The following is a 115,343-nucleotide window of genomic DNA, read 5'->3' as shown; positions in this document are numbered from 1 at the left end:
TCAAGCAGGCCGGGTTCGCGCTCGCTGTGGGCATCCTCATCGACGCCTTCGTCATCCGCATGACACTCATTCCGGCCACCATGGCGCTGGCCCGCGAAAAAGCCTGGTGGCTCCCCACCTGGCTGGACCGCCTCCTGCCAGACCTCGACGTGGAGGGCGACAAGCTCGCACAGAAGGTCCCGCTGCCCCACCCCGTCGCCGCCCAGTCGCAGGCCGCCCCAGCACAGGAGGCCGACCTCACTTCGTGAGACCTGCCGGGGGGAGCGCCGCGAGCGTCGCCCCCCGGTACGTCGCCGGCTAGGAGCCGCACTCCGCCCGGGCGAAGGACCCGACCAAGCTGCTCGGGTCCTTCGCCCGCAGACATCACGCAGGTCGGCGTCCGGAAGAGGCGAGCTCTGCTCCGCACCGGCGTCATCGAGTCGACCAGTGGGCCGTCATTGGTCTGCTCTGGACCACCGAGCGACTCAGACAGCCGCCGGCTTTCGGATGCGCGGGGGGGTTCTCCAGGGCCCACCCCACGGTCTTCGGCGGGCGGTCGAGCAGGGTTTCCAGCTAATCGGTGCGGCCGCCGTACCTTCCCCGGCCGTCAGCTCCGAGCCGGTCAGCGCGTAGGACAGTTGACGAACATGTCGATGTCGCCCTGGGCGCGGGCCGCCGCGGCCATCAGACTGACAGCGGTGCAGTACGGCGACGGGCTCACGCTGAAGTCGATGCGCCGCACGCCCTTCAGCGCGGCGGTCACGTCGGCGATAAAGAGCAAGTCACCCACGAAGAGCTCGGCCCCGGCCCGGCGGAGCGAGTGGGCGCGTTCGTCGTCCTTCCGTACGAACGCGCGCACGGGGTGCCTGTTCGAGCAGCATGTCGACCGTCGTCCGGCTCACACCACCGATCTCGCCTGCGGCACCGGTGATCAGGATGGGACTGCCCTCTGGCATCAAATGTCCTGTGTCTGGCAGGGGTGGGGCAGTCGTTCAAGGTGGGTCGGCGGGCGGCGACCCTCGTGCCGGGTGGCCGTCTCCGCGTGTTGTGCCGACCACGTCGAAGCCCGCTGCGAGCAGCGCGCGAGCGGTCTCCCCCCTCGATACCGGACGACGCACCCGAGACGCTCCGGCGCGGGGCGACGCGTCAGTTCACGGCTGCCGCGTCGAGCAGGGTGATCACCGTGGGCGCGACGAGGCCCGACAGCCTGTCCGCCCCGATTCCCGCACGGGCGCTGGCGCCGTCGAAGACCAGGCTGAGCTGCCGGGCCACCAGGCCGGGATCGCTCGCCCCGCCGTGCTCGGCCTCGGCACGGAAGAAGGCGGTCAGGTTCTCCTTGACCCCATGAGCAACCTGGCTCGCGGGGTGACCCTGGTCCTTGAGCTCGATCTGCGCGGCCAGATAGGGGCACCCGTAGAACTCGGGCGCATCCGACTGCGATTCCAACTGCTCGAAGACGTGCAGGATTCGCTTCCGGGGCGAGCGGCCGTCGTCCGCCGCGGGCAGGAGCGCCGCCACGTAGGCGGAGGTGCGCCGCTCCAGGCTCGCCGCGAGCAGTTCGTCCTTGCTCTCGAACAGTTGGTACATGGAGCGCTTGGACACTCCCGCCGCCTTGCAGAGCGCCTCGACGCCGATTCCGACGCCGTCTCTATAGGTGAGTGTGGCCGCCGCCTCCAGCAGCCGCTCCCTGGGAGTTTGCTTCACTTCGGTGGTCATAGCACGAGATTAACCCAAGGTGAAGCAAAAGAAAACCGATCGGTTTCCTAGGTGCTAGGCGCCTGTGGTGGCCACGCACTCCGGGAGGCGGACAGCGGCTTCCCCCAGGCCGGGACCGCCGGCCTCTCGGACGTCGGCCTCTCGCGCGTCGCCTCCGAAGGGATGCGGCACAGACCCTCAAGCCGGCCGGGCCAGCGCCACCGGCGACGCGTGCCGCGCCGCCGCTCGAGATCACCCTGCCCGGCGGCGACCGGCTCGCCCACGAGGGACACGGTCGAGCTCGACACGCTTCTCGTGTTCGACGCCGACGACGCGCTGCGTGAGTACGCGCCGACCCACGGCCTCGGACACGAGCCGCTTGTTCGCACGGCCGGCCAGCATCAGGAAGGTGTTCACCGACCTGACCGCGGACAGCGGACAGCGGAGGAGCGGTTGCCTGTTCGACACGGGTGACGGCGACCATGCAGCGGGCTCGGCTACTCCACGCGGAGCGGCACCCCCGACGTCAACGTCATCCGACTGCCCCCTCCGCTGACTTGCACGTTGGAAACTGATCGGTTTACGATGTTGGAAACCGGTCGATTTCTGATGTGCGTGGAGGTAGTCATGACCGCCCTGAAGCGCGCGCACGTCTTCGTCACCGGCGGCAGCCGGGTCATCGACAAGGCGCTGGTGGAGGAGCTGTACGCGCGGGGTGCCGGCAAGGTCTACGCCACGGCGCGCGACCCGCGCTCCGTGACGAACCCCGACGCCGTCCCGGTGGCGCTGGAAGTCACCGACCCGGCCTCCGTGACGGCGGCCGCCGCGCAGGCGACGGCCTGAACGCCGTCACGCCGCCGGTCGTCGAGCTGGTTCACGCCCCCCGCCCCTTCAAGAGCGAGCGATCCGACCCCTCGGATACATCAGTTGCTTGACGCAACGTGCTAGATTCGCAGCATGTTGGGCCGAATGTACGACAGTCAGCTGTGCTCCATCGCCCGGACCCTGGAAGTCGTGGGCGAGCGTTGGACCTTGCTGATCATTCGCGACGCGCAGCTCGGCCTGCGCCGTTTCGAGGAGTTCCAGGAGAGCCTCGGCATCGCCCGCAACGTACTCACCAGCCGCCTTTCCAAGCTGGTCGACGACGGCCTGCTGGACCGGGTCTGCTACCAGGAGCGACCCGCCCGCTATGAGTACCGGCCGACGGACAAGGCCCAGGCCTTGCTCACCGCGGTGCTCAGCCTGATGCACTGGGGCGATGAGCACGCCGCGGATCCGGCCGGTCCTCCGCGGATCGCGAACCACGCGGGATGCGGAGGCAGCGTTCGGGAGCAGCTCGTGTGCACCCACTGCGGTCAAGTCGTGGGCCCGGACGCCGTGCACCTGCTTCCCGGCCCAGCACTGCTCACCGAACGACAGGCGTGAAGTAGCAGAGCACGCTCCATTACCGGTGCCGTAGCCGTTCCGCCCTAGCTGTTCCGCCCTAGCTGTTCCGCCCCGTTCTTCGGCCGCGAGCTGCGCCGCCCGGGTGGGCCCGCAGTGCCGCCCGCTCCCCCGGCTCGGCGCTTGTAGGTTGCTCAACTCCCTCCTGAAGCAGGTGAGTTGGAGTCAGATCTTGCAGAAGACACATCGAATGACCGCACTTCCTCCGTAAGTTGCTTCACGAAACCCGCAAGGCTAGTGTGCGAGTTGCTTCATAAAACTTGCAGGCCCAGCCCCCTGAGGTGACGCTCGATGGCCAAGAACAAGCTCGAAGACCATCCCACCGTCGTTCAAGCCCGCCGGCGCGACCGCACCGCCGCCCGGCCCGCCGAGCCGCTGGACGCGTCGCAGCTGCGCCAGTTGTGTCTGGACGCCGGCGCGGACGACGTCGGCTTCGTCGAGATCGACCGGGCCGACATCGCCGACCAGCGAGAGGACCTGAGTGCCGCGCTGCCGGGCGTTCGAACGCTGATCAGCATCGTGACCCGAATGAACCGGGAGAACATCCGCACTCCCGCGCGCTCGGTGGCCAACCTGGAGTTTCATCACACGGGCGACCACACCAACGAGATCGGTCGGCACGTGGTGGGCGAGTTGGAGGCGATGGGCGTGCGCGCCATCAATCCCGCGATGGGCTTTCCCATGGAGATGGACAAGTTCCCCCGGAAGGCGTGGGTCGTCTCGCACAAGCCGGTCGCCGTGGCGGCGGGGCTCGGCAAGATGGGTATTCACCGCAACGTCATCCACCCCAAATTCGGCAACTTCATCCTGCTGGGCACCATCCTCATCGACGCCGAGGTCAGCGAATACACCAGGCCCATCGAGTACAACCCCTGCCTGGAATGCAAACTGTGTGTGACAGCCTGCCCGACCGGGGCGATCGCCTCCGACGGTCACTTCAACTTCTCCGCCTGCTACACCCACAACTACCGCGAGTTCATGGGCGGCTTCGGTGACTGGGCCGAACAGGTCGCCGAAAGCCGTGACGCCCACGACTACCGTTCGCGGGTCAGCGACAGCGAGAGCGCCTCGATGTGGCAGAGCCTGTCCTTCGGCGCCAACTACAAAGCCGCCTACTGCATGTCGGTCTGCCCGGCCGGCGAGGACGTCATCGGCCCCTGGCTGGACAGTCGCAAGGCCCATCTGACCCAGGTCGTGCGCCCTCTGATGGACAAGGAGGAAACCGTCTACGTCGTCCCAGGCTCCGACGCCGAGCAGCACGTGGCCGACCGGTTCCCCAACAAACGCACGAAGCATGTGGCGATGAGTCTGCGAGCGGACAGCATCGACGGTCTGGTGGAAGGCCTGCCGCTGATCTTTCAGCGCGAACAGGCCAAGGACATGTCCGCCACCTACCATTTCACCTTCACCGGCGAGGAATCCCGGCAGCTCACCGTGACCATCCGCGACCGCGAACTCGGTGTCACCGAAGGGCATCACGGTGAGCCGGATCTGAGGATCACCGCCGACACGCGCACCTGGCTGCGTTTCCTCGCCAAGCCGTCGATGTTGGCGTGGGCGCTGGTGCGCCGGCAGATCAAGCTGAACGGATCCCCCCGACTGCTGCGCGACTTCGGCCGTTGCTTCCCGTCCTGATCGGTCGGGAAACGCCTCACCGCACCATCTCTGGAGAAATGAAAGGCGATCATGAGCAATCTCGCCACCGAAGTCGAGCTCGATCTCGTGGTGGAACGCAAGGAAACGTTGGCCGAAGGTGTCGTGCTGTTGACGCTGCGCCACCCGGAAGGCCGTCCACTGCCGGAATGGCAGCCGGGAGCCCATATCGATCTGATCCTGCGAGCCGATCTGGTCCGGCAGTACTCACTGTGCGGGGACCCGGCGGATCGGTCCCGCTTTCAGGTCGCGGTGCTGCGTGAACCGGAAAGCCGCGGCGGGTCGAGCCACGTGCACGACGTGCTCACGGAAGGCGAGTCGGTGCGTGTCCGCGGGCCGCGCAACCACTTTCCGCTCGTGAAGGCCAAGAACTACCTGTTCATCGCGGGCGGGATCGGCATCACGCCGATTCTGCCGATGCTGGCGGCCGTCAACGCGACCCGCGCCGACTGGCGCCTCGTCTACGGCGGCCGCACCCGAGCCTCGATGGCGTTCGGTGAGACGCTGCGGCGGGCGTACGGGGAGCGGGTGAGTCTGCGGCCGCAGGACGAGTACGGGCTGCTGGACCTGCCCTCACTCCTGGGCAAGCCGCAACGGAAGACGGCAATCTACAGCTGCGGCCCGGAACCGCTGCTGGCGGCAGTCGAGGCCGGCTGCGAGAAGTGGCCGAGCGGATCTCTGCACCTGGAGCGCTTCGCACCGAAGCAGGACCTCACGGCCGTGCCGCGGAGCAGCTTCGAGGTCGAGCTGGCCCAGTCCGGCAAGAAGGTGCTGGTCTCCGCGGACATGACCGTTCTCGAGGCCGTCGAAGCCGCCGGTGTGCCCGTGATGACCTCCTGCGAGGAGGGGATCTGCGGGACCTGCGAGACGAAGGTGTTGTCCGGGGAGATCGACCACCGCGACTCGGTCCTGACCGACCAGGAGCGCGCCGCGGGCGACACCATGATGATCTGCGTCTCCCGAGCCAAGAGCGACCGCCTGGTCCTCGACGTCTGATCCGCCGTCGGCACCCGACGGTACCGACTCGCCCGAGCCGTCTCCCCGTCACCGCTCCTGGCGGAAGTATTACGGCGGTTCACGCCGCATCACGACCACCCCGGAAGGGGGTGGTCGTGATGATCTCCGGGGTGCGGACGACGAGCCTGCGGGGTCTCCACGTGCGCGTGGAGGCTGGGCTGGGCTGGGCGTGCCGGATCCTCGCCACCTGGCGGCCGCCAGGTGGCCGACCACAGAGCGGCCTGCTCGATCACGCACGACTGCGACCGTCCTGTACTGGTGGAGGGGTCCGCTCCGTCGTGGCCGTGCCCGTCGTGGCCGTGCCCGTCGTGGTGTCCTGCGCGGTGCGCGCGGTGCTCTAGGGCGCCAGCCGCGGCCCGGCGACGTTCGGCGACCGGGTGGCCGAAGCGTTCGCCCACGCCTCACGGCGACTGTCCGCGGAACTGCCCATCCGTGACGAGGTCGACCACCGCCTGCGCCTGCTGAAGGCCGCGCAGAGCGGCGCCGTCGGCAGGAAACCGGCGTGCCCCTAGAGGACTCCGCGAGGCCCACGCCGAGGTGCGGCGCATTGCCCAACAGCTGCCCGACGCCGCGCTGCCTGCGCGGGCAGCTGCTCGATGCGGCCGACGGCTGGCCCCGCCGCATGCCGCCGCCCCGTGTCTCCCACATGCGGGCTTGCTGATTGAAAACCGATCGGTGTACCGTATGGAAACCGATCGGTTTTCAGCGTCACCGACGCTCCCGCCCGTTCGCGCGGTGACCTCGTCCCCCCCAATCTCTGGAGTCAACAACCATGTCTTCTCATGCCACCTCCACCATTTTCGTCATCGGGGGTACAGGGGCTCAGGGAATGCCCATCGTCCGGGCTCTCGTCGCCGACAAGAAGTACTCCGTGCGGGTCCTCACCCGGGATGCCACCTCGCCCCGGGCCCAGGCTCTCCTCGCGCTGGGCAATGTCTCCATCCTCGAAGGGTCGTTCGCCGACGAGGAGATACTGCGCGAGGGATTCCGTGGCTGTGACGGGGCGTTCGTGAACATCGACGGATTCAACACCGGGGAGAAGACCGAGACCTACTGGGCCATCCGCACCTACGAGATAGCGATCGAGGAAGGGATCAAGTTCTTCGTCTACGGGAACCTCGACTACGCCCTCAAGAAGTCGGGCTACGACTCCAGGTTCCGCACCGGCCACTACGACGGAAAAGGCCGCATGGCGGAATGGGTGCTGTTCCAGAACGAGAAGAACAGCGACCGTATGGGAGCCGCGGTCTTCACATCGGGCCCCTACATCGAGATGGTGATCTCACCGCTGACGCCCATGACGCCCAGCATCGAGGACGGCGTCGTCACGTGGCGAGTCCCGCTCGGCGAGGGGGCCGTTCCGCACGTGGCTCTCGACGACTGCGGGTTCTATGTCCGCTGGCTCTTCGACCACCCGGAGCGCGCCAACGGCATGGATCTGGAAGTCGCCATCGAGCACATGACCTATGCCGATATGGCCGCGGCATTCGAGAAGGTCACCGGGCATCCGGCGCAGTACATAGACACCGACCTGGACACGTACTGGAACAGTCCGGACCTGCAGGGAATCGCCGATCACCCCGCCGGGTACAACGCCGACCCCGACGACAAGAGCACCATGAGTTTCCGTGACAATTTCACCGGCTTCTGGAACGTGTGGAAGCACGGGATCATCACCCGGGACTACGCCTTGCTCGACGAGATCCACCCCAACAGGATCAGGAGCGCCGAGGAATGGTTCCGCCGAGAGGACCAGGCGGGACGGGAACTCGGCAAGGGAAGCCTCTGGGACAGGGTCCAGCCGGAGAACTGGAGCATGGAATCCGCCGTCCTCAAGAGCAGCGCCGACCTCAGGAGCGGAAAGCTGTGAACGGCCCGGTCCCACCGTGTGCTCCCTACCCCTCACGCTCCCTCCATCGGCGCACCGCGAACACCGCGAGCGAGCCGCCGCGTTCGGCCACGAGTACCGCGCCGCGGCACGCCGCGCGTGACGTGGAGCCCTACGACACCGGCGACGACATCGGGGCGAAGTCCGCCTGAAGGGCCGGCCCTTCCCGGACCGAGACCCGTTCTTCGGCGCCCGTCCCCTGACACCCGTCCCCCGCTCCCGGCCGGCAGGCACCGCCTCCACGCGGTGCCTGCCGGCTTCGTTCACCGGGACGGGGCGACCGCTCGGTGTGCCGGAAACGGCCGGGTGCGGTTCACTTCAACGGCCGGACCGTGCCGGCCATGTCGTCTCGCGGTGGACAAGGGCGAGGATGTCGCCCGTGCCGGACCGGCTCGACGCCGCCGGGGCCGGAGCCCCGACCGCCGAGAGGACACCGGCGGTGAGGTTGTCGGCCACCGCGGTGAGGTCCATCCCAGCCTACGCCCTGGCCGCGATCGTCCTCGCCCTCTGGCTGCGCCCCGACCCCCTCCTGACAGCACGTGCTCTGGCCGAGGCGGAGGGTGCCGCCGCGACGGCTACCGCCTCTGACGCCGACCACGGGACGGACGGTCGTGGTGGTGTGGTTCTCGGCGCGCTCGTCATGGTCCTCACCCAGCTGGTCATGGTCGCGATCATGACGAGGACACCGGTCCACATGCACGACCACGGTCACGGCACCGCCGCCTCCGGCCTCGTCATCGCCATCCACATCGGCGCCATGTCCTTGCCCTCACCGCTCACCGGATGGCTCGTCGACCGATTCGGCCGTATGAGGATCGCCGCCGCCTCGGGCATCACGCTCCTGTCCGCCGGCATGCTCGCCGCGCTCGCGCCCGGCGACTCCGTCGCGCTCCTCGCGCTCGCCCTCGCCCTGCTGGGACTGGGCTGGAACTTCGGCCTCGTCTCGGGGACCGCGATCATCACCGACACCGTCCCTCTCGCCACCCGTGCGAAGACCCAGGGCCTGGTCGACGTCTCCATCGCCATCGCCGGCACCACCGGCGGCATGGCCTCCGGCATCATGGTCGCCGCCACCAGCTACCCCGCCCTCGCCCTCACCGGCGGCGCCCTCTCCCTCTCCCTCGCCCTCCTGCCCGCCGTCGCCGCCACCGCCTACCGCCGATGAACCCCGACGTCGACCTCCCCTGAGTCGCGTGAGCGGGCGTGCGCCGAGTCGGTGTCAACTGTCGTCCTGTGCGCTCGCCCGGACGGTCGGCGTCCGCGTACGGGCGGTGGGGCAGGACCTCTGCGCAGGTCGCGCCCGGAGTCGGCGCGGCGCTTCTGTGGCGCGAGAGGTTCGACCCGAAAGGTGAGCCATGACCGAGCCGACGTCCCCCCACCCCTCCGCACAGGCGCTCCACCACGCGATGTCCGGTCTCGCCGGCCCACTCAGCGCGGGCGCGGGCACCGCTCCGGACTACACCGCCGTACCGCGCCCGGCAGCCGGTGAGGAGCCCTCGGTACTGATCCTCGGCGCCGGGGTCGGCGGACTGACCGCGGCCTACGAACTGGGCAGGCTCGGCCACCGGTGCACGGTGCTGGAACCCCAGCCCCGTACCGGCGGCCGCAACCGCACCGCCCGCAGGGGCGACAAGCTGTACGAACTCGACGGCGAGGGCAACAGCCCGGTCCTGACCCACACCTGCGCCTTCGACCACGGCCTGTACCTCAATCTCGGCCCGGGCCGCATCCCGCACCACCACCGCCGTGTGCTCAAGTACTGCACCGAACTCGGGGTGGCGCTGGAGCCGTACATCATGGAGACGACGGCCAACGTCCTGCACCGCGCGGGCCACACCCCGCCCGGCCGGCCCTGGCGCAACCGGCGTGTCGCCAACGACACCCGCGGCCACCTCGCCGCGCTCCTTTCCGCCACGCTGACCGGCCGCGACGCGTTCACCGGTCAGTTGCGGGACCTGCTGCGCAAGTTCGGCGATCTCGACGAGGAGGGCGAGTACCACGGCTCCACCCGTTCCGGTTACGCCGAGCCGCTGGACGTCCACGAGTTCCCGTCGCCCGCGCCTCCGCTGGGCCTGGCCGACCTGGTCGTCTCGGAGTTCTGGAAGCACAGGTTCTACCAGCCGGTGGACCATCTGTGGCAGGCCACGATGTTCCAGCCGGTGGGCGGCATGGACAGGATCGTCCACGCGCTCACCGAGCGGATCACCACCGAGTACGGGGTGACGGTCGAACTCGGGGCCGAGGTCACCTCGGTCGACCTGACGGGGGCCGGGGTCCGCGTCGGCTACCGCTCGGGCGGGCAGGAACGGACGACGACGGCCGACTACTGCGTGAGCAACATCCCGCTGCCCGTGCTGAAGCAGCTCGAACTGACCGGTTTCTCACCGGAGTTCGGCAACGCCGTGACGGCGGTGGGCTTCGCGCCGACCTGCAAGGTCGGCTGGCAGGCCAACCGGCGGTTCTGGGAGGACGACCGCAACCAGATCTTCGGCGGCATCAGCTTCACCGACCATCCCATCACCCAGTTCTGGTACCCCTCCCACGACTACTTCTCCAAGACCGGCACCCTCACCGGCGCGTACAACTTCGGTGACAACGCCCGGGACATGGGCAAGCGCACCCCGGTCGAGCGGCTGGGTCTGGCCCGGGACGGGGCGGTTCAGCTGCACCGCGAGTTCCTGGAGAAGACCACCGTGCCCCAGGATTTGGGCGTCAGCATCGCCTGGCACAAGGTGCCCCACCAACTCGGTGGCTGGGCCGACTGGGACCCGGCCGACCCCGCCCACCAGGTCGCCTACAAGCAACTGCTGCAGCCCGAGGGCGACGGCCGTTTCTACGTCGTCGGCGACCAGGCGTCCCCGCTGCCCGGGTGGCAGGAAGGGGCCATGATGTCGGCCCAGTACGTCGTCGCCCAGATCCTCGGTCTCCTCCCCCGCACCGCCCCCGACACCGTCCAGGTCCCCGACGCCGTCTTCCTCACCCAGGGCCTCTGACCTCTCGCCGACGCCCGGACCGCGGGACACCGGTCGACGCCCGGACCGCGGGACACCGGTCGACGCCCGTTGTCAGTGGTGGGTGACAGCATCGGAGACATGACCGAGACCGACACCGCGGCATTCGACTGGCAGTCCTTCCTGCGCGCGTGGAGCGAGGAGTGGGCGGACTCCCTGCCGGACGACGAGGCACGGAACGAGGAGGACGAGACCGCCCGTCGGGCGCGGTGGCTGGGGTTCCCGCCCGCCTCCGAGGAGCGGATCACGGCCATGGAGGAGCGCCTCGGCCGACGAATGCCCCCGTCGTACCGGGAGTTCCTCGCGGTGAGCGACGGTTGGCGGCACGCGGGTGGCTTCGTGTGGCTGCTGGCGGGCACCGGGGACGCGCGCTGGCACGACAACGAGTCGGGACTCGCGGACCTCTTCGAAGAGTACCTGGACGAGGACGCCGGGCCCGAGGAACGGCAGGAGGCCGACCTCTGGCGGCGGGGGCTGCAGCTCGACGTCGAGTCCGACGTCACGCACGTCCTGCTGGATCCCGAGGACGTCGACGAGAACGGTGAGTGGGCCGTGTACACGTGGTCGAGCTGGCTGGCCGCGCCACCCGAGCGGCACACCGACTTCGCCGCGTTCATGCGGGAGATGTACCGGGAGTTCCACAGCCTCAGGGCCGGCAGGAGGGAGGGGGCGCCCGAGTTCGTCAACGACACGACACGCCGCTTGGACGCCCAGGTGGACCGGGCCCGGCTGGAGGCGCTGTGCGGCGACTGGGAGCGGGCCGCGCAGGCGCTGGACGAGGCCAAGGAGTACGGCAGACCACGGGCCACCGGTCTGGGGGATCAGCTGCGGCGCCTGCTCGGGCAGAGCTCGGGGGTGGACTTCGAGGGCCTGGTGACGGATCCGCGGTACGCGCCCGAGCTGCTGCCGCCGCTGGTCGCCGAGCACGCCTCGCACTCGCACTGGGACGACTCCACGTTGACCTACCGTCTGCGCGGCGCCGACGACGACCTGGTGGCGCTGGCCTACGCGACACTGGAGCAGGTGCGCGACGGCACCTACCGGTACACGGCGACCGGACCCTTCGGAGAAGCGGTCGAGCGGGCGCGGGAGTTGGCGCGGTGGGGGGACGCCGACGGGGCGTGGCAGGTGCTGAGGGACGCCGTGCCCCTGTGGGAGCCCTTGGGACCGGATCATCTGGCGCCCCTGGGGTGGGTGGCCGACCCCCTGCTCGGGCCGCTCGCGACTCCGGAGCGGGGCCGCGAGCTGCTCTCCACGCCGAGGGGCGGACAGGTGGGTGAGGCACCGACGCCGACGACTCCGCTCGACCCCGGCGGCCTGGCGTGGCTCGCGGAGCCGGACCCGGGCAACAACCGCAGAACCTTCCGGTTCGTCCTGGTGGAAGGGGTGGATCCGCAGGACCTGCCCCGGCGTCTCGCGGACGGCGACAGCGACAGCGACAGCGACGGCGACGGCGACGGCGGCGAGAAGGACGGAGCCGGAGGCGGCGCCGAGCTGAGCGAACCCCTCACCTCCTGGGAGGCACGCCGCAGGTGGCTGGACGGGAGGAGGGAGTTCTCGTCCTACGACGACAGGGCTCTCATGTCTGTGGGGCGGGCCGGCGCCGGCTGGAGCTTCGCCTTCGACGGCGAACCCGCCCCGTTCGGCGGGCAGCGGTTCGTCTCCCCGGCCACGCGTGCCAGTGCGGGCACCCGCGCGGTGGTGGTGTGGAGCGGCCTCAGGAGGGGGCACGGGGAGTCGTACTTCCATCTCTCGGTGGCGCGGGACGGTACCGAGCAGTACGCGTTCACCTACGTCGACGGAGAGGTCAGGCAGAGCGGGGAGATACCGCCGGCGCTGGATCCGAGCCGCTTCTTCTTCGGTGGGCCGAGGGGCGGCGGCGAGACGGAACGCGCGCTGCTGGAAGCGGTGGCCGGAGAGTTCGGCGTCCACCTGCCTCGGCACGCCATCACGCACGGGCGGCTGCACACGTTCACCACCGGCTCCTGGACACGGCCGCCCGGGGAAGGAGAGACGTACATGGTCATCCGGATGGGCTGACCCGACGGACCGCTCCCCCGCCCCGGGGCCGCACCCGGCAGTGGTCGCCCCGCTCGGAGCGCGGGGCGACCACTGCCCGCTCAGCCGGTCACCGGCTGCAGTTTGGCGCGGAAGTGCCGCAGGATCGGGGACTGTTCAACGATGCGGTAGCCATGGACGGACTCCGCCTCCTTGGCGATGCGTTCCAGGGTCCTGCCGACATGGTCGTAGTGGCTGCGGGTGTAGACCCGGCGCGGGAGCGCGAGCCGGACCAGTTCGTACGGCGCGCTCTTGATGGGGTTGCCGTCCTCGTCCTCCTCACCGAGGTAGAGGGAACCGAGCTCGGCCGAGCGGATGCCGCCTTCGAGGTAGAGGCGGCAGGCGAGGGCGTGACCCGGGTAGTGGTGGGGCGGTATGTGCGGGAGCAGGCGGCCCGCATTGAGGTAGAGGGCGTGCAGGCCCGGGGGTTCGAGCAGGTCGACGCCCGCCGCGCGGACGCGGTCGGCGAGATGGGAGGCGACGTCGGCGCGCTCGGCGAGGTAGGCGGGCTCGGTCACCTCCAGCAGGCCGGTGGCCATCATGTCGAGGTCGCGGCCGGCGAGACCGCCGTAGGTGGCGAAGCCCTCGGTGGCGATGAGGAGGCGTTCGCACTTCTCGGCGAGTTCGGGGTCGTTGAGCCCGATGAAACCGCCGATGTGGACGATGCCGTCCTTCTTGGCACTCATCACACAGCCGTCGGCGAGACGGAACGCTTCTTCGGCGACCTGGCGCGGGGTGCGATCCCGGTAGGCCGCCTCGTGACGGGTCACCAGCCAGGCGTTCTCGGCGAACCTGGCGGCGTCCAGGATCATCGGGACGCCGTGTCGTCGGCAGATCTCGGCGGTCTGTTTCAGGTTCTCCATGGAGACCGGCTGGCCCCCGCCGCCGTTGTTGGTGATCGTCATGATCACCACCCGGACCCGGGAGCCGTCCGGCCCTTCCAGGGTCTGCCGGAGTCTGTCCAGGTCGATGTTGCCCTTGAAGGGCACTTCGCTGTCCAGGTCGCGGGCCTCCGCGCACGGGATGTCATGCGCCTGACATCCCGAAAGCTCGACGTTGGCCCGGGTCGTGTCGAAGTGGGTGTTGGCGAGGACGATGCCACCGGGTTCGAGAAGGTTCGTGAAGAGAATGCGCTCCGCGGCCCGCCCCTGGTGGGCGGGCAGGATGTGCCGGTAGCCGGTCAGTTCCGTCACGGTCTCGTGGAAGCGGTAGAAGGAGCGCGAGCCCGCGTACGACTCGTCGCCCTCCATGCCCGCGGCCAGTTGCGCGGCCGAGATGGCGCCGGTGCCCGAGTCGCTGAGCAGGTCTATGGTCACCTCCTCGGCGCGCAGGTCGAAGAGGTTGTAGTGCACCCGTTCCAGCGCCGCCTCGCGCTGTTCCCGAGTGGTGAGCGCGATGGGCTCGACGACCTTGATGCGGTAGGGCTCCATAGGGGTTCTTGCTCCTGACATGGTGCTGAATGGTTCGTGATCGATGTGCGGGCCGGCGTTCGGCGGCCGGACCGCGTAGGCCTCCGACGAGACGTACGCGGTCACCCGGGCCGGTCTGCCCTGTTCGTGGGCGAGCGCCACGTACGCGACGAGCCCCACCCCGTCCGTCAGCCGGCGTCCGGTGACGGCGGCCAGCGGCCGGTCGAGTGCGTGGGGGTCCAGCCCGTGCCGGCCGAGGACGGTCCGGGCCCGGCGCAGTGCCTCCGCGTCGTCGCGGGCGTAGTCCCTGACCGGGACGTGGAGGGTGAAGCCGGTGGGCCCGCCGGTCGTCCGGGTGAAGGAGTGGCAGGACAGGACGGGCCGCCGGTCGAACCGGGCCTGCGGCAGCGGCCGGTGGCTGTCCGTTCCCTCGTCGAAGCCGCCCGCCGTCCGGAGGAACTCCTCCAACGTCGTGCTGTCGGGCCCGGATTCCATCCGGCACAGCCCGCCGACGTCCGCCACCGCCAGGTCGCGGTGAGTGGTGTAGATCTTCACCCGGGGCGCCGCCCAGTCGCCCAGATCGAGCGCGAAGAACGGATAGCCGTCGGCCGGCGGCAGCGCGTCGAAGGCGTGCCGGTGGCCCAGCCGGTCCAGGGCCGTCCGTATGGTCCCGGCGGCCCGGGTCCCGCCGGACGCCGACGGGTTCAGATACACCTTGATCTTGGGAACGCCACCGGGACGCAGTTCCAGCGCGATCCACAGCGCCAGCGGGCCCTGCGGATCGGCGGGGAGGAACAGGTCCTCCAATGCGTCGAGTTGGTCGGTGGCGAAGCCCCAGCGCCGCGCCATCTCACGGACGGCGCGCAGACCTTGGAGGCCGTTGTCCCGCAGACCGCCGGCCCCGCATCCCGGTTCCAGCAGCACCCGTATCGCCGGGGGCGCGTCCGGTGTGAGGGAGAGCGAGTACTCCACCGGGGTGGAGTCGTCGGACAGGAAACTGAGGGACGGGGGCGGCAGGTTCAGGGGCCGTTCGGCCACCGCCCCCAGCGAGTCGGTCAGTAGACGCGCGTAGTTCTGCGCGTCGGTCCGGCCGAGCCCCGACGCCTCGCACAGGCGCAGCAGTTGGCCGGTCACGAGAGCGCCGAGCGTCCGGTCCCCGGGAGTGCTCCCGGGGCCGGACCCGAGGGGGCTCACCACGTCTCCCGCCGCTGCTGGGAGTACGGGGGCGGAGCTGCTGTCCCCTGACGGTGGAGGGTGTGCGGGGACACAGAAAGATACCCGCCGACCTGGGCGGGTATCTCGTCTCGCGGCGACTGGTGGCGGGTCACGCCCCTGGTCTCCGCGCGGTGTAAGTCGATGTCTCGTCGGGAGCGGCGGAAGAGATCCGGATGTCGAGCAGAAGCGGCGCCGATGGATATGTGGTCCACGACACCTCCCTTTGTTCAATGGTCACCACGAATGCCGCCGCGTTACTACCCCTTTGGTTGAATACTCATGCAGTAACCGCTGTCACAGACTGTTGTCTGCGTCACCCCTTCAACCACTGCAGGAAGGAGCCCCACACGCCTCGCTCGGCCTTGCGGCCCGCCGGGGCGTTCTCCTCGCGTGCGGAGGGCTCCGGCGCGCGGGGCGGCATCGGCCGCTGGACGACCTGCGGGGTGAAGCGGCAGGGCAGCGCGGCCAGCGCGCGGTGGAAGGGGCCCGGACGCCAGGTCAGGCTGTCCTCGGGGACCGCGAGTTCGATGTCGTGCAGCCGGTTGAGCAGGTTCTCGATGGCCACCATGGTGACGAGCCGGGCGAGTTCCTTGGAGGGGCAGGCGTGCGGGCCGGCGCTCCACGACAGGTGGGCCCGTCGGCCGCCGGTCTGACCGGCCGCCACGAGCGCGGGGTCGGTGTTGGCGGCGGTCATGCTGACCAGGACCAGATCGCCCGCCCGGAGCTTGGCCCCGCCGAACTCCATGTCGGCCGCGGGGTAGTGCGGCGCGTAGTTCGCCATGGGGGGGTTCTCCCACAGCGTGTCGTCGATGGCCTCCTCGATCAGACCGCCGTCGGCGTAGCGGTCGTGCAGGAGCAGCCGGTGCAGGGTGTTGCCGATGAGGTTGCGCAGCGGTTCGGCGCCCGCGCCGAGGAGCAGGATCAGCTGGTGGACCAACTCCTCGTCGGTCAGGCGTGCCTCGTGCCGCATCAGGTACGAGGTGACGTCATCGGCCGGCCTGGCCCGCTTCAGGGCCACCAGTTCGAACACGGCCTGCCCGAGCACCTGGTTCGCCTTCTCGGCGTTGACGCCCTCGAAGACCCCGGAGATACCGAAGACGACCCGGTCGCCGATGTCCGCCGGGCAGCCGAAGAGCTCGTTGAACACGAGCAGCGGCAACTGCTTGACGTAGTCGTTCATCAGGTCGATGGAACCGCGGCCGGAGACCTGGGCGAGAAGGTAGTCGGAGGCCCGCTTGGTCATGTCGCTGATGCGGCGGGAGTCCACCTTGGCCAGGCTGTCGGTGATCGCCTGCCGCAGCCGCGCGTGCTCGGCGCCGTCGGTGAACATGGCGTTGGGACGGTAGCCCAGCATCGGGACGACCGGGCTGTCCGGGCCGACCTTGCCTTCGGCGACGTCGCGCCAACGACGGGCGTCCTTGCGGAAGTTGCCGGGGTCCTGCAGCAGTTTCAGCGCGGTCGCGTGGTCGGTGACGAGAGTCGCGTCGACACCGGGCGCGATCTCGACGGGCGCGCTGGGCCCGTAGTGCCGCATGTACGCGTAATACGCCTGCGGATCGGCCGCGTACTCCGGCCCGTACAGCGGAACCCGCAGTCCGCTGCCGTGCGCCGGGCAACCGGGCGGGGGTGAGGGGAGAGTGGAGTCGGGGGTCATGTCTGCTCTGCTCCTAACGGGCGCGGTCCATCAAGTAGCGGACGAGCGTGATCAGAGCCTCGGCCGACGACCGTTCGTCCCGCGCGTCGCAGGTGACGATCGGTGTGTCGTCGAGGAGATCCAGCGCTTCGCGCAGCGCCCTCGCATCACGTATCGACGTACCGTCGAAATGGTTGACCGCGATCGCGTAGTCGAGTCCGTACTGCTCGATCAGGTCGATCACGGCGAAGGAGTCGGCCAGCCGCTCGGGGTCGACCAGCACCAGCGCCCCGAGGGCGCCGCGTGCCATGTCCTCCCACATCTGCACGAAGCGCTGCTGGCCGGGTGTGCCGAAGAGGTACAGCACGACACGGTCGCTGACGGTGAGTCGGCCGAAGTCCATGGCGACCGTGGTGGTGGTCTTGCCCTGGACGCCCTTGAGGTCGTCGATCGCCTCGCCCGCCTGCGTCATCGTCTCCTCGGTGGAGAGCGGTGAGATCTCGGAGATCGACCCGATGAACGTGGTCTTGCCCACCGCGAAGTGCCCGACGACCAGGATCTTCACGGCGGTCTGCGTCTCTCCGCCCGGGACGTACGCCCGTTCATCCAAACTTGGACTGGAGACCATTGAGCACCTCCTCGAGAATCTTCAGGTTGGCGACGGGAGCACGGGTCTCCGGCGGACGGGTGACGAGATAGCCGGCCTCGGAGAGCGCGGCCAGCAGGATCTTCACCACTCCCACCGGCAGTTGGATGTGCCCCGCGATCTCGGCGACGGAGAGGTAACCGCCGACACACATGCGCAGCAGGTCCTGCTCCTCGGGCGAGAGGCGTGCGGGGCGCTGCTGCTGGTCGGCGACCGCCGTGACCAGCGTGATCAGTGAGAACTGACTCTCGCCGGGGAGGCTGCGGCCACCGGTGATGACATACGGCCGCACTAATTCGGCGGCCTCGTGCTCATGCCTGTCGGAATCGGTCATGGCCCTACCACGCTGCTCTCCCTGGGCGGAGCGGTCATGACCTTGCCCAGTTGGCCGACGAGCTGCTGCATACGGAAGGTGATGTCCGCCATGTCGACGTCGGAGGAGGCCGACACCGCGAGGTAGGCACCGTCGCCGGCCGAGATCAGGAAGATCCAGCCGCCGTCGAACTCGACCAGTGTCTGCTGCCACCGCAGATCCGAGCGGGAGCAGAAGAACGCCAGCGACCGGCTCAGCGACTGCATACCGCTCATCGCGGCGGCGGCCTTGTCCGCGTCGTCCTTGTCCACTCCCCTGGAGCGGGCCCTCAGCAACCCGTCGGAGGAGACCAGGACCGCGTGGAGAGCTCCGGGGATCTCCAGGGCGCTGTCAAGCATCCATGAAAGGTCGTTGTTCATTGGACCTCGTGCCCTTCGCTGCTTGCGTCATGGGGGCCGCTCTGCCGCTCCCCCGCCTCCGGGTGTGTGGCGCGACCCGCGTCCGTGCCCTGCTTGAAGGCGGCCATGATCGCTGCCGTGTCCTCGCTGCGGCGCCGGGGGGCCGGGGCGGCGGACGGACCGTTGGAGACCAGGGCCATCGGCCGCTTGCGACGCCGCTTGGGCAGACCGTCCTCGGTCGTGCCCACGGGCAGCGAAGAGTCGGGGGCGCTGTCGTACGCGGAGGGCCTCGCCTCCACGGGAGCGGGGACGTCCCGCGGCGCGACCGAGTCCACCGACACCGTCGGCTGCTTCGGCTCGGGCATCGTGGTGAGCAGCTCGTCGGGCAGCAGCACAACCGCCCGCACACCGCCGTAGGGGGAGGTGGAGTCGACCGACACCGTGAAGCCGAACCGCTCGCAGAGCACACCGATCACGGCGAAGCCGAACTGCGGAGGGTTGCCGAGCCCCGAGACACCCGTGACGCGCTCGCTCGTCAGGAGCTTCTCGGCCCTCGCCTTCTCCTCCTCGTTCATGCCGACACCGGCGTCGTCGACGATGATGCAGACGCCCTTGGGCACGGAGCGGACGTTGATCTCGACGACGGTGTCCGGGCTGGAGTAGCTGGTCGCGTTGTCGAGCAGTTCCGCGAGCGCCAGCGCCACCGGTTCGACGGCCCGGCTGGTGACGCCGAAGTCGACCTTGGACAGGATGTGCGCCCGCTGGAAGTGGCGGATCCTGCCCTGGGCGCTGCGGACCACGTCGTAGACCGAGGCCACGTCGCGGTGGCGGCCGAGCCAGCCCTCGCACAGCACGGCGATGGACTGGGCACGCCGGCCGAACTGCGCGTTCATGTGGTCGATCTCCAAGAGGTCCTGGAGCATGACGGAGTCGCCGTACTTGCGCTGCAGCCCGGAGATGATGCGCTGCTGCTCCGCGGCGAGACCCTGGAGGGTCCGCATCGCGGCCTTCAGGGCCGTCCTCGTCTCACCTTCGGCTTCCTGCTGGGCCGCGCGGACGGAATCCGAGTATTGGCTCTCCAATTCACCGTAGTGATTTCTGAGCCCTGCGATCTCCTGTCGTAAAGCTCGCGCCGCCCGTCGCTGACGAATGATCAGGGCGACGGCGGCAAAGATTACGACAATGAGTGCCCAGAGCGCCGGATTTTGTATGTATTGCGTCATGAGACCCTCTTCAGGCGGCCGATGGCCAGCTACTGAATTTCCGTCACTTCACACAGACCGAAGGCCAGCCACTCCGGGGTTGCCACCCAGGCCTCCACGAATGGCGAGAGATGCTCCTTTTGCACCTATCCGTCCGTTCGGTAAGTGCGGTGATCGTATCATCACTCAACCTGATGACGGATCGTCAACCTGCGTGGTCCTTGCGAAGGTTGAGCGGCGCGGCGCGCACACGATCAAGCCTGAACAAGGCCGTATAGGGGCTTTGGCCGCACCTTGAGGTAAATCCACTTCGGCGAGCGCTCACGCCACCTCCCCGGGCACCTCAGGCCCGCCGACCCCATCGCGCTCCGGGCCGCCGGGAAGTCATGATGAGCCGTAAGCGGATTGTCAGGGGGAGATCGCTCTTGGTGATGAGCACGGGGTGTCATCGAGCCGGTTCGGTCGAGTACCGGTCGAGTGCGACTCCCGCCCACGACAGGACGACAGACCCGACGCGGCGTGCCGACGAACCGCCGCGTCGACATCACGGAGGCTGTCATGACAGAAAGACAGAGCGGTCCCGTCGACAGACGGCAGTTCCTCGCCCGGTTCGGAGCCGGGACGCTGGCGCTCGTGGCCGGTTTCGATCTGCTCACCCGGCAGTGGGTGACCGAGGCGGCGGCAGCGGACAGCACGTCCTTCGCCTCGGCTCCGTCCCTCGACGGGACGCTCGTGTTCGACGCGGAGTCGCTCGCGGCGAACGCGCACGACCAGGGCAACATCGTGTTCCGGACGCCGTGCGCGGTGCTGCGGCCGGGGTCGGTGCAGGACATCAGGAAGATGGTCGGCTTCTGCGCCGACCACGGCATCGAGGTCGCCCCGGCCGGTGCCCACCACGCGATGTTCGGCCAACCGCTCGTGAGCGGCGGGCTGGTCGTCGAGATGCGGTCACTGGACACGATCCACTCGATCGGCACGGACGGCGCCGACGTCGACGCCGGTGTGCTGTGGAAGGACCTGATCGAGGCCGCGTACCAGGAAGGCCTCACCCCGGCGTCGATCACCAGCTACACCAGGACGACGGTCGGCGGGACCCTGTCCATGGGCGGGATCGGGATGATGTCGTCCTACCGGGTCGGCGCACAGGTCGACCACGCCCGGCGGCTCCAGGTGGTCACGGGCGACGGCCGGCTGAGGTGGTGCTCCGACGAGCAGAACAGCGACCTGTTCGAGGCGGCACTCGCTGGACTCGGGCAGTGCGGCGTCATCACCCGGGCCACCGTCGACCTGGTGCCGGCCAAGCAGCGGGCCCGCACCTACCGGATCGGCTACCCGGACATCCCGACGTTCTTCCAGGACATCCGCGTCCTGGCGAACCGGGGCGAGTTCGACTCGCTCGGCAGCATTCCTCAGCCCGGCACGGCACAGCCCCTGGTCCTGTGGGCCACCGTCTTCCACAACGCCGGGGAAACCCCCGACGGGTCCCGTCTGCTCCGCGGCCTCAGCCCCGCCGCGGCCTCCGCCGCCTTCGAGGACTACTCCTACCTCGACTACATATCCCTGGTCACCAACATGTACGACGCCTTCGCGGCGAACCTGGACTGGGACGCGAAGGTCAAGCCCTGGTCGGATCTGTTCCTGCCGGACGGCGCGGTCGAACAGTACGTCGAGTCGGTGTTCCCGTCGCTGACCTCCGAGGACCTCGGGCCGACCGGCTTCGGCCTCGTCTTCCCGATGCTGCGCGCGAGCCACGGCCGACCGCTGCTGCGGCTGCCCGACGGGACGAGCGGCCCCTGGGTCTGGCTGGTCAGCGTGCTCACCGACGCGGCCCGCTCCGGCCCCGACCCCGACTTCGCCTCACGCATGACGGACCGCAACTACCGCTTCTACCAGGACGCGGCGGCCGTCGGCGGAGTCCGCTACCCCCACGGCGCGTGCGCGTTCACGGAGGCGGACTGGCGGGCGCACTACGGCTCCATGTGGGAGACGTTCACGTCGTGGAAGAAACGCTTCGACCCCAGCGGCGTCCTGACCCCCGGCCCGGGCATCTTCTGACCGGTCGGATCCGGCCTGGTCCGCCGCCCCGGGGGCCGGGGAGGACGGGCCAGGCCCGTTCGCACGACGGCGTCACTCTTTCGTGGGGCGGCCGCGTGGGGGATCCGGAAGGTTGCGGCGTCTGTGCTGCGGAGTGGTGGGTCCTGTGGTCGGTTCGCGCCTATCGTGGAACGGCACACCGACGCTCGGCGCCAAGGCAGGCTGGACATGAGGGAACCGCATATCGACTATGCGGAGGTCTTCCGGGCCCTGCCCGGCATGGTGGCGCTGCTGACGCCCGATCTGGTGTACGTCGACGCCAACGACGACTTCCTGCGGCTGGCCGGACGCAGCCGCGAACAGTTGCTCGGGCGCTACATCTTCGACGTCTTCCCCGAGAACCCGAACGAACCGGCCGCGGCCGGGATGCGGGAGACGGAGGCGTCGATGCTGCGCACGGTGGCCACCGGTGAGCGCGACACGATGGCGCTGCTCCGCTACGACATCGAAGACCCGCAGCGGCCCGGCCTCTGGCAGGAGCACTACTGGAGCCCGGTCAACGCCCCCGTCCTGGGCCCCGACGGCAAGGTGGCCCTGATCGTGCACCGGGTCGAGGAGGTCACCGAACTCATCCGCGCCCGAAGCCGGGCCGGCGGGGACGCCCCGGGTGGTCCGGACGGTCCGGCTTCGGGAGGTCCGGGCGAGGACACCCGGGCCCGGGTGCTGGAGGCCGAGCTCTACACCCGTGCCCGGGAACTGCAGGAGGTCAACGAACGGCTGCGCACGGCGCACGCCCATGAGCGCGAGGTGGCCCTGGCGCTGCAGGCGGCGATGCTGCCCCCGCCCGGCCCCACCGGGTCGCACGACGTGGCCGTGCGCTACCGGCCGGCCATCGGCGCGCTGAACGTGTGCGGCGACTGGTACGACCTGGTCGGGCTGGACGGCGAGGGCCTGGCGGTGGCCGTCGGCGATGTCGTCGGCCACGGCCTGGCGGCCGCCTGCGCCATGGGGCAGTTGCGCAGCGCCCTGAGCGGGGCCACGCGCGTCGCCGACGGTCCGGCCCAGGCTCTGGAGGCCCTCGACCGCTACGCCCGCTCCGTCGACGGGGCCGAGTCGACCACGGTCGTGACGACCTTCATCGACTGGGACGACCGCACCATCACCTACAGCTGCGCGGGCCACCCGCCGCCCGCGCTGGTGCACCCCGACGGCACCGTCACCTTCCTCGACGGCGCCACCGACCCGCCGCTCGCCGCCCGGCCCCGTCAGGTGCCGCGGCCCCAGGCCCGCGCGCCCTTCGTCCAGGACTCCACCCTGGTGCTGTACACGGACGGGTTGATCGAGCGCCGTACCGAGAGCATCGACACCGGTCTGGAACGTCTCGCTGCTTCCCTGGCCCACCACCGCAAGCACGACCCCGAGAGCCTGGCCGACGCCCTGCTGGCCGATCTGCTGCCGCCGGCCGGCAACACCGACGACACCGCGCTGATCGTCCTGCGGCTCTGACCGGCCGAGGAGGGGGTGGCGGCGTCATTTGCCCCAGATCTTCCGGTACCCCTCCCGGTAGCCCGACGGGTTCCAGCTCGTGGCGCCGTCGCTGTTGTCGGCCGTGCTGATGTGGACGGGCGCCACATAGCCGCTGGCGGGGCTGCCGGAGAAGGCGCGGTTGAACTCGTCGACGATCTGCCAGCCCTGCAGGGTGAGCGGTTCGGGGACGGTGGCCGCCTGGTACTGCTCACTGTCGACGCGCTGGAAGGCGGAGGGGTCGCCGTCCCCCGCGCCGATGTTGAACGGCGGGCCCGAGCCGTCCTTGCCGGCCGCGCGGAAGGCTGGGGCGGCGTCGGCGAAGTACAGGTCGTTGATGGCGACCGAGTGGGTCCACCGGTCCTGGAAACGGGAGAGCAGCGAGGAGACCTCGCGGGGCGTGCGGGTGCTCGCGTCGGGGATCGGGATGTTCACGTACGACAGGAGGTCCACGCCCGCGCAGGTCGCGAGTTCCTCTCTGATCAGCTCGGACTTGTTCTTGGCGAAGGGGATCGACGCGTCGGTGAAGATCACGGCCCCGGCGTCGCCGTTCGAGGTGGCGATGACCCATCGGGCGCTGATCCTCGCCACGTCCTCGACCTGGGTGGTGACGTTGGTGAAGAGAGGGGGGCGGCGGCTGGGGCCGGGGGCGGCGACCGCGTGCCAGCCGACGACCGGGATGCCGGCCTGCTCGGCCCGTGCGATCTGTGTCGAGGTCGAGTTGGGGTCGAAGCCGCCGATGACGATGCCGGAGGGGCGGAGCGTCACGGCCTCGCTCATCGCGGCCTGGATGCCGGCGGGCGTACCGCCGCCGTCGATCACCCGCAGGTTCCAGCCGATGACCCGCGCGGCTTCCCGCACTCCCTCGGCGGCGCCCGCGACTCCGGGGTTGGTCATGGTCTGCGCGACATAGACGAGGGTCCTGCCGGAGACGGCTCTGGGGCCGGAGGTGGGGCCGTTCCAGGGGACGTCGTCGCGCTCCGCCCGGCTGACGGCGGCCTCGGCCCTGGCCTGGGCCGCGGGGCAGCCGCTCGTGCCCGTGGCGGAGGGGTCCGGGCCGCCCGACGATCCGCGTTCGCAGCCGGCGAGCACGACGGAGGCCGCCACGGTCAGCAGGGCGGCCGCCGCGTGGCGGACCCTGACCGTGCCGGAGCGGGCCTTGCGGTGGTGGTGCACGAGGGTGTGGCGCACGAGGACTCCTCGCGGAGGGACGAGCGGGAAACGCTTCCGGGGTCTGCGGCCGCGGTGGGCCGTGGCCGAGCGGGGCGGCCGGGTGGGCGGCCAGGACGAGCGGCAGGGTGGGGCGGCCTGGTCGGGGCGGCTCGTTCCTGGGCCTCGGTCGTTCATGGGCCTCGGTCGTTCGGGGCGCCGTCCCGAGGCGGTGCGGGCGGCGCATCCGGTGTCGCGGCGGGCGCGTCACGGGACGCGAAGACTCCGGTGCGCATCCGGCGGCGGGCGGCGTACCCGGCGAGGCCGACGGCGAGGAGGAGGGTGCCGCCGTGGAACAGGGGCACCGTCCAGAAGTCGGCGCCCATCTGGGCGATGCCGGTGAGGCCGACGGCGAGGACGGCCACCGCGACGAGGGTGCCCAATGCGTTGGGGCGGCCCGGTCTGATCGCGGTGGAGCCGAGGAGTGCTCCGACGAAGGCGGGCAGCAGATAGTCGAGGCCGACACTCGGATTGCCGATCTGCTGCTGGGCCGCGAGCAGCACGCCCGCGAGGCCGACGATCAGGCCGGACGTGGCGAAGGCGCAGACGGTGTAGGTGCGGACGGGGATGCCGACGAGGTCGGCGGCGCGCGGGTTCGACCCGACGACGTACAGGTACCGGCCGATCGGCAGCCGCTCCAGCACCAGCCAGAGGACGGCGGCGAGGGCCAGTACGTAGAAGGCGGGGACCGGGAGGCCGAGGAAGGTGGAGGTGTAGAGGTCGGTGAAGGCGGGCGGCAGGCCCTGCGGGCCCGGGACGATCCGGCCGCCGTCGGTGATCCAGCCGGTGACGGCGTACATCATGCTGCCGGTGCCGAGGGTGGCGATGAAGGAGTCGATCCGCCCGAACTCGACGATGACCCCGTTGAGGACGCCCACGACCGTCCCCCCGGCGATCACGGCGAGGCAGGCGAGCGGCCACGGCCAGCCGGCCTCGACGATGAGGTACAGCACCATCACGTGCGCCAGTCCGAGGCCGTACCCGATGGAGAGGTCGAACGCGCCGGTCACGATCGGGACCATGGCGGCGAGCGCGAGGACCGCCGGGATCGACTGGGTGGAGAGGATCGCGTCGAGGGTGTCCAGAGTCGGGAAGGTGCGCGGCAGGGCCAGGGAGAAGACCAGGACGAGCAGGACGGTGAGGCCGAGGAGACCGTAGGCGCCGATGAGGTGCCCGCCGGGGCCGCCGGGGCCGCCTCGGGCGCCGAGCCGGTGCGCCGGGCGCGGGCGGCGCGGGCGCGGTGCGGGCGGGGAGGGCGGGGCCGTCACGGGTGCGTCGCGGTGCCGGAGGGGGGCATGGCCGAGGCCGCCCGGGTCAGGCCCGCGACCGTGAGCGCCGGGCCGCGCAGCTCGGCCGTCACCGCTCCCCCGACGAAGACCAGGGCGCGCCCGCACACTCCCGTCACCTCCTCGAAGTCGGTGGAGATGAGGAGGACCGCGAGGCCTTCGGCCCGTGCCTCGTCCAGGAGGCGGTGGATCGCGGCCTTGGCGCCGACATCGACGCTCGCCGTCGGTTCCTCCAGGATCAGCAGCCGCAGTCCGGTCCGGAGCCAGCGGCCGATCAGCACCTTCTGCTGGTTGCCGCCGGACAGGGTGGCGATGGCCGCCTCGCTGTCCCGGGGCCGCACCGAGAACCGGTCGGCCAGGGCGGCGGCCACGGCGCGTTCCCGGCGGGGGGCGATCCAGCGCGGTGGGGGCCCGTCCCCCGCGCGGGGGTTGGCCAGGAGGTTCTCCCGTACGGTCAGTTCGGGGAGGCAGCCCTCCCGCTGCCGGTCGCCGGGGACGAGGGCGACACCACGGGCGACGGCGTCGGTGACGGTTCGGGGGCGGTAGGGGGCACCGTCGAGCAGGACGCGTCCGCCAAGGAGGGGGCGGGCCCCCGCGAGTGCTCGGCCGAGGTCCATGTGTCCGGCGCCCGAGAGCCCGACCAGACCGACGGCCTCCCCGGCGCGCAGTTCCAGGTCGACCGGTCCGGCGCCGGATGTCTGTACGCGGTCGAGGGCGAGCACTGCTGGGGTGGGGGGCGGTGCCGGGGTGGGTGGCGGTGCCCAGGTGGACGGTGGCCGGGTGGGGCGTGGGCCCGGTGGTTCCTCGCCGGTGATGTCGCGCACCAGGCGCAGTGGGCTGTGGCCCGCTGTCGAACCCTGGCTGACGAGGCGGCCGTCGCGCAGGACGGCGAAGGTGTCGGCGACCTCGTACACCTCGTCGAGACGGTGGCTGACGTAGAGGATGCCGTGGCCCCGGTCGCGCAGGGTGCGCAGGACGCGGAAGAGACGGGCGCAGTCCGCTGCGGGGAGGCGGGCGGTCGGCTCGTCGAGCACGATGAGTCCCGCCCGGGTGGCCAGAGCGCGGGCGATGGCGACCAGCGACCGTTCGGCGGGGGCGAGGCGGGCGACCGGCGCGTCCGGGTCGACGGTGCCGCCGACGAGCGCCAGGGCCTCGGTGCAGCGGTCCCGGGTGCGCCGCCAGGAGATCAGTCCGGCACGGCGCGCGTACCCGGTGCTCAGGGCGATGTTCTCGGCGACGGTCATCCACTCCACGAGTCCGAGGTCCTGGTGGATGAAGGACATGCGGGGGGAAGCGGCGTGACTCCCGAGCGGGTGTCCCTCCACGGTGATCGACCCGGAGTCGGCGTGGTGGACACCGGCCAGGATCTTGATCAGGGTCGACTTTCCGGCTCCGTTGGGGCCGAGGAGCGCGAGCACGCTGCCCGCGTGGACGTCGAGGTCGACCCCGGCCAGTGCGAGGGTTCCGCCGAAACGTTTCGTGAGGCCGCGGACACGCACCAGCGGCTCCGCCGCGCTGGGCGGGGCCGGTTGCGCAGAGGTGTCGTGAGCGTCGTGCACGGACAGCTCCGGGGGTCGGCCTGGCGGGTTCTTCCCGACTTCGACTTGCGCCAGCGATGCTAACCGCCGATTTCGCTTTATTCGCGGCTTTCGCCCTATTAGCGACATTTGGTCACGGGGGCCGACCCCAACGGGTCAGGGGGCAGGCGGGTCAGGAGGCGCCGGTCAGAGAGGCCGTGCTGGGCTGGAGGTGGGGCTCTGGGCTCGGTTCAGGTGCCGTCCAGGCCGCATTCGGCCCAGATGACCTTGCCCTCCGGGGTGTAGCGCGTGCCCCAGCTCTGGGAGAGCTGGGCGACGAGGAACAGGCCGCGTCCGCCCTCGTCGGTGGTGGCCGCCCGGCGCAGGTGCGGGGCGGTGCTGCTGGTGTCGGCGACCTCGCAGATCAGGGAGCGGTCACGGAGCAGCCGTACCCGGATGGGTCCGGCGCCGTGGCGGATCGCGTTGGTGATCAGCTCGCTGAGCACCAGTTCGGCGGCGAACGCGGCCTCGTCGAGCCCCCAGTCGGTCAGTTGCCGCAGGGCCGCGGCGCGGACGTCGCTGACGCGGGCCGGATCGGCGGGCAGCTCCCAGGTGGCGACGCGGCCCGGGTCGAAGGCGTGGGTGCGGGCGACGAGCAGGGCGATGTCGTCGCCGGGGTGGGGGGACGCGACGGTGTCCAGGACCACCCGGCAGGTCTCCTCCGGGGTGTGCTCGGGGTGGGCCAGGGCCGCGCGCAACTGGTCGAGAACCACGTCGACGTCGCGCTCGCGGTCCTCGATGAGGCCGTCGGTGTAGAGGACCAGGGTGCTGCCCTCCGGCAGCTGGACGTCCACGGCCTCGAAGGGCAGGCCGCCGAGGCCGAGCGGGGGCCCGGCGGGCAGCTCGGGGAACGACACGGTGCCGTCGGGCTGGACCAGGGCGGGCGGCGGGTGGCCGGCGCGGGCCAGGGTGCACTGCTGCGAGGTCGGGTCGTAGACGGCGTACAGACATGTCGCGCCGATGAGGCCGCCGCCGTCGGAGACGGGGTCCTCGCGGTCCAGTCGTCCCACGAGGTTGTCGAGGTGGGTGAGGACCTCGTCGGGCGGGAAGTCGAGTTCGGCGAAGCTGCGGGCGGCCGTGCGGACGCGGCCCATGGTGGCCGCGGACAGCATGCCGTGGCCGACGACGTCGCCGACGAAGAGGCCGATCCTGGTGCCGGAGAGCGGGATGACGTCGTACCAGTCACCGCCGACGTCGGATTCGGCGGGCAGGTACCGGTGGGCGACCTCCACGGAGTCCCGGTCGGGAAGGCCCTGCGGGAGCAGGCTGCGCTGGAGGGCAAGCACCATCGTGCGTTCGCGGGTGTAGCGCCGGGCGTTGTCGATGGACAGGGCGGCGCGGGTGGCGAGTTCCTGGGCCAGGGAGCGGTCGTCGTCCCCGAAGGGGGCGGGGTCCTGGGCACGGTAGAAGGCGGCGACGCCCAGGACGACACCTCGGGCGACCAGGGGCACCGCGATGAGGGAGTGGACGTGGCTCAGCAGTCGCTCGGTGTGCTCGGGGTCCTGCGCGAGCCAGCCGGCCGCCGTCTTCAGGTCCGGTTCCAGCACGGCCTCGCCGCTGGTCAGGCAGCGCAGCTGCGGGACGGTCGGACCGTAGTCGACCTGCTTGCCGACCGGGCTGAAGGGGAGGTCGTCGCGGATGCCGTGGACCACCGTGCGCCGCAGGTCACTCCGGGGGTTCGCGGCCTCCTCGCCGCGCAGCACGGGCTCGGCCAGATCGATGGTGACGAAGTCGGCGAGGCGCGGGACCGCCGTCTCGGCGAGCTCCTGGGCGGTGCGGCGCACGTCCAGGGTGGTGCCGATCCGGGCGCTGGCCTCGGACAGCAGTTCCAGCCGGTGACGCGCGGCCAGCGCGTAGCCGCCGACGTGCGGCTCCCCCACCATCAGGAGACCCCTCTCGGGCACCGACGCCGACGTCGAGGTCGAGGTCGAGGTCGAGGTCCAGGCCGACGAGCCGGAACGACCGCCGTCCGGAGGGCCGGCCGGGAGGCCGTCGGCGGTGGGCGGGGCGGTGGCGGTGGGCGGGGCGGAGGTGGTGGGCGGGGCGCCGGGGGCTGAGGTGGCGCCCTCAGGGGTGCGCGGTAGATCGTCCGCCATGGGCCGGGGGCCGTCGGCGTTGGGCCGCGGACCTTCAGTGGTGGCTTCTGCGGTGGGGCGGGCGTCGGGGGCGTGGGCCCCGGGCGGGGTGTCGGCGGGGCGGTGCTCGGCTGTGGCGCCGTCGATGCCCGTCCTGGTTCTGCCGAGTGGTGTGGCTTCACGCAGGTGGCCCGGGGCCGGTACGACGGAGAGCGGGCCTGGGGCCACGGCGAGCGGGGTGTTCCGGCCGCGCTGGACGATCGAGACGTCGGCGGACGCGAGCGGCGTGACGGGCGTGACCGGGCTCGCGGGCCCGGCGGTGAGGCTGAGCACCGGCTCGACCAGGCGGGGGGCGGTGACGGTTTCGTGCCGGGAGAAGTCGTGCAGGACGGCCTCGACGGCGACGCCCTCCACCCCGGAGGCACTGGTCACCGGACGGCTCACGAGCGTGACACGGCGGCCGTCCGTCAGGGACACCTCGACGGCCGCCCGCTGCGCGCGCGAGATCAGCTCGGCGGCCTTCTCCAGGAGCGTCGCCCGGTCCACGGGGCGCAGCCCGTGGACCAGTTCGTCGACGCCGAGAACGCGGTGCGGGCCCGCGCCCGCCTCGACCCCCGCGTCCAGGTACGCCCGCAACAGGGAGCGCTCACGCGCGGAGCTCTGCCCGAGGAGTCGCCGCTCGATGGCCGCGGCCGCCTTGCGGATCACGGTGGAGAGCGCCGGGTTCTCGAAGCCGCGCGGATATCCGAAGCACAGGACGCCCTCGATCCGGCCGCTGAGCGGGTCGCGCACGGGGAGCGCGCGGCAGGCGCTGCCCTGGGAGCGTTCGGCGAAGTGCTCGGCACCGTAGACCCGGATGAGCCGCCGTTCCGCGAGGGCCAGACCGATGCCGTTGGTGCCGGCGAACCGCTCGGCGAACACGAACCCCGGCACGGTCTGAATGTCCGGGAGCCCTCTGGCCAGGGACGCCTCGCCGAAGCGGCGCAGCAGTACCGTGCCGTTCGCGTCGGCGATGGAGATGTTCATGGCACTGCCGGCGAACCTGGACTCCAGCCGGTCCAGCACCGGCGCGGCGGCACGGGCGACCCGGTCGTCGCGGTCGAAGTCGTCCCGGAAAGGGGGGTCGGAGCGGTCCGGCGAGAGGCCCAGGGACCGGCAGCGCCGCCAGGAGTCGAGGATCGAGGCGCGCACGCCCGATTCGAGCGGCTCGCCCTGCAGAAACCGCTCGCGGAAAAGGGTGGGGCCCGTGCCGTCTGTCGCACGCCCCGTGGGTATCGGCTCGCCGTCGGACCGCACCACGCTGGCCTCACTCGCGCCCTGGACAATCCGCTTATCGGAAATATCTGGCATTGACGAGGATACGGGCATCAGCAACATGAGTCACGGTTCAGGGGTGCCCTCACGCCCGGTAACCGCTCGGGGCGGGGCGGGACAGTGCGGCGGGGCGGTGCGGCGGGGACGAGGCGTGCCGATGCGGGCCGATGCGGCAGGGCCGAGGACGGGGGAAACGACGGTCCCGACGGCCGTTCGGACCGGCGTCACAGAACGGCGACCGGGTTGACGGGCGAACCGGTGCCGCCCGGGACGTTCAGCGGGGCGACGACGAGCAGGAACTCGTACCGCCCCGCCTCGGCGGTCGCGTCGGCGAGCGCCTCCAGGTCCAGGTTGTCCAGCAGCGGCACCCCCATCGCGGTCACGGCCAGGGCGTGCACCGGTGAGTGCACGCCCGCCACGGGCGACGGCCGCACATCGCTGTCCCCGTCCCCACCGAGCAGCGCGATACCCCGTTCGGCCAGCAGGGGTACGGCGTCCACGTGGAACCCCGCGCTCGCCGCACCGGGATCCCAGGCACCGAGTTCCTCGCGGCGGCGGACGTGTCCGGAGCGCAGCAGCACCGCGTCGCCCTCGCCGATCGTCACGCCGAGCGCCTCCTCCGCGGCACGGACGTCCCCGGCGCGGACCGCGTGTCCCGGCTCCAGCCAGGGGACGCCGAGCACGGTGGGGAGGTCCAGGAGGACCCCCCTCGTGACGAGGGGCCCGAGCGCCGCCACCGAGCCGAAGCGGGCGCCCGCGGCGCCGACGTTCTCGCGGGCCGGCCTGCCGTCGTAGAGCAGTCCCGCGTAGGCGATGTGGCTGAGGGCGTCGAGGTGGGTGACAGCTTTGCCGTGGTAGTCGGCGGCGATGAAGTCCTTGTGGGTCGTCGGCTCGGGGCCCTCCACGTCCCCGAGGTCGGTCATGTGGTGCAGGGCGGGCTTCTGGTTGTCCGGGCCCGACCGGGTGTTCCAGGGCAGTGCCATCGGGACGACCACGCCGGACCGCACCCCTCCCACGGCGCGCCGCACATGGTCCTCGGTCACCCGGTTCCACGCGCCACGGTCGGCCTGGCCCCAGCGCCCCCAGGTACGGACCGCTTCGAAGAGTGCGTCGAACTCCTCACGGGAGACGGCGGGTTGCGCGCTCATACGCCCTCTACGTCCTCGCTGTTCGGGTCGAGTCGGGTCCAGTCGGGTCCAGTCGGGTGGGCATCGGGTCGACACCAAGTCAAGAACGATCGAGACCGGGCCGGGAGAGCGGGAGCACCGCGCCCCGTAAGCACCCTATGACCGTTTCGCACACTGGGACGATCGGGCTGCGCGACTGAGGGCAGGAGGGGGCCCTCGGTACTGGTGGGCTCTCGTATTCAACTGTCGCGTATCGGTCCACCGGCAGCCTCGAACAGTGACTTCGGGTGACGAGGCCGGGGAGCACTGTGTGGCCGCTCTGTAGGGTGCTCGTGGGATGCGACGAGGGGAGTTCGGGGTGAAGCATCCGTTGAGCATTGCGGTAGCGCAGCCGAGGTGCACGGCTTACGACGTGAGGGCCAACGCGGTGGCTCATGCGGAGGCCGTTCGGGCGGCCGACGCGCGAGTGGTGGTCTTCCCCGAGATGTCGCTGACGGGATACGAGCTGGACGCCGTTCCCGTCGTTCCGGACGATGAACGGCTGGCTCCGATCGTCGCCGCATGCGCGGACACGGGGGCGCTTGCCTTGGTCGGCGCGCCTGTGCCGGGTCCGCGCATCGGCATCCTGGCTGTGGGGGGAGACGGTGCGCGCGTGGCCTATGGGAAGGTGCACCTCCATGGCAGCGAGGCCGCCCGCTTTGTGCCGGGGGAGCCCGCCGTGATCGAGGTGGACGGGTGGCGGCTGGGGCTCGCCGTCTGCCGCGACACGGGTATCCCTGAGCATGCCGCGAAGACGGCCGCGCTGGGGATCGACGGGTATGTGGCCGGGGTTGTCCACGCGGATCACGAGGCTGAGGTCCACGGCGAGCGCGCCCGCCGGGTCGCAGCCGACCACGGTGTGTGGGTCGTCACGGCGGCCTTCGCGGGTCCGACCGGTGGCGGGTTTGCCCGCACGTCCGGCCGTTCGGGCATCTGGTCCGCCGACGGGGAACTGGTCGCGGAGGCCGGCGCCGCCCCCGATGAGATCGCGAGGGCTGTTTTCATCAAGTGAGTCCGGGGCAGAGCAGGGGAGCCTCGATGGACAGATGGCAGAGGGCTCTCATGTCCAACCATCGTGTGCTGTCGGTGCTGTTGATCGTGGAAGCGATTGAGAAGTGCGGACAGGTGGTCGGGGCGGAAGGGCTGGCCCGCCCGCGGCCGGGGAGAGCCAGGGTGATGCCTGGTTGGTTGCGGTGTTCATGTTGTCGCGGTCGGCGATGTAGTCCAGCAGCAGGGAAGCCGCCGGCTCGGGGACGGGTGAGGCCGGTTCCCCGAGACGGAGAAGTGCTGCTTCTCCGTCGTGCACGACCGAGAAGTACTGCTTCTCCGTCGTGCACGACGTCGTCGACGGTGAGCCGGACGATCCGGGTGAGCAGCTGGGCGTAGAGAAACACGATCATGCCGGCGACACGGAGGTTCTTTGGCGTGTCCGGTGGGTCAGCAGGCGGCCGAGGGCGTCCAGGCGCTCGTCTTCGCTCAGAGTGGCTAGTCGGGTGGCGATCTGCTCTGCGGCGAAGCGGCGGATGCTGGGTGTGATGTGGCCCCGGTCGGCTCGCGCCGGCAGCCGGGGAAGGACCCGCCGGCTCGCGAAGAGCCTGATCGTCTTCGCGTGTTCGGGATCGGTGATATCGGCCAGATGACCGGGCAGCCAGCGCTGGAAGGAGCAGACGTACTTGCCGACGGCGGGCAGGACCCCGCTGGCCATCAGGAGTTCTTCCAGGTGAGCGGCTGACCGCCAGGGCTGGAGCTCGTGGAACGCGTCGTGGGGCAGCGGGACCTGCCCGAGGCCGAGCCGCCGCAGTCGCTCTGAGGCGTTCCCCGGCTGATCGCGGCGCAGGGCGCCAGCCAGGCCAGCCGTCGTACGGGCGTGGGGAGGCGGCCTGGTCGCCTCCGCCGACAGCGTCCGGTTCACGGTCCCCGTGCAGACCCTGTAGCCGCAGGCCTGCGCGACCAAAAGCGGTCAGGTCCTGGAGTCACCATCTACGTCTCCGGCACTACCGCATCGCGGCTGAACACTTGATGACGGGCGTTCAGGGGGCGGGAGCCGACCGGGCCGAGCTGTGCGGTTGTCGGACTCGCTCCTGTTCAGGGGCCGAAAGCTCTGAGAGTCGCGTCGACAAGTGAGTCGGCGTGTGCGGCGGTCAGCGGACACCGACTGCCCGTCCGCATCCTCGCTCAGAGCCAGAAGGGCGGCGAAGGCGACCGCGCTCTTCGACGGCCACCGCCGATAGATCGTCTGCTTGCCGACGCCGGCACGGGCAGCGATGGCTTCGACCGTGACCGTCTCGTACGCCTTCTCTGCGACCAGGGCGCGGGTGGCCGCGAGGATTGCCTGCCGGGACCGTTCCTTGCGCCAGGAGTGGTCCGGCCCACGAGGCCGCCTTGGCGGGCGGCGACCGCGTCGTGGCTGCCGCCCGCAACGTCGACCCTCTGGAGGAACCGACCGAGGAGTACCCCGACTGCCTGGTCCCGCTTGCATTGGCCAGATGCCGAAGTCGCGCCAAGCGGTGCGGAGTACTGGACTGGAAGCCGAGGCGGGCGCCGGCGTCACGGGTCGTGGCGCCGTTGGCGACACCCACTCGGCGCCACGACGACGCCAAGTGACCAGCCGCCCCACGGCCGGGGCGGCGGTCAGCGGGTCAGATGGCTCGGTCCATCCCGGTGTCCCAGCCGAGCGGATACGGCTCCGCGTCGTCCGCCGCCGGGGCCGCCGGTTCCCCGCCCGCCGCGTTGAACGCGGTCAACGCGTCCACGAGCGCCGCCCGTTGCCTCGGGGCGAGACGCTCGACGACCGTGGCGAGTTCGGCGCGCCGCCGGGCCATGACCTCCTCGACCGCGCGCCGGCCCTCGTCGGTGAGCCGGAGCAGGGTCTCACGGCGGTTGTCGGGGTTGGTCTGCCGGTCGGCGAGCCCGACGGCGATCAGCCGGTCGACCATGCGCATCGCGGTGGACGGGGCGACCTGGAGCTGATCGGCGAGGACGACGAGCTTCGTGGCGCCCCGCACGGACAGCACCACCAGCATCCGGAACTGCGGCAGCGTCACCCGTTCCTCGACGGCGGCGAGCGACCGTGCGGAGATCGCGACCAACAGCCGTGACGCGGTGAGCACCGCACGCGTCACCTCGTCGACGTCGTCGACGCCACCTGCCGGGCCCTCGCGTTCAGTCATGGTCCCTTTTTATCCCGCCCCACTGTGCGGACCGTCGGCGGATCCGCACAGATTTTCCCTCCTCATGACCGAGCCGGCCCGCCTTCATGACACATGCACGAAGGGACCCCCGAAGGCGATCAGCGCGGCGGATCCCTCCGTCGGAAGGCCCGCCCTGAGGACGCGAGCGGACTCGTCCCAGTCGAGCGCCGTGGGCTCTCCCGCCTCGAACAGCACGCGGGGCCGACCCTCGACGTGCGGCAGCGCCAACGTCACCGTCTCGGGCGCCCCCTCGCGCCGCCACAGTGCCTAGCAGGGTCGTGCCGTCCTCGGCGGTCAGCGCGAGGGCGAGCCGTCCGTCGCGCCAGCCCGGCAGACCGAGGGGCCAGTGGGGGCGGGCGGTCGGCGGGAGGTGGCGGTACGTCTTGTAGGTAGAGAGTGAGGGAGGAAACGTATTCCAACGTCATCGCGGAATCGCCCGCGTTCTCGACATGGGCCTCGGCGTGCAGCACGGGTATGCCTTCGCGCAGCCGGTACACGGCGGTCGCGCGCAGCCCTGTGACCCCGTCCGCCATCCGTGAGGCGCAGCGTGCGCACCCCGTCGACGTGCGCCTCCTCGCGCCCGTGCAGCGAGCCGTTCCCACCGCTCGGCCTCCCGGTCGGGATCCGGCAGGCCGGGCGCCTCTCCCACGGCCGGCAGCCACGCGGGGCCGGCCGGGTCGAGGGACAGGGGGAGCGACAACTCGTCGCTGCCCCAGCGCAGGTGGGTGACGGTCATGGTGGGCTCCAGCGTCCGAGCGGTAGGCGGTAAACGTTCTTCAGGAGATCCAGTAAACGTTTACTGTACCTCGAAGCAGCACAAGGAGCATCCGCGCTATTGAATGCTTGATTCAGCACCTCTAACCTCTTTCGATGGCTTCAATCACCTCCTTCCTTCCACGCTCCCGGCGTCTCCCCTGGGCGCTGTTGCTGGCCCTGAGCCTGAGCCTCCCCTCATTCCCGTCCTCCGCCTCCGCCACCGCCACCGCCGCGCCCTCCGCCCCGAAGACCCCGTCGGTGCCCGAGGTGTGGCCGACGCCCCGGCAGATCGAGGGCGACGGGCGCCGGATCACCGTTCCCGACCAGGTGGTGGAGGTCGTGGGGCCCGACACCGACCCCTCCGCGCGCGAGGTCGTCGAGGCCGCGTTGCGGGCCGCCGGGGCCGACCGGATCGTCACCGTGCCGGCCGGGAAGCGTCCGCCGGCCGCCGGACTCACCGTCTACGTCGGCGGCCCCGACGAGAACCCGGCGACCGAGGGGGCGTTGCGGCGCCTCGGCGCCGGGTCCCCGGCCGGGCTGCCCGCCGAGGGGTACGTGCTGGCCTCCGGCCGCGGTTCCGGCCGTGCCCTGCTCGCGCTCTCCGGCGCCGACACCACCGGCACGTTCTACGCCGCCCAGACCCTCCGCCAACTCCTCATCGGCAGACAGCTGCCCGAGGTGACCGTCCGCGACTGGCCCACGGCCGCGCTGCGCGGTGTCGTCGAGGGCTTCTACGGCACCCCGTGGTCCCACGCCGAACGGCTGAGCCAACTCGACTTCTACGGACGCACCAAGCAGAACGTGTACGTGTACTCCCCCAAGGACGACCCGTATCTGCGGGAGCGGTGGCGCGACGAGTACCCGGCCGCCCGGCTCGCGCAGGTGCGTGAACTCGTCGAGCGGGCCGCCGCCAACCACGTCCGCTTCACCTACGCCCTCTCCCCCGGACTGTCGGTCTGCTACTCCTCGGACGGTGACATCAGCGCGCTGGTGCGCAAGTTCGCCTCGCTGTACGACATCGGGGTGCGCTCCTTCGCGATCCCGCTGGACGACATCAGCTACACCAAGTGGAACTGCGCGGCGGACGAGGACCGTTTCGGCAGCGGGGGCGGGGCCGCCGGCACCGCTCAGGCGCAACTGCTGAACCGGGTGTGGGAGGAGTTCTCCGCCGGTCGCCCCGGGCTCGATCCGCTGGAGATGGTCCCCACCGAGTACTCCGACCTCGCGGACACCCCGTACAAGAAGGCGCTGCGCGAGCGGTTGGACCCGGACGTGGTCGTGGAGTGGACCGGGGTCGGGGTGATCGCCCCGACGATCACCGCCGCGCAGCTGCGCCAGGCCCGTGAGGTGTACGGGCATCCGATACTGGTCTGGGACAACTACCCGGTCAACGACTACGTCACCAGCCGTCTCCTGCTCGGCCCCTACACGGGTCGGGAGGCCCGTGTGGCGCGTGAGTCCGTCGGTGTGACCGCCAATCCGATGGTCCAGGCCGAGGCGAGCAAGCTCGCGCTGTTCACGTCGGCGGCCTATCTGTGGAACGCGGACGCGTACGACCCCCGGGCGGCCTTCCTCGCCGCCGTCCGGGATCTGGCGGGGCCGGGTGCCGCGAAATGGCTGCGGATCTTCGCGGAGAACAGCTACTCGTCCCAGCTCGACACCACCGAGTCCCCGACCCTCGGCAAGCTCATCGCCGCGTTCCGCACGGCCTACGAGGAGGACAGCGGCCTCGACCGAGCGTCCGCCGCGCTCCGGTCGTACTTCACCGACATGGCCGCCACCCCCGCCGAGCTGCGGGCCCGCCTCGCCAACCCCGGGTTCCTGAAGGAGACTTCGCCCTGGCTGGACAAGACCGGCGCGTACGGCACCGCCGGGCTGACCGCCGTCGACCTGCTGCTGGCCGGCAGACGGGGTGACGCGGACGCGGTGTCGACGTACTGGAACCGGCTGCGGAGCGAGCGCAAGAGGCTGGACGCGATACCGCAGCAGGTGTCGCCGGGGGTGATGGACCAGTTCCTGTACCAGGCGATGCTGCGGCACGCGCCCGATCCCGGCGTCGACGCCTCCTTCGCCCCGGGTTCGCTCTCCTTGCGGCCCGGGGCGTCCGAGACGGTGAGGCTCCGCTTCTCCAGCGCGACGGACCGGACGGTCGGCTGGAAGCTCGACGTGCCGGACGGTGTCACCGCCTCGCCCGCCGAGGGGACCGTGTCCGTCACCGCCGGGGGCGATGCGTCCGCCGAGGTCACCCTGACCGGTGTCTCCGAGGGCGTGCATTCCGTGGTGGTGTCCGGGGCGGGCGTCCTCGACCGGGCGCTGCCGGTGCGGGTCACCGACGGGGACGGCACGCCCAGGGCGCTGACGGCCAACTTCAGTGGGGCGTCGGTGAGTTCGATCGATCTGTCCTCCGGCAGAAGCACGCAGATCGCCGTGGGCGCCAACCCGGGTGAGGTGGTGACGAGCGCCGACGGACGTACCGCCTACGCCGCGAACCAGGGCTCGAACTCGGTGAGCGTCATCGACGTGGCGAGCGGCGAGGTCACCGCCACGGTCGCGGTGGGCCGGGTCCCCGCCGGGCTCGCGCTGACGCCGGACGGCGGCACGCTGTGGGTCGCCAACTACACGGACGGCACGGTGCAGCCGGTGGACACGGGCACGCTCGAGGCAGGCGCGACGGTCGCTGTCGGGGCGGGGCCGGAGAACATGGCGATCACCCCGGACGGGCGGACGCTGTACGTGGCGAACATCCACGACAACACCGTCTCGCCGGTCGACCTGGGCACCCGGAGGGCCGGGGCGGCGATCCCGGTCGGGCCCCGTCCGTTCAACGTGGTCGCCGCGCCGGACGGGAAGACGGTGTACGTGTCCAACTCCGGTGGGTCGACGGTGACTCCGATCGACACCGCGAGCAATGACACCGGGCCGACGCTGCTCGTGTCGGGCCAGGCGTACGGGCTCGGACTGTCACCGGACGGGCGGACGCTGTGGGTGAGCCCCAGTACCGGCGACTACGTCACGCCCGTGGACACCGTGACCGGTGCGCCCGGCGAACAGATCACCGTCGGCAGGTCCGCGTTCGACGTCGGCCTGGACTGGGACGGCGGCACGGCGTACGTGACCACGGCCGACGGGAACAGGCTGGTGCCGGTCGACACCGCCACCGGCACCGCCGGGACGCCGTTGACCACCGGCGCCTATCCGCTGGCGGTCGCGCTGACGCCCGTGCCGGTGCGGTAGCGCTCCGCTGGGGGCGGGGGGCTTCAACCGCGGGCCCGGTGGGGGCTTTTGTCGCGCAGTTCCCCGCTCCCCTCACGGGGCGCGGGGGGGCAGCCTGGTGGTCAGCTGGCGGTGCGTCGGATGCGGCCGGCGTACCGCTTCTCCAGGTCCAGGTTGCCCTCGAAGCCGCCGGGCACGTTGGCGGAGACGTAGACCGGGGGGCGGTCGCCGGAGGCGAGGAGTTGGGCGGTGGCCTCGGCGACGGTCATCTGGACGAGCATGACGCCGGTGAGGGTGGACAGGGCACAGACGGCGCCGCCGCCCGGCAGCTCCAGCAGCGCGTCGCCGCGTGGGGCCGCGTTGTCGAGGACGACGTCGGCGAGGTCAGCGAGCTTCTTGCCGCTGGGGTGGGTGGCCGGGACGGAACGGGTGTGGGCGAGGGAGGTGAGGGCGAGCAGGCGGTGGCCGCGTTCCTTGGCGTGCAGGGCCATCTCGACGATGACGTTGTTGACACCGGAGTTGGAGACGACGACGAAGAGGTCCTGGGGGCGGGGGTCGGCCAGTTCGTAGAGGCGGACCGCTATGCCGGGCTCGCGTTCGAGCAGCGGGTCGTCGAGGCCGCTGGGGTGGTCGCCGCCGAAGAGGACGAGGTCGGCCATCTGGATCCGGTTGGTGGGCACGAAGCCGCCGGCGCGGCCCGCGAGTTCCAGGACCATGGCCTGGGAGTGGCCGGTGCCGAAGGCCTGGACGACGCCGTCCGCGCGGACGCAGTCGGCGATCAGCTCGGCGGCGGCGGTCACGTCGGCGCGCGCGGACTCGGTGAGACGGTGCAGGACGGCCAGGCCCTCGCGCGCGAAGCGGTCGGCGCTCACCGGCTCGGTCACGGACTCGTTGGCGGACTCGACGGACACCTGAGACTCCCCACTGGTGGATTGAACCACCCCGTACACACCTATCAGTGAATCACTGAATCACAGGCCCGGCATCGAGGGCAATGGCGCAGTTCACCCCCGAGTGGGGCCAGCCAGCTCGGTCCTGGTATTCACCCACTGCACCAACGGGTGGCTGATACCTTCTCCCCATGCCCTCGACCGATGTCACCACCCTGATCCGCACCGAGCTGCCCCGGCTGGCCGGCTCCCTGCGGAAGGTCGGCGAGCTGATCCTGGAGGATCCGGCCGCCGTCACCCACTGCTCGGCCGCGGAGCTGGGCCGGCGCACCGGCACCTCCCAGGCCACCGTGACCCGGTTCTGCCGGGCCATCGGCCTCGACTCCTATCAGCACCTGCTGATCGAGCTGGCCCAGGAGCGGGGCCGGGGCGAGTCCTCCGAGTGGGGCAACACCGAGATCGGGCCGGACATCTCCCCCGACGACAGTCTGGAGCGGGTCGTCCAGGTCGTCGGCACCGCCGATCTGCGGGCCATCCAGCAGACCATCGACCGGATCGACCTGGACTCCGTGGAGCGCGCGGCGCAGGCCGTGGCCCGCGCGCGGCGCACGGACGTGTACGGCGTCGGCGGCAGCGGCGCGGTCGCGCAGGAGACGGAGACCCGGCTGTTCCGCATCGGCTGCGCGGTGCGCGGCTGGACCGAGGTGCACGCGGCGACCACCTCGGCGGCCCTGCTCACCCCGGCGGACGTGGCGATCGGCATCTCCCACTCCGGCGCCACCCGGGAGGTGCTCGAGCCGTTCGAGCTGGCCAAGGAGCGCGGCGCCACCACCGTCGCCCTGACCGCAGACCCCCGATCGCCGCTGGCCCGTGCCGCCGACATCCGGCTGATCTCCTCCTCGTCGGAGACCAGCTTCCGCACTGGCAGCATCGGTGCACGGCACTCCGTGCTGATGCTCATCGACTGCCTCTACGTCCGCGTCGGCCAGCTCTCCTACCAGCGGGCGAGCGCCTCCCTGGCACTGACCGACCACATCGCGGGGGCGCACGCGGTGAAGTCCCGGCGCGGCCGCTGACCGGCCGGGGGCACAGTCGCCCCCCGGCGAAGGACCTGTATGGATGAATCAACCAATATTCCGACGCATGGTTGATTGAACCATCCCTCGCTGCCAGGATGGGGCTCCCCCAGAGCACTCGTAGGAGCCCCATGCGCGTCATCTCTGTCGAGTCGACCGAGCTCTTCGTCGGGACGGAGGACCAGCCGCACCAGGTGGTCGCCGTGGACATCGAGCACGACTCGGGCCGAACGGTCCGGCTGAGCGTGGAGGGCCCCGGCGTCCGTGCCGTCGGGCAGACCGTCGTCACCGTCGGCGAGGGCGGCACCGCGCGCGCCGAGATACCCGTGTCCACGGACGGACTCGTCCCCGGCGACCACCGGGAGATCACCGTCACGGCCGCCGACGGGGAGCTGGTGGCCAGGCGCACCGCCGCCCTCACGGTTGCCGAGCCCGGCTGGACCATGTTCATGGTCAGCCACTTCCACTACGACCCCGTCTGGTGGAACACCCAGGCCGCCTACACCGAGACCTGGGACGTCGCCGACGACCCGGCGCGCACGGGCCTGCCCGCGCGGACCTTCGACTCACGCGGCCAGTCCGGCATGAGTCTCGTCCGCGCCCACTGCGATCTGGCCCGGCGCGATCCGGCGTACACCTTCGTGCTCGCCGAGGTCGACTACCTCAAGCCCTACTGGGACGCCTTCCCCGAGGAGCGGGCCTTCCTGCGGCAGCTGATCCGCACCGGCCGCGTCGAGATCATGGGCGGCACCTACAACGAGCCCAACACCAACCTCACCGGCGCCGAGGCGACCGTACGGAACGCGCTGTACGGCGACGGTTTCCAGCGCGGGATCATGGGGGCAGCGCCGGAGACCGCCTGGCAGCTGGACGCCTTCGGGCACGACCCGCAGTTCCCCGGGCTGATGGCGGACGCGGGGGTCACGTCGAGCTCGTGGGCGCGCGGCCCCTTCCACCAGTGGGGGCCGACCCTGTCGGTGTTCGGGGAGGAGCCGCGCGATCCGCGACGGATGCAGTTCCCGGCGGAGTTCAGCTGGATCGCCCCCTCCGGACGCGGCCTGCTGACCGCGTACATGGTCAACCACTACGGCGCCGGCTGGGCCATCGACAACGCGCCCACGCTCCCCGAGGCGGAGGCCGCCGCGCTCAAGCTCTTCCGAGGGCTGAAGAAGGTCGCGCTCACCCGGAACGTCCTGCTGCCGGTCGGCGGCGACTACGCCCCGCCGTGCCGCTGGGTGATGGGCATCCACCGCGACTGGAACGAGCGGTACGTCTGGCCCCGGTTCGTCAGCGGCATCCCCCGCGACTTCTTCGCCGCCGTCCGCGCCGAGCTGGAGCGGGAAGGGCGCACGGCCTCCCCGCAGACCCGGGACATGAACCCGGTCTACACCGGCAAGGACGTCTCCTACATCGACACCAAGCAGGCCCAGCGGTACGGCGAGACGCTGCTCGCCGACGCCGAGGCCTGGGCGACGCTCGCCTCTCTCACCACCGGCCACCCCTATCCGGACGCCGCCCTGGACAAGGCCTGGCGGCAGCTGATCTACGGCGCGCACCACGACGCCATCACCGGCTCCGAGTCGGACCAGGTGTACATCGATCTGCTCACCGGCTGGCGGGAGTTGTACGACCTGGCGGAGGAGGTGCACGCCGACGCCACCCAGGCGCTCGCCGACCGGGTCGCGCCGCTGCCGGGCGACGGACCGGACCTGGTCGTCTTCAACTCCGCGACGTGGCGGCGCGGGGACGTGCTGACCGTCGCCGACCCCGGCCGCGTCCCGCTCGACCACACCGGGCTGCCGCTGCCCGCCGTGTCCGAGGACGGCGAACTGAGCGTCGTCGTGCCGGAGGTGCCCGGCATGGGCCTCACGGCGCTCCCGCTGGCGGACGGTTCGGTGCCCGGCTGGACGGCCGGCGAGGGGACGACCATCCGCAACGAGTTCTACGAGGTGACCGTCGACCCCGCGCGAGGCGGCGGAGTGAGCGGTCTGCGCGCACTCACCGGAGCCGGGGGCGGCCGGGAGCTGCTGCGGCCCGGGGACATCGGCAACGAGCTGGTGGTGCAGGAGGAGTACCCGAGGCACCCGCGCTTCGGCGAGGGCCCCTGGCACCTCACCCCGACCGGCACCACGGCCGCCCGCAGCCGGGACGTCACGGCTGACATCGATGTCGAGCACTCGCCGGCCGGCTCCCGCATCACCGTCCGCGCCGACCTGGGCCTCTTCCGGTACACCCAGCGGCTCACCCTGTGGGCGGGTGTGGACCGGCTGGACGTGACGACGACGGTCGACGGCTACGACGGCGCCGACCGGCTGATCCGGGTGCGCTGGCCCTCGGACGTGCGCGGCGGGCTGCCGGTGCACGAGGTCGCGGACGCGGTCGTGGGACGGGGGTTCGGCTTCGTGGAGGTGGACAGCGAGCAGTTCCCGTGGACGCTCGACAACCCGGCCAACACCTGGTTCGGGCTCGGCTCCACGGCCCGCGTCGCCGTCCACGACGACACCGGCGCCCTGCTCGGCCACCGCTCGATCGGCGTCGCCGAACTGGTCTTCGACGACTGGGACACCGCCGGCGAACTGGGCACCCCGCTGGCCGCCGCCCTGGTCCGCACCGGCGTCACGGCCACCTCGACGATCGCGGACGGTCCCCGCTACGGAGATCTGGAGGTCGACTCCAACCTGCCCGACATCCGGATCGCCGTCGGCGGCCCCGAACGCAACGCCATGGTCGCCGAGGCCCTCGGCTGGGACCCGGCGGCTGCCCGGGAACTGCGCCGCCAACTCGCCGAGGACGGTCTGGCGACGGTGTGGGTGGCACCCCGCGCCTCCCTGCGCGAGGAGTGGGTGCCCGGCGCCGATCTGCGCGACCTGGAGCGGCTGCCGCTGCTCGTGGTGGCGGGCGCCCGCCCCGAGGACGACGCGAAAGCCGTCGACGCGCTGATCGCCGACCTGGACGACGCGACCGTACGGGCCGTCGCGGCGGGGGGCGGCGAGGCGTTGCCGCCGGGCGACGCGTGGGACGGGCGGGGCTTCGCGATCCTGAACCGGGGCACTCCGGGCTGCGTCGTCACCTCCTCCGGCGACCTCCACATGTCGCTGATGCGCTCCTGCACCGGCTGGCCCTCCGGCATCTGGGTCGACCCGCCCCGCCGCACGGCGCCCGACGGCTCCGGTTTCCAGCTCCAGCGCTGGTCGCACACCTTCGCGTACGCGGTCGTCGCGGGCGAGGGCGACTGGCGCGACCTGGGCTGGCCGCGCGCGGGGCACGCCTTCAACCATCCGCTCACAGGCCGGTTGCGAACGCCCGAGCATCCCCTCACGGCCCGGCTGCGGGAGCCCGCCGGGACCGGGGCCGGCCTGCCGAGGACCGCGACCCTGCTGGCGCTGGAGCCCGAGGGCCGGGTGGTGCTGGACGCCCTCAAGCCGGCCGGATCGCCGCTGGCCCGGGGCGGCACCGTCCCCGTGGACCCGGCGCGCGAGGTCGTCGTACGGGCGCACGAGGTGGACGGGCGGCCGGTGCGGGCGCGGGTGACGGGGCCGTCGGCATGGGCCAGCGGCCGTCGGGCGGACGTCCTGGAGCGGGCCGGTGAGGCTCTGGCCCCCGGCGCGGACGGGGCGTTGGAGCTGGACCTCACGGGGTTCGAGGTGGCGACCGTGCTGGCCTCGCCGGTCGCCGCCGCGCCCGTACGGTCCGCCGGGCCCGCCGCCGACGCCTCGGCGGACGGGAGCGCCGCCGCGGAGCCCTCGCCGACGTGCGGGCTCCCCGAGGAGGGCGCCGGTGTCGCCGCGCACGAACCCGCTCAGCCGGTGCACACCCGGTACTGGCTGCACAACTCCGGTCCGGCGCCCCGGGGGAACATGCCCGTGGCCGTCTACCTCTCGCCGACGGCGCTCACCGCCGACGGGCCGGTCACGGCGACGGTCCGGATCTCCTCCGAGCTGACCGATGCGCCGGTCTCGGGCACGGTCGCCCTGGAGGTGCCGCCCGGCTGGAGCGCCGAGCCCGCCGAACTGCCGTACGCGCTGGGCGCGGGTGGCTTCTCGCTCACCGAGGTCACGGTGACGCCCCCGCCGGACCCGGTTCCCGGCCGTTACACGCTCGCCGCGCGGCTGACCCACGGCGGGCAGACGTTCGAGGACGTGGTCGCCCTGGACGTGCCCGGCGCGGCGGTGGAGGGCGAGCCGGACGGGCGGACCGGGCCGAGTCTGGTGATGGAGCTGGGCGTCGACCGGGTCGAGGTGCGCCGGGGCGAACGGGTGCGGGTGCCGGTGCGCCTCCGGAACACGACCCGGGGGCCGGTGGGCGGAGCGCTGTGGGCCGTGTCGTCGTGGGGGACCTGGGCGGGCGTCGCACCGGGCCTCCAGGGTTTCTCCCTGGCCGCCGGGGAGAGCGCCGAGAGCACGATCGAGGTCGACGGCTCGGCGGTGCCCCCGGGGTCGTACTGGCTGATGGCGAAGGCCGGGTGGCACGGCTGCGTGGCCTACACGGAGGCGGTCGTCCTGGAGGTGGGACCGTGAACGGACGGACGGCACACGGCGACCAGGCAGACGGCCACCCGGCACACTTCCACGCCGCGCACGCCGCGTTCGTCGGTGGTGAGCCCGTCGTGCGGGAGCGGGTGGACGCCGTGCTGGCGGTCGTGCCCGCGCGGGATCGGGAGGCCCGGCCGGAGGGGCGGGCGCGGGCGGAGCGGCAGCGGAGACGGTGGGCGACGCAGGTGGTCGTCGCCGACGAGCTGGCCCGGCGGGCGTGCGCCGCGCGCGGGCTGGCGCCGCCGCCCGACGAGGCGCCGGACCACCCGCTCGCGGTGTCCGGGACCGAGGTCGCCGACCTGGGCAGCATCATCGCGGTGGCGCTCGCCCACTCCCCCGCCGCGCGCACCCTGCTGGCCGCGCTGGAGGGCGAGCAGCGGGTGCCGGAGGAGGCCGTACGGGCCTACTACGACCGCAATCCGGACCGTTTCCTCACCCCGGAGGCCCTGCGGCGCGGCGTCGACCCGTACGGCGGGGCGGTGGAGGGCGACTTCGTGCCGTACGACGAGGTCCACGCCGACGTCGCGGCGGAGTTGCGGCGGGCCCTGGGCCGGCAGGCCTTCTTCGACTGGCTGGACCGGGCGCGGGCCGATGTGGAGTACGCGCCGGGTCACGAGCACCCCGGCGACCCCTCGCACCCCGACCACGAGCACCGGCACTGACGCGCGGCCCGCGCGTTGGGTCGCGCGGACCGGCAAACGACTCGGAACCGAAAAGCAACACGGCCAGGCATTGACCTCCGATGAATTCTGGTCCACCTTTTCATCAATCGAAGTCCAAGTTGGTGATTTGAACCAGCTGCTCGATCCGGCTGCTCGATCCGGCAGCTGACTGATCGCAGGAGGCGACATGCGCGCGAGAAGACTGACCGGATGTGTGGTGGGTGTCATCGCCCTCACCCTGACCGCCGCGGGCTGCGGCCTGTCGGGCGGCGGTTCCGACAGCGGGGACGCCACCGCCGGCGGCTGCAAGGTCGACAAGGGCAACGTCGGCTCCGGCAAGCTCACCGGCGACGTCAAGGGCACGATCACCTTCCAGACGACCAATCTGAAGAAAGACTTCGGCGGCTACTTCAACGGCGTCATCAAGGCCTTCGAGCAGGCCCACCCGGACACCACCGTGAAGTGGGTCGACGACCCGGGCGACGCCACGTTCACCCAGCGCCTGGTCGCGGACGCGCAGGGCTGCACACTGCCGGACGTGGTGAACATCAACGTCAACACGGCGATCGCGCTCACCAAGAACGGCTATCTGCTCGACCTGGACAAGAAGGCCCCGGACGCCGGCGAGCCGTTCGTGCCCAACCTGTGGAAGTCGAGCAGGTACGCCGACTCCACCGGCGCCGAGGTGCACAGCGTGCTCCCCTGGTACTCCGGCGGCATCGTGCAGACCTTCAACACCGAGCTGATGAAGGAGGCCGGCCTCGATCCCGCCAAACCTCCGACGACCGTGCTCGGTCTGTTCGAGGACGCGCAGAAGATAGCCGAGGTCTCCGACGGCAAGTACTACGCCTTCCTCGCCAACCCGCAGCTGCGCATCCCGGCCGACTGGCAGCAGATGGACATCAAGATCCTCTCCTCCGACGGCAAGAAGTTCACCTTCGCCGACGACCCGAAGACCGCGCAGTGGGTCGAGGCGATGACGAAGCTCTACAAGGCCGGCGGCATGCCGAGGGACTCGCTCTCCTCCACCCAGGACCCGGCCAACGTCTACGGCCAGGGCAAGCTGGTCTACGGCCCGACGAACCCCAACTTCCTGCGCTTCATCCAGCAGAACAACCCGAGCGTCTACAAGAAGACGGGTGTCGCCCGCTTCATGCTGGACGACCTCGGCCACACCGTCGGCGCCCCGCAGTACATCGGCGTCGCGTCCACCAGCAAGAACGCGGCGACCGCGCTGTCCTTCGCGCAGTTCCTGACCAACGCGAAGAACCAGCTGGAGTGGGCGAAGGACCCGAACGTCGTCATCTTCCCCTCCACCACGGCCTCCCTGGACGATCCGTTCTTCCAGTCGGTCAAGGGCGACGACCCGTTCGCCGAGGCCCGCAAGATCGTCGCGAGCGACCGCAAGACCTCCACGGCCGACGAGATCGCCCTGACCCCCGGTGAGCTGAACGCCATCACGGCCCAGATCCAGCTGGCCATGCAGGGCAAGAAGAGCGCCCAGGACGCCCTGGACGAGGCCCAGAAAAAGGCCAACGAGCTGATCGAGCAGGGCAGCTGAGTATGACCACCCTCTCTCCCCCCACCAAGGGACCGGGGGTCGCGGTCTCCTCCCGCGACCCCCGCCCCGGGGAACCGACCGGCCGGCGCCGCCTGTTGCGGGCCCTCAAGCCGGGCCCGTCCGCCGACGCGGGCGGCGCCGCGCTGTACCGCCGCTGGTGGCTGCCGTGGCTGTGGATGTCCCCGGCGATCATCGGCATCACCGTCTTCGGGCTGTACCCGTTCCTGAACACGCTGCTGCTGTCGTTCACCGACGCCAAACCGCTCGGCGGCGCCGCCTCGTTCGTGGGCCTGGACAACTACACCCGGATGCTGGGCGACTCCGACTTCTGGCTCGCCACCCGCAACAGCGTGCTGTACGCGGTGATCGTGGTCCCGCTGATGGTGCTGCTGCCGCTGATGCTGGCCGTGCTGGTGGAGAAGAACCTGCCGGGCATCGGCTTCTTCCGCTCCGCCTTCTACACGCCCGTCCTCGCCTCCAGCGTGGTCGTGGGGCTCAGCTGGCAGTGGCTGCTCAGCGACCAGGGCCTGGTCAACACCTGGCTGCAGAAGGCCCACATCATCCGGTCGGCGATCCCGTTCCTCTCCGACTCGTGGCTGATCCTGCTGTGCGCGATGGGGCTCACCCTGTGGAAGGGCCTCGGCTGGTACATGATCTTCTACCTGGCCGCGCTGGGGAACGTGCCCAAGGAACTGCACGAGGCCGCCGCCGTGGACGGCGCCGGCGCGGTCCGCCGCTTCTGGCACGTCACCGTGCCGGGCGTGCGCACCTCGATGATGCTGGTCGGCACCCTCACCGGTATCGGCTCGCTGCGCGTGTTCACGGAGATCTACATGCTCGGTGGCGCGACCGGCGGCCCCGGCGGCGCCGACCGCACCCTCCCCTTCTACATCCGGGACGTCGCCCTCGACCCGCTCACCGGGAACGCCGGCTACGGCTCGGCGGTCAGCGTCGCCCTCTTCGTACTCACCCTGGGCCTCACGCTGCTCGCACAGCGACTGACGAAGGAGGACGAGTCGTGACCACCGCCGTGAAGGAGCCGCGGACGGCCACGGCCACAGCCGCGGCCCCGGCCGGGAGGCGGCGCCTGATGCCGCGCTGGCGGGACTACGGCCGCCCCCGCGAACTCGTCGTCCGGTACCTGCTGTTGCTGTTCGTGCTCGGTATCACCGTCGGCCCGCTGCTGTGGCAGTTGCTGTCGTCGCTGAAGGGCGTCGGCGAGGACGTGTTCGGCGAGAACGCCTCCCTCTTCCCCCACGACCCGACGCTGCGCGCCTACCGCGAGGTGTTCGCGCAGGTCCCGGTCTGGACGTACATCCGCAACAGCCTCGTGGTCGTGGCGCTCTCCGTCACCAGCCAGTTGGTCTTCTCCACGCTCGCCGGCTACATGCTCTCCAAGCCGAGCTGGAAGGGCCGCAAGCTGGTCTGGGTGCTGCTGATGGCGTCCATGATGTTCCCCTTCGAGTCGATCATGGTGTCGCTGTTCCTGAGCGTCCGTGACCTCGGTCTGGTCGACAGCCTGGTGGGGGTCTGGCTGCCCGGCTTCGTCGCCGCCATCAACGTCCTGATCATGCGGGCCGCGTTCCTCGCCGTGCCGCGCGAGGTCGAGGACGCGGCGATGCTGGACGGGGCGGGCGAGTGGAAGCGGTTCCGGTACCTCTACCTGCCGTCCGCGTGGGGCGCGATCCTCGTCGTCACCATCAACACCTTCATCAGCGCCTGGGACGACTTCCTGTGGCCGCTGATCGTGCTGCGCACCGAGGACCACTTCACCCTCACGCTCGGCCTGTCCCGTCTCACGTCGTCCTCCTTCGGCTACGACCAGCGGATGGTGATGGCGGGCTCGGTGATCTCCGTGATCCCGGTACTGGTGCTGTTCGTGATCACCCAGCGGTGGTTCTACAAGGGCGTCTCCTCCGGGGCCGTCAAGCTCTGAGTCCACCACGACCTCTGAGGTCCACCACGACGGGTACGACGTCCAGCGCCTCCCGCGCGGACCGCGCGACCCGCAGCTCCATTGTGTCGGTCCCGGCGGGCACGTCGAACGCCAGGCGGACCGTACGGCGCTCGCCCGGCGCCAGGCCCACACCCTCGAACGCGCACAGTTCGAGGGTGCGCGGCCAACTGCGGGTGATGAGCCTGCGGAGGTACACCTGCACGACCGAACGCCCGTACCGTTCCCCGGTGTTGGTGACGTCCACCTCGACGGTGCGCCCCGAGACCCGGGGCGCACCGTGGTCGAAGGTCGTGTACGACAGCCCGTGCCCGAAGGAGTACGCCGGCTCGGCGCCCTCGTCGACGTACCCGCCGTACTCGGTGTCCTTGTGGTTGTAGTGGACGGGAAGCTGGGCGGCTGAGCGGGGGACGGAGACCGGGAGCCGGCCGAGGGGCTCGGCAAGTCCGAGGAGCACCTCGGCGACGGCCTCGCCGCCCCAAGGGCCCGGGTACCAAGCGGTGAGCAGTGCCGCGGCCGGGGTGTCGGGCACCACGTGCGGGCGGCCCTGCATCAGGACGACCGCGGTGGGCGTGCCCGTCGCCACGACGGCGTCCAGCAGGGCCTCCTGCGCCGTGCCGAGCCGTAGTCCCGCGAGGTCCACGCCCTCGCCGCAGGTCATCTCCGACACCACCGTCCGCGCGGCGCCGTTGGCGTCGAACTCCGTGTCGGGGGTACGGGCGCTGCTGCCGCCCAGCACGAGCACGGCCAGGTCGGCCACGGCGGCCTCGGCGATCGCGGCCGGGACGCCGGTGAGGTCGGCGCCGGTGAGGGCCGCGCCCTCGGCGTGACGGACGTCCGTACCGGGCGGGGCGAGGCGGCGCAGGGCGTCGAGAACGCTCGTGCCGGTGCCGGGGCGCTGCGGCGCGGTGTAGTCGCCGAGGTGGTGGCCGGTGGTGGCGGCGTGCGGGCCCAGCACGGCGATCCGGCGTACCGAGGCGCCGACGGGCAGCGTGTCGGCCGGGTTGCGCAGGAGGGTGACGCAGGCACGGGCGAGGTCGGTGCTGTGAGCGCGTCCGGTGTCCACCGGGATCGACGCGCGGCGGGTGTAGGGGTTCTCGAACAGACCGAGGCGGAACTTCAGGCGCAGTACGCGGGCGACGGCGGTGTCGAGCGCGGCCTCGGCGACCAGGCCGCGCTCGACGGCCTCCTCCAGGTGCGTGAAGCCCTCGTCCCAGAGGCTGAGGTCGACGCCTGCGTCCAGGGCCAGGGCACCGGCGGAGACCTTGTCGCCGGTGACGCGGGCGAGGCGGTCGACGGCGAGTCCGTCGGCCATGACCAGGCCGTCGAAGCCCCACTGTTCGCGGAGCAGCCCGGTGAGCAGGGCGCGGTTGCCGGAGCAGGGCATGCCGTCGACCTCGTTGTAGGCGGCCATCACGGCAGCGGCGCCCGCGCGGACTCCGGCACGGGCGGCCGGAAGGTGGATCTCGTGCAGTTCACGGAGGCCGAGCTCGGACTCGGCGGAGTTCCGGCCGCCGACGGTGGCACCCTGACCGGCGAAGTGCTTGAGGACGACGGGGGCGCGGTCGGGGGCGAAGTGGTCTCCGGGGCCGCCCTGCATGCCCCGGACGAGCGCCTCCGTCAGGCGGGCCGCGAGGTACGGGTCCTCGGTGAAGCACTCCTCGGTGCGGCCCCAGCGCGGGTCCCTGGCGATGTCGAGGGCGGAGACGAGGGCCACATGGCCGCCGCGGGCGCGGAGTTCGGCGGCGGCGTGCGCGGCGGCCCGCTCGTAGAGGTCGGGGTCCCAGGTGGCGCCGACGGCCAGGTTGACGGGCAGGACCGTGCCGTCGAGGGCCATGTGGCCGTGCGGGACCTCCTCGACGAAGAGGGCGGGGATCCCGAGCCGGCTGCGCTCCAGGACGTGGCGCTGGACCAGGTCGGCGAGATCGGCGCTGTCCTCGGCACCTGGCCCGTCGCCGTGGCCGACGCCGGACCAGGCGTCGGCCCGCATCAGACCATAGAGCGCGCCGAGCCCCGCAAAGCGTTCGGTCTCGGCGGCCAGGGCCTCGGTGAGTTCGAAGTCCCCGGCGGAGGTACGGCGGTAGGCGTCCCAGCCGTACATCCGCTGGTTGAGCTGCCCGACCTTCTCGCGCCGGGTCATACGGGAGAGGAGATCGGCGACCCTCACGTCGACGGGGACGGCGGGGTCGCGGTACGGCGGCTGCGCGGGGGCGACGGCCGGGGCGACCGGTCGGTCTTGAGGAGGCAAGGGGCGTCCTTGTCTGCGAGGGCGGAGCGGCGCGGGGGAGGTGAGCGGCGGAGGGAGGGGTGAGGCCTGGTGGGAGGGAGCGGCCGGAGAGGGCTGAGGGGCTGGAGTGAGGGGGCGCCGGGCGAGGTGAGCGGCCGCGGGAGGGGGCTGAGCGGGGGGAGTTGTGCGGTGGGGGGAGTTGTGCGGTCGGTGGGAGTGGGTCGCCGCCGTCCGGTCAGTCGCCGCCGTCCGGTCAGTCGCCGGGGCCGTGGGCCAGGCGGGCCAGGGCGACTGCGCCCGGGGAGCCGTCCGCGACCGGGGTGAGGGTGAGTCCGAGGGGGGCGAGGCGTTCGGTCAGCGGGGGCAGCAGGGGGCCTTCGGGGGCGAGCAGGCCGCCGGTGGCCACGAGGGGTTCGCCCGGCCGGGGTGCCAGGGCGGCGACGGTCCCGGCCAGCCGGCGCGCGGCCTCCTGGAGGATCTCCACCGCCACGGCGTCCTTCTCCTCGGACGTCCGGACCACCACGGGCGCGTGATCGGCGAGACGGACGGGCGGCCGGTCCATGACGGCGGGCAGCACCCCGGCCCGGTAGGCGGTACGCCGCTCGGCACTCCACACGACGGCACCGTCCGCCCCGTAGCCCTCCGGCGGCAACACCTCCTCCGGCAGCCCCAGGTCCCGGCCGACGGCGCGGACGAGCGCGGTGGGCACACCGCGACCGTCGGCCGCGCGCAGGGCGGCCCGTACGGCCGCGCGGCCGATCCAGAAGCCGCCGCCGTCGTCCCCGAGGAGCCAGCCGTCGCCGCCCGAGGTCGCGGTCGGCACCCGCCCGGCGATCCGGGCCGCGACCGCGCCGGTACCGGCCACCAGGACCAGCCCGTCGGCGGGATGGCCGGGGGCCGCGGCGAACGTCGTCTCGATGTCGCTGTGGACACCGACCGACGCGGCGGTGACGCCGAGCCGGGCGAGCGCGGCCGACAGGGCGGCCCGGGCCCGCAGCCGGCCGGGCTCGTCGGCACCCTGGGCCTGGTGGCCGGCCCCCGCGAACCCGCCGGCCACGGCCACCACCCGTCCGCGCAGTTCCTCCGGCACGGCCCGGGCGACGGCCTCGGCGAGGTGGTCGGCGAGCAACGGTCCGGGCACGGTCAGCGAATTGCCGGGCCCCGCCGTGCCCTCGCCCCGGACCGGCCCGCCGCCGAGCTCCGCCAGGACGGCACGCGTGCGGGTGCCGCCCGCGTCGATACCGAGCACGTAGGCGGGGGTGGCCGTGGCACCCGGAGAAGCTTGGTTCAAATCACTATTCATTGTCGTCCATGGTGGTTGATACATTCGCCGGAGACAAGGTCCATCTCTTGAGGAGGACGCCATCAGCACGCCACCCGCGCCCGCGCTCCGCTTCGGAGTGAACTACACCCCACGCAGGGGTTGGTTCCACGCCTGGCACGACTTCGACCCCGGGCTCGCGCGCGAGGACCTGGCCCAGATCGCCGGGCTGGGCCTGGACCACGTCCGGGTCTTCCACCTGTGGCCCCTGCTCCAGCCGAACCGCACCCTCGTCCGGTCCTCGGCCGTGGACCAGCTCGTGCGGCTGGTGGACCTGGCGGGCGAGTGCGGCCTCGACGTCCTCGTGGACGGCGTCCAGGGCCATCTGTCGAGCTTCGACTTCTACCCCGAGTGGACCCGTAGCTGGCACCACCGCAACGTCTTCACCGACCCCGAGGCGATCGAGGCCCAGGCCCTGCTGCTGCGCACGCTCGGCCGCGCCCTCTCCGGCCACCCCCGCCTCATCGGCCTCCAGCTCGGCAACGAGCTCAACAACCTGGTCGAGCACAACCCGGTCACCGTGGCCGAGGTCGACCACTACCTCGACACCCTGCTGGGCGCCGCGCGGGACGGGCTCGGCGAGGCCGGGGGCCTGGTCACCCACTCGGCGTACGACGCCGCCTGGTACGGCGACGACCACCCGTTCACCCCGGAGGCCTCGGCCCGCAAGGGCGACCTCACCACGGTCCACCCCTGGGTCTTCTCCGCGGACTGCGCCCGCCGCTACGGCCCGCGCTCACCCGAGGTGCAGCGCCTCGCGGAATACGGCACGGAGCTGGCCGTCGCCTACGCCACCGACCCGGGCCGCCCGGTCTGGGTCCAGGAGACCGGTGCTCCCGAGCCGCACATCCCGGCGGCCGACGCCCCCGACTTCGCCCGCGCGACCCTGCTGAACGCGGCGGGCTGCGCCCACCTGTGGGGCGTCACATGGTGGTGCTCCCACGACGTCGACCGCGCCTTCGCCGACTTCCCCGAACTGGAGTACACGCTCGGCCTGTTCGACTCCACGGGCCGCGCCAAGCCCATCGCGGACGCCCTCTCCACGACGGTCGCCGAGCTGCGCACCGCCACCGCCCGGCCCGCTCCCCGTACGACCGCCCTGGTCCTGGACTGCACCCGGTCCACCCGCTCGGTGTCCGGCCCGGGAGGCACCTTCTTCGACGCGTGGATGCGCCTGCGGCAGGAGGGCGCCCGCCCGGCGGTGGTCCTGGCGGAGCACGCGGAGGACACGACCTACCTCGCGGCGCGGGGGATCACGGAGGTGATCGAAGGGAAGTGAGGGGGCGCGGGCAGGGGTGCCGGACGGCCATGAGTCCCCGCGCCCCTGAAACGCACGGGCGCAGCCCCTGCGTTTCAGGGGCGCGGGGACTGCGCGAGAAGCCCCACGGACCGGAGGCCCGTCCACAGCGGAGTCCACCCCGCCGGGAACCGGCCTCGCTCAGGCCGTCCGCCCCGCCAGGACCTCGGCCAGGGCCCGCAGATTCACCCGCCCCCTCCCATGCGCGGCAAGCGCACCGCCCGCTTCCGGCAGCCCGGTCGAGACCACCAGCGTGTCCGGTCGCACCGCGAACAGGGCGTCCCGGAGGCGCCCCTGCCAGGCGTACAGCTCCGCGTCGCACAGGGCGAGGACCAGCGGGCGCCCCTCGGCGGCCCGCAGCGCCTCCCCCGCCACGGCCGCGAGGTCGTCCGGCTCCCCGGCGACCGCCGTCCCCGTGGCGGTCGGGTCCAGAGCGCGGATCTCGGTCAGCAGGTCCTCGCCGCCCCAGTTGAGGGCGGGGTGCGGGGGCGGGAAGCAGTCGACGACATGGGCGCCCGGCACCGGCCGCGGCAGCGGACCCCCGCTCCGTACGGCCCGCCGCGCCGCCGTCAGCCCGGCGCCCGCGTCCCACGCGGCCACGGCACCCGGCCGGTACGGCTCCGCGTACCGCAGCGCGAGCCGCCGTACCCGTTCCGCGGCCTCGGTCACCCTCTCCGCCGCGAGGTCGCCCGCGCCGAGAGCGTCGAGCACGGCGTCCCGGCAGGCGAGTGTGACCTCCAGATCCGGTACGGCGACGATGACCTGGTCGGCTCCGGCGGCGAGCGCGAGACGGGCGCCGGCCGCCTCCCCGTAGCGGTCGGCGATCGCCTTCATCTCCAGCGCGTCGCTGACGAGGACGCCCTCGAAGCCGAGTTCGCCGCGCAGCAGGTCGGAGAGGATCCGCGGGCTGAGGGTGGCGGGCAGCTCCGGGTCGAGGGCCGGGAAGACGACGTGGGCGCTCATCAGCATGGGGACGCCCGCGGCGACGGCGGCCCGGAAGGGCGCGAGGTCGAGACGCTCGTACGGCCGTGGGTCGACCGCCAACTCGTGGTGGCTGTCGGTGACGGTCCCGCCGTGGCCGGGGAAGTGCTTGGCGCAGGAGGCCACGCCGCGAAGTTCGGTGGCCTCGATCCAGGCGCGCAGATGCCGGGAGACCAGCTCGGGGTCGCCGCCGAAGGCGCGGGTGCGCACGATCGGGTTCTCGGGCCGGCTCTGGACGTCGGCGACGGGGGCGTAGGAGACGGTGATCCCGAGCGAGAGCAGATGCCCGGCGAGGGCGTCGGCGCACGCGGCGGTCAGTTCGGGATCGTCGGCGGCGCCGAGCGCCCAGGAGCCGGGCACCTCGGGGGCGCCCGCGGTGACGAGGTGGCCGATGCCGCCGCCCTCGTTGTCGATGGCGATCAGCAGGTCCGGCCGCAACGTCCGCAGGGTGTCGGTGAGTTCGCGGACCTGGTCGGTGTCGCGGATGTTGCGGGTGAACAGGATGACCCCGCCCAGGCCGCGGTCGATCAGCCGTTTCAAGGTGTCGGGGACGGTCGTCGTACCGTCGAAGCCCGCGACGAGGCAGCGGTGGGCTGCCTCGTCGAGGGCCGCGGGGAGAACCGGGCCGAGGGGCCCGGCGGCGGAGTGTGTCACCTCCGAAATCCTCTGGCTGACCAAGCCGAAAGTCAACACTTCGATGGATGATTGATTCACCAGGCTGGATGCGCCGTTGAGGCACCAGGTCGTGGGGGCCGCCTCAGGCGTTCTGGTGCGGCCGGGCGGACGCCGTCGCGCGGGCGCGGACCCAGCCGAGCAGGACCACCGAGCACAGGGCCGCGAAGGCGCACCAGGTGGAGATGAACTCCAGGCGCCACAGCGTCCAGCAGACCACGGCTCCGACGGCGGCCAGGATGCCGAGGACGACCAGCCGCCGGTCGCCGGAGAGGAGCAGCGAGCCGACGGTGGCGAGGAGGTAGCCGGCGACCAGGGGCGCCGGGTGGGAGAGGTCGACCGTGTAGCCGACGGTGCGGCCGCGGATCTCGGCCGTCACCGGGCCGGTGGCGAGGGCGTGAGCGAGCGGCACGGCGGTCGCGACCCCGACGGCGAGCAGGACGACCAGCCGGGTACGGGCTCGCGGCGGGGCCACGCACCACACGCCCGCCGGCACCCACACAGCGAGCAGCGGCAGGGCGACGACGGCCCAGGCGACGGTCGCCGGTCCGCTGCCGCCGCCCGAGGACCAGACGACCGACTCCACGATCTGGTGGGCGCCGAGCAGCAACGGCAGCGCCGCGAGGGGCAGGTCCCGCCGCTCGCGCGCCCACACCACACCGGTCACCCCTACCGCCGCGACTCCCGTACCCGCCACAAGATCGGCCGTCGCACTCCAGCACATCCCGCCACCCCGGGGTCGACCGCCACCTGAGCGGCCCACGCTACGACGCCCACGACGACGGCCCCGGACGACACGACGCCGCGCGGGCGGCACGGCCGCGGACGCGACGGCCAACACGGGTCGCCCCGCACGCATTCTTCGACCTGCACCCATCCGGAAGTGGTTCGCGCCCCCGCGTTCCGCCGTGGCTCGTGAGGTGTTTTTGATGGGTTTTCGCGCATTGAATGAGGGATTCGCGGTCCTCAGACTGGCAGGAACACAAGCGCTGCGAGAGGAGCCGCGATGTCCCCCATCGCTGCGGTGTCACAGACCTGGCTGACCGAGGCGGACTGCGACCTCGACACGTTCCGGGCGCTCGTCGAGCAGGACACCGCCCCCGCCGACCACCCCTCGGCCGAGCGGGTCGAGCACAACGTGCCCCTCTACGACAGCGACCGGCTCCGCGCCCTGACGGCCACACCCCAGGGCCGTCGGGAGATCCAGGCGGAGTTGGTCCGCACGCTCCTGGACGGCCCCGGAATCGTCGTGTTCAAGGGCGCGTTCTCCGACCCTGCCGTCGTCGACCGGGCGTCCGCCGTCTTCCGCGAACTGATCGAGGAGGAGCGCGCCTCGGGTACGGCGCGCGGCGACCACTTCGCCAGGCCCGGCGCCAACGACCGGGTCTGGCGCGCCCTCGACAAGATGGCCGTACGGGCGCCGGACGTCTTCGCCGACTACTACGCCAACGACATGCTGGCCCTGGTCGCCGAGGCCTGGCTCGGCCCCGCCTACCAGGTCACCTCGCAGGTCAACGTGGTCAACCCCGGCGGCGCCGCCCAGAGCCCGCACCGCGACTACCACCTCGGCTTCCTCTCCCAGCGGCAGGCCGCCGCCTACCCCGCGCACGTCCACCGACTCTCGCCCGCCCTCACCCTCCAGGGCGCGGTCGCCCACTGCGACATGCCCGTCGAGTCGGGCCCCACCCTCTACCTCCCGCACTCGCAGAAGTTCGAGCCCGGCTACCTCGCCTGGCGACTGGCCGAGTTCGTCGGGTACTTCGACGCCCACCACGTCCAACTCCCCCTCGACAAGGGCGACGCGGCCTTCTTCAACCCCGCCCTCTTCCATGCCGCCGGGCACAACCGCTCGTCGGACATCCGGCGTATGGCGAACCTGCTCCAGATCTCCTCCGCGTTCGGCCGGGCCATGGAGACCGTGGACCGCGAGGCGATGGTGAACGCCGTGTTCCCCGTTCTGCTGCGGCGCAGGTCCGAGGGCGCCTCGGACGACTGGCTGCGCCGCGTCGTCGCCGCCACCGCCGAGGGCTACCCCTTCCCCACCGACCTGGACCTCGACCCGCCCGTCGACGGACTCGCCCCGCCCTCCCAGGCCGATCTGCTCCGACAGGCCGTCAGCGAGGCCTGGGATCCCGAGCGGTTGGGTCGTGAACTGGAGGCGGTCGGCCGGCGCCGGGGGCACCGGACCGATCGGTGACACCACTGTCGCCGGCCTTCGCCGGCGCCCTCCCGACGGCGTTGTCAGTGGCTCCCCCTACTGTGGTCCTCGTCGCTGGATGTGGCGGGTCTTCGCCGGTCAGCGGCCTGATCCGCGTGGGGTGGGCCGGGAAGCCGGCACGGTCGGAAGGGGTGGGGGCGTGCGCCGCTGGGAGTGTGCCGAGGGGAACTCCTCGAAGTTCTGGGAGGCCATGACGGACGGCACCACGGTGACCGTCCGGTACGGGCGTCTCGGTACGGAGGGACGGACCCAGGTCAAGGAGTGCGCCTCGGCGGAGGAGGCCGCCGAGTACGTGCGGAAGACCGCCGCCGCCAAGGAGCGCAAGGGGTACCGGGAGGTCGGCACCACGGCCGCCGCCGAGGCCGGTACCGGCGTCGCCGAGGGCGGCACCGGCGTCGTCGCCGAGGTCGCTGCCGCAGGAGTTGCCGAGGCCGGTTCCCCGGTCGCCGCCGACGAGGGAGACGCCCCTGTGGCGGAGACCCCGGTCGTCGACGAGGACACCTTCGTGTTGCCGGCCGCCTGGCACCGCCATGTGCATCCGCGGCGCGGGGGCGTCCCGCGTCGGCCGACGCCTCCGCGCAAGGGGGCCGCCGAGCAGGCCGAGCAGCAGCTGCGCGATGCCGACACCTGGGTGCGGCAGTACCTGGACAGCCCCCGGAGCGACCCGGACCTGGTGCGGGCCGCCGAGGCGCAACTCGCCGGTACGGCCGACCCGCTGGGCGCGGCAGTGCTGGCCGTCACCTCCGACACGGCCTGGTCGGGCGCCGCCTGCGCCGATGCCTGGGTCGAGGCCCACGGGGCGGTCTTCGCCGCCCTCGCGACCGTGGAACTCTTCGACATCGAGGTGCACTACACCCAGCACGGGCCCCGCCGCCTCGATCCGTACGTGGAGCGCACACCGGCGAGCGCCTACGGGGGGCACGCCTGGCGGGTGCGCGCTGTCGCCGACCGGCTGCGGGCCCGGCTCGCGGCCGCCGACGAGGAGACGTACCGTGCCGTGGTCGCGGCCCTCGCCGACGTGCGGAGCAGCGCGCGCAGGCGCGTCGTCGTGTCGTACCTCGTCCCCACCGAGACCGCCTGGCTCGACGAGTGCGCGGGCTGCCCCGAGGCCGACCGGCCGCACGACTACGTCCTGCGCCCGATGCTGTTCTGCTCGTTCAACGACCCCGAGCAGGTCCGGAAGGTGGGCGGGGTGGCCGCCCTGAGCAACGGATGGTCGATGCCGACGATCGCCACCGTCGCCGAGGGCATCGGCACGGCGGTGGCACCCCTGGTGGCGGAGCAGTTGGGGCGCTCGTACGTCACCTCGGACACCGTCAAGCAGGTCAACTCGGTCCTGGTCGAGCTTCCGTCCGACGAGGCGTTCGGCCTGCTGCTGGCACAGCTCGACGACAAGCGGACGCAGCCCTTCGTGGCGAAGGCGGCCCGCAGGTATCCGCGCCGCGCCCTGCGCATGCTCGCCGAGGCCGTCGCGGCGGGCGGGCCGAACACCGACGCCCTCCGGCACGCGCTGCTGGTGCATGTGTCCGCCCACCCGGACGTGGCCGCGGAGGCGCTCTCCTCCCTCTCGCCCGGGGCGGCGGCCGCCGTCGAACCGCTGCTGAGTCCCCAGGACCGGGTGCCGGACGCCCCGGCCGCGTCCCTGCCCGCCATGCTCACCAGCCCTCCGTGGAGCCGGCCGCGGAGGGTCGTCCAGGTCCGCACGGTCGGCGGGCTGGTCGCCGAGGACGAGCCGGCGATCGACTGGTTGCCGGGAGAGCGGCAGAAGTGGGCGGACGCCCCGTCCTGGGAGCGCGACTGGGCCCGGCGTTCCGAGTGGCCGGACGATCCGGAGGCGCTGCTGCGCGCGGTCCGCGCGGACAAGGTCGGGGCGTTGGGGATCTTCCTCGACAAGCCCGAGGAGCTGGTCCGGCCGCTGCTGGACGAATGGAACCCGACGGGTACGGACAACGACGCCGCGCTGAAGCCGGTCGTCGCCCGGTTCGGCACGGACGCGCTGGGCGTGGTGCTGCGCACCGCGCCCAAGTGGCCCGCCTCTCTGGCTCCGCTGCTGTCGCCGTATGTGAGCGTGGGGGCGGCCCGGCTGGTCGCGGAGTGGGCGGTGCGGCTGAAGTCGGTGCGCGAGACGGCCCGTTCCTGGTTCCGGCGGCACGGAGCGGCCGCCGCGCCGCTGCTGGTGCCGGACGCCCTGGGCAAGGCGGGTCCCGCTCGCCGGTACGCCGAGCAGGCGCTGCACACCATCGTGGCCCTGCACGGGGAGGAGGTCGTGCGGTCCGCCGCCGAACGGTACGGCGCCGAGGCCGAGGCCGCGATCGGGGAGCTGCTGTCCGCCGATCCGCTGGAGACGGCGCTGCCGAAGAAACTGCCCGAGCCCGTCGAGTGGGCGGAACCGCTGCTGCTGCCGCAGATCCTGCTGCGGACCGGGGGCGCGCTGCCCGCCGACGCCACCCGGCATGTGGTGACCATGCTCGCGATGTCCCGGCCGGGCGAGCCGTACCCGGGGCTGGCCGTGGTCCGGGAGTCGTGTGTGCCGGAGTCGCTCGCCGAGTTCGGCTGGGCCCTGTTCGAGCAGTGGCGGCTCGCCGGGATGCCGAGCCAGGAGAGCTGGGCGCTGACCGCGCTGGGGCTGCTCGGCGACGACGGGACGGTACGCCGGCTCACCCCGTTGATCAGGGCCTGGCCCGGCGAGGGTGCGCACCAGCGGGCGGTGGACGGCCTCGGTGTGCTGGCCGAGATCGGCACCGAGGTGGCGTTGATGCATCTGCACGGCGTGGCCCAGCGGGTGAAGTTCAAGGGCCTCAAGGCCCGCGCGCAGGAGAAGATCGCCGAGCTGGCGCAGGGCCTCGGGCTGACCGGTGAGCAGCTCGCCGACCGGCTGGTGCCCGACTTCGGCCTGGACCCGCGCGGCACCACGGTCATCGACTACGGCAGCCGCTCGTTCACGGTCGGCTTCGACGAACAACTGCGCCCCTTCGTGCGGGACCCGGACGGCAAGCACCGCAAGGACCTGCCCCAGCCGGGCGCGCGGGACGACGCGGAGCTGGCCCCTGCCGAGCGCAAGCGGTTCATGGCGCTGAAGAAGGACGTCCGGACCGTCGCCGCCGATCAGGTGCGGCGGCTGGAGTCGGCCATGACGCAGGGCCGTTCGTGGTCGGCGGCCGAGTTCCGCGGGCTGTTCGTGGGGCATCCGCTGCTGTGGCACCTCGTCCGGCGGCTGGTCTGGCTGTGCGACGCGGACGGCACGACGACCTCCTTCCGGGTGGCGGAGGACCGTACGTTCGCGGACGTCGAGGACAGCACGTTCGACCTGCCCGGCGTGGCGACCGTACGGATCGCGCACCCGCTGCGGCTGCGGGGCGAACTGGACGCCTGGGCGGAGCTGTTCGCGGACTACGAGATCCTCCAGCCGTTCCCGCAGCTGGGGCGGCAGGTGTTCGAGCTGACCCCGGAGGAGGCCGCCCACTGGCGTCTGGAGCGCTTCGAGGGCCTGACGGTGACGACGGGCCGGCTCGTCGGGCTGGAGCGGCGCGGCTGGCGGCGCGGTCAGCCGTTGGACAACGGGGTCGAACGCTGGATCTCGAAGAGGCTCGCCACCAACCGCTACGCGGTGCTCATCCCCGACGACGGCATCGCCGTCGGCTACTTCGATCCGGCCGAGGAGCAGAAGGTGGAGTACCTGTGGCTCGGCAGCCGCCCCACCGACTACTGGCCGCACGACACCCACAGCGCGCGCTTCGGTGAGATCGACCCGGTGGCCGTCTCCGAACTGCTGGCCGATCTCACGGAGTTGACTGCACCATGACGACGACGGGGGCGCCGGGGACGACGGGACCGACGGGACCGACGGTCGGTGCGACGGCGAGTGCGACGGGGACCGGGACCGCGGCGGACGCGTTGCAGCGGCCGCCCGCCGAGGTGCGTCACGCCGACGAGCTGGCGGCGCTGCGGGCCGACGACAGCGGGCCCCGGCCGCCCGGCTGGGAGTTGAGCCTCAGGGCGGCGCGCCGTTTCGTGGTCGGCGACGAGGGCGCGGGCATCAGCCGGAAGTTCGTGGGCAACCCCTCGCTGGTCGAGCGTGCGCTGGTGACGCTGGCGACCAATCGTGGGCTGATGCTCGTCGGGGAGCCGGGCACCGCGAAGTCCCTCCTGTCGGAGCTGATCGCCGCCGCCGTCAGCGGCACGTCGACGCTGACCGTGCAGGGCGGCGCCGCCACCACCGAGGACCAGATCAAGTACGGCTGGAACTACGCACTGCTCGTCGCCGAGGGCCCCTCGCGTCGCTCGCTGGTGCCGGCGCCGATGCTCCGGGGCATGGCCGAGGGCCGGATCGTACGCTTCGAGGAGATCACCCGCTGCCCGCTGGAGGTGCAGGACTCGCTGCTGTCACTGCTCTCCGAACGCGTGCTGGCGATCCCGGAGCTGGACGGCGCCGACGGCATGGTCTTCGCCCGCAAGGGCTTCAATGTGATCGCCACGGCCAACACCCGCGACCGGGGCGTCAACGAGATGAGCGCGGCCCTCAAACGCCGCTTCAACTTCGAGACGGTGTTCCCGGTGCCCGACCTGGACACCGAACTGGCCCTGGTCGAGGCGGAGGCGGGCGAGTTGCTGCGGCAGTCCGGTGTGACGGCGGCGCCCGACCCCGAGGTGCTGGAGGTGCTGGTCACCACCTTCCGTGAGCTGCGTTCCGGCCGGACGCGCGAGGGCGACGGGGTGGAGCGGCCGTCGGCGGTGATGAGCACCGCCGAGGCCGTGTCGGTCGCCCACGCGGTGGGGGTGCGCGGCTGGTTCCTGCGCGGGGAGCCGGGCAGCGCCGCCGACGTGGTGGCCTGTCTGGCGGGCACGGTGGCCAAGGACAGCCCCGAGGACCTGGCCCGGCTGCGCCGTCATCTGGAGCAGCGGGTGCCGCGCCGCCCGGGTCCGCAGTGGCAGGCGCTGTACGACGCACGCCATCTGCTGGACGGCTGACGTGCCCCCCGTGTTCCTGGGGGTGCGCCACCACTCCCCCGCCTGCGCGCGGCTGGTCGCCGCGACGATCGAGCGACTGCGGCCGTCGTACGTGCTGGTGGAGGGCCCCTGCGACCTGAACGGCCGGCTGGAGGAGCTGTTCCTCGGTCACGAGTTGCCCGTCGCGGTGTTCAGCCACTACCGCGACGCCGAGCGGTCCGCCACGTCGTGGACGCCGCTGTGCGACTACTCCCCGGAGTGGGTGGCCCTGCGGGCGGGGCGGTCGGTGGGCGCGGAGGTCCGCTTCATCGATCTCCCGGCCTGGCACCCCGCGTTCGCGGAGCGCGCCAACCGCTACGCCGACGCGGAGACCCGCTACACCGAGGTGACGGCACGGCTGTGCTCCCGCTTCGACGTGGACGGCGTGGACGCCCTCTGGGACCGGCTCTTCGAGGTGGCGGACGACGAGGATCTCGCCGAGCGGCTCGACATCTACTTCGCGTCGCTGCGGGGCGACACCCGTGCCGACGACGGCGACCGGGTCCGTGAGGAGTACATGGCGTCCTGGGTGCGGGCGGCACTGGCCGTGCCCGGGGACCCGACGGTCGTGGTGGTCACCGGGGGTTTCCATCAGCCGGCGCTGCGGTCGCTGGTGGGAGCGTCGGACACCGGGGAGCCGGAGGCCAGGGCGTCTGGCGCGGGGGAGCCTGAAGCCGAGGCATCGGGCGCTGGGGAGCCGTGCGGCGCCGTCGAGGGCGCCCCTCGATGGCCCGACGTGCCGGGGGCGGCCGAGGGCGCGCTGACGGGCAGCTATCTCGTGCCGTACTCGTTCCGGCAGTTGGACTCCTTCGCCGGGTACGAGTCGGGCATGCCGTCGCCCGGGTACTACCAACGGGTCTGGGACGACGGGGCGGAGGCTGCGGCGGACGGGCTGGTGCGTGCGGTGGTGTCGCGGCTGCGGGCCCGCAACCACCCCGTGTCGACGGCCGATCTGATCGCCGCCCGCGCCCTCACCCGGGGCCTGACCGCGTTGCGCGGGCACCCGCGGCCGGCCAGGACCGATGTGCTGGACGGGATGGCGGGCGCCCTCGTCGGCGAGGATTTGGACCAGCCGCTGCCGTGGACGACACGGGGCTCGCTCGCGCCGGGGGCCCATCCGGTCGTGGTGGAGATGATCGCGGCGAGCAGCGGCGACCGGGTGGGCGCCCTGCACCCGGCGACGCCCAGGCCGCCGCTGGTCGCCGATGTCGCCGGGCGGCTCGCGGCGCTGGGGCTGACCGGCGAGGGACCGTTCACACTCGACCTGACCCGTCCGGCGGACCTGGAGCGCAGTCGTGTCCTGCACCGGCTGAGGGTCCTCGGCGTCCCCGGGTACGAACGCACCAAGGGCCCGCGGGGCGGCGCCGACCCGCAGTTCACCGAGCGCTGGGAGAGGTACCCGGCGCCCACGCGCGACGCGGCACTGGTCGAGGCGGGTGCGTACGGCGCCGCCCTGACCGAGGCCGCGGAGACGAGGCTCACCGAGCGGGCACGGGCCGCGACAGCCGGGGCCACGACCCCGGGGGCCACCCCGCCGGGCGGCACCGGCACCACAATCGCTGGTCTTCCCGGAGTGCCCGACGGTCCGGACGCCGAAGCGCTCGCCCGGACGTTGTTCGACGTGGTGTTGTGCGGTGTGGAGCGGCTGTCGGATGCGCTGCTGGAGGCGCTGGCGGCACGGGTGCGGCGGCTGGGTGCGGCGGGCCCCTTGGGGGACGTGCTCGCGACGGCTCTCGGGCTGTGGCGGCACGACGGGGTCTTCGGGACGGCGCGAAGCCCGCTGCTCGTCTCGGTGCTGGACGGCGTGGTGGAGCGGCTGTTGTGGCTGTTCGAGGGAGCGCGAGCCTCCAGGACACCGACGCCCGGTACGAGCGGGCCGACGGTGGATCTCGCCCGGTTGGCCGCCGTGGCGGCGGTGCGTGACACGCTGTGGCACGCGTCCGACGTGCTGTCCGTGACCCCCGAGGCCGTGGCCGCCGTCGCCCACCGTGTCAGCCGCGACCCGGCGGCCCCGCCCGATCTGCGCGGCGCGGCCTTCGGCCTCCACCGCTGTCTGACCGGGGACCACGACCCCGCCGCCGTGGGGACGGCGGTCAGGGAGCTGCCCGGAGCGGCGGTGCTCGGCGACTGGCTGGCCGGACTGTTCGCTGTCGCACGCGACGAGTTGACGACCGCCCCCGGTACCGGCGGCGATGGGCCGCAGTCCCTGATCGGGGTGCTGGACGGCATGGTCGGGGCGATGTCCGACGAGGAGTTCCTGATCGGCCTGCCGGCCCTGCGCCAGGCCTTCGTCTTCTTCCCGCCCCGCGAGCGCGAACGGATCGCCGAACGGCTGATGGAGCGGCGCGGCGTACGGGGTTCGGCGCGCTCCCTGCTGCGTACGAGCGCGGACCCGGTGCTGCTGGCCAGGGCGGCCGCCCTGGAGGAGAAGGTGACCCGGCGACTCGCCTTCTACGGACTCGGGACGGCCCCATGACCGACGACAGCGGTGCCGTGCCCCGGCACGCCGCCTCCCCGGACCCCGTCCTCGAACGGTGGCGCCTGATCCTCGGGACTCCGGCCGAGAGCTGTACGGGCCGGTTGAGCGGCGAGGCCGCGGCTCGCGACGCCGCGTTGGACTGGCTCTACGGAAGGGACCCGGAACTCGCCGAACGCGGTGTGCGCGGGACGGGGCACCAGGAACGTACGGGCGGTCGGGGGCCGTCCGTCGTGACGGCCGTCGACTGGCTGGACGACATCCACCGGCTGTTCCCCAAGGAGACGATCGAGCGCCTGGAACGGGACGCGGTCGAGCAGTACGGCATCCATGAGATCGTGACGGACCCGGCGGTGCTGGAGCGGGTCGAGCCCAGCGCGACCCTGCTGCGTGCCGTGCTGCGCACCAAGCACCTGATGAATCCCGACGTGTTGCGGGCGGCCCGGCGCATCGTGGAGAGCGTGGTCCGCCGGCTGATGGAACGGCTCGCCCCGGAGATCCGCCAGGCCTTCTCCGGCACCCGGTCCCCCAGACCGAGCCGTCGGGCCCTGGCCCGCAACTTCGACTTCCGGGCCACCGTGCGCGCCAACCTCGCCCACTACCGGCCCGAGGACCGCCGACTGCTCATCGAGCGCCCGCACTTCCACTCGCGCACCCGGCGCCACCTCGAACAGTGGCAGCTGATCCTGCTGGTCGACCAGTCCGGTTCGATGGCCGGCTCGGTCATCCACTCCGCCGTGACGGCCGCCTGTCTGTGGGGACTGCCCGGCCTGAAGACGCATCTGGTGGCCTTCGACACCTCGGTCGTCGACCTGACGTCCGACGTGACCGATCCGGTGGAACTGCTGATGCGGGTCCAACTCGGCGGGGGCACGGACATCGCCCGGGCCGTGGACTACGGCGCGGGTCTGGTGGAGAACCCCCGGCGGTGCGTCTTCGTCGTGATCTCCGACTTCTACGAGGGCGGCGATCCGTACCGGCTGGTGCGCGGGGTCCGGGCACTGGTGGAGCAGGGTGCCACCGTGCTGGGGCTGGCCGCGCTCGACGAGGAGGCGAACCCGAGCTACGACCGTGAACTCGCCGGCCGGCTCGCTGGGGCGGGGGCGCAGGTGGGCGCGATGACACCGGGTGAGCTGGCCGGGTTCGTGGCGGAGAGGCTGGGACGTTGACGACATCACCGCGTACGGATCTGCTGGCCCTGACACCCGACACGCTCGCGGCACTCACCAACCGGGGGCTGGTGCGAAGGGCGACGAAGGAACTCGACGGCGGGGCGCCCCCGGAGCTGCGCGGCGCGCCGGACGGCGGGGTGACGGCCCGGTTCGCGGACGGCGCCGAGGCCGCGATGCCGCCCGGGGCGTCCCTGGACAGCGGGACCTGCACCTGCGCCGCGGCCGGGGTCTGCCGCCATCTGATCGGGCTGGTCCTCGCCTACGGACGGGCGGCGGACCCGGCCCCGCCCGGGGAAGAGGTCCCGGACTGGTCACCGGGCGACATCGACGACACGGCACTCGCGGCGGCCGTCGGCGCCCGAGCCCTGGCCGCCGCTCGGCGCTCCGCACGGCGGGGTGCGTCGGTCCGCGTCCACCGCCCGACCCCGCGGGAACCGCACCCCTGGGTCGAACTGCCCACGTGCACCGTGCGTTTCCCGGTGCCGGGGCAGGCCGCGCACGCCCTGACCGACGCGGCCGACAGCCTGCGCGGCGAGATGCTGGCCCTCGCGGTGTGGGCGTTCCGCACGGCCGACGCGACCGACCGGCAGGCGAGACTGGTCCTCGTGCCCCTGCGGGACCTGGGGACACCGACCGCCGCACCGGACGACGAAAGCCGCCCGAACCACGAGGACCCCCCGACGGCTTCCCCTCCACCTGAGGCCTCCCCCGCCCCCTCTCGACCCGAGAACCCACCGACGGCGGCGACGGCGACGGCGACGGACACAGCAACGCTGACGTCGACGGCAGCATCAGCGCTGGCACCGGCAGCGGCAGCGGCACCGGCACCGGCACCGAACACAGCGAAGAGCTCTGCAAAGGGGACAGCGAAGGACGCGAACCGTTCGACGGCCCCAACCGCGGAGACGCCCCGCTCCGAGCCCTCCCCCTCCTCTCCCCTCCGACAACTGGTCGAACTGGCCGATGAGTTGCTCCTGGACGGAGTCACGCACGCCGACGCGGTGCAGAGGGGCGCGTTGCGCACGGCGGCCCGGCGGCTCTCGGCGGCGGGGGCCCACTGGCCGGCCGCGGCGGCCATGGAGCTGGCCGATCAGCTGGACGCCCATGCGGAGCGCCATGCCCTGCACCGACCGGAGGAGGTCGCGACGCTCCTCGCCGAACTGCACGCCCGGCACCGGGCCGCAGGGCATCCCGAGGTGCTCGGCGTGCGGGAGGCGACGGAGACACCGTTGCGGCGGGTGCGGCTCACCGCGCTCGGCTGCCGGGTCTCGGGCACCGCCGAACGGCCCCTGGCCGAGGTGTACTTCGCCCACGCGAGCGCGGGCATCGTCCTCGTCCTCCGCAAGGACTGGCCCGAGGCCGGACGGCGCGGCGTGCCCCCGGTACCGGGAGCGGTCGGCGCCCATCCGCCCCCGCCGCCCGCCGGACGCCCGACGGCCGACAGACGGCTGCCGGCGGACAGGCGTCTGCTGGGCACGACCCTGTCCGCGCTGGCCACCGGCAATCTGGTCAGCGAGAGCGCCCGCCGCACGCCCAGCCGCAGACTGACGCTGGCCCGGGGGCGGGTGGCCACCACCACGGTGTCGCCGGTCGGCCGGTCCTGGGCCGACCTGCCCGAGCCGCTCCTCGTCCGCGACGTCACGGGACTCGTGGCGGCAGCCGACGCCCGCCCCCCGGGGCTGATCCGAGCGCGGGTGGAGGCGGAGGCGGTTCGGGTGGTCGAGATCGCGGAGGTCGAGGAGGTGGGCTACGACCCCGCCGAGCAGGTCCTGAAGGCCACCGTCAGGGATGCGGCGGGACACCCCGTCCGGGTCCACGCCCCCCACAATCCGCTGTGCCCGGCCGCCCTGGACGCGCTCGCCGCCGCCCTCACCGAGGGCGGGGTCACCCACCTCAGCGGGGTCGTGCACCACGCCGGGGGACGGACCGGCATCACTCCGCTGGCCCTCCTCGGACCGGACGGCGTCCTCGTCCCCGACCTCGCGCCCCCGACGGTCCCGCCCGTGCTGCCGCTCGCCGACCGCACCCCGTCCGATCCGGTCGCGACAGCGGTCGAGGCGGCGCTCAGCGCCCTCGCCGACGCCGCCCACCACGGTCTGCGCCGCCTCCCCCGCTCCGCCGCCGACCGGCTCCGCGAGGCGGCGGACCGGCTGACCCGCACCGGCCTCACCACCTCGTCGAACCTGCTGAGAAAGCTCCTCCACACCCTGGACCACGCCCCACACGACCACCATGCCCAGCACGCCGATGGACGAGCCGCCCCGGACGCGCGTTCGCGAGCCGCCTCGGACGCGCGTTCGATCGCCGGGGCCGCTGCCCACGCGCCCACGACCGCCTGGGCCGATGCCTGCATACGCCTGCACACCACGGCCGAGTTCAGCCACCGCGGCCCCTGACCTCCACCCACCCCGATCCAGCCACCCCGATCCGGCCTCCCTCGTGACGGATGTCGTCACGAGGGTTGACGGTGGCCCACGGGACGGTCACCTTCGATAACGCCCACACCATGGGAGCGCTCCCATCCCCGTGTCGAAGGGACGGCCATGCAGCCGACGCACAGCCAGTTATCCCGACGGACGTTGGTCGCCGCGGCTGCGGCCGGCCTCGCCTCCACCGTCGTGTCCCCCATCGCGTCCCCCGCCCTGGCCGCCGAGCCCCGGGCGGCCCGGTTCCACACGGTGGGCCGGATCAGGAGGGAGGCCGACGGGACCGTCCGGTACAGCTGGCCCGGCGTCTCCTTCGAGGGACGGTTCCGCGGGACCGGCGTCGGCGTGGTCCTCGACGACGCCGACAACGACTACGACGTCCAGGTCGACGGTGCGACCGTCGCCACGCTCGTCACCCCGGGCCGTACCGTCTCCTGGGTCGACGGTCTCACCGACGGGGTGCACCGCGTACGGGTCGTGAAGCGCACGGAGAGCCCGTGGGCGGTCGGCCGGTTCGGCGGGTTCGTCGCGGCTCCCGGGGGCGGGATCCTCGCAAGCCCCCGGCCGCGGCGCCGGCAGATCGAGTTCATCGGAGACTCGTACACCGCCGGTTATGGAAATGTCTCCGAGATCCGGGACTGCTCCGGCAACGGCGGGGTCAATCGGAACAGCAATGCCGATCTCGCCTTCGGTGCGCTCACCGCACGCAAGCTGGGCGCGGATGTCCAGATCAACGCGTTCTCCGGGCGCGGCATGGTCCGCAATTACAACGGCGGCGAGCCCGGAACCGACTTTCGCACGTACTACGACCGGGCCCTGCTGAACGTCGAGGGCGACGTCTGGCGGAAGCCGCGTAGTTGGTGTCCGCGGGTCGTCGTGGTCGGGCTCGGCATCAACGACTTCTCGACGCCCCTGAACCCCGGGGAGCGCTGGAGCACGACGGCCGAGCTGGTCGCCGCCTACGAGAGCGCCTACCACGGGTTCCTCGACAAGCTGCGTGCCCGGTACGGCCGGGAGACGTTCCTCGTGGTCTCCGTCGCCCACCTCTGGAACACCACGGCGTTGGCGGAGGCCACCGCGCGGATCGTCGAGGAGCGGGTCCGGCGGGGCGACGGCCGGGTCAGCCACTGGTACTACGACGACCCCGGCCTCGACTTCCTGGGCTGCGACTGGCATCCCTCGCTCCACGACCACCGGATCATCTCCGGGCTGCTCGACGCCCACCTGGCCCAGCTGCCCCTGCGCTGGTAGCGCGGCCCCCGCCAGGTGGCCGGGCTCAGGCCGGCAAGGGGCGGCCCGGCCGCAGCGTGTCGAGCAGGCCGATGTGGTGCAGCGTCGCGACGGGCGCGAGGAGGTCGGGGTGGCGCAGGAGTGCGGCGGCCCGCCGGTCGAGTTCGTCCGGGGTGAGGAGGCGGCGGAAGGCGGCGACCGGACCGGCGGTGTGCGGGGAGCCGTCGAGGGCGTCCACGGCGGCGCGGGCCAGCTCGGTGTCGGCCAGGAGGCAGGCCGCCCAGCTGGCCACGACCTCGTCCACCCAGGTCCGCCAGGCGTACTCGTCGGGGGTCGGGGCCTCGTCGTAGCCGGTGATCCAGTCGAGGCGGGTGGAGCCGCCCGGTCCGGCCATGCCTACGAGGGCGGCGTCCATCGGCGTCGGATAGCGGAGCCAGGCGGCCACGGTGACGGCCTGCCGCGCCTGCGCCTCGCAGAGCGCGCCGTCCAGCGCGCCGCCGCCCGCCGGGTAGGCGCGCGTCAGCCACTGGGTGGTCGCCGCTATGAGCGGGGAGAGATCTGCGAGCACGATGGGCCATCCGTGGGTACTGGGGAACGCGTGGCACAACGTAGTCGTGCGCCGCGCGCCCTGAAATGGCGCAGGCCACGGAATGGACGTGTCCTGGGCCACACCCGCGCGTCGCACTGACTCACCGGACGTCAATACGACGCATTCGGCGCGGTGAGGGTTTCACTGACCTCCACACAGGTCCGGGCCGGAAAACGCATGCCGGGACGCGCAGGCGAGGAGCGACGGAAATGGCACACGGCGGAGACGTCATCGAGGAATTGAAGGCGGACCACCGGGAGGTGGCGGAACTCTTCGGGAAAATCGAGGAATTGCCTTCCGGCGACCCGAAGCGCAAGGAATACGCCGACCTGGTCACCATCGAGTTGGTACGGCATTCCGTCGCCGAGGAGGCCTACCTCTACCCGGCGGTCCGCGAACACCTGAGCAACGGGGACGCGGTCGCCGACCGGGAGTTGGCGGATCACACCGCGGCCGAGCGCACCATGAAGGACCTGGAGCGGTGCGCCGTCGACGACCCGGAGTTCGACCGGCTGGTCACGCAGCTGATGGCCGAGGTCAGGCACCACGTCCGGGACGAGGAGAGCAATCTCTTCCCGCAGTTGGCGAAGGCCTGCTCCGCCTCGGTGCTGAACGACCTCGGCGACAAGGTCCGCAGGGCCAAGAAGCTGGCGCCGACCCGCCCCCACCCCGGAGCCCCGACCAAGCCGCCGGCCAACAGGATCCTCGCGCCGGGCCTCGGCCTCGTCGACCGGATGCGCGACGCGTTGAGTGGCCGGGGCAAGGAGTCCTGAGCGCATACCGTTGCCCGGCATGAGGCTTCTGATCATCGGCGGCAGCGGTTTCCTGGGCGGCGAGTTGGCGCGCCGGGCCGTGGCGGCGGGCCACGAGACGTCCGCGACCCGCACCACCCGGCCGCCGGACGCCCGGCGGGACGTCCCGCCGGGCGTCTCCTGGCACGCCCTCGACCTCCGGGATCCCGCGGGGCCGGCCGAGGTGCTGGCGCGGGTGGCTCCCTCGGTCGTCGTCAACGCGTCGAGCGGCGGCTCGGACTGGGCGGTCACCGCCGAGGGCGGGGTGCGGGTCGCGCAGGCCGTGGCCGGGCGGGGGTGCCGGCTGATCCATGTGTCGAGCGACGCCGTGTTCTCCGGTGACGACGGCCCGTACGACGAGACCCGTCTCCCGGATCCCGTCACGCCGTACGGTGCCGCGAAGGCGGCGGCGGAGACCGGGGTCCGGCTGCTGGCACCGGACGCCGTCGTGGTGCGGACCTCGCTGATCATCGGGGACGGGCACGCTCCGTCCGCGCACGAACGGCATGTGCACGATCTGGTGGCCGGTGACCGCGACGGTGTGCTGTTCACCGATGTGGTGCGCTGCCCGGTGCACGTGACCGACCTGGCCGCCGCGCTGCTGGAACTGGCGGCGTCCGAGGCGGTCGGCGTACGGCACGTCGCGGGGCCGGACGCCCTCACCCGGCACGAGTTGGGTGTCCTCGTCGCCCGCCGCGACGGCCTCGATCCGACGCGGCTGCCCGCCGGACGCCAGGCCGACGGCGCCCGGCGGGGAGCCCTCGACGTCCGGCTGGACAGCCGGGTCACCCGGCGGGACCTGCGCACCCGGTTGCGTGGCGCCCGCGAGTTCCTCGCGGGGCCGCGCGTCTGACGGACGGCCGCCGGGCGGGGTTTCAGCGTGCGGTACGGGCGAGGTCGGCCATGACCTCGACGGTGCGGTCGAGTTCGGCTTCGGTGTTGTAGTAGTGCGGGGAGAGCCGGACCAGGGGGTGGACGCCCCGGTGTTCGGTGTCGAACTGGGTGTGTGCCGGGTCGGTGGTGGTGACGTTGATCCGCTGCCGGGCGAGGCCGTCGGCGACCTCCGTCGCGGACAGGCCGTCGACCTTGGCGGTCACGATGGCGCAGCGGTGGGTGCCGAGGTCGTGGGTGGTGACGCCGGGGAGGGCGTCGAGCCGGTCGCGCAGGTACGCGCCCAGGGCGAGGGCCCGTTCGCCGATGCGGTCCAGCCCCAGGTCGAGGGCCTGGCGCACGGCCGCGTCGAGGCCCAGGACACCCGCGTAGCCGACTTCCCAGGTCTCGAAGCGGCGGGCGCCGGGCTGCCAGGTGAAGCCGCGTCCGCCGTCCCAGGTGGCCGCGTGGATCTCGGTGACGTACGGGTCGAGGTACTCCAGCGCCTCGGTGCGCACCCAGAGGAAGCCGGTGCCGCGCGGGCCGCGCAGGAACTTGCGGCCGGTGGCCGTGAGCATGTCGCAGCCGATGGCCTCGACGTCCACCGGGAACTGGCCCACGGACTGGGTCGCGTCGAGGAGGAACGGGACACCGGCGGCGCGGGTGATGCGGCCGATCTCGGCCGCCGGGTTGATCAGACCGCCGCTGGTGGGAATGTGGCTGATTCCGACCAGGCGGGTGCGTTCGTCGATCAGATCGGCGAGGGCGGCCGTGTCGAGTTGTCCGGACGGGTCGTCGGGAACGACGACGATCTCCGCGCCGGTGCGCCGGGCGACCTGGAGGTAGGCGAGCACGTTGCTGCCGTACTCGGCCCGGCCGGTGAGGATGCGGTCGCCCGGCTTGAAGGTGAGCGCGTAGAACGCGGCGTTCCAGGCGTGGGTGGAGTTGTCGAACAGGGCGATCTCGTCGGGGCGTCCGCCGATCAGCCGGGCGAGGTTCGTGTAGGTGGCGTCGATGCGGTCCTGCTCCTGCCGGGCCGCCTCGTAGCCGCCGATGGTGGCTTCCAGTTCCAGGTGGGCGGTGACGGCGTCCAGGGTCGGCCGGGAGAGCAGGGCGGCTCCGGCGTTGTTGAGATGGAGTCGGTGGGCGGTGCCGGGGGTGTCCCGGCGCAGTGCGTCGATGTCCATGCCCTCAACCCTTCCCACCGGTCAGCGCTTGGTGAACTGGGCGCGGCCCGGCTGGTCGACGTTCGGGGTGAGGGCGATGCCGGTGTCGGTGAGGGTCTGGCCGTGGATGTCCGTGATTCGGATGTCGGAGCCGCAGCCGGCGCCGTCCGCCGAGACGAAGTAGTTGTACTCCTGGCGCGGGAGTTGCCGCCAGGTGGTGCCGGTGCGGACCTCAAGGGCGGCGACGGGGTTGCGGTGGTTGCGGACCTGGATGCCGCACCACCACTGGGTGGACCCTTCCTTGTAGCGGTAGGAGACGGGCCCGGCAAGGTCCGGGCTCACCAGCGTCCAGGTGATCGGCACCCGGCCGGCCACGGGGTCGGCGATCCGGGCGAAGGCCTGCTGCCCGAGGTCGACGTCGCCGGGGCGGCACTCCGGACAGCGGTCGACGATCTTCACCGTGAGCTCGCCGCGCGGGCCCTTGACCCGGATGAAGGCGCCGCACATACGGGCGTTGTCGTAGTCGGTGTGGTTGAGGGCGGCGATGGCGATGTCGCTCGTGGCGTCGTAGAGGCAGTTCCCGACGCCGGTCGCGCCGTAGAAGGTGCCTTCGCCGGAGTAGGTGACACCGGGCCGGACACTGGCGTACGCCGGTGCGGGGGCCGCCGTCAGGAGGGCGGTGGCGGTGGCGGTGGCGGTGGCGGTGGCGGTGGCGAGGAGGGTGAGCCGACTGCGCATGTCGATGCCTTTCGAGGGCGGTGGGGCGTGCTCGGGGGCCCGAGATCCTGGCATCGTTGAATCCTCAAGTGAAGCGTGATTACGGCCATCCGTCCGGAACACCCGAGTCGCCCCCGGGCCCTTGTCACCCACGGACGAACCCCGGCCCCGCAGGACTCATCTCCCGCAAACAGAACGGGGATCGGCCGGGTCCGCCCCTCCTCCGCTGCCATATTCGAAAGCCACTTCGGAGGTGGCTGTGACGCTAGAGGTGACGACATCCCGGGCGGGGCAGGTGGCGGAACGTACGCCCGGCCGAGTGCCCGAGCCGGTACCGGAACCGGTCCCCGAGCCGGTCCCGGAGCGGCGACCCGAACCGGTCCGGGCACACACCGTCGACCGGACACCCGACCGGACGCCCGACCGGACCGCCAACCGGACACCCGACCGGACGCCCGACCGGACCGCCAACCGGACACCCGACCGGACGCCCGACCGGACCGCCAACCGGACGCCCGACCGGACATCCGACCGGACATCCGACCGCATCGCCGAGTTGGAGGGGCGTCGGGCGCGGGCGCTCGCGCCGGGCGGGCCCAGGAGACGCGGGGAGTACGGGGCCCGCGAACGGATCGATCTGCTGCTGGACGCGGGCTCGTTCACGGAGACGGGCCTGTTCGTGCGGGCACGGCCGACCGGGGACGGCGCACGGCGCCCGTACGGCGACGGGGTGGTCACCGGGCACGGCACGATCGACGGCCGCCAGGTCTGTGTCTTCGCCCAGGACGCCACCGTGTACGGCGGCAGCATGGGCGAGGCCTTCGGGGAGAAGACCCTCGCGCTGATGGACCTCGCCCTGAAGACCGGCTGCCCGGTCATCGGGCTGAACGACGGCGGCGGCGCCCGCATCCAGGAGGGCGTCACCTCCCTCGCCCTCTACGCCGAACTGGTGCGCCGCAACGTCCAGGCGTCCGGGGTGATCCCGCAGATCTCGGTCGTGCTGGGCCCCTGTGCGGGCGGGGCCGCGTACTCGCCGGCCATCACCGACTTCACCGTAATGGTGGAGGGCGCCTCGCACATGTTCGTCACCGGGCCCGACGTCATCGAGACGGTCACCGGCGAACGCACCAGCGCCGAGGAGTTGGGCGGCGCCCGCACCAGCAACACCGTCAACGGCAACGCCCACTTCCTCGCCGCCGACGAGGTCGACGCCCTCGACACCGTGCGCGACCTGCTGTCGTACCTGCCCGCCAACAACCTGGAGCGGCCCCCGCAGTACACGCCGGGGGCCGCGCCCGCCGGGCCGCGCCTCGACACGGTGGTGCCGGACCGGCTCGGTCAGGCCTACGACATGCGGGACGTGCTGCGCGCGGTCGTCGACGACGGTGAACTCCTGGAGATCCAGGAGCTGTTCGCGCCGAACATCATCTGCGCGCTGGCTCTCGTCGAGGGCACCACGGTCGGGGTCGTCGCCAACCAGCCGCTGCGCTCGGCGGGGGTCCTCGACATCGACGCCTCCGAGAAAGCCGCGCGGTTCGTCCGCTTCTGTGACGCGTTCGGCATCCCCCTGCTGACCTTCGCCGACGTCCCCGGCTATCTCTCCGGCGTCCGCCAGGAGCAGGCCGGCATCATCCGGCGCGGCGCCAAACTGCTCTACGCGTACGCCGAGGCGACCGTCCCCAAGGTGACGGTCGTGGTGCGCAAGGCGTACGGCGGCGGGTACGCGGTGATGGGGTCCAAGCACCTCGGCGCCGACATCAACCTCGCCTGGCCCACCGCCCGGATCGCCGTCATGGGCGCCGAGGGCGCGGTGGGCGTCCTGCACCGCCGCGAACTCGCCGCCGCGGCCGACCCCGAGGCGCTGCGGGCCCGCCTGGTCACCGCGTACGAGAGCACGTACGGGACCCCGTACCTCGCCGCCGAGCGCGGTTACGTCGACGCCGTGATCGCCCCGCGCGACACCCGTGCCCACATCTGCCGCGCCCTGCGCGCGCTGCGCGGCAAGCGGGCGCCGATGCCGGAACGGCGCCACGGCAACATCCCGCTCTGAGCGCGCCCGCGTCTGAGCGCGCCCACGCGTGAGCGGGGCGCGCGCCGGGCGCGCCGGGTCCCGCCGAGTCCGCCGGGTCCCGCCACCCCGTCCCCCGCCACCCCCGTCCGCAGTCCCCCGCCACCGCCGTCCCCCGTCACCGCTGTGACCGCAAGCCGTTCCGCGACGTGAGGAGCCATGCCCGATGGACAGCCCCCGCCCCCCGCTCGCGCCCGCCTTCCGCAGTCTGCCGGAGTATGTGCGGCACTGGGCCGAGACCACCCCCGACCGCCGGGCGTTCACCTTCGTCGACCATCCCGCGCCGCAGTCGCGCGGCGTCCACCGCACCCTGACCTGGCGCCGACTGGACCTGCGGGTACGGGCCGTGGCCGCCCGGCTCGCGGCGGAGGCTGAGCCCGGGGAGCGGGTCGCGGTGCTCTGCCCGCAGGGGACGGAGTACGTCACCGCCTTCCTCGGGGCGCTCGCCGCCGGGCTGGTCGCCGTACCGCTGTATCCGCCCGGTCTGCCCGGACAGGGCGACCGGCTGTCGGCGGTGCTGGCCGACGCGTCCCCGGCGGTCGTCGTCACGACGACCCAAGTCCTGGACGACGTACGGGAGTTGTGTGAGGCGCGGGCGGTGCGGGTCGTCGCCGTGGACCGGATCCCGGACTCGGCCGCCGACGACGGACAGCCGCCCGCCACGCCCGACGCCACCGCCGTCGCCTATCTCCAGTACACCTCCGGTTCGACCCGCACCCCGGCGGGGGTCGAGATCACCCATGCCAATGTCGTCGCCAACGCCCGCCAGGCACTGTCCGCCTACGGTGCCGACGCACACCCGGCGACCTGTGTGGGCTGGCTGCCGCTCTACCACGACATGGGGCTGGTGCTCAGTGTCGCGGCGCCCGTGGTGCGGGGGCTGTTGTCGGTGCTCATGGACCCGGTGGCGTTCCTGCACGAGCCCGTGCGCTGGCTGCGGCTGCTGGCCGCCCATCCGCTCGCGTTGAGCGCGGCGCCCAACTTCGCCTACGACTACTGTGCTTCGGCCGTCACCGAGGCGCAGAAGGCGGGGCTGCGCCTGGACGGGGTCATGGCGCTGATCAACGGCAGCGAGCCGGTCCGCCCCGGCACGGCCGACCGTTTCCACGCCGCGTTCGCCGCCCAGGGCCTCGCCCCGCAGACGCACTGTCCGTCGTACGGCCTGGCCGAGGCGACCGTCTTCGTCAGCGCTGCCCGGCCCGGCGAACCGTTGCGCGGATTCGCGCTCGACCGGGACGCCCTGGCCGCCGGCAAGGCCCTGCCCGCGCGCCCCGAGGACCCGAGGGCGGTGCTGCTGGCCGGCTGCGGCGCGCCGGCGGGCCAGCGGGTGCGGATCGCCGACCCGGTGACACGGGTCGCGCTGGCCGAGGGAGAGGTCGGCGAGATCTGGGTGCAGGGCCCCAACGTCGGCCGGGGCTACCGGAATCAGGACCGGCAGAGCCGGCGGGTCTTCGGTGCCCAGCTCGCCGATACCGCGTCCGGTCCGGGCGGATGGCTGCGGACCGGCGACCTGGGGACCGTCCTGGACGGGCAGTTGATCGTCACCGGGCGGCTGAAGGACCTCATCGTCGTCGACGGGCGCAACCACTACCCGCAGGACGTGGAGGCCACGGCCCAGGAGGCGCATCCGGCCGTACGGCGCGACCGGCTGGCCGCGTTCGGCGTGCCGGGCGGTGCCGGGGAACGGGTGGTCGTCGTCGCGGAGCACGCACGGGCCGTGCCGCTCGCCGACATCGACGTGCCGGCCCTCGTACGGACCGTCCGCGCGGCCGTCTCCGCCCGGCACGGGCTGCGGCTCGCCGACGTCGTCCTCGTACCGCCGGGGACGGTGCCCCGGACGTCCAGCGGGAAGGTCTCACGGGCGTCGACCCGTGAGCGCTATCTGGCGGGTGCCTACGCGGTGGGGGTCGGGGGATGAGCGTCGTGGGTGAGGGCGGAGGCGGGGGCGAGGGGCAGGACGAGGGCCGGGGCAGGAGCAAGGGCGACAGCGCGGACGCGCACGGGATGGCGAGCGGGAGCGGGAGCGGGGAGGCCGGCGCGGGCGGTCCGGGGCGGGTGTTCGCCGACGGCCGGGAAGGGGTGGTGCGGCGGCTGATCGCGGCGCAGGTGGCCGCCTGGAACGGCGGGGCCGCCGAGGACGTGCCGATGGACCGGCCGCTCGCGGACCTCGGGATGTCCTCGCGGGACGCGGTCGTGCTGGCCGGGGAACTGTCCCGGGCGACGGGCCGCGAACTGCCGGCGACACTCCTGTGGGAGGCGCCCACCGGGGACGCGCTGGTGGCCCGGCTGTGCGGCAAGGCTGCGGACCTCACTCCGGTGACGGACGGGGTCCGGGGTACGGGCCTCGCCCCGGTGACGGACGGGATCCCGACCGCAGCCCCCGCTCCGGCACCGGGCCTCGCTCCCGCGCTGGGCCTCGCTTCGAGCGCGGACCTCGCTCCCGTAGCGGCCCCGTCACGGCAGGCCCCCGCGCCCGGTGAGCCCGTCGCGGTCGTCGGGGTCGGGTGTCGGCTGCCGGGTGGGGTGCACGGCCCGGCGGAGTACTGGCGGTCGCTCCTCGACGGTGTCGACGCGATCCGGCGCGTCCCGGAGGACCGGTGGCGGGACTTCACGCCGTACCCGCCCGCCGACGCCCTCCCGTACGGCGGCTACCTGGACGACATCGCCGGGTTCGACGCCGACTTCTTCCGTATCACCCCGCGCGAGGCCGCGGTGATGGACCCGCAGCAGCGGATTCTCCTGGAGATCGTACGGGAGACCCTCGACCACGCCGCCGTCCCGGCCGGGTCCCTCGCGGGCAGCGCCACCGGCGTCTTCGTCGGTGTCTCCGCGCCCGAGTACGGGCAGCTCACCGGCGCCGACCCGGCCGCCGTCGACCCCTGGGCGCCGGCCGGCGGGGCGCTGAGCGTGGCGGCGGGCCGACTGGCGTACGTCCTGGACACACGGGGGCCGAGCATGGCGGTCGACACCGCGTGTTCGTCGTCGCTGGTGGCCGTGCACCAGGCGTGCGTCAGTCTGCGCACGGGTGAGAGCGATCTCGCGATCGCCGCCGGGGTGAACCTGCTGCTCTCGCCGACCGTCACCGTCGCGTTCCGGCGGGCGGGTGCCCTCGCGCCGGACGGCCGGTGCAAACCGTTCTCCAAGGCGGCCGACGGCATCGGCCGGGGCGAGGGCTGCGCGGCGGTCCTGCTGAAGCGCCTGTCCGACGCCGAACGGGACGGCGACCGGATCCTCGCCGTCGTCCGGGCCACCGCCGTCAACTCCGACGGCCGCTCCAACGGCCTCCTGGCTCCCAACCCGGCCGCCCAGCAGGCCCTGTTGCGCACCGCGTACGCGCGGGCCGGGCTCTCCGCCTCACACATCGACCACGTCGAGGCGCACGGCACCGGCACCCCGCTCGGCGACCCCATCGAGGCGGGCGCGCTCGACGCCGTCCTCGGCACGGGCCGCGACCCCGACCAGCCCCTGCTCCTCGGTTCCGTCAAGGGAAACCTGGGCCACCTGGAGTCCGCCGCGGGCATCGCCGGGCTGGTGAAGACGGTGCTCGCGCTCCACCACGACCTGATCCCGCCCTCGCTGCACTGCGCCGAGGGCAGCGCGCTGGACGCCGACGCACGGCTGCGGGTCGTGACCGAGGCCGAGCCGTGGCCCCGGTACGGCGGCACGGCCACCGCCGGGGTCTCCGGGTTCGGGTTCGGCGGCACCAACGCCCACGCCGTACTGGAGGAATGGCGGCCGGGCGCCCTGCTGCCGCCCCCGGCCGAGGAACCCCCGGCCCGCCTCCATCTCCTCTCCGACGTCGACGCCGACCGGGTCCGCGACACCGCCGGCCGGCTCGCCGACTGGCTGGACACGCCCGAGGGCGGCGCCGCGCACCCCGCCGACGTGGCGCGCACGCTCGCCGGGCGGACGGGCCGGGGGCCTGTGCGGGCGGCGGTCGTCGCCGGGGACCGCGCGGAACTGGCGGACGGGCTGCGGGCGTTGGCGGCCGGACGACCCCACACGCGGGTGCTGGTGGACGACCGGGATGTCGTCGGGCGCGGGCCGGTGTGGGTGTTCTCCGGGTACGGCAGCCAGTGGACCGGCATGGGACGCCGGCTCCTCGCCGAGGAGCCCGCCTTCGCCGCGGCCGTGGAGAAACTGGACGGACAACTGGCCCCCGAATGCGGGCTCTCCCTCTACGAGCACCTGGCCTCCGGCGACGACCTCGACCGTCTGGAGGTGGCCCAACCCGTCCTCCTGGGGCTGCAGTTGGCGCTCGCGGAGCTGTGGCGCGCGTACGGTGTCGAACCCGCCGCCGTCATCGGGCACTCCGTGGGCGAGGTGGCCGCGGCGGTGTGCGCGGGCGCGCTGGAGGTGTCGGAGGCGGCCCGGGTGGTGGCCGTACGGGCCCGGCTGCTCAGCGGGCTGCGGGGCGGGGCGATGGCCGTGGTGGACCTCGACGACACCGAACTCCCGCTGCTGGAGCGGGACTTCCCGGGGGTCCAGGTCGCCGTGCACTCCTCCCCCTGCCAGAAGGTGGTGACCGGGGAGGGCGAGCCGGTGGCCCGGCTGGTGGAGCGGCTGGAGAAGGAGGGGCGGGCCGCGCGGGCGATGCGGGTGGTCGGGGCGGGCCATTCGGCCCAGGTGGACCCGTTGTTGCCGGAGTTGACGGCGGAGCTGGCCGACCTCCGGGGCGGGCGCCCCCGTGTCCCGGTCTACTCGACCGTGCTGGACGATCCGCGCGGCGACTGCGTGTTCGACGCGGCGCACTGGGCCGCCAACCTGCGGCGGCCCGTGCGTCTCGACCGGGCGGTCGCCGCGGCCGCCGCCGACGGCCACACCGCGTTCGTCGAGCTCTCCCCCCACCCGGTCCTGGCCCGGGCGATCACGGACAACGCGCCCGGCGCCCTCGCCCTCGGCACGCTCCACCGGGACGCCGACACCTCCGCCGACTTCCTGAGCCGGCTGGGCGCCCTGCACACCGCCGGGTCGCGGCTCCCGCGGCCTGCAGGGCGCGTCATCGACCTGCCCGCGCCGCGCTGGCGACACGCACGGCACTGGTGGACGGACGGCCGGGCGGGGGTCGCGGGCGGGGACCGCGCGGCGTGGGAGGGCCGTACCGAGGGCCCGGACGTCGGGCCCGCGCCCACGACGTGGCCCACCGGGCAGGAGCGGGACGCCTCCGTCTCGGCTCGCCTCTGTCACCACATCGCGGCCGTCACCGGGCACCCGGCGACCCGTATCACCCCGGCCACCGCCTTCGCCGAACTGGGCCTGGACTCGCTGATGGCGGTCCGCATCCGCTCCGCCCTCCAACGCGAGTTCGACATCGAACTCCCCCTGCGCGACCTCCTGGGCGCCGGCACGGTCGAGGTGACGGCGTCCCGCATCCAGCGGGCACTGTCGAGGGAGGAGGGGCCGGCCGAAGCCACCCCGGTCGCACCACCCTCAGCGGTGACGGCTGAGCACCCCCTGCCCCAGCCCATCCGTCCCCTGGGCCCCCTCCTCCGCCCCCTCCACCCCTCCGGCTCCCGGCCCCCGCTCTTCCTCGTCCACGCAGCCGGAGGGACCACCGACGTCTACCGGGGCCTCGTCGAACGGCTCGGCGGGGAGCGGCCGGTGTACGGGATGGAGCGGGTCGACGAGGCCCGTACGGTCGTCGAGAAGGCCCGGCGGTACGCCGAGGCCGTGGCCGCCGTGCACCCCGACGGGCCCTGCCTGCTGGGCGGTTGGTCGTTCGGCGGCTTCGTCGCACAGGAGGCGGCCCGGCAGCTCACGGCCGCCGGGCGGGAGGTGCGGCTGGTGGTGCTCATCGACTCCGTGCGGCCGCTCCCCCGCGCCGAGGAGACACCGGGCGAGCGGATCCGCGCCCACCTCACCGGCTTCGCGCGCCACGTCGCCGACACCTACGGGGTCGAACTGGAGCTGCCGTACGACGAGTTGGCCGCGACCGAGGACGACGGCGAGCGAATCGACACCGTACTGGGGGCCCTGCGCGAGGCCGTCGACGTGCCGCGCGCGGCCCTCGATCACCAGCGGTCCTCCTATGTGGACCTGCGGATCGGCGAGGCCCACCGACCCGGCCGCCACGACGGGCGGGTGGTGCTGTACCGGGCCACCGAGCCGGCCCCGCACACCGTGCGCGACCCCTCGTACGAGCGGGACGACGAGGCGCTCGGCTGGGACGAGGTGTGCCCGCGTCTGACGGTCGTCCGGGTCGCGGGTCACCATCTGTCGCTGCTCGACCCCCCGCACGTCGACGAGATCGCCGCCCATCTGCGGCGGGAGCTCGCCGAGGAACACCGTTGACCCCGAGCCGAGGAGAGCCGCCATGTCCGATGCCACCGACCGCACCACCGCGATGTCCCGTCGCGCCCTCACCAGAGCGGCCGCCGTGACCGGCGTGGCCGCCCTCTTCGGTGCCGCGACCACCCGGACCGCCGGGGCGGCGGCGCCCCGCACCCCCACCCGGCGCCCCGGCCGGGCGGCCACCACGACCACCACCCCCGCCCCAGGCACCGCCCCCGGCACCGTCACCCGCCTCGGCCCCCGGACCCTCGACGTCTCCCTCCCCTCGGCGGCCCTGGGCCGCAGCGCCCCGGTGCGGCTGATCCTCCCCTCCTCCTTCGACGCGCTGCCCGCCCGGAGGTATCCCGTGCTGTACCTCCTCCACGGGGCGCACGACGACCACACGTCCTGGACCCGGGAGACGGACATCGAGGCGTTCACCGCCGGCCGGGAGCTGATCGTGGCGATGCCGGACGCGGGGCCGACCGGCATTCCCACCGCCTGGCACGACGGACCCGACTACGAGACGTTCCAGGTCTCCGAGGTCCCCGCGCTGCTCGCCCGCGACTACCGCGCGTCCGGGGTCCGGGTGATCGCCGGTGTCTCCACCGGCGGCTACGGCGCGATGGCCCACGCGGCACGTCACCCGGGGAGGTTCGCCGCGGCGGCCTCGTACAGCGGCATCCTCGACACCATGGCACCCGGGGTGCCGAACCTGATGGAAGCCATCGTGTCCCGCGAGAACCTGGCGCCCCGGTCGCTGTGGGGCAGCCCGATCCTGAACGTGCTCACCTGGCGGGACTTCAACCCGCGTTCCCGGGCGGCGGGGCTGCGCGGCACCCCCCTGTACGTGTCGAGCGGCAGCGGAGTGGTCGGCGGTATCGGCGACTGGCTCCCCGAGGCGCTGGAGAGCCTGCTCTGGCCGTCCGCCCACGCCTTCACGGACACGCTCGCGTCGCTCCGGGTGCCGGTGACGACCCACTTCTACGCGGGCGGAGGGCACGGCTGGGCCTACTGGAAGCGGGAGTTCGGCGCATCATGGCCGATGCTCGCCGGTGCGCTGGGGGTGCCGGCGTGAGGCCGCTGCCGTCGGGGCACGGAACGGAGCGCAGGGGACGTCCGTCCAACCCAGGAGTTGTCCCTCGCCCCACGGGCACCGGCCCGCGGGTGAGCCGCCTCCGGGTGAAAGGAGGGTCCGCCGTGGCTGCCCCCGTCCCGCCGTACGGCGTACCGAACGGTCCCGGCGCCGCCCCGGTGCCGCCCGAACTGGTCAAACTGCTGCGCGAACATTTGAAGGATGTCGCCGACCAGGTGGAGGAGGAGGTGTGCAGACAGGTCCCGGAGTACGCCTCCCGGTCGCTCGACGGAGCGAGCCGCGCACTGCTCAGATCGGGGGTCGTGCAGGCGCTCACCCTGTTCGTCGACCACATCGCCGATCCGCGCGGCCGGGGAGACTCGATCACCGCGATCTATCACGAGCTGGGGCGTGGCGAGGCGCTGGAGGGCCACAGCCTCGAAACACTGCAGTCCGCGCTGCGGGTCGGAGGGCTGCACGCCTGGCGGCTGCTGGGCCGCACGACGGAGGAACTCGGGTTGGACTCCTCGGTCATGGCCAGGCTGGGTGAACTGGCGTTCCGGACGGTGCACGAGGTGGCCGAGGCCGCGGCGGCGGGGTACGCGGAGGGGCAGCTGCGCAGCACGGACGAGCTGGAACGGCGCCGAGGGCGGCTGCTCGCCCTGCTGCTGGGCGAGAGGCCGGTGTTGCCGGAGGCGGTGCGCGACCTGGCGCATGGCGCCCGGTGGTCCGTGCCGACGCACGTCGCGGTCGTCGTCCTCGCGGCCTCGCCCGACCGGCGGGAGGAGCGGCCGTTGGCCGCCGCCGGGGCGCTGGTGGACATGGAGTCCCGGCCACCACGGATGCTTGTGCCCGACCCAGACGGCTCGGGCGGCTTCGGCGGCAGGGCGTTCACGCTCGCGCTGCGGGGGCGGCCGGCCGCGATCGGGCCGTCGGTTCCGCTCACGGAGGCCGCCCGGTCGCTGCACTGGGCCACCCGGGCGCTCGGGTTGATGGGGCGCGGCATCCTGCCCCGGCAGGGTGTGGTGCGCTGCGCCGACCATCTGTCGACGCTGCTGCTGTACAGCGACGAACCGCTGCTCGCGCGGCTCCAGACGCGCGCGCTGGCCCCGCTGGAGGCGGTGGCGGAAGGGCCCCGGGGCCGACTGGCCGAGACGCTCCTCGCGTGGCTGCTCAGCGGCAGCAACGTGCCCGATGTAGCCGCTCGTCTCCATATCCATCCGCAGACGGTCCGCTACCGCCTGCGTCAGTTGGAGAAACTCTTCGGAGACGCCCTGCACGACCCCGGCACCCGTCTGGACCTGATTCTCGCGCTCACCTCAGCGCAAAAAGAAAACTGATTCCTGAATTTCCATCCATAACACTCGGCACGATCCAGCGAATAGCTTCGGGACGTCCTTTCCGCAGGCGCTCCTCGCGCCCCACCCTCAAAGGATCCCCATGCGTATCCGCTTGTGTCTCGCCGCGCTCTCACTGGTCGGCGGGGCCGGACTGGCCACCGTCTCGGCGCCCGCCGCCACGGCCGCGGCCTGCACGGACATCGACGTCGTCGCCGCACGCGGCACCTTCGAGCCGGGCACGCTCGGCTTCATCGTCGGTGACCCCGTGTATTCCGCGCTGCAAAGGAAAATCACCGGCAAATCACTGTCCAGCTACAAGGTGAACTACCCTGCGGACCTTTCCCTCACCTCGGCCGCGCAGGGCAACACGGATCTGGTGAACCACGTCAGGAGCCAGGCGTCCTCCTGCCCGAACCAGCGTTTCATCCTGGTCGGCTATTCGCAGGGCGCGAACGTCGTCGACAACTCCATCGGCATCAGCAGCGCCGGCGCGGTCGTCGGCAGTCCCATCGTGGCGACCATCCCCGCCGCGCTCGAACCGAGGGTCTCCGCGGTGCTGCTGTTCGGCAACCCGATCCGGGCCATCGGCAAGAGCATCACCGGCACCTACCAGAGCCGCACCATCGACTTCTGCGCCGCCGGCGACCCCGTGTGCGAGAACGGCGGCGGCGATGTGGGAGCCCACCTCGGCTACACCGCGAACGCCGACGCGGCGGCCGCCTTCGCCGCGACGAAGGTCTGAGGCCCCGGCCCACCGGTGGACACAAGGTGAAGGGCCCGGGAGGAGAGATCCTCCCGGGCCCTTCTTCCATGGGGTGAACCGATGTGCGGCGAGGGCTAGTTGGGGTTCCGCGCGAACTCGGTCAGGCTCGTCGAGACGGGCTCGGGGCGGCCGTTGTTCTGGGTGGGCGCGGCGGTCAGCACGTCCAGGTGCTGGTAGCCGTCGGCGACCACCGGGTCCAGGTCGGCCGGGACCCGGCCCGCCAGGAGTCCGTCGCCCGCGAGCACGGTGAGCGTCGGGTTGGCGGTGAGCCCGTCCGGGTGGACGACGAGCCGCTTCACCTGCGGCGAGGTGGCGAGTTGGAGGTCGGTGACGAGCTTGGTCGGGAAGTACTGCTCGGTGAAGTCCAGTGGCTGCTGGGCCATGCTGCGGGCCAGTTCCTGGATGTCGGTGACCTCCTTGCCCGCGTCGGTGAACGGGGTCCCGTCGGCCGACCGGTAGCCGGGGTCGTCGGGGTCGCCGACCCGGTCGTAGTTGCGCCAGGAGTAGAGCGGCCCGCCGGGCCGGTCGGGGATGGCCTTGTACTCGCTGCCGAACAGCGCCGGTTGCGCGGAACTCCCGTTGGCGACGGGGAAGTTCTTGTCGACGATCGGGCCGCCGTCGAAGAAGCCCACGCTGCTCTGGAGGAACGCCAGCGGCACCGAGTGGTCGTCCATCAGCGCGCCGAGGACCGCCTCGTTGGTGAGCCGGAAGTCCTTCACCGCCGGTGAGCCGGAGAGGAAGGTGGCGGTGTCCTCGGAGAACAGGAAGCGGTTGGTGACCTCGATGTTGGTGTTCAGGGGCAGGTAGTCCGGCAGGGTGGCCTCCCCGTCCGGGTCCTGCAGCGCGCCGAGGCCGGTGATGGCCAGCAGGGTCATCATCTCGGGGTTGAGGAGCACCGGCGCGGAGAGCGTGCGGGAGAGGACCCCGCTGTCGAGCCCGGCCTGCACGGCGCCGTAGCCGAGGCCGATGTCGGGCAGGTTGGTGTCGTCCGGGATGCTGCCGCTGAGGTCGGCGAGGGAGGTGGAGACGGTGGTGTCGAGGGCGAACCAGCCACCGCACTGCCGGTGCCCGGCGTCGGCCGTGGTGGTCCGGTCGCCGTCGAAGTCGGCGGTCGCGAAGTAGCCGGTGATCACCCCGCCCAGCGAGTGCCCTCCGCACAGCAGCTTCTCCTTGCGCACCCGCGGGTCGGGCAGTTCGGCGGTGAGCAGCTCGTACTGGTCGCGGACGGTCCGTTCGATCCCGAGCTTCGCCATCCAGCCCAGTTCGCCGTTGCCGACGAAGCCGTCGAAGGTGTGGCCGTCGACCTGCTTGTCGCGGTAGTAGTAGTCGACGGCCGTGTGCTGGTCGCCGGAGGCCACGCCGGTGCGGTCCTCCAGGCAGTTGGAGCGCCGGTCCAGCGCCCAGAACTCGATGTGCCGTCCTTGTTCGGCGGCGCGGGCGACGGTGTTGCGGGCGACGCTGTCGAAGGCTCCGGCGCCCTCCAGGATGCCCGGCTGGGCGACGAGGATCCGGTCGGCGTCGGCCGAGGCGGCGGGCCCGTCGGCGGATCGGTAGCGCAGGTACGACAGCCAGTCGCACGCCGCCGGTCGCGCCCCGAAGGACGCCGGCAGGGGCGCCCTCACCCGGACCAGCGTCTCGGTCACCCCGTCGACGGGGCTCGTCGACGCGACGGCCGTCTCGGTGCGTGCGCTGTCGCCCCGGGCGTCCGGGGCTGCCCCGGTGACCGCTCCGACGGTCAGCAGCACCGCCAGCGCGGCACCGCGCAGCGCCCTCAGGTTCTTTCCCTTGCTGCGACTCGTGTTCATGCTGGGACGGTAGGACCGCGCGAGCGGCCCCACCGTCCCATGCTCACAACAACGCAGCCACCGTCGGCCCCTTTGTCACCAGGCACCAACCACCGCTGCCCGCACACGACTCACAGTCCGTCGCTCACCATCGCGGACACGATCCGGACGTGCCGGTCGGCCGCCGTGCCGGAGAACTCGTTGTCGTAGTTCAGCCCGTACGGCCAGAAGTGGCCGCCGCCGGTGGAGATCTTGGCGCTCGCCCCGTCGTACTGCCGGACCAGCGCGGTGGCCCCCGAGCCGGTCCAGGTGCCGCTGCCGCCCAGCCGCGACCAGCCCGCGCTGGTGCCGACGCCTATGGTGTGCGCGATCTCGTGCAGCGCGGTCCGCTCGTTCATGTAGCTGCGGTTGGAGCCGAAGCGGATGGTTCCGTTGATGTTGCCGTCGGCGGTGGGGACGCCCGGCTCGTAGCGGACGGTGATGGTCTTGCCGAGGTCGCTGAGGTTGTTGTACCGGGCGACGGCCGCGTTCATGGCGGCCGTGATGGTGGCGTACGCCGACTGCTGGTCCTGTGTCGGGTTGCTCGCCCGTACGAGGGTCCAGGTGATGGTGGCGGCCGCCGCCCGCTCGCCGGGCACGGGCCCGGCCTGCGGGGCAGCCTGCGCGACACCGGGTCCGGCGAGCAGCACGGCCGCCAGGGCGGCCATGACCACCTTCCTGCGCGGTGAGTTCATGGGGCTCTCCAGTTTTCGTGGGGGGGGTGGGGGGAGTTCAGGCACCGATCTTTCCGGTGCCTGCCCCGGCCCGTACGAGGGCCGGGACGTCCGCGGCGGGGTCCAGCGTGTACGCGTAGTACGTGCGGGGCTCGACGACCGTGCCGTTGGTCTCGCACGTGCCGGAGCCGGCGAAGACGTTGTTGCGCTGGACCAGTCGGCCCGGTCCCGAGGCGTCGTAGCCGCTCGCGGAATAGCAGGGGTGGGGGACGCCCTCGAAGTGGTTGCCCTCGACGACGACGCCCGCGTTCATCGTCGAGGCGACGCCGTAGATGGCGTTGCCCTTGTAGTAGTTGTTGTAGACGTGCACCGGCTCGCCGAACCGGACCCGGGGGTGCCGCTGCCGTGAGCCGTCGAAGAAGTTGTGGTGGACGGAGACCTTCAACTTGCCCGTGTCCTGGCTGCCGTTGCCGTCGGAGTGCCCGAGCAGCATGCTCTTGTCGGTCTTGTTGAACCAGTTCCAGGAGACGGTGACGTACTCGGCGGCGCGGACCACGTCCACCGCCCCGTCGAGCGGGGCGACGAACTCGTTGTGGTCGATCCAGATGTGGTGGGACTCCCGGCCCACGCTGATGGCGTCGTCCTCGGCGTTGGTGAACCTGATGTTCCGCACGATGACGTTGAAGGAGCGGTAGAACTCCAGGCCGCCGCCGTCGATGACGGCCGAGGGACCGACCCCGATGATGGTCTTGTTCGGGCGGACGCCTTGTTTGCTGGTGATGTCGATCGTGCCCTGGACCCGGATGACCAGCGGGCCCGTGGTGTCGATGTACTGCAGGAACTGCTCGGTGGTGGTGGCGGTGACGGTGGGTCCGCCGGCCCCGCCGGTGGTGCCGTTCTGTCCGAGCGCGTTGACGGCGGCGAAGCCGGTGGGGGACGTCTCCGCGAGCGGGGCCGACCGCGCGTCGGCGGCCGCTCCGGCCTCGACGTGCGCGGCCGCTGCGAGCAGCAGGGCGAGCGTGAGTGCGGAAAGCGTGCGTGACGACGACCTCATGTGGTTCCTCCCGGGACGAGTGGGGGACGTTCCTGGGTCCTGCGAATTCGCGTGAATCCGTGCACACAAGGGCTAGAAAGCGCTTTCAGTTTCCTGAATGCTAAGCACGTGTTTTGGGCATGTCAACGAGATCGCGTTCGCCTCTGTGTTGTGGAAGGAGTGTCGTGACCCCACGACATCGCATCGCCCGGGCTCTGGCAGCCACGGCCCCCCTGGTACTCGGCGCGGGCCTCGTGACCGCGCCCACGGCGAGCGCGGACACTTCGGCACCGGCGGCACAGGCGGCGCCGGGCGCGGTCACCGTGCGGATCGACCCGTCGTACCGGCAGCAGGAGTTCGAGGGCTGGGGCACCAGCCTCGTCTGGTTCGCCAACGCCACGGGGAACTACCCCGAGCCCATCCGAAGACGGCTCGTCGACATGCTGTTCGGCGAGGACGGCCTCGGCCTCACCATCGCCCGCTACAACATCGGCGGCGGCAACGCCCCGGACGTCCGCAAGGACTACATGAAGGCCGGCGCGACGATGGACGGCTTCTGGAAGGCCCCCGAGGGCACCACCCGGCAGGACATGGAGTGGTGGGACCCGAACGACCCCGACCACTGGAACTGGGACGCCGACCAGGGCCAGCGCTGGTGGGTGGACCAGATCAAGGACAAGGTCGACACCTGGGAGGCGTTCAGCAACTCGCCGCCCTGGTTCCAGACCGTCAGCGGCTATGTCTCCGGCGGCTTCGACGCGAACACGGACCAGATCCGCGCCGACCGCGTCGACGAGTTCGCCGGCTATCTGGTGCGCGTCACCGAGGAGTTGGAGAAGCGGCACGGCATCGACTTCGACACCATCGCCCCACTGAACGAGCCGAACACCAACTACTGGGGCACCCAGATCGGCGCGAACGGCCAGCCCACCGGAGGCCGCCAGGAGGGCGCGCACGCGGGCCCCGTGCTCCAGCAGAAGGTCGTCCTCGCGCTCGACAAGGCGCTGGAGGGAGCGGCGACCGACGCCGAGATCTCCGCGATGGACGAGACCAACCCCACGATCTTCACCCAGAACTGGAACGCGTACGACACCTCCGCGCGGGCGGCGCTCCCCCAGCTGAACGTGCACACGTACGGCACCGGCATGCGCACCAGCGCCCGTGACATCGCCAAGGGCGCCGACAAGAAGCTCTGGATGAGCGAGGTCGAGGGCACCTGGGGCACCGGCACCGACTTCACCGGCATGGAGCCCGGCCTCGGCATCGCCACCCGCATGGTCGACGACATGCGGGAACTGGAGCCCTCCGCCTGGGTGTTCTGGCAGCCGATCGAGGACTCGATCCCGCAGGCGGCGGCCGGCAAGAACTGGGGCAGCATCCATGTGCCGTTCAACTGCACGGCCACGGACACCCTGGAGACCTGTCCGATCCGGGCCAACTCCAAGTTCCACACCATCCGCAACTTCACCCACCACATCCGCCCGGGCGACCACTTCGTGAAGGTGGACGACCCGTCCAGCGTGGCCGCCGTCAGGAAGTCCGGCCGTGCGGCCAGCGTGGTCCACGTCAACAGCGGCACCACCGGGCGTTCCGTCACCCTCGACCTCTCGCGCTTCGGCAAGGTCTCCTCCCGCGCCACCGTCACCCCCGTCGTGACGAGCGCCGACGGGGCCCTCGTCGAGGGCACGCCGGTCCGGGTGAAGGACCGTGCGGCCACTCTCGACGTGCCGGCCAAGTCCGTGACCACGTTCCTCGTCGACGGCGTCAGCGGGGTGGCGAAGGACGCCGCGCTCGTCCAGCCCGGCCATGTGTACCGGCTCCAGGGCGCCCAGAGCGGCAAGTCGCTGACCCCGTCGGAGGAGGGCACCGGCGTCGTCATCCGCACGACCGACGCCGCCGACGCCCGGCAGCTCTGGTCCGTCGAGCAGCTGACCCCCGGCCACGACAACCGCGAGCGCTACGCCCTCGCCGACGCCCGCACCGGCAGGCGGCTCGCCGTCCGTGACCACCAGGCCGTCCTGGAGGACCCGGCCGACGGCGAGGTCCCCGCAGCCGCCCAGTGGATCATCTCGACCACGGGCGACGGCAGTTGGACCTTCGTGAACGCCGCCACCGGCCGCCTCCTCGACGTCACCGGGAGCTCCTCGGCGGACGGCGCCAAGGTGTCGACGTACACCCCGACCTCGGCCGCGAACCAGCGTTGGACGGTGGCCGACGAGACCGTGCTGCGCACCGAGCGGGCCGAGGCGTTCACCGTCCCCGGTCTGCGGCCGAAGCTGCCGGAGACGGTGACCCCGGTCTATCGGGACGGCGCCCGGGGCAGCCTGCCCGTGGAGTGGGAGCTGCCGTCGGACCGGAAGTGGCGCAAGCCCGGGACCGTACGCGTGACGGGTGAGGCGACCGACGCCCTCGGCCGGAAGCACCCCGCGAAGGTCCTCGTCACCGTCGACACGATCGCCTCGACGCTGCCCGCCCGTGCCAAGACGTACGTGGGCGGCGCGCCGGAGCTGCCGGCGACGGTCGTCGGCGTCGGCCGGCACGGCGGTCGGACCACCCTCCCGGTGAGCTGGGACGCGGCTCCCGAGGGGGCGTTCGACGAGGTGGGGGTGGTGACCCTGTCGGGCAGCGCGGAGGTCGTCGGCGGCGGTACGGCCGAGGCGACCGTGCGGGTCCAGGTCACCGAGGCGACCCGGAGCAACATCGCGACGGACCCGGCCGTCTCCGTGGGCGCCTCCTACACCGAGAGCGGCTACTCCGCCGAGCGGCTGCGCAACGGCACCACCGCCGAGAAGGCCTGGTCCAACTGGCGGTCGGGCACCAAGAACCCGTCCGACACCATCACCTTCGGTCTGCCGAAGGCCCGTGACCTCACCCGGATCGTCGCCCACTTCAACCGCGACGGGACCAACGTCTCCTTCCCGGAGAGCCTGAAGGTGCAGGTCCGCGCCACCGAGAACGGTCCGTGGACGGACGCGGGCGACCCCGTCGCGGTCGGCACGGAAGGCACCCCGGTGATCGACGTCCCGCTCGCCGGGGGCCCGGTGACCGATGTGCGCGTCGTCATGACCGCGCGTCCGGGCGGCTACATCACCATGGGCGAGATCGAGGTGTACGCCAAGACCGCCGGTGCCTCCTCGGACGCGGCCGCCGGCGGGATCGAGGTCGCGGGCCGGCCGATCGGGTCCTTCGACCCCGACACCACCGCCTACCGGGTGGCGACCGACGACCCGGGCCGGGCGCAGGTCACGGCGACGGCGCGCGATCCCTATGCGACCGTCTCCGTGGAACGCGACGGCCGAACGTCCGCCGTCGTCACCGTGACGAGCGAGGACGGCTCACGCACCCGGGCGTACCGGATCACGCTCGTACGACGCTGATGTGACCGGCGGGGGCCGCGAGCAGGCCCCCGCCGGTCACCTCGCGGGCCAGGGTCACCTGGCATGAACCGCCGGCCCGCGAGAACCGGTCACCTCACCGGGGTGGTCAACTGCTCGCGCAGGCCGCCCCGTTGAGCGTGAAGGCCGTGGGCGCGGTGTTGGTGGTGCCCTTGCTCCCGATGAACCCGACCGTCACGGACCCCGCGGCCGGGATGGTGGAGGTGTAGGAGGCGGGCTTCACGCTCACCGAGCCTCCGCTCTGTGTAGCGGTGCCGCCCCACATGTTGGTGACGGTCTGGCCGTTGGCGAAGGTGAAGGCGAGGGTCCAGCCGCTGACGGCGGCGGTGCCGGTGTTGCGGATGACGATCTCGCCCTGGAAGCCCCCCTGCCACTCGTTGGTGGCACGGTAGGCGACGGAGCAGGTACCGGCGGGCGTGCCGCCGGTGGTGACGTTCACCGTGGCCGAGCGGGGCGAGCGATTGCCGGCCGCGTCCCGGGCGTAGACCGCGAAGGTGTACGCGGTGTCGGCGGTGAGGCCGGTCAGGGTGACGGAGTTGGCCGTCGCCGAGGCGACCTTGGTCTCCGTGCCGCCGCTGACGCGGACGACGTCGTACGCGGTGACGCCCACGTTGTCCGTGGCGGCGGTCCAGGAGAGCTGGGCCGACGTCGCCGTCACCGCCGAGGCGGCCGGGGTGCCGGGGGTGCTCGGTGCCTGGGTGTCGCCCGGGGTGCCGCCGCCGAAGACGGTGGCCTCCTCGGCCGTCTGCGCGATGCCGTTGGCGCCGTTGAAGATGCGCTGGCCCCAGGCGCTGAGTCGCGTCGGGTCGAAGCCGATCGACAGGTCGAGGATCGGATCGGTGTTGCCGCTCCAGGACCAGGCCAGATAGCCGAGGTCCAGCCGCTCGGCGGCGGCCATCATGGTGTCCTCGTCGGGGTCGCCCCACTGGTCGGCGGGACCGCCGAACTCGCCGATGAGGAGCGGCAGTCCGGCGTTCACGAAGGCGCTCAGGTAGTCGTTGATCTCGGCGGCCGTGTCGAAGACGCTGTACATGTGGATCGAGAAGATCAGATTGCCGGTGGTGTCGGCGTCGTACACGGACTGGGCGTTGGCGCGCATGACGCCCTGCCAGTCCTGGCCCCAGTTCGGCGCGTCCACCATGATCGTGTGCTGGAAGCCGGCGGCCCGCAGCTTCTGCACGGCGGCCTTGGTGGGGGCGGTCCAGCCCTCGGGGTTGGTGTTGCCCCAGGGCTCGTTGCCGATGTTGACGATGACGTAGTCCTCCTCGCCGGCGAGGACGTCCTTGAGGCCGATCCAGTAGTCGGCGGCGTGGTCGAGCGTGCCGGCGGCGGCCTCCTCGCCGTACCCGGTGGTGTCGTGCACCTCCAGGACGCAGATGAGCCGGTTGGCCTTGCACTGGGCGACGACGTTCGCCACGTCGGCGGGGCTGTTCTTCGTCCAGCGGTGCCCGTCCGAGAGGACGACGCGGACGGTGTTGGCGCCGAGCGCCTTGATGTCGGCCAGCGACTGCGTCTCGCCGGGGTACCAGGTGTGGGCGTGGTTGACGCCGCGCATCACGAAGTCGTTGCCGTTGGACTCCAGCAGCCGGCCGTCGCTGATGTGCAGGCCGGTGGCCCGGACGTCGGGGGCCGACTGGGCGAGGGCTACGGCCGGGGCGAGGACGCCGAGGAGGGTGAGCGCGATCATGCTCGCGAGGCCGGCCAGGAGCGTGCTCAGGGGGTTTCTTCCAGTTCTCACTGCGACTCCAGGTGGGGGTGGGCGCCGAGAAAGTCAGGCATCAAGGGGTGGGGGGTGCCGAGGAGATGAAGCTATGGGAGCGCTCCCATGAACCCATCTCGTCCCGTACACGTCAACCCTTCGCGCGCGGTCAGCGGCGAAGACCGGCCCGGACCGCGGCGGCGACGACCGCGTCCCGCTCGGCCGCGGTGAACCGTCCCTCGGCCACCCAGCCATCGGCGAGGGCCCGCACCGCCCCCACGAACGCCTCGGACGTCGCGAAGGGCGCCCGGGCCCAGAGCACGTCGAGGAAGGTCAGCCCGTCCCCACGGCTCCGGTTCGGGACCCCGGAGCCGGCCGTACCGAACACCACCGCGGGCTCGGAGCGCCGGAAGTAGGCGTGGTAGGAGAGGTCGTTCCCGACGAAGAACGGCGCGAGGGTGAGCCCGTGCGTGGTGAAGTGCAGGGGCCTGCCCTCGGGGCGAACGGCGTCGGCGAGATCACCGCGCAGGGTGAAGTCCTTGTAGAAGGAGAAGCCGCGGAACTCGGCCTCCGCGCTCTGCGCGACCAGCAGCAGCGGGCCGAAGAACACCGACTGGATCGTGGGGTCGTCCGGGGTCCGCTCCACCCGCAGCCGGTACGGCGCGGAGATCCCGACGCGGTCGCCGCGCCGCCACTCCCGGCTCAGCGACAGATACGACCCGGGCACGGCCTCGACCGGCTGCCGCACCCCGTTGACCGTCACGGTGAACCCGGCCGTGGCCCAGGACGGCACCCGCAGTCGCAGATCGAGCCGGCCCCCGCCCTCGCGGAAGATCAAGGTGCGCACGCCCTCCGCCGGATAGCTGCTCGTCTGTTCGACGACGAGCCCGCGCTCCGGCCACCGAAGGGTCGAGGCGAGGTACAGGTTGACGTACAGCGCGCCGCCGTCGGCGGAGCGGAAGTACACCGAGTCCTGGTACTTGGTGTGGTTCTCCATGCCGGTGCCGCCGCAGCACGTGCCGGTGTTGCCGTACTCGCGCACGACTCCCGGGCCCATGCCCACGAAGTAGGTGACCTCCGGGCTGCTCGTGCTCGCGGTGTCCCTGCGGGAGGCGAGGATGTGGTTCGTCAGCCCCCGCTCGTAGTAGTCCATCCGGGCCGCGTCCGGCTCCCGGAAGAACAGCTGCCGGCTCAGTTTCAGCATGTTGTACGTCGCGCAGGTCTCGGCGTTCTTGTCGTACAGCGTGGCCGCGACGGCGTCGCGGGCCTTGAACATCTCGCCCTGCCCGGTGCCGCCGAGGCTGTAGGTCCGGTGTCCGACGACCATGCCCCAGAAGTTGCGCGCCGCCTCGGCGTACCGCTCCTCCCCCGTCTCGTCGAACAGTCGCAGGTAGCCGGTGAACTGCGGGATGTGCTGGTTGGCGTGACGCCCGTCGAGGATGTCCCGGTCCTGGGCGCAGGCGTCGAGCAGCGCGGTGTTGTCGAAGCAGCGCGCGGCGGCCAGGTGTTCGGGCTTGCCGGTGAGGGCGTACAGGTCGGCCATCACCTCGTTCATGCCGCCGTACTCGCCGGCGATGTAGATGGACCACATGCGCTCCAGTTGCGCCCTGGGCAGCCCGCCGAGCCTGCTGTGCACCCAGTCGCCCATCTTTGAGGCGATGGTCAGGGCCTGCGCGTTCCCTGCCAGGGTGTGGGCGTCGAGCAGACCCCGCATGATCTTGTGGCAGGTGTAGTACGGCGCCCAGATGGTCGGATACGTGGTGTAGCTCTCCAGCAGGATGAACTGCGTCTCCGGGTACGCCGCCAGGAAGCCGGGGTGACTGGGTCTCGGCGTGCCGCGCTCGGCCAGCGCCGTCTGGCATTCCCCCAACGTGGCGACCAGATAGTCCAGTTTGCTCTTGAGTGCCGCCTCTCGGGTGTCGGCGTACGCCTGGGCGACGAGGGTGAGGAAGTGGCCGCCGTAGTGGCCGCGCAGATTGCCGTCGGAGGTCTCCCAGCCGCCCGGCGGACGGGCTCCCCGGGTGTCGAGTCCGGCGTTGGCGCGGAAGACGGCCAGGATGCGGTCGGCCGGGTAGGACCGGGCGTAGTTCAGCATCAGGTCGCGCTTGGCCCGGAACACGCCGTCGCCGAGGGTGACCCGGTCCAGCGGGAAGGGGTGCACCGACCAGGTGGCCGGGGTGGGCAGCGGGGCGGCGTGCGTCTGGGCGGACGCTCGATGGGCCGGGGCGGCGTGGGCAAGCGAGGTGGCCTGCGTGAGCGGGCCGACGGCGGCCGCGCCGGCGGCCAGGCTCAACAGCCGTCGCCTGGTGGGGGGTTGGGACATGCTCTCGACTCCGATCTTCTCTGGTTCAGCGGGTGGAGGATGTGGGGGATGTGGCGGGCGCTGGGGCGGGGTGGGGTGGTCACGACGAGGTGAGGGTGCCCGTCACGGTGACCGTCGCCGTCGCGCGGTACGTCGTGCCCGCCACGGTCCCCCTCACCTCGAAGGTGCCGGGCTCGTCGTACCGGCCCGGTTCCACCGGGTCCCAGGTGACCTCGACACGGCTGTCCCTGGAGCCGTCGTTGTAGGTGGCGACGAGGGTCGCCGGGAGGGTGGGCGCCCGGCCGGCCCGGGTGGTGACATGCTCCTCGGCGATGCTGGTGATCTCGACCGCGTCGGTCTGCCGTACCCACACGGTCGCGGTGACCGGGCGTGCCGCGAGGTCGGCGATCCCGGTGATCCGGACGCTGGTGCCTCCCACCGCGACCTGTTCCTCCGTCAGCGCGGGCCAGGCGACGGGTGAGCGGGCCGTGGCGCCGTCCTCGTACACCAGCGTCACCTCGTCCGGCAGTTCGGGGACCGTGCCGCGCGGGGTGGGGACGTGGACCTCGCGCGCCGCCTCCGGCGTCTGCGCGTACACCTTCCACTCCTGGACCCCGAGGGCCAGGTTCGGGTGCCCGGTGAGCCGGGCGCGCAGGGCCGTCGTCGTGACGGGGGTGAAGGTGGTCCTGTTGTAGCCGTCCTCAGTGGTGCCGTAGCCGCTGGGCGCGGCCACCTCGCGCCAGGTGTCACCGTCCCGGTACTCGATGACCCAGGACGCGGGCACGCCGACGCCGTCGCCCGCGCCGGGCTGGGCGTCGCGGAAGAAGTACAGGTCGGAGCCGTCCACGCGGACCGGGTCGGCCCAGGTGTACTGGACCCACTGGGTGCCCTTCTGCGGCCAGCTGCCCCAGCGCGGGGCGTCGGAGGAGGAGGCGGGTTCCCGGCCGTCGTTGATCGCGGCGATCGACTCCCAGCCGGAGGTGTAGGAGGCGGTGGGGGTCGCGGAGGGCGCCACGTTCACCTGCCCGTCGGACAGCCCCTCGGCTCTGACCACGACCTTCTTCGAGGAGCCCGACGCGCCGTCCGTGGCGGTGAGTTGGAGGGTGTAGGTGCCGGGCGCGGTGAAGCGGGCGACAGTCGTCGGCGTGCCCGGCTCCTCGAAGATGACGGTGCCGCCGTCGGGCCCGTCCACCGCCTCCCACACGGCGGAGAGCTTCCCCTCCGGCAGGCCGTCGTCCTCGACGATGCCGGTGAGCCGCACCTGCCCGGGACGGCTGTACGTGGTGTCCCGCCACGCCTCGACGTAGGGGGCGCGGTCGCGGGCCGCCGGGGGCCGGGCACCGGTGTGGAACGCCTGGATCTCCTTCAGGCCGCTGGTGTGCCCGTCGCGGTGCCGCATCGACACCCGCAGCTTCTGCGCGGTCACCTTCGTGAAGCGCACCTGGTTCAGATTGGCCCGGGGATAGGTGGGCGTCTTGACGGGCCGGGCCACGTCCCGCCAGCGGCCCTCCCGGTCCTGGTACTCCACGGTGTAGAGCGCGGGCTCGGCGTACCCGCCCGGCCGTTTGTCGCTGGAGAAGTACAGCCGGACGTCGTCGACCGCGCGGGGCCGTCCGAAGTCGATCTCGTACCAGTCCTCGGCGTTCCCCGAGCCGCGTGCGCCCCAGTGGGGCTCGTTGACGGTGAACCCGTCGACGGCCCCGGCCGTGCCCCGCCCCTCGGCCTCGTGGGAGGCGCGGGCCGTGGCACCGGCGGCGAGGTTCTCCGTCGCCGTGCCGGTCAGGTCGCGCCCGGCCTTGGCGAACAGGTCGGTGACGCGGTCCTTTCGGCCGAACTCGACGTCCTGCGGTGCCGCGACGGCCGTCCGCAGCCCGGTGGTGCGGGCCTTGGCGCCGCCGCCGTCGGGGAAGGTGACCTCGCGGGTGACCGGGTCGTAGACGAGCCGGGTGAGCCGGTCTGCGGTCAGGGCGAGCCTGCCGTCGAGGTAGAGGGAGTAGCCCTCGGGGACCTGACGGCCGTACGGCCGCTTCCCGTCGCCCGGTTCGTCCCAGATCACCGCCACGTCGGTGCCCCGGTAGTTGATGTCCGTGACGGCGAAGTGGGGCCAGTCGACGTCGATCGGGGACAGCTCGACCTTCCGGTCGTCGCGGGGCCGGAAGCCCATCGCGTCCTCGATCACGGTCCAGTTGGTGGTGCCGAGGATGGTGTGGTGGATCCAGGAGCGGTAGCCGATCTTCTGCGGGTCGGCACCGCCGTCGGCCCAGAACTCGTTCTGGTCGGGCCACCGGTTGTCGCCGTCGACGTAGTGGGCCCAGGCGTTCCAGGAGAGCAGCTTCTTGTACCAGGTGCGGTCGATATAGCGGTTGGGGTACTTCCGCAGCACGGAGGAGAGGAAGCGGAAGGTGACCGTGGAGTTGATGACGGAGAAGTTGTTGCTCCCCGGGTGGCCCTGCTCGGCGGCCTCCGCCTTGTCGGCCTGGTTGGCGGTGAAGAACGGGAAGACCGGGTACTGCTTCGCGTCCGCCCACAGCCGCAGCGCTTCGAGGTACTGGGGGTCCTCGTCCGGCGTGGGCATCAGGCCCACGCTGTACGGGTAGTAGTTGTTGATCTCCTTCCAGGGCACCAGGCTGTCGCTCGCCACGTGCCGGTGCTTCAGCAGCTTGTCCTGGGGGTCCCAGAGGTGTTCGAGGACCGCGTCCTTCACCCGCTGCGCGACGCTCCGCATCCTGTCGGCCCCCGCCTTCTCACCGAGGACGTCGTACGCGCGGGCCGACGCCATGGCGTTGCTGTACACGTAGGCCGACTCGGCGCGGTCCAGGTTCCCCGGTTTCCAGTCGAACGACACCGCGTCGGCGTCGTTGCCGGTCATCGCGCCCCAGTCGTACTCGATCAGCCCGTTGCCGTCGTGGTCGTAGGCCGCGAGCTGGCCCTCGACGTCCTTCTCCGCGTACCGGGCGAGGTTGCGCGGGATGCCGTCGGGGCCGCCGTGCACCTGGTAGGAGCGCCAGGCGGCCTCGGAGATGTACTGGGTGTAGCTGTTGGACCAGTTCTCCGGGTCGCCGGGGTTGTCGGTGTACTTCCCGTTCTTCGACACCTCGCCGACGGACACCCACGGGCCGTACGCATAGCTCGGATCCCGCAGGTACTTGAGGTCGTCCACGAACATGCCGACGGTCAGCGCGATGGCGTTGTTGTAGCCGAGGACCCCCTCCATCGAGGTGGGGAACTGGTAGTCGCTGCCCGGGATGTCGGCGTCGAGGTAGTTGTACCGCAGCAGCCACCAGCGGTAGTAGAGCGTCTTCTCGATGTTGTCGTCCGGGAGGTCCATGAAGGGCAGGTTCTCGGCCCACCAGCGGTTGTACGCCTGCACATGCGCGCGGAAGGCGGCACCCGGGGACGCCGTGCGCACCGCCTCGTACGCCGGCCGGGACGCGCTGATCTCCTCGGTGACGAAGCCGAGTTGGACCTTGGTGGTGAGCGTGCGGCCGGCCGGGACGGTGACAGTGCGGGTCAGGGTGTCGCCGTCGGAGGTGAAGCCGTCCCCGCTGAGCCGGGGGAAGACCGTGGTGAGGTTGTTCTTCGCGGGCACCGTGCCGGTGAGTTCGCGGCCCTCCGGGGTGCCGGTGTACGGGGACGAGGCCCGCAGGGTGATCTCACGGCTGCCGGAACCCGTGTGGGTCAGGGCCAGCCGTGTCACGGCGACATTGGCGTCGGTGATGAACTTGGTCTGGACGACCTTCAGCCCGGTCGCCTCGTGGGTGAACTCGCCGCGCCAGTGACTCGGCGTCTGGACACGGGCGGCCACGTCCTCCCGGAGGGTGAGCCGCTCACCGTCCACCACCAGGTCGACCGTGTACGCGGACCGGTTGTCGATGCTCTCCCAGTACGCGACCTGCCCGGCGAAGCCCAGCCGGCCGGGGTCGTGCTCCTTCATGAACACCGCCCGGCCTCGGGTGAACAGCCAGTCCCCCGCCGGGTCGTCGCCCTTGCGGGCCAGCATCCGGTCCATCCAGAAATCGGTGCCGTCCCCGGCTCCTCGGTCGGCGTCGTACTGGGCGCGCATCGTACGGCGCACCGTGAAGCCGGCGGGCAACTCCGGTACGGGCTCGGCCGATCCGGAGTAGACCGGGTACCCGATCGCCGAGTTGTCCGCCTCGGCCGGAACGGCGACGAGCGTGACGAGCAGCCCGGCGGCCAGCACCCCGGCCAGAGCCCTGGCGCGACGCCGTCTTCGGGGTCCGGGCACGGCTACCTCCCTGAGGCGGGGTCGGGGGCGGAGTCGGGGCCTGAGTCGGGGCCGGGTCCGGGGTCGGGGGCGGATCCGGTGCCGCCGTCCGGGCGCTGGGGCGGCCCCTCCTCGGTCGTCGGCAGCCACACCCGCATCGTCGAGGGGCCCCGGTTGGCCCAGGAGTGGTAGGGCACCAGGACGATCCCGGTGCGCTCGGCCGGCGGCTCCTGCGGGGCGTGCCCGAGCGGCTCGTACGGCCACGCCCGCGCGCTCGGCCCCGCACCCCCGGCGACCTCCCCCGCGACCACGACGGTGGCGGCGGTGTCAGCCGTACCGCCGGGCCCGTCCTCGGGGTCGACGGACGTGTCCACCCGTACGGCGTCGACATCGTTGCCTTCGAGGAGGTCGACCGACTCGGCGCAGTACACCAGCGGCCCGCGCTGCACGGCGACCGTGCCGCGTACGGCGTCGATGCGGGGGTCGGCGCGGATCCAGCGCGGGGCGACGGGGAGTTCGAGGCGTACCTCGTCACCGGGCCGGAAGACCCGGGTGAGGGCCGCCGTGCCCGGGGCGACCGGGCGGCGCACACCGTCCGGGTCGACCAGCGAGGCGGTGGCGCCCGTCGCCCACCGGGGCACCCGCAGGGAGAGGGTCCAGGGCCGGTCCGGGGAGCGTCCGATCCGCACGGTGACGGTCCCGCCGGAGGGGTAGTCGGTGCGGACCCGCAGGGCGACGCCCGGCCCGCCGGTGAGGGAGGTGGCGATGTCGGCGTCGGCGTACTGGTGCAGTTGCACGCCCTCGTCGTCCGCCGTCGCCAGATAGGCCGGCAACTGCGCCAGGGTCCGGGCCACGTTGGTCGGGCAGCACGACACGGCGAACCAGGGGGCGCGCAGCCCCGAGTCGGCGCGCGGGCTGTCGGCGTCCTTCGGCGGTACGACGCCCCGGTGCCGCCGGTGCAGGGTGTTGGTATAGAAGAAGGACCGGCCGTCCTCGGCCGGGGAGGTCGCGACGACGTTGAACAGGGTCCGTTCGACCAGGTCGGCGAAGCGCGGCTCGCCGGTGGCCAGCAGCAGCCGCCAGCCGAGCATCACGGAGGCGACGCCGGCGCAGGTCTCGGAGTAGGCGCGGTCCGGGGGCAGGGCGAAGTCGTCGCCGAAGGACTCGTCGCGGTGGTGCGAGCCCATGCCGCCGGTGAGGTAGGTGCGGCGGGCGACCGCGTTGTCCCACTGGCGTACGACGGCGGCGAGCAGCTCGTCGTCGCCGGTCTCCACGGCCACGTCGACGGCGCCGGCGGCGAGGTAGAGGGCGCGGACGGCGTGGCCGCGCAGCGTCGTGGCGCGGCGTACGGGGAGGTCGTCCTGGAAGTAGGCGCGGCCGAACTCGCCCTCGGTGAGGGTGCCGTGGCCGCGTCGGTCGACGAACAGCGCGGCCTGGTCGAGGTAGCGCTGTCGCCCGGTGAGGCGGGCCAGCTCCACGAGGACCGACTCGATCTGGGGGTGGCCGCAGACGCCCTCGATGCCGCCCGGCCCGAAGGTGGCGCACACATGGTCGGCGGCCCGCTGGGCGATCTTGGCGAGTTCGCCCTCGCCCCGGGCGCGGGCCTGGGCGACGCCGGCCTGGATGAGGTGCCCCTGGCAGTACAGCTCGTGGCCCTCCTCCAGGTCGCTGTAGCGGGCGGGCTGTCCGGGGCGGCCGAACGCGGTGCTGAGGTAGCCGTCCGGGTCCTGCGCGGGGGCGACGAGGTCGGTGAGGTCGGTGATCGCGGCGTCCAGCGCGGCACCGCCGCCGTTCGCGGCTTCCCAGGCCATGGCTTCGAGGAGTTTGTAGACCTCGGAGTCGGCGAACTCCCGGCCGCGCCGGTCCCGTTCGATCCTGCCCTCGACCGCGGCCCGGAAGTTGCCGGTCCAGCCGACGCGGTCCATCCAGTCGCGGCAGTGGTCGAGCGTGGCGGTCGTGTTGGTGTGCCGTCGCCGGGCCCAGAAGCCCCCGGTGATCCTGACCTCGTCGAGTCCGAGCGGCCTGAGGCGGCCACGGGTCGGCGCCACGGGCAGGACGGATGACATCACCGCGTTCTCCCTCACCTGTTCATGCCTCCGGTTCGTCCCTTCGGTCGTCGGTGGGCCGTGCGGTCGTGGCGTGCGGGTCTCCCAAGTGCGTCAGCCCTTGAGCGCGCCGGACATGAAGCCCCTGATGTAGTGCCGCTGCAGGAGCAGGAAGAGGAGCAGGCACGGCACGGCGAGCACCACCACGCCCGCCTCGGTCGCGCCGTAGTCGACGGCGCCCATGCTCTGCTGCCGCAGGTTGGCGACGGCCAGCGGCAGGGGCGCCTTCTCGCTGTCGGAGATGAGGATCAGGGGTGCGATGAAGTCGTTCCAGGCGGCGAGGAACGCGAAGAGGCCCACGGTGATCAGCCCCGGCCGTACCGCCGGGAGGAGCACCCGGCGCAGCGCGCCCGCCGTGCCGCAGCCGTCGACGAGCGCCGACTCCTCCAGTTCACGCGGGACCGCCTCGAAGGAGATCCGCATCATGAAGGTGGCGAACGGCAGTTGGAACATGGCGAGGACGAGACTCAGCCCGATCAGCGAGTTCTGCAGGTGCAGCCTGCCGAGCAGCACGTAGAGCGGGATGAGCAGGGTGGCGTACGGGACCATCAGGATGGCGAGGGTCAGCAGGAACAGCAGGTTCTTGCCGGGGAAGTCGAAGCGGGCGAAGGCGTAGCCGCCGAGCAGGGAGACGCCGAGGGTGAGGGCGACGGTCAGTGCGGAGACGACGGTGCTGTTCAGCAGGTACTGCCACAGTCCCGCGTCGTACTCCAGCAGGGTCCGGTAGTTGCCGAGGCCGTGGCCGGATTCCTGGGCGGTGCCGGGCTGGGGGCTGACGGACGCCCAGGTGTTCCACAGCAGCGGGAAGAGGAAGATGACGGCGAGGCCGCCGGCGACGACGTAGTGCGGTGTCCGGCCGAGGGCGCGGGCGAGCACGGTCTGGTCCCCTCTCATGATTCGTCGGCGCGGCGCAGACCGCGGAACTGGAGGACGTTGAGCAGCAGCAGCGCGGCCAGGACGAGGATCGACAGGGCCGCGGCCGTGCCGAGGTTCATCCGCTGGAAGGCCTCGCGATAGATCAACTGCACGACGGTGACAGTGCTGTTGTCCGGTCCGCCCTTGGTGAGGACGAAGAACTGGTCGAACGCCAGCAGCGATCCGGTCACACAGAGCAGGAGCGACAGGGCCAGGGACGGCCGCAGCAACGGCAGGGTGACGGAGCGGAAGATCTGGGCGCGGCTCGCGCCGTCCATCCGGGCCGCCTCGTACACCTCGTGGGGGATGCGCTGGAGGCCCACGAGCAGGATCAGCATGTAGAAGCCGGCGAACTTCCAGACGACGAGGAACACCGTCGACAGCAGTGCGGAGGTCGGTGACCCGAGGAACGACACGGGCTCGTCGGCGAGTCCGAGTTGCTCGGGGATGCCGCCGAGCGGACCGGTGGTCGGGCTGTAGAGGCCCCAGAAGAGCAGCGAGGCGGAGGCCAGTCCCAGGGCGCCGGGCAGGAAGTAGACGGTGCGGAAGAACCCGGCGCCAGGGCGGGACTCCTGCACCAGCAGGGCGAGCAGGAGGGCGAGGCCGAGCAGGATCACCGTGACGATCACCGTGTAGAGCAGGGTGAAGCGGACGGCGGGCCAGAAGAGGGTGGTGTCGGTGACGTCGGTGTAGTTCTCGGGGGCGTTGACGCCCCGGTCCCCGGCGAGCAGCGGCCAGTCGCTGAGCGACATCTGTCCGACGAGCAGGAGCGGCAGGACGAAGAAGACCGCGACGAACACGGCCGTGGGGGCCGCGTAGGCGAGACCCTTGGCCCGGCGGGACCGCCACCGCGGCACCGGGGCCCGCGCAGGGCGGTCCCGGTGTTCCGGCCGGGGCCGGTGCGCGGCAGGCGCGGACTCGACCACCTTCACGGGCATGCCCCTCCTCGGTCCGCCACGCTCACGAGCACGGCCCTCCTCGGTCGGCCACGGTCACGGGCATGTCTCTCCTCGGTCCGCCACGCTCACGGGCACGGCCCCGCTGTGTCAGCCGCGTCCACCGGATCGGTCGTCCTCAGTCGGCCAGCGAAGCGCTGACCGCCTCGTTGTCCTTGTCCACGGACGTGCCATCGCCGAAGACGGCGTCGCGCATCAGCGTCAGCCAGGGCCCGTTGGGGTCGTTGAAGGTCTGGCCGAACTTGAGCGCGTACGGGGTGTGGCCGTCGGCGACGAGTTCGTTGATGGTGACGAGCCGGGGGTCGGCGGCGGAGTGCTTGTTGGACGCCAGGTCGGTGCGGGCCACCACGTCCTTGTGTGCGGCGACCACGTCGACCTGCGCCTTGTCGCCGAGGGTCCAGGCGAGGAAGTTCCAGGCCTGGTCGGCCTTCTCACTGGTCGCGGAAACCCCGATGGCGTCGCCGCCGACGAAGGTGGCCTTGCCGCCGTCGGGTCCGGGGATGGGGGCGACCCCGAGGTCGAGGTCCTTCGGCATCAGCCCGAGCGTGGTCGACGGCATGGGCATGACCCCGACCTTGCCCTTGGGGAAGATCCCGGTCCAGGTCGTGCCGGTCTCGTCCTTCGCGCCGGGCGCCACGATGTCGTCGTCGACCCAGCCCCGGTAGGTGTCGTAGACCTTCTTGGCGGTGTCGGAGGCGAGGAGCGCCTCGGTGCCGTCCTCGCTCAGGACCTCCTCACCGGCCGCCCAGATGGACGGCCACCAGGTGAAGACACCGCAGCCGCCGCAGTTGCCGCCGAAGAAGGTGCCGTTGACGTCTCCGTCGAGCTTGTCGACGGCGCGCGCCTGCTCGTCCCACTCGGTCAGCGTGGCCGGTGGCTTCTCCGGGTCGAGTTTCGCCTTGCGGTAGAGGTCCTTGTTGTAGAAGAGCACCGACAGGTCGAGGGTGTGCGGCACCACGTACTTCTTGTCCTCGTACGTGCCCGCCTTGATGTGCGACTGGGCCAGGTGGTCGGCGAAGGGCAGGGCGTCGAGGCGTTCGGTGAGGTCGGCGAAGAGGCCGCTGGAGGTGTAGTTGGGGACGAAGACCACGTCGGAGGCGAACAGGTCGGGCAGGTCGCGGGAGCCGGCCGCGGCGCCGACCTTCGCCTGGTAGTCGTCGGTGGGGACGACGGTCAGTTCGACCTTGTTCTTGTGGCTCGCGTTGTAGGCCTTCACCAGGGCCTCGCTCTGCGGGCGGGTCGCGGCGCGCGTCCACATCGTGAGGGTGGCGCCGTCGTCGACGCCGGTGGCGTTGGCCGCTCCCCCGCCTCCACCGCCTCCGCCCGAGTCGCCGTCGCCCGATCCGCAGGCGGTGACCAGGCTCGCGGCGGCGAGCAGTGCGACGGCCCCGGTGGCGAGACGCCCCGCGCGGCCACGCGGTCCGACGGTGCTCCCCATGTTCGATCCCCCTTGTCACAAAGTGGTGTCACAGTGCGGTGGCGCTGAACCGGGTGACGGAGACGAAAGAAACCGAAAAGGCTTTCTGAGACGCTAGGCGGCACCCGATTACCCGTCAATCCCCTTGCAGAGAGCGGTTGTCGACGGCGTACGAAAGCCATGCGGGCATCCGGACCGAAACGTTTCCCGTAAGGTTCCGGGTGGGGCGTGTCATCCTCGGCGAGGTCGACACGCGTGGCGAGACAGGAGATCACCCATGGCACAGGCCACCGGCCCCTCTCGTTCGCAGCCCGCCACGCTGAGCGACGTCGCCCGGCTGGCGGGCGTCTCGATCGCCACGGCGTCGAAGGCGCTCAACGGCCGCAGCCAGGTCCGCGCGGAGACCCGGCAACGGGTCGTCGAGGCCGCCGAGCGGCTGTCGTTCCGCCCCAACCAGGTGGCGCGCGGTCTGCTCGCCGGGCGCACCGGCACCGTGGGGCTGCTCACCAGCGACCTGGAGGGCAGATTCGGCATACCGATCCTGATGGGTGCCGAGGACGCCTTCGGCGCGGGCGAGGTCGCGGTCTTCCTGTGCGACGCACGGGGCGACGCGATCCGCGAACAGCACCATCTGCGGGCGCTGTTGGGCCGCCGCGTGGACGGTCTCATCGTGGTGGGCAGCCGCACCGACCCCCGTCCCTCGCTGGGCCGCGAGGTTCCCGTCCCCGTCGTCCACGCCTACGCCCCTTCCGAGGACCCGGCGGACTTCTCCGTCGTCCCGGACAACGTCGGCGCCGGCCGGATCGCCGTGGAGCACCTCCTCGCCTGCGGCCGCACCCGGATCGCCCACATCACCGGCGACCCCGGCTACCTCGCCGCGCGGGACCGGGCCGAGGGGGCACGGGCCGCGCTCGCCGACGCCGGACTCTCCCTCATCGGTGAACCACGGTTCGGCGCGTGGTCGGAGGGCTGGGGCCGGGCCGCCACCGCGATGCTCCTGGACCGGCACCCCGACATCGACGCCGTCCTCTGCGGCAGCGACCAGATCGCCCGCGGCGTCATGGACGTCCTGCGCGAACGCGGCCACCGTGTCCCCGAGGACATCGCGGTCATGGGCTTCGACAACTGGCAGATCATGACCGCCGGTTCACGACCGCCGCTGACCAGCGTCGACATGAACCTCGAACAGGTCGGCCGCGTAGCCGCCCACGCCCTCTTCGCCGCGATCGCCGGCACACCCCGCACCGGGGTGGAGACCCTCCCCTGCAAGGTGGTGATCAGAGGCTCGACGGCACCGCTGTCGTGAGGGGAGGTCCGCCGGTGAATCCGACGCGACAGCTCTCGGTCGTATGCCATGAGCCGAGCCCAGAGCGGGTACGCCGATGATCGAACCAAGGGGTCGGTGGCGGTGGGTGGTCGGTGCCCGTTACCTCTCTTGATCTCAACCGCGCTTGAGGTAGCACCATCGTCCACATGGACACGGATTCCACGGCGTACGCCGCAGACATCGAAGCCATCAAGCAGGTCGTTGCCACTGTCGAGCACTCCCAGCAGCACAAGGACCCCGACGAATTCCTCGCCCTCTTCCACCCCGACGCGGTCTGGACGACGGCGCACGGCAAGGTTCTCATCGGCCTCGAAGCGATCTCGGAGTTCACCCGGAAGGTACTCCCCGCGGCTAGCTGGGACGGCAAGGTCAGCTACGAGGTGATCCACGTGCACTTCATCCGCCCCGATGTCGCGGCGGTCAAAGTGCGTCAGCGCTACCTGTCCCCGGACGACCAGAGCGAGGGCGCTCCGCTGTACGTGATGACCAAGCAGGACGACGGCCGCTGGCTGCTGGCCGCATGCCAGAACACGCAGGTCGTCACCGACTGATCTCTTCGGACGGGATGGCTGCACGCACGGAGCGAGGGCGTCCAACCTCGATGCCTGAAGCCAGAGTTGGACACCCTCGCGACCGCACTCTGTGTGAGAGCCCATGACAGCCGAGTCGTCTCCACACCTGGCGCCATGGCGGCCGACCTCGGGCCCGCGGCTCACCGGCACGGGGATGACCGCGCTGCGGCAGCTGCCGCCTCCGCCTCCCGGTGCGGGCGAGGACATCGACTGGACGGCGGCCGAGGCGAGGTGGGGGACCAGGTTCCCCCGGGACTACTTGGACTTCATGGCCGTGTACGGCGTCGGCGGGATCGGCTCGGAGGAGGAGATCGGCTGGCTCGGATTCCTCGGGCCGTTCCCCACCGGTGCCTACGAACACTCCCCGGACGACTTCGAGGACGAGACGGAAAACGCCCGTCTGACCTGGGAGGAGGAGGGCGCCGACCAGGAGGATCTCGACCTGGACCCGGAGCACATCCTCGCCTGGGGCATCACCTCTCACGCCGACATTCTGTGCTGGCTGACCAGCGATCCGGACCCCGACAAGTGGCCCGTCCTGCTCTTCGCGCGTCATGGCTCGAAGACCTGCGAGGTCGTCCCCTGCGGCATGGTCGAGTTCCTGCGCAGACTCCTTATCGACCAACTCCCCTCGTACAGCATGGAGTTCACGCCCGAACCGCGCTTCGAGCACTGGCGCGAGGGGCGATGAGCCGCTGACGCGGGACGCATGACGTCGCCCGATCAATGATCGGGGTGGTCCCGGTCGGGATCGCCTGCGGCACCCGGGACGAACAGGCTCAACCGGTAGGTGGTCGGCTGCGTCAGCCGCCCGCAGAGCGTGTCGATCCTGGTCATCGCCCAGTCGATCCTCTCCTCTCCTGCGTGCAGGCCACGGAGGTGAGCACGCCATTCCGCCTCGTCCTGCGTCTCGAAGAGCACGTGCCAGCTCCCCGTACCCGGAGCAGTGCGAGCAGCAGCCTGCCACCTCGCGTCCTGCTGCCGACGTCTCCTCTTCCGCTGCCCTGACACCGGCACAGCATCGCTGCTCGCGCAGCACCACAGCAAGGAGATTGCACCAGGCCGCAAGCTGCGCGGTGGTGGGCGACGGTGAGAAGCTGTGTCAGAACCGGTGATCTGTGACGCTCTGTGACTCGTGTACCGGTTGATGGATCCAGGTGCCGCGGGTCGCAACAGGGGCCGGATTCGGCCATGTTGGCTTGGCGTCTGGTGATGTTGGTGGTGTGAGGTGGACTCTGGGCGCATCGCCGGGCCGGGGTTCCGCAGCCGACGCAGGACGCCGACGCTTCGGCCCGCGCCGGGTGGTGCGCCATGACTCCATTGGTGGAGTCGGTCGGGAAGGTCACGCGGAGCCGTTACGACGAGCTGGTGGCCGAGTCTCTGGACATGGTGGAGGAGGACACCCGCTGCCAGTTCGCCCTCGGGGACGCGGCTCTGGAGCTGGAGCCGCTTCGCAGGCACGGCGGTCACCTGCCGCTCGACGAGGGCGACCAGGGTTTGGAGGAGTCATTGCGGCTGTTCGCCGATGAGCTCGGGCTGTCCTTTTATACGGTCCGCACGCACCGGTGGGTCGCCGCGCAGTGGCCCGCCGAACACCGGCAGACGGGGGTCTCCTACGAGGTGCACCGGATCCTGGCCTCCACGCCGGACCGGTTCGAGCTGATCCGGAACCCGCCGCTGAGCGAGCGCACCGGCCGACGCCGGTGGAGTGCGGAGGTGGTCAAGAAGTTAGTGGGCTGGAAGACAGAAGAGATCCAGGTCCCGGTCACCGCCCAGGAGAAGGTCGAGGCGATCCGCGAACTGGCGTGCGATGACGAGGCAGTGGCGGCGCAGGTGGCCACCGACTTCCTGCGCCGGCCGGAGGTGGCGTCAAGGCCATGCGCAATGCCGAGGCCCGGGAGAACGTGAACGAGGCCCAGTTCGAGCAGGCCGGGCTGGATGACGACGAGTTCGACGAGGAGTACGAGGAAGCCTTCGCCGAAGAGGGCGAGCCGTTCGAGGACCCGGCCCGCATCGCCCACAGCTGGCGCAAGTCGATGGAGTTCACCGACCTGATCGCCGTCTGCCAGGGGTTCATCGCCGGGGCCGCGCGGCTGGTGCCGAAGCTGCGGGGGCACGAGTTCACCGACACCCAGACGAAGGTGTTGGAAAACCACTTGGAGAAGATCCGCGCGACCGCCGACTGGATCGAGACCGCGGCCGCAACGGGTCAGGTCGACCTCGACGAACAGCTCGCCCAGCTGCTGCGGGGCCAGTAGCCATGGGGGCGGGCTGCCCGCCCACGTCCACGGCCAGGCGGTACGCAAGGCTCTGCAGGAGGCACGGCCGGCGGGTCTGACGCTGCCGCAGCTGTGCCGGGCGACCAATCGCACACCGTCGCAGGTCTGGGCGGGCTTGAGGTTCCTGCGGAAGGTCGCGGTCAAGGAGGGGCTGCCGCCGGTGACCTACAGCAGACGGGACGGCTTTCAGATGTCGGAGGAGAGCGAGGTCTGGATTTCCTACGAGCGGGCGATCTTCCAGGCGGAACTGCACCGGGTCACCAACTTCATCACCGGGATCATCGCCCCGCACGCGAAGAAGGCCCCGGATGACGAATGGATCCGTCTGGTCCTGGACCAGCTCGGCGGCGTCAAGGCCACCCTGGAAGTCCTCACCCGCATGGAACGCTGATGACCTGCATGAACGAGACCCGAGCGCCGGCCGTGCGCGAGCGGTGCTACCCCAGTGACACCACGGACGCCGAATGGGCCGTCCTCGAACCGCTGCTGCCCATCCCGGCCTGCGAGTTGCCCACGGGCGGGCGCCCGGAGGCCCATCCGCGCCGCAACGTGGTCGATGCCATCCCGTATGTCAATGACAATGGGGGCAAGTGGAGGGCGGTTCCCGTCGACTTTGGGATCCCCTGGCGCACGGTTTACGGGTTTTTCCAGCGGTGGCGGGCGAGCGGTGACTTGGCCCGCATCTTTGCCGAGCTGCACCAGCTGGTCCGTGTTCACGATGGCCTCAATCCCCGCACCGTCGCGGTGATCCTGGACTCCCAGTCCGTGAAGGGTGCCGAGACGGTGGGACAGGACAGCAGAGGGTTCGACGGCGGGAAGTTGATCAACGGTCGGAAGCGGCACCTGGCCGTCGACATGCGAGGCATGGCTCTGGCCGTCATGGTCACCAAGGCCTCGCCGCACGACAGTATCCCCGCCCGTGACCAGCTGTTCCGCCTGCGCCTGCCCCATCCCGAACTCGCCAACGCCTGGGCGGACTCCGCCTACGGCGGGACCCTCGTCGACTGGTCCCACTCCTTCCTCAACATCACTCTCAAGACGGTGCCCCGCCGCAAGGACCAGGACGGATTCGCCGTCCTCGCAAAGCGGTGGAGGGTCGAGCGGGCCATCTCGTGGATCATGAGAGCCAGGAGAAACGTGCGCGACTACGAGCGGCTCGTCTCCCACAGCGAGGCCCACATCATGTGGACCTTCATCACCCTCATGGTCCGCCGCCTCACCCGCCCTCCCCGACCACCGCGCACCACGCCACACCCCGTCGAACCGGTGAAAGCAGCCGGCAAGCACAAGCCCATACGCCTCCGGATGCAGCAGTCACAGACGATCCAGCTGGCCCCCACCGCGTTGCGCTGATCTTGGACTACTCGTCCGCGTAGAAGTGGAAGAGGGCAGCGCCCAGCCTTATCTCTACCCAACCCGGAGCGGTTCACGGGAACGGGGGAGCATAGGCGCTCCCATCCGTTTTACGCCGCCCAGTGGGTACGCGGTCGAGGGTCAGTGTCGGCCTGTTACGACGTGCCGGTGGATCGCCGCCGTGAGCGTCGTGGCGGGACCCGTCAGGCTGCCGTGGACGAGTTCGGTGCGGTGGATGAGGTGGGGAGTCGAGAGTGGGACACCGGTCACATCGGGTTCGCCCTCTCGGTGGTGTTGCACGACGGACGCGGGAAGCAGGGCGAGCCCAGCGCCGGCCGCGACGAGGGCCAGGAGACTGCGCACATCGGTGCCGTCGTAGTGCAGGCTGGAGCGGAACCCGTCGGTGCGTGCGAGGGCCCGCAGCCGGTCCAGCGGTGTGGCGACGTCGGGTGCGTCGATCCAGACAGCGTCGACGAGGTCCTCCATACGGAGTCGACTACGGCTCGCCAGGGGGTGCGTGCCGGGCAGGGCCAAGGCGACGGATTCCTCGGTCAGGGCGACCGTGGTGAGCGGACCGCTGTCGAGCAGGCGGAGCGGGTCGCTTGCGGCGGTGACTCCGTCGACGAGACCAAGGTCCGCGTCGCCGTTGGCGACGGCCTCGAGGACACCATCACGGCCCATGGTTCTCACGACGATCGTCAACCGCGGCATCGAGCGCTGCAGTTCGGTGAGTACGGCGATGGTGTGCCGGATGTCGGCGAGCGGCGACGCCCCGAGGGTCAGACGGGCCGGCGGTTCGCCTGACAGGCGCTGGACGTCGGTCCGGGCGGCGTTGAGGCGCAGCAGGATCGGCGTGGCGTGCTCCAGGAGTCGCTGCCCGGCCTCGGTCGCGATGACCGGGCGACGGTGCAGCAGTTGCACCCCGAGGTCCTTCTCCAACGCGGCGACCTGCTGGGAAACCGCGGACTGGGTGTAGCCGAGGTCGCATGCGGCGGCGGAGAAGGACCCTTCACGGGCTACCGCCACGAAGGTGCGCAGGAGGTTGACATCCATGACTATAAGTATCTCTGATACTTCAACGACACTTTCTCGTTGGACTAATAACTGCGGGCTGCGCACGATGAACCCATGGAGAGCAACGACGAGACGCATACGGCGAAGGTGGCACTCGTGGGCGACCGGTCGCCGCACGTGCGGTCCCACACGCGGATACCCCTCCTACTGGAAACCCTGCGGCAGCGGGACGGAATCGCCTTGGACGCCTACTGGGTACCGACCGAGGAGGCGCACGCCACCAGGCTGGACCGGTTCGACGCCATCTGGCTGCTGCCCGGCAGCCCGTACCGCAGCGAGACCGGCGCGCTCCAGGCAGCCCGTACCGCCCGGGAAAACGGCATCGCCTACCTCGGTACCTGCGGTGGGTTTCAACACACACTGCTGGAGTTCGCGCGCAACGTCTGCGGGCTCACCACTGCCGGCCACGCCGAGAACACTCCGCACGTAGAGAGCCCGCTGATCGCACCCCTGGCCTGCTCCCTCATCGGGCACGAGGGCATGGTCAGCATCACCCCGGGCTCGGCGGCCGAACGTATCCTTGGCGTGGACCGGACCGTGGAGCGCTACCACTGCGGGTACGGGCTCAATCCCCAGTACCTAGATGTCCTGTCCGCGCACGGCATGCGGTTCACCGGTCACGACGGCCCCGACGTACGCATCGCCGAACTACCAGGACATCCCTTCTTCCTGAGCACGCTCTTCCAACCCGAACTCGCCATTGATGACGGGCGGCTTCATCCGATCGTGCGCGCCTTCGCCTGCGCCGCCGTCGCACACGCTGCGGGCCGGGCCACCGTGCCTGTCACAACCGGCAGAGGGTAACGCGATGCGACCAGGAACACTGGCCGCGATCGGCAACACGCCGCTCGTGGAACTGCAGCATCTCGCGCCCTCAACCGGTGCCCGGGTGCTGGTGAAGCTCGAATACCTCAACCCGACTGGCGCCATGAAGGACCGGCTGGCGTTGGCGATGGTCGAGGGAGCCGAACGTGACGGCAGGCTCATGCCGGGGATGACGGTCGTCGAGTACACCGGCGGCAGCACCGGCCCGGGGCTCGCGCTGGTCTGCGCGGTCAAGGGGTACCGGCTCAAAATCGTCACGTCGGCCTGCTTCAGCGACGAGCCGCGGCGGCTGATGCGGGCACTCGGCGCCGACGTGGAGGTGCTCGACGCCGCCGTCGCACCCGGTACGGTCACGCCGACCGACATCGACGCGATGCGCGCCCGCGCGGCCGACCTCGCCCAACAACCGGGCCACTACTTCACCGACCAGTTCAACAACCCGTATGTGGTCGCCGGCCTGCGTGACGGACTCGGCATGGAGATCCTGAACCAGAGCGCGCACCTGCCAGTGACAGCGTTCTGTACCGGCATCGGCAGTGGCGCGTCCCTGCTCGGTGTGGCAGCAGCGATCCGTCGGCGCGACCCGCGCCCCCGAATCGTCGGCTTGGAGCCGGCCGGATCGCCAGGTATCACCGTCGGCACCCGGGGCGTCTTCGCGATGCAGGGCTGGAGTGGCTTCGCCCCACCGCTGTTCGACATGGACGCCGTCGACGCGGTCGACATCATCAGCGACGACGATGCGTTTGCGACAACGTCCCGCCTGGCCGAGGAGGAAGGCATCTTCACCGGTGTCTCAGGCGGTGCCAACGTCTATGGGGCGGTGCGCCTCGCGGCCCAGCTGCCGCGAGAGGCGGCCGTCGTCACGCTGGCACCCGACTCCGGCTACAAGTACCTGGGTAGCGGCCTATTCGGATAAGCCATTCGTCAACGGGTGGGGGTTTCTCAGCTCTCCCTTGGGGAGAACATCTGAGCTGGGAACTTGAACCTCTAGGGCCAATGCCGTTGCTTTACGGGTCTGCTGGTTGGGGTCGTTTGATGCGGACAGCTCGGGTTCCGGTGAGGGTGGGCTGGGGCCATGTCAGGTGCTCAGCCCGCTTGAGCCAGTAGTTGGACATCTTGCGCTTGACGACACGG

80 protein-coding genes and 4 pseudogenes (1 of these 84 running past the window's edge) are annotated in these 115,343 nt (G+C 71.9%); 46 read left to right on the top strand and 38 right to left on the bottom strand.

What is annotated here, in order from left to right; genetic code table 11:
* Positions 1 to 248, top strand: partial view of an MMPL family transporter gene (locus tag PUR53_RS19965; RefSeq protein ID WP_329909122.1) — the 3' end only. The gene continues 2,116 nt to the left of window position 1, outside the view; 248 of the gene's 2,364 nt are visible here — the last part of the coding sequence; its start codon lies off the left edge, out of view; its stop codon occupies positions 246 to 248.
* Between the two features lie 353 nt (positions 249 to 601).
* Here the strand turns inward: PUR53_RS19965 and PUR53_RS19960 are convergent, their stop codons facing one another.
* Positions 602 to 838 carry a hypothetical protein gene (locus PUR53_RS19960; RefSeq protein WP_329897421.1) on the bottom strand — a complete coding sequence of 79 codons (237 nt, stop codon included), beginning with the start codon at positions 836 to 838 and terminating at the stop codon, positions 602 to 604.
* Between the two features lie 287 nt (positions 839 to 1,125).
* Positions 1,126 to 1,695, bottom strand: coding sequence for a TetR/AcrR family transcriptional regulator (locus tag PUR53_RS19955; RefSeq protein ID WP_329909121.1), 570 nt, complete (start codon positions 1,693 to 1,695; stop codon positions 1,126 to 1,128).
* A gap of 606 nt (positions 1,696 to 2,301) precedes the next feature.
* On the opposite strand from PUR53_RS19955, the pseudogene PUR53_RS19950 reads away from it, so the two are divergent.
* The 7 genes and pseudogenes from PUR53_RS19950 to PUR53_RS19920 all read left to right on the top strand — a co-directional run.
* Positions 2,302 to 2,508: pseudogene (locus PUR53_RS19950) on the top strand (short-chain dehydrogenase); the annotation flags it as partial.
* A gap of 123 nt (positions 2,509 to 2,631) precedes the next feature.
* On the top strand, positions 2,632 to 3,099 hold the full coding sequence (locus tag PUR53_RS19945; protein WP_329897423.1) for a winged helix-turn-helix transcriptional regulator: 468 nt from the start codon (positions 2,632 to 2,634) through the stop codon (positions 3,097 to 3,099).
* Between the two features lie 309 nt (positions 3,100 to 3,408).
* Positions 3,409 to 4,752 carry an SCP2 sterol-binding domain-containing protein gene (locus tag PUR53_RS19940; protein WP_329909120.1) on the top strand — a complete coding sequence of 448 codons (1,344 nt, stop codon included), beginning with the start codon at positions 3,409 to 3,411 and terminating at the stop codon, positions 4,750 to 4,752.
* 51 nt (positions 4,753 to 4,803) lie between these two features.
* On the top strand, positions 4,804 to 5,766 hold the full coding sequence (locus PUR53_RS19935; RefSeq protein WP_329909118.1) for a PDR/VanB family oxidoreductase: 963 nt from the start codon (positions 4,804 to 4,806) through the stop codon (positions 5,764 to 5,766).
* Positions 5,767 to 5,882: 116 nt separating this feature from the next.
* Positions 5,883 to 6,128, top strand: coding sequence for a hypothetical protein (locus tag PUR53_RS19930; RefSeq protein WP_329909116.1), 246 nt, complete (start codon positions 5,883 to 5,885; stop codon positions 6,126 to 6,128).
* A 36-nt stretch (positions 6,129 to 6,164) separates the two neighbouring features.
* Complete coding sequence (locus PUR53_RS19925; protein ID WP_329909115.1) at positions 6,165 to 6,299, top strand: hypothetical protein; 135 nt, start codon at positions 6,165 to 6,167, stop codon at positions 6,297 to 6,299.
* 260 nt (positions 6,300 to 6,559) lie between these two features.
* Positions 6,560 to 7,657 (top strand): NmrA family NAD(P)-binding protein, encoded by a 1,098-nt coding sequence (locus PUR53_RS19920; protein WP_329909114.1) that lies wholly within the window; start codon positions 6,560 to 6,562, stop codon positions 7,655 to 7,657.
* A 336-nt stretch (positions 7,658 to 7,993) separates the two neighbouring features.
* Here the strand turns inward: PUR53_RS19920 and PUR53_RS19915 are convergent, their stop codons facing one another.
* A complete protein-coding gene (locus tag PUR53_RS19915; protein ID WP_329909113.1) occupies positions 7,994 to 8,146 on the bottom strand; it encodes a hypothetical protein in 153 nt (50 codons plus the stop codon).
* Between PUR53_RS19915 and PUR53_RS19910 the strand changes: the two are divergent.
* The 3 genes and pseudogenes from PUR53_RS19910 to PUR53_RS19900 all read left to right on the top strand — a co-directional run.
* Positions 8,088 to 8,840, top strand: a pseudogene (locus tag PUR53_RS19910) (MFS transporter); the annotation flags it as partial. The gene PUR53_RS19915 and the pseudogene PUR53_RS19910 sit on opposite strands and share 59 nt — an antisense overlap.
* A 190-nt stretch (positions 8,841 to 9,030) precedes the next feature.
* Positions 9,031 to 10,668 (top strand): flavin monoamine oxidase family protein, encoded by a 1,638-nt coding sequence (locus tag PUR53_RS19905; RefSeq protein ID WP_329909112.1) that lies wholly within the window; start codon positions 9,031 to 9,033, stop codon positions 10,666 to 10,668.
* 99 nt (positions 10,669 to 10,767) lie between these two features.
* On the top strand, positions 10,768 to 12,726 hold the full coding sequence (locus PUR53_RS19900; protein ID WP_329909111.1) for an SMI1/KNR4 family protein: 1,959 nt from the start codon (positions 10,768 to 10,770) through the stop codon (positions 12,724 to 12,726).
* Between the two features lie 80 nt (positions 12,727 to 12,806).
* Here the strand turns inward: PUR53_RS19900 and PUR53_RS19895 are convergent, their stop codons facing one another.
* From PUR53_RS19895 to PUR53_RS19870, 6 genes are all read right to left on the bottom strand, one after another.
* Entirely contained in the window at positions 12,807 to 15,347 is a 2,541-nt protein-coding gene (locus tag PUR53_RS19895; RefSeq protein ID WP_329909110.1) for a tryptophanase, read from the bottom strand.
* A gap of 334 nt (positions 15,348 to 15,681) precedes the next feature.
* Positions 15,682 to 17,022: a cytochrome P450 gene (locus PUR53_RS19890; RefSeq protein ID WP_329897431.1), complete on the bottom strand. Its 1,341-nt coding sequence runs from the start codon at positions 17,020 to 17,022 to the stop codon at positions 15,682 to 15,684.
* 13 nt (positions 17,023 to 17,035) lie between these two features.
* A complete protein-coding gene (locus PUR53_RS19885; RefSeq protein ID WP_013005331.1) occupies positions 17,036 to 17,629 on the bottom strand; it encodes a GTP-binding protein in 594 nt (197 codons plus the stop codon).
* Positions 17,604 to 17,981, bottom strand: a complete 378-nt coding sequence (locus tag PUR53_RS19880; protein WP_184896998.1) for a DUF742 domain-containing protein — start codon at positions 17,979 to 17,981, stop codon at positions 17,604 to 17,606. The genes PUR53_RS19885 and PUR53_RS19880 overlap by 26 nt, the downstream gene beginning before the upstream one ends.
* The gene (locus tag PUR53_RS19875) at positions 17,978 to 18,379 is read right to left on the bottom strand and encodes a roadblock/LC7 domain-containing protein (protein ID WP_045562285.1); all 402 of its coding nucleotides are present in this window, start codon (positions 18,377 to 18,379) and stop codon (positions 17,978 to 17,980) included. The genes PUR53_RS19880 and PUR53_RS19875 overlap by 4 nt, the downstream gene beginning before the upstream one ends.
* Entirely contained in the window at positions 18,376 to 19,581 is a 1,206-nt protein-coding gene (locus PUR53_RS19870) for a sensor histidine kinase (protein ID WP_329909109.1), read from the bottom strand. The genes PUR53_RS19875 and PUR53_RS19870 overlap by 4 nt, the downstream gene beginning before the upstream one ends.
* A gap of 537 nt (positions 19,582 to 20,118) precedes the next feature.
* Here PUR53_RS19870 and PUR53_RS19865 point away from each other — a divergent pair.
* Positions 20,119 to 21,615, top strand: a complete 1,497-nt coding sequence (locus PUR53_RS19865; RefSeq protein WP_329909108.1) for an FAD-binding protein — start codon at positions 20,119 to 20,121, stop codon at positions 21,613 to 21,615.
* A 207-nt stretch (positions 21,616 to 21,822) separates the two neighbouring features.
* Positions 21,823 to 23,100, top strand: coding sequence for a PP2C family protein-serine/threonine phosphatase (locus PUR53_RS19860; protein ID WP_329897434.1), 1,278 nt, complete (start codon positions 21,823 to 21,825; stop codon positions 23,098 to 23,100).
* 24 nt (positions 23,101 to 23,124) lie between these two features.
* Here the strand turns inward: PUR53_RS19860 and PUR53_RS19855 are convergent, their stop codons facing one another.
* From PUR53_RS19855 to PUR53_RS19835, 5 genes are all read right to left on the bottom strand, one after another.
* Positions 23,125 to 24,309 carry a substrate-binding domain-containing protein gene (locus PUR53_RS19855; RefSeq protein ID WP_443078115.1) on the bottom strand — a complete coding sequence of 395 codons (1,185 nt, stop codon included), beginning with the start codon at positions 24,307 to 24,309 and terminating at the stop codon, positions 23,125 to 23,127.
* 152 nt (positions 24,310 to 24,461) lie between these two features.
* Positions 24,462 to 25,595, bottom strand: a complete 1,134-nt coding sequence (locus tag PUR53_RS19850) for an ABC transporter permease (protein ID WP_329909107.1) — start codon at positions 25,593 to 25,595, stop codon at positions 24,462 to 24,464.
* Complete coding sequence (locus PUR53_RS19845) at positions 25,592 to 27,172, bottom strand: sugar ABC transporter ATP-binding protein (RefSeq protein ID WP_329909106.1); 1,581 nt, start codon at positions 27,170 to 27,172, stop codon at positions 25,592 to 25,594. The genes PUR53_RS19850 and PUR53_RS19845 overlap by 4 nt, the downstream gene beginning before the upstream one ends.
* 209 nt (positions 27,173 to 27,381) lie before the next feature.
* Positions 27,382 to 30,564, bottom strand: coding sequence for a SpoIIE family protein phosphatase (locus tag PUR53_RS19840; protein ID WP_329909105.1), 3,183 nt, complete (start codon positions 30,562 to 30,564; stop codon positions 27,382 to 27,384).
* A 239-nt stretch (positions 30,565 to 30,803) separates the two neighbouring features.
* Positions 30,804 to 31,727, bottom strand: coding sequence for a cyclase family protein (locus PUR53_RS19835; protein ID WP_329909104.1), 924 nt, complete (start codon positions 31,725 to 31,727; stop codon positions 30,804 to 30,806).
* Positions 31,728 to 32,064: 337 nt separating this feature from the next.
* Between PUR53_RS19835 and PUR53_RS19830 the strand changes: the two genes are divergently transcribed.
* Entirely contained in the window at positions 32,065 to 32,757 is a 693-nt protein-coding gene (locus PUR53_RS19830) for a carbon-nitrogen hydrolase family protein (RefSeq protein WP_329897439.1), read from the top strand.
* Between the two features lie 384 nt (positions 32,758 to 33,141).
* Here PUR53_RS19830 and PUR53_RS19825 read toward each other — a convergent pair whose 3' ends face one another.
* The 4 genes from PUR53_RS19825 to PUR53_RS19810 form a co-directional block, all read right to left on the bottom strand.
* Complete coding sequence (locus tag PUR53_RS19825) at positions 33,142 to 33,657, bottom strand: hypothetical protein (RefSeq protein ID WP_329897440.1); 516 nt, start codon at positions 33,655 to 33,657, stop codon at positions 33,142 to 33,144.
* A gap of 48 nt (positions 33,658 to 33,705) precedes the next feature.
* Complete coding sequence (locus PUR53_RS48240) at positions 33,706 to 34,224, bottom strand: TetR/AcrR family transcriptional regulator (RefSeq protein ID WP_443078116.1); 519 nt, start codon at positions 34,222 to 34,224, stop codon at positions 33,706 to 33,708.
* Between the two features lie 160 nt (positions 34,225 to 34,384).
* On the bottom strand, positions 34,385 to 34,915 hold the full coding sequence (locus PUR53_RS19815) for a MarR family winged helix-turn-helix transcriptional regulator (RefSeq protein WP_329897441.1): 531 nt from the start codon (positions 34,913 to 34,915) through the stop codon (positions 34,385 to 34,387).
* Positions 34,916 to 34,999: 84 nt separating this feature from the next.
* On the bottom strand, positions 35,000 to 35,170 hold the full coding sequence (locus PUR53_RS19810) for a hypothetical protein (protein WP_329909103.1): 171 nt from the start codon (positions 35,168 to 35,170) through the stop codon (positions 35,000 to 35,002).
* A gap of 636 nt (positions 35,171 to 35,806) precedes the next feature.
* Between PUR53_RS19810 and PUR53_RS19805 the strand changes: the two genes are divergently transcribed.
* A complete protein-coding gene (locus tag PUR53_RS19805; RefSeq protein WP_329909102.1) occupies positions 35,807 to 38,926 on the top strand; it encodes a beta-N-acetylglucosaminidase domain-containing protein in 3,120 nt (1,039 codons plus the stop codon).
* A 101-nt stretch (positions 38,927 to 39,027) separates the two neighbouring features.
* Here the strand turns inward: PUR53_RS19805 and PUR53_RS19800 are convergent, their stop codons facing one another.
* Positions 39,028 to 39,816 (bottom strand): SIS domain-containing protein, encoded by a 789-nt coding sequence (locus PUR53_RS19800; RefSeq protein WP_329897443.1) that lies wholly within the window; start codon positions 39,814 to 39,816, stop codon positions 39,028 to 39,030.
* A 170-nt stretch (positions 39,817 to 39,986) separates the two neighbouring features.
* Between PUR53_RS19800 and PUR53_RS19795 the strand changes: the two genes are divergently transcribed.
* From PUR53_RS19795 to PUR53_RS19770, 6 genes are all read left to right on the top strand, one after another.
* On the top strand, positions 39,987 to 40,871 hold the full coding sequence (locus PUR53_RS19795; protein WP_329909101.1) for a MurR/RpiR family transcriptional regulator: 885 nt from the start codon (positions 39,987 to 39,989) through the stop codon (positions 40,869 to 40,871).
* Between the two features lie 131 nt (positions 40,872 to 41,002).
* Positions 41,003 to 45,388 (top strand): NEW3 domain-containing protein, encoded by a 4,386-nt coding sequence (locus PUR53_RS19790; RefSeq protein WP_329909100.1) that lies wholly within the window; start codon positions 41,003 to 41,005, stop codon positions 45,386 to 45,388.
* Positions 45,385 to 46,065, top strand: a complete 681-nt coding sequence (locus tag PUR53_RS19785) for a peptidyl-prolyl cis-trans isomerase (protein WP_443080331.1) — start codon at positions 45,385 to 45,387, stop codon at positions 46,063 to 46,065. The genes PUR53_RS19790 and PUR53_RS19785 overlap by 4 nt, the downstream gene beginning before the upstream one ends.
* Positions 46,066 to 46,252: 187 nt before the next feature.
* Positions 46,253 to 47,626 (top strand): extracellular solute-binding protein, encoded by a 1,374-nt coding sequence (locus PUR53_RS19780; RefSeq protein WP_329897446.1) that lies wholly within the window; start codon positions 46,253 to 46,255, stop codon positions 47,624 to 47,626.
* Positions 47,627 to 47,628: 2 nt separating this feature from the next.
* Entirely contained in the window at positions 47,629 to 48,648 is a 1,020-nt protein-coding gene (locus tag PUR53_RS19775; RefSeq protein WP_329909099.1) for a carbohydrate ABC transporter permease, read from the top strand.
* Positions 48,649 to 48,716: 68 nt separating this feature from the next.
* Entirely contained in the window at positions 48,717 to 49,562 is an 846-nt protein-coding gene (locus tag PUR53_RS19770) for a carbohydrate ABC transporter permease (RefSeq protein WP_086796709.1), read from the top strand.
* On the opposite strand, the gene PUR53_RS19765 is transcribed toward PUR53_RS19770, so the two are convergent.
* Positions 49,552 to 51,828, bottom strand: a complete 2,277-nt coding sequence (locus PUR53_RS19765) for a glycoside hydrolase family 3 N-terminal domain-containing protein (RefSeq protein WP_443080330.1) — start codon at positions 51,826 to 51,828, stop codon at positions 49,552 to 49,554. The genes PUR53_RS19770 and PUR53_RS19765 overlap by 11 nt on opposite strands.
* 232 nt (positions 51,829 to 52,060) lie before the next feature.
* A complete protein-coding gene (locus PUR53_RS19760) occupies positions 52,061 to 53,110 on the bottom strand; it encodes a BadF/BadG/BcrA/BcrD ATPase family protein (protein WP_443080329.1) in 1,050 nt (349 codons plus the stop codon).
* A gap of 97 nt (positions 53,111 to 53,207) precedes the next feature.
* Here PUR53_RS19760 and PUR53_RS19755 point away from each other — a divergent pair, with 97 nt between their 5' ends.
* Positions 53,208 to 54,407 carry a glycoside hydrolase 5 family protein gene (locus PUR53_RS19755; RefSeq protein ID WP_443078120.1) on the top strand — a complete coding sequence of 400 codons (1,200 nt, stop codon included), beginning with the start codon at positions 53,208 to 53,210 and terminating at the stop codon, positions 54,405 to 54,407.
* Between the two features lie 159 nt (positions 54,408 to 54,566).
* Here PUR53_RS19755 and PUR53_RS19750 read toward each other — a convergent pair whose 3' ends face one another.
* Both PUR53_RS19750 and PUR53_RS19745 read right to left on the bottom strand, forming a co-directional pair.
* On the bottom strand, positions 54,567 to 56,060 hold the full coding sequence (locus tag PUR53_RS19750; protein WP_329909097.1) for a glycoside hydrolase family 3 N-terminal domain-containing protein: 1,494 nt from the start codon (positions 56,058 to 56,060) through the stop codon (positions 54,567 to 54,569).
* Positions 56,061 to 56,163: 103 nt separating this feature from the next.
* Positions 56,164 to 56,802, bottom strand: a complete 639-nt coding sequence (locus tag PUR53_RS19745) for a DUF6629 family protein (protein WP_329909096.1) — start codon at positions 56,800 to 56,802, stop codon at positions 56,164 to 56,166.
* Positions 56,803 to 57,084: 282 nt separating this feature from the next.
* On the opposite strand from PUR53_RS19745, the gene PUR53_RS19740 reads away from it, so the two are divergent.
* The 7 genes from PUR53_RS19740 to PUR53_RS19710 all read left to right on the top strand — a co-directional run bounded on the left by PUR53_RS19740 (position 57,085) and on the right by PUR53_RS19710 (position 70,607).
* Positions 57,085 to 58,275, top strand: a complete 1,191-nt coding sequence (locus PUR53_RS19740; protein WP_329909095.1) for a phytanoyl-CoA dioxygenase family protein — start codon at positions 57,085 to 57,087, stop codon at positions 58,273 to 58,275.
* A gap of 160 nt (positions 58,276 to 58,435) precedes the next feature.
* Positions 58,436 to 62,098: a DUF4132 domain-containing protein gene (locus PUR53_RS19735; RefSeq protein WP_329909094.1), complete on the top strand. Its 3,663-nt coding sequence runs from the start codon at positions 58,436 to 58,438 to the stop codon at positions 62,096 to 62,098.
* Positions 62,095 to 63,264 carry an ATP-binding protein gene (locus tag PUR53_RS19730; protein WP_329909093.1) on the top strand — a complete coding sequence of 390 codons (1,170 nt, stop codon included), beginning with the start codon at positions 62,095 to 62,097 and terminating at the stop codon, positions 63,262 to 63,264. Before PUR53_RS19735 ends, PUR53_RS19730 begins: the two co-directional genes overlap by 4 nt.
* 1 nt (position 63,265) lies before the next feature.
* Positions 63,266 to 65,758, top strand: a complete 2,493-nt coding sequence (locus PUR53_RS19725) for a DUF5682 family protein (RefSeq protein ID WP_329909092.1) — start codon at positions 63,266 to 63,268, stop codon at positions 65,756 to 65,758.
* On the top strand, positions 65,755 to 66,927 hold the full coding sequence (locus tag PUR53_RS19720) for a VWA domain-containing protein (RefSeq protein WP_329909091.1): 1,173 nt from the start codon (positions 65,755 to 65,757) through the stop codon (positions 66,925 to 66,927). Before PUR53_RS19725 ends, PUR53_RS19720 begins: the two co-directional genes overlap by 4 nt.
* Entirely contained in the window at positions 66,924 to 69,326 is a 2,403-nt protein-coding gene (locus PUR53_RS19715) for a hypothetical protein (protein WP_329909090.1), read from the top strand. Before PUR53_RS19720 ends, PUR53_RS19715 begins: the two co-directional genes overlap by 4 nt.
* A 147-nt stretch (positions 69,327 to 69,473) precedes the next feature.
* The gene (locus PUR53_RS19710) at positions 69,474 to 70,607 is read left to right on the top strand and encodes an SGNH/GDSL hydrolase family protein (protein ID WP_329897457.1); all 1,134 of its coding nucleotides are present in this window, start codon (positions 69,474 to 69,476) and stop codon (positions 70,605 to 70,607) included.
* Between the two features lie 25 nt (positions 70,608 to 70,632).
* Here the strand turns inward: PUR53_RS19710 and PUR53_RS19705 are convergent, their stop codons facing one another.
* Positions 70,633 to 71,154 (bottom strand): hypothetical protein, encoded by a 522-nt coding sequence (locus PUR53_RS19705; RefSeq protein ID WP_329897458.1) that lies wholly within the window; start codon positions 71,152 to 71,154, stop codon positions 70,633 to 70,635.
* A gap of 230 nt (positions 71,155 to 71,384) precedes the next feature.
* On the opposite strand from PUR53_RS19705, the gene PUR53_RS19700 reads away from it, so the two are divergent.
* A complete protein-coding gene (locus PUR53_RS19700; RefSeq protein ID WP_329897459.1) occupies positions 71,385 to 71,948 on the top strand; it encodes a hemerythrin domain-containing protein in 564 nt (187 codons plus the stop codon).
* Between the two features lie 19 nt (positions 71,949 to 71,967).
* Positions 71,968 to 72,819: an SDR family oxidoreductase gene (locus tag PUR53_RS19695; RefSeq protein ID WP_329909089.1), complete on the top strand. Its 852-nt coding sequence runs from the start codon at positions 71,968 to 71,970 to the stop codon at positions 72,817 to 72,819.
* Between the two features lie 22 nt (positions 72,820 to 72,841).
* On the opposite strand, the gene PUR53_RS19690 is transcribed toward PUR53_RS19695, so the two are convergent.
* Together PUR53_RS19690 and PUR53_RS19685 are read right to left on the bottom strand one after the other, a co-directional pair.
* Positions 72,842 to 74,023: an aminotransferase class V-fold PLP-dependent enzyme gene (locus tag PUR53_RS19690; protein ID WP_329897461.1), complete on the bottom strand. Its 1,182-nt coding sequence runs from the start codon at positions 74,021 to 74,023 to the stop codon at positions 72,842 to 72,844.
* A 21-nt stretch (positions 74,024 to 74,044) separates the two neighbouring features.
* Entirely contained in the window at positions 74,045 to 74,794 is a 750-nt protein-coding gene (locus PUR53_RS19685) for an expansin EXLX1 family cellulose-binding protein (protein ID WP_329909088.1), read from the bottom strand.
* A gap of 472 nt (positions 74,795 to 75,266) precedes the next feature.
* On the opposite strand from PUR53_RS19685, the gene PUR53_RS19680 reads away from it, so the two are divergent.
* The 6 genes from PUR53_RS19680 (at position 75,267) to PUR53_RS19655 (ending at position 86,214) form a co-directional block, all read left to right on the top strand.
* Positions 75,267 to 76,769, top strand: a complete 1,503-nt coding sequence (locus PUR53_RS19680; protein ID WP_329909143.1) for an acyl-CoA carboxylase subunit beta — start codon at positions 75,267 to 75,269, stop codon at positions 76,767 to 76,769.
* A 184-nt stretch (positions 76,770 to 76,953) separates the two neighbouring features.
* Complete coding sequence (locus tag PUR53_RS19675; RefSeq protein WP_329909087.1) at positions 76,954 to 78,705, top strand: fatty acyl-AMP ligase; 1,752 nt, start codon at positions 76,954 to 76,956, stop codon at positions 78,703 to 78,705.
* 86 nt (positions 78,706 to 78,791) lie between these two features.
* Positions 78,792 to 83,078 carry an acyltransferase domain-containing protein gene (locus PUR53_RS19670; RefSeq protein ID WP_443080333.1) on the top strand — a complete coding sequence of 1,429 codons (4,287 nt, stop codon included), beginning with the start codon at positions 78,792 to 78,794 and terminating at the stop codon, positions 83,076 to 83,078.
* A gap of 22 nt (positions 83,079 to 83,100) precedes the next feature.
* A complete protein-coding gene (locus PUR53_RS19665) occupies positions 83,101 to 84,135 on the top strand; it encodes an alpha/beta hydrolase (RefSeq protein WP_329909085.1) in 1,035 nt (344 codons plus the stop codon).
* A gap of 122 nt (positions 84,136 to 84,257) precedes the next feature.
* A complete protein-coding gene (locus PUR53_RS19660) occupies positions 84,258 to 85,472 on the top strand; it encodes a PucR family transcriptional regulator (protein WP_329897467.1) in 1,215 nt (404 codons plus the stop codon).
* 100 nt (positions 85,473 to 85,572) lie between these two features.
* Positions 85,573 to 86,214: a cutinase family protein gene (locus tag PUR53_RS19655; protein ID WP_329909084.1), complete on the top strand. Its 642-nt coding sequence runs from the start codon at positions 85,573 to 85,575 to the stop codon at positions 86,212 to 86,214.
* A 95-nt stretch (positions 86,215 to 86,309) separates the two neighbouring features.
* On the opposite strand, the gene PUR53_RS19650 is transcribed toward PUR53_RS19655, so the two are convergent.
* The 3 genes from PUR53_RS19650 to PUR53_RS19640 form a co-directional block, all read right to left on the bottom strand.
* Entirely contained in the window at positions 86,310 to 88,040 is a 1,731-nt protein-coding gene (locus PUR53_RS19650; RefSeq protein ID WP_329909083.1) for a hypothetical protein, read from the bottom strand.
* A gap of 110 nt (positions 88,041 to 88,150) precedes the next feature.
* Positions 88,151 to 88,753 carry a hypothetical protein gene (locus PUR53_RS19645; protein WP_329897470.1) on the bottom strand — a complete coding sequence of 201 codons (603 nt, stop codon included), beginning with the start codon at positions 88,751 to 88,753 and terminating at the stop codon, positions 88,151 to 88,153.
* Positions 88,754 to 88,790: 37 nt separating this feature from the next.
* Entirely contained in the window at positions 88,791 to 89,786 is a 996-nt protein-coding gene (locus PUR53_RS19640; protein ID WP_329897471.1) for a pectate lyase family protein, read from the bottom strand.
* Between the two features lie 164 nt (positions 89,787 to 89,950).
* Between PUR53_RS19640 and PUR53_RS19635 the strand changes: the two genes are divergently transcribed.
* Complete coding sequence (locus PUR53_RS19635; RefSeq protein ID WP_329909082.1) at positions 89,951 to 93,142, top strand: glycoside hydrolase; 3,192 nt, start codon at positions 89,951 to 89,953, stop codon at positions 93,140 to 93,142.
* Between the two features lie 106 nt (positions 93,143 to 93,248).
* Here PUR53_RS19635 and PUR53_RS19630 read toward each other — a convergent pair whose 3' ends face one another.
* The 7 genes from PUR53_RS19630 to PUR53_RS19600 all read right to left on the bottom strand — a co-directional run bounded on the left by PUR53_RS19630 (position 93,249) and on the right by PUR53_RS19600 (position 106,800).
* Complete coding sequence (locus PUR53_RS19630) at positions 93,249 to 94,847, bottom strand: cellulase family glycosylhydrolase (protein ID WP_329897556.1); 1,599 nt, start codon at positions 94,845 to 94,847, stop codon at positions 93,249 to 93,251.
* Positions 94,848 to 95,028: 181 nt separating this feature from the next.
* A complete protein-coding gene (locus PUR53_RS19625; RefSeq protein WP_329909081.1) occupies positions 95,029 to 97,182 on the bottom strand; it encodes a glycoside hydrolase family 127 protein in 2,154 nt (717 codons plus the stop codon).
* 79 nt (positions 97,183 to 97,261) lie between these two features.
* Positions 97,262 to 101,407, bottom strand: coding sequence for an Ig-like domain-containing protein (locus PUR53_RS19620; protein WP_329909080.1), 4,146 nt, complete (start codon positions 101,405 to 101,407; stop codon positions 97,262 to 97,264).
* A 2-nt stretch (positions 101,408 to 101,409) separates the two neighbouring features.
* Positions 101,410 to 103,452 carry a glycoside hydrolase family 127 protein gene (locus PUR53_RS19615; protein ID WP_329909079.1) on the bottom strand — a complete coding sequence of 681 codons (2,043 nt, stop codon included), beginning with the start codon at positions 103,450 to 103,452 and terminating at the stop codon, positions 101,410 to 101,412.
* A 93-nt stretch (positions 103,453 to 103,545) separates the two neighbouring features.
* Entirely contained in the window at positions 103,546 to 104,367 is an 822-nt protein-coding gene (locus tag PUR53_RS19610; protein ID WP_329897557.1) for a carbohydrate ABC transporter permease, read from the bottom strand.
* 14 nt (positions 104,368 to 104,381) lie between these two features.
* A complete protein-coding gene (locus PUR53_RS19605; protein ID WP_329909078.1) occupies positions 104,382 to 105,344 on the bottom strand; it encodes a carbohydrate ABC transporter permease in 963 nt (320 codons plus the stop codon).
* Between the two features lie 136 nt (positions 105,345 to 105,480).
* On the bottom strand, positions 105,481 to 106,800 hold the full coding sequence (locus PUR53_RS19600; RefSeq protein ID WP_329909077.1) for an ABC transporter substrate-binding protein: 1,320 nt from the start codon (positions 106,798 to 106,800) through the stop codon (positions 105,481 to 105,483).
* Positions 106,801 to 107,056: 256 nt separating this feature from the next.
* Between PUR53_RS19600 and PUR53_RS19595 the strand changes: the two genes are divergently transcribed.
* The 3 genes from PUR53_RS19595 to PUR53_RS19585 all read left to right on the top strand — a co-directional run bounded on the left by PUR53_RS19595 (position 107,057) and on the right by PUR53_RS19585 (position 109,369).
* Positions 107,057 to 108,085 (top strand): LacI family DNA-binding transcriptional regulator, encoded by a 1,029-nt coding sequence (locus PUR53_RS19595; protein WP_329897478.1) that lies wholly within the window; start codon positions 107,057 to 107,059, stop codon positions 108,083 to 108,085.
* 167 nt (positions 108,086 to 108,252) lie between these two features.
* A complete protein-coding gene (locus PUR53_RS19590; protein WP_329897479.1) occupies positions 108,253 to 108,657 on the top strand; it encodes an SgcJ/EcaC family oxidoreductase in 405 nt (134 codons plus the stop codon).
* A gap of 103 nt (positions 108,658 to 108,760) precedes the next feature.
* Complete coding sequence (locus tag PUR53_RS19585) at positions 108,761 to 109,369, top strand: SMI1/KNR4 family protein (RefSeq protein ID WP_329909076.1); 609 nt, start codon at positions 108,761 to 108,763, stop codon at positions 109,367 to 109,369.
* 32 nt (positions 109,370 to 109,401) lie between these two features.
* Here PUR53_RS19585 and PUR53_RS19580 read toward each other — a convergent pair whose 3' ends face one another.
* A complete protein-coding gene (locus tag PUR53_RS19580) occupies positions 109,402 to 109,599 on the bottom strand; it encodes a hypothetical protein (protein WP_329909075.1) in 198 nt (65 codons plus the stop codon).
* 390 nt (positions 109,600 to 109,989) lie between these two features.
* Here PUR53_RS19580 and PUR53_RS19575 point away from each other — a divergent pair.
* The 3 genes and pseudogenes from PUR53_RS19575 (at position 109,990) to PUR53_RS19565 (ending at position 112,333) form a co-directional block, all read left to right on the top strand.
* Positions 109,990 to 110,936: pseudogene (locus tag PUR53_RS19575) on the top strand (DUF6192 family protein).
* A 136-nt stretch (positions 110,937 to 111,072) separates the two neighbouring features.
* Positions 111,073 to 111,348: a hypothetical protein gene (locus PUR53_RS19570; RefSeq protein ID WP_329909074.1), complete on the top strand. Its 276-nt coding sequence runs from the start codon at positions 111,073 to 111,075 to the stop codon at positions 111,346 to 111,348.
* A 32-nt stretch (positions 111,349 to 111,380) separates the two neighbouring features.
* Positions 111,381 to 112,333 (top strand): annotated as a pseudogene (locus PUR53_RS19565) (IS5 family transposase).
* 118 nt (positions 112,334 to 112,451) lie between these two features.
* On the opposite strand, the gene PUR53_RS19560 reads toward PUR53_RS19565, so the two are convergent.
* Positions 112,452 to 113,363 carry a LysR family transcriptional regulator gene (locus PUR53_RS19560; RefSeq protein ID WP_329909073.1) on the bottom strand — a complete coding sequence of 304 codons (912 nt, stop codon included), beginning with the start codon at positions 113,361 to 113,363 and terminating at the stop codon, positions 112,452 to 112,454.
* Positions 113,364 to 113,438: 75 nt separating this feature from the next.
* Between PUR53_RS19560 and PUR53_RS19555 the strand changes: the two genes are divergently transcribed.
* The gene (locus PUR53_RS19555; RefSeq protein WP_329909072.1) at positions 113,439 to 114,188 is read left to right on the top strand and encodes a CTP synthase C-terminal region-related (seleno)protein; all 750 of its coding nucleotides are present in this window, start codon (positions 113,439 to 113,441) and stop codon (positions 114,186 to 114,188) included.
* Positions 114,088 to 115,125 carry a PLP-dependent cysteine synthase family protein gene (locus PUR53_RS19550; RefSeq protein ID WP_329909071.1) on the top strand — a complete coding sequence of 346 codons (1,038 nt, stop codon included), beginning with the start codon at positions 114,088 to 114,090 and terminating at the stop codon, positions 115,123 to 115,125. The genes PUR53_RS19555 and PUR53_RS19550 overlap by 101 nt, the downstream gene beginning before the upstream one ends.
* The last annotated feature ends 218 nt before the right edge of the window (positions 115,126 to 115,343 follow it).

The organism is Streptomyces sp. SP18BB07 (assembly GCF_036322545.1).
GTDB classification, from domain to species: domain Bacteria; phylum Actinomycetota; class Actinomycetes; order Streptomycetales; family Streptomycetaceae; genus Streptomyces; species Streptomyces deccanensis.
Note: the sequence above shows the minus strand (reverse complement) of the source record. Positions and strands in the feature narration are given on the sequence as shown.

What these genes read in the sequence shown, in the direction of transcription:
- PUR53_RS19745 (WP_329909096.1), bottom strand. Translation starts at nt 56,802, where the DNA reads ATGTGCTGGAGTGCGACGGCCGATCTTGTGGCGGGTACGGGAGTCGCG.
- PUR53_RS19645 (WP_329897470.1), bottom strand. Translation starts at nt 88,753, where the DNA reads ATGAACTCACCGCGCAGGAAGGTGGTCATGGCCGCCCTGGCGGCCGTG.
- PUR53_RS19590 (WP_329897479.1), top strand. Translation starts at nt 108,253, where the DNA reads ATGGACACGGATTCCACGGCGTACGCCGCAGACATCGAAGCCATCAAG.
- PUR53_RS19955 (WP_329909121.1), bottom strand. Translation starts at nt 1,695, where the DNA reads ATGACCACCGAAGTGAAGCAAACTCCCAGGGAGCGGCTGCTGGAGGCG.
- PUR53_RS19700 (WP_329897459.1), top strand. Translation starts at nt 71,385, where the DNA reads ATGGCACACGGCGGAGACGTCATCGAGGAATTGAAGGCGGACCACCGG.
- PUR53_RS19790 (WP_329909100.1), top strand. Translation starts at nt 41,003, where the DNA reads ATGCGCGTCATCTCTGTCGAGTCGACCGAGCTCTTCGTCGGGACGGAG.
- PUR53_RS19860 (WP_329897434.1), top strand. Translation starts at nt 21,823, where the DNA reads ATGAGGGAACCGCATATCGACTATGCGGAGGTCTTCCGGGCCCTGCCC.
- PUR53_RS19945 (WP_329897423.1), top strand. Translation starts at nt 2,632, where the DNA reads ATGTTGGGCCGAATGTACGACAGTCAGCTGTGCTCCATCGCCCGGACC.
- PUR53_RS19935 (WP_329909118.1), top strand. Translation starts at nt 4,804, where the DNA reads ATGAGCAATCTCGCCACCGAAGTCGAGCTCGATCTCGTGGTGGAACGC.
- PUR53_RS19615 (WP_329909079.1), bottom strand. Translation starts at nt 103,452, where the DNA reads ATGTCATCCGTCCTGCCCGTGGCGCCGACCCGTGGCCGCCTCAGGCCG.
- PUR53_RS19880 (WP_184896998.1), bottom strand. Translation starts at nt 17,981, where the DNA reads ATGACCGATTCCGACAGGCATGAGCACGAGGCCGCCGAATTAGTGCGG.
- PUR53_RS19875 (WP_045562285.1), bottom strand. Translation starts at nt 18,379, where the DNA reads ATGAACAACGACCTTTCATGGATGCTTGACAGCGCCCTGGAGATCCCC.
- PUR53_RS48240 (WP_443078116.1), bottom strand. Translation starts at nt 34,224, where the DNA reads ATGCAAGCGGGACCAGGCAGTCGGGGTACTCCTCGGTCGGTTCCTCCA.
- PUR53_RS19560 (WP_329909073.1), bottom strand. Translation starts at nt 113,363, where the DNA reads ATGGATGTCAACCTCCTGCGCACCTTCGTGGCGGTAGCCCGTGAAGGG.
- PUR53_RS19835 (WP_329909104.1), bottom strand. Translation starts at nt 31,727, where the DNA reads ATGAGCGCGCAACCCGCCGTCTCCCGTGAGGAGTTCGACGCACTCTTC.
- PUR53_RS19870 (WP_329909109.1), bottom strand. Translation starts at nt 19,581, where the DNA reads ATGACGCAATACATACAAAATCCGGCGCTCTGGGCACTCATTGTCGTA.
- PUR53_RS19650 (WP_329909083.1), bottom strand. Translation starts at nt 88,040, where the DNA reads ATGAACACGAGTCGCAGCAAGGGAAAGAACCTGAGGGCGCTGCGCGGT.
- PUR53_RS19675 (WP_329909087.1), top strand. Translation starts at nt 76,954, where the DNA reads ATGGACAGCCCCCGCCCCCCGCTCGCGCCCGCCTTCCGCAGTCTGCCG.
- PUR53_RS19595 (WP_329897478.1), top strand. Translation starts at nt 107,057, where the DNA reads ATGGCACAGGCCACCGGCCCCTCTCGTTCGCAGCCCGCCACGCTGAGC.
- PUR53_RS19550 (WP_329909071.1), top strand. Translation starts at nt 114,088, where the DNA reads ATGACGGGCGGCTTCATCCGATCGTGCGCGCCTTCGCCTGCGCCGCCG.
- PUR53_RS19905 (WP_329909112.1), top strand. Translation starts at nt 9,031, where the DNA reads ATGACCGAGCCGACGTCCCCCCACCCCTCCGCACAGGCGCTCCACCAC.
- PUR53_RS19865 (WP_329909108.1), top strand. Translation starts at nt 20,119, where the DNA reads ATGACAGAAAGACAGAGCGGTCCCGTCGACAGACGGCAGTTCCTCGCC.
- PUR53_RS19670 (WP_443080333.1), top strand. Translation starts at nt 78,792, where the DNA reads ATGGCGAGCGGGAGCGGGAGCGGGGAGGCCGGCGCGGGCGGTCCGGGG.
- PUR53_RS19630 (WP_329897556.1), bottom strand. Translation starts at nt 94,847, where the DNA reads ATGATCGCGCTCACCCTCCTCGGCGTCCTCGCCCCGGCCGTAGCCCTC.
- PUR53_RS19815 (WP_329897441.1), bottom strand. Translation starts at nt 34,915, where the DNA reads ATGACTGAACGCGAGGGCCCGGCAGGTGGCGTCGACGACGTCGACGAG.
- PUR53_RS19585 (WP_329909076.1), top strand. Translation starts at nt 108,761, where the DNA reads ATGACAGCCGAGTCGTCTCCACACCTGGCGCCATGGCGGCCGACCTCG.
- PUR53_RS19665 (WP_329909085.1), top strand. Translation starts at nt 83,101, where the DNA reads ATGTCCGATGCCACCGACCGCACCACCGCGATGTCCCGTCGCGCCCTC.
- PUR53_RS19690 (WP_329897461.1), bottom strand. Translation starts at nt 74,023, where the DNA reads ATGGACATCGACGCACTGCGCCGGGACACCCCCGGCACCGCCCACCGA.
- PUR53_RS19890 (WP_329897431.1), bottom strand. Translation starts at nt 17,022, where the DNA reads ATGACCCCCGACTCCACTCTCCCCTCACCCCCGCCCGGTTGCCCGGCG.
- PUR53_RS19900 (WP_329909111.1), top strand. Translation starts at nt 10,768, where the DNA reads ATGACCGAGACCGACACCGCGGCATTCGACTGGCAGTCCTTCCTGCGC.
- PUR53_RS19655 (WP_329909084.1), top strand. Translation starts at nt 85,573, where the DNA reads ATGCGTATCCGCTTGTGTCTCGCCGCGCTCTCACTGGTCGGCGGGGCC.
- PUR53_RS19770 (WP_086796709.1), top strand. Translation starts at nt 48,717, where the DNA reads ATGCCGCGCTGGCGGGACTACGGCCGCCCCCGCGAACTCGTCGTCCGG.
- PUR53_RS19555 (WP_329909072.1), top strand. Translation starts at nt 113,439, where the DNA reads ATGGAGAGCAACGACGAGACGCATACGGCGAAGGTGGCACTCGTGGGC.
- PUR53_RS19730 (WP_329909093.1), top strand. Translation starts at nt 62,095, where the DNA reads ATGACGACGACGGGGGCGCCGGGGACGACGGGACCGACGGGACCGACG.
- PUR53_RS19805 (WP_329909102.1), top strand. Translation starts at nt 35,807, where the DNA reads ATGGCTTCAATCACCTCCTTCCTTCCACGCTCCCGGCGTCTCCCCTGG.
- PUR53_RS19600 (WP_329909077.1), bottom strand. Translation starts at nt 106,800, where the DNA reads ATGGGGAGCACCGTCGGACCGCGTGGCCGCGCGGGGCGTCTCGCCACC.
- PUR53_RS19885 (WP_013005331.1), bottom strand. Translation starts at nt 17,629, where the DNA reads ATGGTCTCCAGTCCAAGTTTGGATGAACGGGCGTACGTCCCGGGCGGA.
- PUR53_RS19940 (WP_329909120.1), top strand. Translation starts at nt 3,409, where the DNA reads ATGGCCAAGAACAAGCTCGAAGACCATCCCACCGTCGTTCAAGCCCGC.
- PUR53_RS19710 (WP_329897457.1), top strand. Translation starts at nt 69,474, where the DNA reads ATGCAGCCGACGCACAGCCAGTTATCCCGACGGACGTTGGTCGCCGCG.
- PUR53_RS19775 (WP_329909099.1), top strand. Translation starts at nt 47,629, where the DNA reads ATGACCACCCTCTCTCCCCCCACCAAGGGACCGGGGGTCGCGGTCTCC.
- PUR53_RS19780 (WP_329897446.1), top strand. Translation starts at nt 46,253, where the DNA reads ATGCGCGCGAGAAGACTGACCGGATGTGTGGTGGGTGTCATCGCCCTC.
- PUR53_RS19760 (WP_443080329.1), bottom strand. Translation starts at nt 53,110, where the DNA reads ATGAATAGTGATTTGAACCAAGCTTCTCCGGGTGCCACGGCCACCCCC.
- PUR53_RS19605 (WP_329909078.1), bottom strand. Translation starts at nt 105,344, where the DNA reads ATGCCCGTGAAGGTGGTCGAGTCCGCGCCTGCCGCGCACCGGCCCCGG.
- PUR53_RS19695 (WP_329909089.1), top strand. Translation starts at nt 71,968, where the DNA reads ATGAGGCTTCTGATCATCGGCGGCAGCGGTTTCCTGGGCGGCGAGTTG.
- PUR53_RS19640 (WP_329897471.1), bottom strand. Translation starts at nt 89,786, where the DNA reads ATGAGGTCGTCGTCACGCACGCTTTCCGCACTCACGCTCGCCCTGCTG.
- PUR53_RS19625 (WP_329909081.1), bottom strand. Translation starts at nt 97,182, where the DNA reads ATGTCCCAACCCCCCACCAGGCGACGGCTGTTGAGCCTGGCCGCCGGC.
- PUR53_RS19915 (WP_329909113.1), bottom strand. Translation starts at nt 8,146, where the DNA reads ATGGACCTCACCGCGGTGGCCGACAACCTCACCGCCGGTGTCCTCTCG.
- PUR53_RS19795 (WP_329909101.1), top strand. Translation starts at nt 39,987, where the DNA reads ATGCCCTCGACCGATGTCACCACCCTGATCCGCACCGAGCTGCCCCGG.
- PUR53_RS19920 (WP_329909114.1), top strand. Translation starts at nt 6,560, where the DNA reads ATGTCTTCTCATGCCACCTCCACCATTTTCGTCATCGGGGGTACAGGG.
- PUR53_RS19685 (WP_329909088.1), bottom strand. Translation starts at nt 74,794, where the DNA reads ATGCCAGGATCTCGGGCCCCCGAGCACGCCCCACCGCCCTCGAAAGGC.
- PUR53_RS19740 (WP_329909095.1), top strand. Translation starts at nt 57,085, where the DNA reads ATGTCCCCCATCGCTGCGGTGTCACAGACCTGGCTGACCGAGGCGGAC.
- PUR53_RS19720 (WP_329909091.1), top strand. Translation starts at nt 65,755, where the DNA reads ATGACCGACGACAGCGGTGCCGTGCCCCGGCACGCCGCCTCCCCGGAC.